Consider the following 108,173-nt stretch of genomic DNA (forward strand, 5'->3'; position numbering starts at 1 on the left):
GCCCGCGGCCGGGCGCGACCGGCAGGCGCAGGCGCACCGGGGCGCGCGCGTGCTGGTGGTCGACGACGATGCCGAGGTGCGCGACACGGTGGTCAGCCAGTTCGCGGCGCTCGGTGCGCGGGCCGAGGCGGTGCCCGACGGCGACGCTGCGCTGCGCTGGCTGGCCGGGCATGGTCCGGTCGAACTGGTGCTGTCGGACATTTCGCTTGGCGCGAGCGGCAGCGGCATCGCGTTCGCCGCGCGGCTCGCCGAACGCTGGCCGGGCCAACGCGTGGCGCTGACTTCGGGCCTACCGCCCGAGATGCATCAGTCGCATCCCGACTGGCGGGCGGACCTGCCGTTCGTGCAGAAGCCGTTCGACCTGGCGGCGCTCGTCGCGCTGCTGGGCTGACGCCCGGCGCCGATTGTTTCGATTGTTAATGGCAACGCGTGTTTCCGAAATGTTCGATTAACGCGACGGGTGTTTCATAGCGGTACGGCACCGGCGACGCGGTCGCGACGCCACGGCGCAAAAATCGAAAAACGGACGGAGACACCCTATGACGAAGATCAAGTCGGTCTTGCTGGCGATGGCGCTTGCGACGACGGCCGCGACGGCCGGCGCGGCGACGCTGAGGATTGCGTGCGGCGCGGCAGGCGTCGACCAGGACATCTGCCAGGTCTCGGCGAAGCAATGGGCCGCGAAGACCGGCAACGAGGTCGAGTTCATCAGCATGCCAAACAACTCGAGCGAGACGCTCGCGCTCTACCAGCAGCTCCTTGGCAGCGGATCGGACAAGATCGACGTGATGCAGATCGATACGGTCTGGCCGGGGATCCTCGCCAACCATCTGGTCGACCTGAAGCCCTACAGCAAGGGCCAGGAAAGCCAGTCGTTTCCGAGTGTCGTCGCGAACGATACCGTGAACGGCAAACTGGTCGCGATGCCGTGGTTCATCGACACGGGCCTGCTCTACTACCGCAAGGACCTGCTCGACAAGTACCGGGCGAAGGTGCCCGCGACGTGGGACGAACTCGATGCGACCGCGCGCAGGATCCAGGCGAGCGAGCGCGCAGCCGGCAACGAGAAGGTGTGGGGCTACGTGTGGCAGGGGCGTGCGTACGAAGGGCTCACCTGCGATGCGCTCGAGTGGGTCGCCAGCCACAACGGCGGCACGGTGATCGACGACAAGGGGCGCGTCACGATCGACAACCCGGGCGCGATCAAGGCCCTCGACCAGGCGGCGAAATGGGTCGGCACGATCAGCCCGAAGGCGGTGCTGAACTACGGCGAGGAAGAGTCGCGCGGCGTTTTCCAGGCCGGCAACGCGGTGTTCATGCGCAACTGGCCGTACGCATGGGCGATCGCGAATCGCGCAGGCAGTCCGATGAAAGGCAAGGTCGGCATCGCACCGCTGCCGAAGGGCGGCGCCGACGGCCGCCAGGCCGCCGCACTCGGCGGCTGGCAGCTCGCGGTGTCGCGCTACTCGCCGAACCCGAAGCTCGCCGCCGATCTCGTGATGTACCTGTCGAGCGCGGAAGTGCAGAAAATGCGCGCGGTGCAGGCGTCGTTCAATCCGACGATGCCCGCGCTCTACCATGATAAGGACGTCCTCCAGGCCAACCCGTTCATGGCCGACCTGCTGCTGACCTTCAACAGCGCGGTCGCGCGGCCGTCGACGGTCACCGGCGCCCGGTACAACCAGGTCAGCAACCAGTTCTGGAATGCCGCGCACGACGTGCTCGCGGGCAGCGACACCGCGGCGAGCGCGCTCGCGAGGCTCGCCTCGTCGCTCAACCGGCTCGCACCGGCCGGCAACTGGCGCTGAGCGCGGCGCCTCACGACCGATCGACCCGGCCGGCCGCCCGACGGCGCCGGCCCTGACGGGAGACTTTCCATGAGAACTGCAAGCATCCAGATAGACAGGACTCCTTTGTTAGCCGGGAGCCCGGCGCGAACGGGAACCGGGCTGGCGAGGGCGCGCCGCCGCCAGGCGTGGCTGCTGGTCGCGCCGGCGATGCTGATGCTGGTGGCGATCGCCGGCTGGCCGCTGTTGCGCACCGCGTGGTTCAGCCTGACCGACGCGCAGCTGTCCGACCTGACGCAGCGGCGGTTCGTCGGCCTCGACAACTACATCGGCGCGGCGGGCGTCCTGCGCGATCCGTCGTGGTGGCAAGCGGTGGGCAACACGGTGCTGTTCGCGGTCGTCTCGGTGCTGCTCGAGACGGCCGCGGGGCTGGGCGTGGCGCTGCTGCTCGACGTGCCGTCGCGGTTGCGTACGCTGCTGCGCGCGGCCGTGCTGGTGCCGTGGGCGATCCCGACCGTCGTTTCCGCGAAGATCTGGAGCTGGATGCTCAACGACCAGTTCGGGATCGTCAATGCAATGCTGATGGCGATCGGCGCGATTCACGAACCGCTCGCGTTCACCGCCGATGCGCGCCTCGCGTTTCCGACCATCGTGTTCGTCGACGTGTGGAAGACCACGCCGTTCATGGCGCTGCTGATGCTCGCCGCGCTGCAGACGGTGCCGCGCGACTGCTACGAGGCCGCGCGTGTCGACGGCGTGCCGCGCTGGCGGGTGTTCCGGTCGGTGACGCTGCCGCTGATCCTGCCCGGCGTGCTGGTCGCGATGATCTTCCGCTCGCTCGACGCACTACGCGTGTTCGACCTGATCTACGTGATGACGTCGAACAGCCGCATCACGAAAAGCATGTCGGTGTATGTGCGTGAACAACTGATCGATTTCCAGCAGGTGGGCTTCGGGTCGGCGTCGGCGATGCTGCTGTTCGCGACGATCGTGCTGTTCACCGTCGGCTACATGGCCGTCAGCCGGCGCCGGATCCAGGAGGCCTGACATGAAGAAGCATCCGCTCGAGACGGCGGTATACGCGGTGCTGTCGGCGCTCGTGCTGACGGTCGCGCTGTTCCCGCTCGTCTACATGATCGGCACGTCCGTCAAGCATGGCGACGCGCTGTTCGACACGTCGCTGTTCCCGGCGAGCCCGTCGCTCGACAACTACCGGCAGTTGTTTCGCGACCAGCCGTTCGGCGCGTACCTGCTGAACTCGGCTTGGGTCGCCGGCGGCGCGGTGGCGCTGTCGCTCGCGGTGTCGGTACTGGCTGCGTACGCGCTCGGCCGCGTGTCGTTTCGCGGGCGCGGCGTGTTGATGATGTGCATCCTCGGCGTGTCGATGTTTCCGCAGGTCGCGATCCTGTCCGGGCTGTTCGAGCTGATCCGCGCACTCGGCCTGTACGACCGCCTCGGCGCGCTCGTGCTGTCGGACCTGATCTTCACGCTGCCGTTCACGATCTGGATCCTCGTCACGTTCATGCGCGAGTTGCCGCGCGAGCTGGAGGAGGCCGCGCTGGTCGACGGCGTGGGCGTGTTCACGCTGATCTTCAGGATCTTCATGCCGCTGCTGCGGCCCGCGCTTGCCGCGACGTCGCTGCTCGCGTTCGTGTCGGCCTGGAACGAGTTCCTGTTCGCGCTGACCTTCACGATCTCGTCCGGGCAGCGGACGGTCCCGGTCGCGATCACGATGATCTCCGGGGCGAGCAGTTTCGAGCTGCCGTGGGGAACGATCATGGCCGCGTCGGTGATCGTCACGGTGCCGCTCGTGCTGCTGGTGATGGTCTGCCAGCGTCAGATCGTATCCGGGCTGACGGCCGGCGCGGTCAAGGGGTGAGCGGGTAACCCCCGCCGTCGTCAAACAGGAGCGAAAGCATGAGCCAGATCAAATTGAGCGGTCTTCACAAACAGTTCGGTGCAACCCCGATCCTCCATGACGTGAACCTGACGGTCGAGCCCGGCGAGTTCTGCGTGTTCATCGGCCCGTCCGGCTGCGGAAAATCGACGTTGCTGCGGATCATTGCCGGACTCGACGAACAGAGCGCCGGCGACGTATGGATCGACGGGCACTGTGTCAATGCGTTGGCGCCTGCGCGCCGCGATATTGCGATGGTGTTCCAGAGCTACGCGCTGTATCCGCACATGTCGGTCTATGAAAACATGGCGTTCGGCCTGCGGCACCTCGGCTTGCCGAAACACGAGGTCGACCGGCGGGTGCGGCATGCGTCCGCGTCGCTGCGCCTCGACGAATTGCTGGGGCGCAAGCCCGGCGCGCTGTCCGGCGGCCAGCGGCAGCGTGTCGCGATCGGCCGTGCGATCGTGCGCAAGCCGAAGGTCTTCCTGTTCGACGAGCCGTTGTCGAACCTCGATGCCGCGCTGCGCGTGAAGACGCGTGTCGAGATCGCGAAGCTGCATCGCAGCCTCGACAACACCAGCATGATCTACGTGACGCACGACCAGGTCGAGGCGATGACGCTCGCGGACAAGATCGTTCTGCTGCGCCCGCTCGAAGGGCGGGCCGGCGTCGCGAGCGTCGCGCAGGTCGGCACGCCGCTCGACCTCTATCACCGCCCGGCGAGCCAGTTCGTCGCCGGCTTCATCGGTTCGCCGGCGATGAACTTCCTGCCGGCGACGGTCGTGTCGGCGGGCGCCCGCGACGTGCGCGTGCTGACCGGCGGGCACGCGCTCGGCGCGAGCGTGTCGGGCGACGGCCTCGCGCGAGGCGGCGAAGTGACGCTGGGCATTCGCCCCGAGCATGTGCGGGTCGGGGCCGGCGACGTCACGGGAGAAGTCGCGCACGTCGAGCAGATGGGCGAGCACACCTATCTCTACCTCGATACACCGCTTGCCGCGCAGCCGATCGTCGCGAAGACCGACGCCCCCGGCGCGCGGATCGGCGAGCGCATCCGCGTCGACCTGCCGGCCGGCGCGCTGCACCTGTTTCACCCGGATGGTCGCGCGGCCGTGCGCATGCCGAGCGAGGCCGCCACCGCGGCGCGCGCGACGGCCTGAGCACGACGCACGCAATCCGTTCACGGCTTTCAGACGGCCATGGCGCGCGGCCGCTGTCGAATCGGCGCCCACTCATGAAAAAAGGATAGTTATGCAAAACAAGAAACTTTCGGTGATCGTCTGGAACGAATTCGAGCACGAACGCGAAAACGCCGGCGTGCGCGCGATCTATCCCGACGGACTGCACCAGGTGATCGCCAGTGCGCTTGCGGAAACGCCGGCGCTCGGGCACGGCGCGCTGCCGCTCGAGATCGGCGTCGCGACGCTCGATCAGCCGGAGCACGGGCTCGACGAGGCGCGGCTTGCCGCATGCGACGTGCTGATCTGGTGGGGGCACAAGGCGCACGCGAAGGTGTCCGACGAAGTCGTCGAGCGCGTGCAGCGTCGCGTGCTCGAGGGGATGGGCCTGATCGTGCTGCATTCCGGGCACTTCTCGAAGATCTTCCGCCGCCTGCTCGGCACGCACTGTTCGCTGAAGTGGCGCGAGGCCGCCGAGAAGGAACGGCTGTGGGTCGTCGAACCGTCGCATCCGATCGCGGCCGGGCTCGGCGAGTATTTCGAGCTGCAGCACGAGGAGATGTACGGCGAGCGCTTTGATATCCCGCAGCCGGACAGCACCGTGTTCATCTCGTGGTTCGAAGGCGGCGAAGTATTTCGTTCGGGCTGCTGCTGGGAGCGCGGTCACGGCCGGATCTTCTATTTCCGCCCCGGGCACGAAGCGTACCCGACCTATCACGACCGCAACGTGCAACGCGTGATCGCGAACGCGGTGCAGTGGGCCGCGCCGCGCGTGAATCTCGCCGACCGATGCCCGAACTCGCCGCCGCTCGAAACGCTCAGCGAGAAGAGCGGGCAGTTCGCGCATGTCGGTATCCAACAAACCGCGGGAGACCTCGCATGAACGACGACTACAAGGTGGAACTGCCGGAAGCGGCGGCGATTGCCCGCGGCCGCCGCCTGCGCGTGGGCGTGATCGGGCTGGGGATCGGCCGCAAGCATATCGAAGGCTGGCGCGAGCATCCGGACGTCGACGTGGTCGCGATTGCCGACCCCGACGCGAAGCGGCTCGCGAAAGTCGGCGACGCGCTGGGCATCGACGCACGCTACGCATCGGCCGATGCGATGCTCGCAGCGGAGAAGTTGGATGTCGTCAGCGTCTGCACGCCGAACAAGTTCCATCGCGAGTTGACGCTCGCCGCGTTCGATGCGGGATGCCACGTGCTGTGCGAGAAGCCGATGGCGCTGAACGCGGACGAGGGGCGCGAGATGCTGATCGCCGCGCAGCGCGCAGGCAAGCGGCTGATGATCAATTTCTCGTACCGCTTCAGCGCGCAGTCGCGCGCGCTGAAGGCGCAGGTCGATAGCGGCCTGTTCGGCGATTTCTATTTCGGGCGGACGGTCTGGCATCGCCGGCGCGGGATGCCCGGATTCGGCGGCTGGTTCGGCACGAAGGCGCTGGCGGGCGGCGGGCCGCTGATCGATCTCGGCGTGCATCGCCTCGATCTCGCGCTGTGGCTGATGGGCTATCCGAAACCCGTGTGGGTGATGGGCAGCACTTACGATCCGATCGCGCGCGAGCTCGCGGCGCGCGCGGGCAAGACGTTCGACGTCGAGGATCTCGCGGCTGCGCTGATCCGCTTCGACAACGGCGCGACGCTCGCGCTCGAGGCGTCGTGGGCAACCAACATCCAGGAAGCGGAGTTGATGGAGACGCGCCTGCTCGGCACGCGTGCCGGGCTGCTGCAGAAGAACCTGAACGAGGGCTACACGTTCGATGCGCACGTGTTCATCGAGCAGAACGGTGCGCAGTTCGACATGCGCCTGAATCCGCCCGCGGAAGGCGCGCATTCCGCGATGTACGACTACGCGGAAGCGATCCTGTGCGACGTCCCGCATCCGGCGCCTGGTGAGGAAGGGCTGATCGTGATGGAAATTCTCGACGCGATCTATGCGAGCGCGGCCGCGGGCGAGCCGATTCGCATTCACGCGCCCGGGCCGGCGGCCGTCGATGCGCCGCCGGTGCTGGACCTCGACGTCGCGGGTTGACGTCGCCGGCTGACTTCGTACGGGGCCGGCGCGCGGATCGTCCACCGCGCCGGCCCGACAGCAACATGACGGACGACGCAGCACACACAGCTATTCGATGACGCCGCGCATCGCACGCGGCGCACTGACAACGTTTGGAGACACGTTCATGATCGACGAAGCAGGCCACGCCGCGCGCGGCCCCGCACGCACCCCGCTCAGGCTCACGCGGCTCGCCGCCGCCTTCTCGCTGGCCGTCGCGTCGGCCGCGCTGCATGCGGCGCCGGATCCGGCAACGACGGTCGCCGCGGACGGCGCGGCGGGCGGCTTGTCGCAGGCAACCGGCGTCGTGCCGGCCGACACGAGCCCCGCCAACGTGGCCACGCCGACGCCGTCGTCGGCCTGGAACCAGTTGACGCCGTGGACGCAGTTTCACGGCTATCTGCGGGCCGGCGTCGGGACCAGCGACAGTCACTCGCAGGCCTGCTTCCAGTTGCCGGGCGCACAGAGCAAGTACCGGCTCGGCAACGAATGCCAGGTCTACAGCGAACTGGAGATCGACCAGACGCTGTACAAGTTCTCGAACGGCATGCAGCTGTCGGCGGTCGGCATGGCGAGCCTCGTCAACGATCTCGATCGCACGCCGACCTTCAACGGCGATCACGGGCGCATCCGCCTGCCGCAATCGTACGTGCAGCTCACGAACTTTCCGGGGCTCGACGACATGCGCATCTGGTTCGGGCGCATCTACTACCGGCGCAATGACGTCCACATGAACGACTTCTATTACTGGAATCCGAGCGGCCTCGGCGCAGGCATCGAGAACGTGCCGATCGGCGGCGGCCTGAAGCTCAGCTATGCGCTGTTCCGCGAGGACTATATCGACCAGCCCAACTACGCGACGCGGCACGACCTCCAGTTGTCGGGCGTGCATCCGAATCCGGGCGGCGAACTGCAGTTCGGGCTGTCGTACATTCCGGCCCGCGCGCCGGTGCTGAATTCGAGCGGCATGCTGCAGGACGCGCACGGCGGCTGGTCGTTCACGGTTCAGCACGTGCAGACCAACCTGCTCGGCGGCAAGAACAAGCTTGCGTTCCAGTACGGCGTCGGTCCGGGCACGGGCCTCGGCTACACGGGAACGCTGACCAACGACAACCGCTACAAGAGCCTGCGCGTGCTCGATGCGTTCGACTGGCAGGCGACGCGCGACTTCAGCGGCCAGGTGGTCGGCATCTACCAGCGCGACATCGCGCCGTCGGGCGGGTCGCAGACCTGGATATCGATGGGTGTGCGGCCGGTGTATGCGTTTACGCAGCACATCAAGCTGCAGGGCGACCTCGGGCACGATCGCGTGACGCCGTCCGGCGGCCCGACGCGCACGCTGCTGAAGGCGAGCGTCGCGCTGACGCTCGCGATGGACCGCTCGTTCTGGTCGCGGCCCGAATTCCGCGTGTTCTACACGTATGCGCGCTGGAACCAGGCCGCGCAGGATGCGGCGGCGCCCGGCGATCCGCTGTCGACGACGGGCATCTTCGGTACGTCGCGCACGGGTTCGACGGTCGGCGCGCAGGTCGAATGGTGGTGGTGAGCACGATGACGGAACGCTGTACGACGATATCGATGGGTGCCGATGCCGCGCCGTTCTCGCGCATCGTGTTCGGGATGTGGCGGATCGGCGACTGGGCGCTGTCGGCCCGCGAGCGCCGTGCGCTGATCGAGGCGGCGCTGGAACTCGGCGTGACGAGCTTCGACCATGCGGACATCTACGGCGACTACACGGCCGAGGGCCTGTTCGGCGACGTGCTGGCCGATGCGCCGCACCTGCGCGAGCGGATGCAGATCGTCACGAAGTGCGGGATCCGGCTCGTGTCCGCGCGCCGGCCTGCGCACGGGATCAAGCACTACGACACGCGGGCCGCGCATGTGGTCGCGTCGGTCGAGCAGTCGCTGCGCGCGCTGCGCACCGACCGGCTCGACCTGCTGCTGCTGCATCGTCCCGATCCGCTGATGGATGCCGACGAAGTCGCCGCGACGTTTGATGCGCTCCGGCGTGACGGAAAGGTGAGGGCATTCGGGATATCGAACTTTACGCCGGCACAGGCCGAGTTGCTGCAGGACCGGATGGCGGCGCACGGTTCGTCGCTCGCGACGAACCAGGTCGAATGCTCGCTGCTGCATCTCGCGCCGCTCGACGACGGCACGTTCGACCAGGCGCAGCGCTGGCGCTGTCCGCCGATGCTGTGGTCGCCGCTCGCGGGCGGACGCCTGTTGACGGAGGCATCGCCCGCCGCGACACGCGTGCGCGCGACCGCGGCGCGGATCGGCGACGCGCTCGGCGTGTCCGCGACGACGGTGCTGTTCGCGTGGCTGCTCGCATTGCCGTGCCGGCCGCTGCCGATCGTCGGGTCGAGCCGGATCGCGGCGCTGCGCGAAGCCGTGGCGGCGACGCGCGTGACGCTCGAACGCGAACAATGGTTCGAACTGCTGCACGCGGCGCGCGGCGCGGATGTGCCATGACCGTTGCGATCGGCACACGATGACAATCCGGGAGATACGATGAACGAAGCGACCCTGAGCGGTCATCCGGTCGCGCCGTGCGGCACGCGTGCCGGCGAACCCCGCTTGCTGGCGGACATCGGCGGCACGCACGCGCGCTTCGCGCTGGAGACCGCGCTCGGCGGGATCGGCGACGTGCGCGTCTATCGATGCAGCGCCCATGCCGGCGTGGGCGATGCGGTGCGCGCGTTCCTGCATGACGCGGGCGGCGTGCGGGTGCGGCACGCGGCGATCGCGATCGCCAATCCCGTGGACGGCGACATCGTCAGCATGACCAATCATGACTGGCGCTTCTCGATCGATGCGACGCGCCGCGCGCTCGGATTCGACACGCTGCACGTCTTCAACGACTTCTCGGCGCTGGCGATGGCCGTGCCGCATCTGTCCGCGGGGCAGCGGCGGCAGGTCGGCGGCGGGCACGCGTCGCCCGCGGGTACGGTCGGCGTGCTCGGCGCCGGCACGGGGCTGGGCGTTTCCGCGCTCGTGCGCGCGGGCGACGCATGGGTGCCGCTGTCCGGCGAGGGCGGGCATGTGTCGTTCGCGCCCGCCGACGCACGCGAGGCCGACGTGCTGCACTACGCGCGGGCACGCTGGCCGCACGTGTCGTTCGAGCGGCTGGTCGCGGGCCCCGGCATCGCGGTGATTCACGCGGCGCTCGCCGCGCGCGACGGCTGCGACCCACCCGAGGCCGACGCGGCCGATACGGCGGCCATCATCGAACGTGCGCTCGCCGGCGACGCACGCTGCATGGCGACCCTCGATTGCTTCTGCGGGATGCTCGGCACGTTCGCGGGCAATCTGGCGCTGACCCTCGGCGCGACCGGCGGCATCCATATCGGCGGGGGCGTTGTGCCGCGCCTCGGGGCATGGTTCGATGCGTCGCCGTTTCGTGCCCGCTTCGAGGCGAAGGGCCGCTTTGCCGGCTATCTCGCGAGGATTCCGACCTTCGTGATCACCGCGCCGCATCCGGCTTTCGTCGGCGTGTCGCACCTGCTCGCTCGCGCGTTGGGCGAGGCCGGCTGACGCGATGCACAGACCACAGGGGCGGGGCGCGATGCCGTGCGTTGCCGTCGAGCATGGACCGGATGAGCACTCGCAACGGCGCGCATGCGCGTGCTGTCGCATGTCGATCGGCCCCGCCGCCGCCGCGCGCAACACGAGCGTGTCGCAGCCGCACCGTCATGTCCGGCTTGCGTGGTTGTAGCGTGACTGTCTGCAAGATGTCGGCATTTTGAAAGAAATCCGGTGGTACGCGACGCCGCCCTATGGAATACGCCGACTGGAAGTCGTCCCGGAACTCATTTACTTTTAGAGCAATGTCGCCGATGCGTCGTGCGTTCCGGAGGAGTCGTGACCACATTCCAGAAAGTGTGGCAGTTGCTGGTCGGAAAGCCGCTCGACCCGCTCGATCCGCGCACGCGGCATGCGATCGCCGTGACGCCGCTGCTGGCCTGGGTCGGGCTCGGCGCCGACGGGCTGTCGTCGTCGTGCTACGGCCCGGAAGAAGCGTTCCTCGCGCTGGCGCACCATACGCCGCTCGCGCTGTTCCTCGCGCTCGCGACGTCGGCGACCGTGTTCATCATCGCGCTTGGCTACAACCAGGTGATCGAGCTGTTTCCGACGGGCGGCGGCGGGTATCGCGTCGCGACGTCGCTGCTCGGTTCGAAGCCGGGGCTCGTGTCGGGTGCGGCGCTGCTGGTCGACTACGTGCTGACCGTCGCGACGTCGCTCGCGAGCGGCGTCGACGCATTCTTCAGCCTGCTGCCGGTGAGCGCGCAGGCGTTCAAGCTCACGACCGAGATCGTGCTGATCCTGCTGATGACGGGGCTCAACTTCCGCGGGATGCGCGAATCGATCATGGTGCTGCTGCCGATCTTCATCGGCTTCGTGGTCCTGCACTTCGCGCTGATCGTCTATGGCGTCGCCGTGCACGGCAGCAACCTCGCGATGATCGTGCCCGATGCCGTGCACGAGGCGCACGGGATGTCGCAGTCGCTCGGCGTATTCGTGGTGCTTGCGCTGCTGATGCGCGCGTTCTCGCTCGGCGGCGGCACCTACACGGGCCTCGAGGCCGTGTCGAACAACGTGAACATGCTCGCCGATCCGCGCGTGCCGAACGGCAAGGTGACGATGTGGTACATGTCGACGTCGCTCGCGTTCACGGCCGGCGGCATCATCCTGCTGTACATGCTGTGGCACGCGCGGCCGGTCGAAGGCCAGACGCTCAACGCGGTCGTGTTCGGCAGCGTGATCGACCATCTCGGGCTCGGCTCCGCGTTCGCGCGGCATGCATTGCTCGCGGCCGTGCTTGCGTTCGAGGCCGGGCTGCTGATGGTCGGCGCGCAGACGGGCTTCCTCGACGGCCCGGCCGTGCTGTCGAACATGGCGTCGGATTCGTGGGTGCCGCGCCATTTCCGTGATCTGTCGGGGCGCCTCGTGCGGCAGAACGGGATCATCGTCGTCGGGCTGTCGAGCCTGCTGATCCTGTTGTGGACGCACGGCAGCGTCGACGTGCTCGTCGTGCTGTACAGCATCAACGTGTTCCTCACGTTCAGCCTGTCGCTGCTCGGGCTGTGCACTTACTGGTGGCGCCATCGCAGCGAGCAGGGCTGGTTCAAGCACTTCTTCCTGTCGGCGCTCGGGCTGAGCGTGACGGCGACCGTGCTCGTCATCACGCTGATCGAGAAGTTCACGGCGGGCGGCTGGCTCACGGTGCTCGTGACGAGCGCGGTGATCGCGCTGTGCTTCATGATCAACCGCCACTACGCATACACGCGCGCGCAGCTCGCGAAGGAAGATGCGCTGTTCTCCGGCAACCCGCCCGAAGTCGACGAGGCTACCGCGCCGGGCAAGCCCGATCCGTCGCAGCCGACGGCCGTGCTGCTGGTCGGCAAGCATCGCGGCGCGAGCATGCACGCGCTGCTGTGGGTCAACCGGCTGTTTCCCGGCCACTTCCGCAACGTGATCTTCCTCGCGGTCGGCGAGGTCGACGCGAAGGCATACGACGGTCACGAACATCTCGAACGGCTGCGCCATACGATTACCGAAGCGCTCGACTACTATGTCGCGCACTGCCGCCGCAACGGCATCGCGGCCGACTACCGGATCGCGTTCGGCACGAATCCCCTGGTCGAATTCATGAACCTCGCGTCGTCGACGCTCGACGAGTACCCGAACGCCGTGTGCTTCGCGAGCAAGCTGATCTTCCGGCGGGTGAATTTCCTCACCGCGTGGCTGCACAACCAGACGCCCGTCGAGTTGCAGGCGCGCCTGCACGTCGAAGGCAAGCAGATGGTGCTGTTGCCGATGAACGTCGGGTAGCGGTGCGGCGCGTACACGCTCGCATGGATGTGGCGCGGCGAGCGCGTGGGCGACTGCCGGGAGCAGCCGTCAGGGCTGATGATGCCGATGCGGGCGGTGAGGCCGCCGCAGCGGCGGGTGATGGAATTTGGCCCTCAGCCGGTCGCGCCCCGGGCGCTTGACGAAGAACAGCACGGCGAGCGCGACAAACGCCAGCAGCACGACGACTTCCACGATCCCGTTTTCCATGGTGCCTCCCGGTCGCGGGCGGACGATCCTTCTGCGGCGTTCGGCGATCGAGCGAATGCCGGCGGCCGCATGCGACGACGCTTTCATGTCTCATTGTAGGTCGGCGTGCACCGGCTTGACGCGTGCGTATGCGTCGCCCACACTGGCCGACACGCGGGTCGCGCGGTTGACTCTGTCCGTTGCACGACCGCGCTTTCCGTGAACCGCGACGAGGTGCGATGTGGTGCGCTTTTCTGTCGGCCTGGCCGGCTGGGTGCTGGCGTGCGCTGCCGCGTTCGGCGCGTCGAACGCCGTCGGCGCGCCGCCGGGCACGGGCCCGGCGGCGGGTGGGGCGAACGACGTTGCCGGCGAAGCGCCCGTCACGGTCGTCAGCGACGTCCACGAATTCGTGATCCAGCACGACGGCTCGCTCGACGAGCACGACGATTCGACGCTGCGCGCGAACGACGCGAACGGTATCGATGCAATCGCGCAGCGCTACGTGTGGTTCGACAAGAATCTCGAGAAGGTGGACCTGCTCGCGGCCGAGACGATCGACCGCAACGGTGTCGCGCATCCGGTCGGCGCGGACGGCATCCGTGACGTGCAGGAACCGCGCTCGGCCGGCGCGCCGACATTCCAGGACGGGCTGCTGCGCACCGTCGTGTTTCCCGGCGTCGAAGCCGGGTCGAGCACGCGCGTGGCGTTCCGCAAGACCCGCACGAAGCCGGTCAACCGCGGCTACTTCGGCTATACCGTGGCGCCGTCGCGCGAGCCGGTCGACAGCCAGCGGCTGATCTTCGACATGCCCGCCGACATGCCGCTGTACGCGGATGCGCGCGGCTACGTCGCGCTGCCGCCGGTCACCGCGAACGGCCGCACGCGCTACGAATTCGACTACCGGCACGGCCCGTACGACCGCATCGAGAACGGCGCGGTCGGCTACGCGACCTACGGCGACCGGCTCGTCGTGTCGACGCTGCCCGACTATGCGGCGTTCGCCGCGCGCTACCGCAACGCGGCCGTCGATCCGGGCGCGGACGATCCGGTCGTTGCGCAGTTGGCGCGCACGCTCACCGCGGGTGTCGCCGATCCGCGCGACAAGGCGCGCATCCTGTACGACTGGGTGCAGGCGAACATCCGTTACGTCGGGTTGTTTCTCGGCGAAACGGCTGCCGCGCCGCATCATGTGCCGGACATCCTGCGCAACCGCTACGGCGACTGCAAGGATCATGTCGCGCTGTTCGGCGCGCTGCTCGCGGCGGTCGGCATTCGCAGCGAACCGGTGCTGCTCAATCTCGGGTCCGTCTACACGCTGCCGTCGGTGCCCGGCTACGGCGGCGGTGCGATCAATCACGCGATCACGTGGCTGCCCGATCTCGCGCTCTATGCGGACACGACGACGGCCGGCATCGCATTCGGCTATCTGCCGCCGATCGTGATGGATCGTCCCGCGCTGCTGGTCGACACGGGCGTGCTGTCGCGCACCCCGGCCACGCAGCCGCGCGGCCGTATCGCGCTGGTCGGGATCGATGCGGCCGGGCCGGACGCCACGCATTTTCACGCGTACGTCGAGGACGACGGCTGGACGGCCGAACTCGAACGCAACCTGTTTCGCCGCGCGACACCCGACGTCATCGCGCAGCTCGCGAACGACCGCTTGCGGCAAAGCGGCTTGCGCGGCCGCGCGCAACTGTCGACCAGTGACCGGCGCGTCACCGGCGGGCCGTTCGACGTGACGATGTCGGGCACGCTCGATCATTTCGTGTGGCCTGACGGCACGACCGCGTTGCCCGCGCTGTCGAGCCTGACGGGCGGCATCGCGACGCAGGTCGAGAACTGGCTCGCCGAGCCCGTGCGCACGCAGCCGTGGGGCTGCATCGGCGGCACGTTCGACGAGACCGGCCAGATTGCGCTGCCGGCCGACGTCGCGGTGACCGACCTGCCGGCCGATACGGCCGTGCACGACCGCTTCGTCGACTTCACGTCGCATTACGTATTCGACGCGGCCGCGCGCGTCGTGCAGGTCACGCGGCGGATGACGGCGAATTTTGGCCGTCAGGTGTGTACGGCGGACGAATTCACGGCGCTGCGCGCGTCGCTCGAACGCATCGAACGCGACACGCAGGCGCAGATCGTCGTGCGGGCGAAGGGGCGTTGAACGGGCAGTGGGCGCGTCGCCGCCATCGGCCGACGCACAGGAGGACATCATGACGGAACGGGACTACGAGATCGCCGATCTCTCGAAGGATTTGCTGGGCCGGATCGTGCAGGGCACCGTCGCGAACGGCGCGCCTGTGGATGCAGAGCAGTGCGCTGCGCTCGCCGTGCAATGCGCGACGGCGCTGGTCGACAAGCTCGACGCGCGCAGCGGCTGAAAGCGGAAGGACGTCACGCGCGGCGGCGACTTGAGCACCGCCGGCGAATGTGCGACTTCGGAACGAAGCAACGCGTAGCGGCCCCGGTCAGCGTCGCACGTCAAGCGTCAGGCATCACGCATCACGCATTACGCATTACGCTTCGGCACGCACCTCGCCGTCCGCGCGCACGGCGCCCGGCGGCTTGCCCACCACGCGCTTGAACGCGCGGCTGAACGCGGCGAGCGAGCCGTAGCCGAGCCGGTACGCGACGGCCTCGATCGTTTCGTGGTCGCGCGTGATCCATTGCGCGGCGAGCCGCATCCGCAGTTCGGTCAGGTAGCGCACCGGCGTCATCCCGGTGGCCGCGAGAAAGCGTTCGGCGAACACCGAGCGTGACACGCCGGCTTCGGTCGCGAGTTCCGCCACGCTCCAGTTGCGGCCCGGGTCGCGGTGCAGCGCGACGATCGCGCGGCCGAGCTTCGGCTCGCGCAGCGCCTGCACCCAGCCGGTCGCATCGCCGCATCCGCACTCGACCCAGCCGCGCACGATGAAGGCCGCGACCACATCCGCGAGCCGCGCGAGGATGCCCGCGAAGCCCGCACGCGCCGAGCACGCCTCGCGCTCCATCGCATCGAGCATCGGGCGGATTTCCGGGTAGCGCGCGAGCAGCGTGCCGACGTGCATGAACTCGGGCATCGTGCCGACGAGCGGCTGCATGCCGCCGAGATCGAGCTCCATGCACGCGCTGAAGATCAGCGCATCGCCGGCGCCCGGCTCGGTCGTCGCGCAACGGGCGGGCGACACGCCGGCCGGCGCCACCGACGCCACCGTATCGCAGATCTTCGCGGCCTCGAAGCCGTTGATCTCGCGGCACGGCGCATCGGGATCGGACACCAGCGCGTGCATGCCGCCACGCGGCAGCAGGATCGCGTCGCCGGCCTCGAGCCGCATCGTGTCGCCCGACGCGTCGCGCAGCAGCACGGGCCCGCGCCCGACGAAATGGAACTGCGCGCGGCCCGTCACGTGGCCGAAGTTCAGCCCGAACGGCCGCGCGACCTGGATGCGACGGTACTGGACGCCGCTCAGGCGCATCCCCAGCAACAGCTCGCTGACGAGGTCGTGCACGTCGGGGATGGGCGGAAGCAGGGGCTCGGACATATCGAGATTCGGACGATCGATCAACAAGAACGGATTGTATGTCATAGACCGTCCTGACGTGGTTCCTTACGATACGCCCTCATCAGTACTTTCCCTAGCCAACACGGAACCACGCATGAATCCCGGAATCTCCACGGCCGCCTCGACGGCGGCCCCCCGCGAACCGGCCTGGGGTGCGGTATTCGCGATGACGCTCGGCGTCTTCGGGCTCGTCACGGCCGAATTCCTGCCCGCGAGCCTGCTGACGCCGATGGCCGACAGCCTCGGCGTGACCGAAGGCGTGGCCGGGCAGGCCGTCACCGCCACCGCGACGGTCGCGCTGGTCACCAGCCTGCTGATCTCCGCGCTGACGCGCACGATCGACCGGCGGCGCGTGCTGCTCGCGTTCTCGGTGCTGCTCGTCGCATCGAACCTGGCGGTTGCGTTCGCGCCCAACCTGACGACGCTGCTGATCGGCCGCGTCGTGCTCGGCATCGCGCTCGGCGGCTTCTGGACGATGGCGACGGCCACCGCGATGCGGCTCGTGCCGACGGCGATGGTGCCGCGTGCACTGTCGATCATCTTCAGCGGCGTGGCGGTCGCGACGATCGCGTCCGCGCCGATGGGCAGCTACTTCGGTCACCTGATCGGCTGGCGCAACGTGTTCCTGATCGCGGCCGTGCTCGGCGGCGTTGCGTTCGTGTCGCAGGTCATCACGCTGCCGTCGATGCCGCCGAGCGGCACGACACGGCTGCGCACGCTGATCGACGTGCTGCGTCGGCCGACCGTCGGCCTCGGGATGTTCGCGACGATCCTCGTGTTCACCGGGCATTTCGCGTTCTTCACGTACCTGCGGCCGTTCCTCGAACAGGTTGCGGGCGTCGGCGTGAACGGGCTGTCGGCGATCCTGCTCGGCTACGGCATCGCGAACTTCGTCGGTACGTCGCTCGCCGGCCGCGTGCTCGAACACCGGTTGCGGCCGATGCTGATCGGGATGCCCGCGCTGATGGTCGTGCTCGGCGTCGCGCTCGTCGCGCTCGGCCGCGCGCCGATGATCGACGCGGTGCTCGTCGCGTTGTGGGGGATGGCGTTCGGCGGCGTGCCCGTCGCCTGGTCGACGTGGGTCACGCGCACCGTGCCCGACGAGGCCGAGAGTGCGGGCGGGCTGATCGTCGCGGCGATCCAGCTGGCGATCGCGACGGGCGCGGCAGCCGGCGGTGTCGTATTCGACGCGAACGGTGCGGCCGGCGTGTTCGTTGCCGCGGCCGTCGTGCTGGCCGTCGCGGTTGCGACGATCGTGACCGGCGTGCCGAAGCGGGTCGGCGTGGCGGTGTCCTGACCGGCCGCCGGGCCCGTGCTTCGCGCGCGGGCCCGGCGGCGCTCGTCCGTCAGGCGGCGCCGGCGTCCGCGATGCGGTCGAGTTCCGCGAGCGCGTCTTCCGGCAGATCGAGGTCGGCCGCCGCGAGATTCTCGCGCAGATGCGCGACCGACGACGTGCCGGGAATCAGCAGCAGGTTCGGCGCGCGGCGCAGCAGCCACGCCAGCGCGACTTGCATCGACGTCGCGCCGACGCGCGCCGCCACGCCGGACAGCGTCGACGACTGCAGCGGCGAGAAGCCGCCGAGCGGAAAGTACGGCACGTAGGCGATGCCGTCCCGGGCGAGCGCGTCGATCAGCGCATCGTCGTCGCGATGCGCGATGTTGTAGTGGTTCTGCACGCAGACGATGTCGCAGATCCGGCGCCCCTCCGCGACCTGCGCGGCCGTGACGTTGCTCAGGCCGACGTGGCGGACGAGCCCGCGCCGCTGCAGTTCGGCGAGTGTGCTCAGCGGCGCTTCGATCGATCCTTCGGCCGGCCCGTGCGGGTCGAACATGATGCGCAGGTTGACGACGTCGAGCACATCGAGCCCGAGGTTGCGCAGGTTGTCGTGCACGGCCCGTTCGAGCGCGTCAGGCTCGAACGCGGGCAGCCACGATGCGTCGTCGCCGCGCCGCGCGCCGATCTTGGTGACGATCACGAGATCGTCGCGATACGGATGCAATGCATCGCGGATCAGCCGGTTGGTGACGTGCGGGCCGTAGAAATCGCTGGTGTCGATATGGTCGACGCCGCACGCGACGGCTTCGCGCAATACGCGCAATGCCGCGTCGCGGTCCTTCGGCGGGCCGAACACGCCGGGCCCCGCGAGCTGCATCGCGCCGTAGCCGATCCGTTTGACGTGGCGATTGCCGAGCCGGAAGGCGGCGGTGTGTCGAGTGTCGGACATGACGGTGCTCCTGTTGATGAATGCGACCAGCATAGGCATTGGCCGCCCGCGCGATAAGCCGGCATAATCCGCACGGGTTGTACGAAAAGGCGAACAATGCAAGCCGATCTGGGCGATCTGAATGCGTTCTTGGCCGTGGCGCGCGCCAGCGGATTCCGTGAGGCCGCGCGCGTGACGGGTCTCAGCGCGTCGGGGCTGAGCGAGGCCGTGCGCCGGCTGGAAGCGCAGCTTGGCGTGCGGCTGCTGCATCGCACGACGCGCAGCGTCGTGCCGACCGAAGCCGGTGAGCGCCTGCTCGCGCGTCTTGGCCCCGCGTTGACCGAAGTGGCGGCGGCGCTCGACGGCATCGGCGAATTCCGGGACAGACCGGCCGGCACGCTGAAGCTCAACGTGCCGGTCAGCGCGGCGCGGCTCGTGCTGCCGGCAATCGTGCCGCGCTTTCTCGAGGCGTACCCTGACATCCGGCTGGAAGTGATCGCCGACGAAAATTTCGTCGACGTGCTGGCGGCCGGATGCGACGCGGGCATCCGTTACGACGAACGGCTCGAGCAGGACATGATCGCGGTGCCGATCGGCCCGCGCATCCAGCGGTTCGCGACCGCGGCCGCCCCCGGCTATCTCGACCGTCATGGCCGGCTGCGGCATCCGCGCGAACTGCTCGAGCATCGTTGCCTGCGGGGGCGGTTCGCGAGCGGCGCGATGCCGCCGTGGGAGTTCGAGCGCGACGGCGAGGTCGTGCGGATCCAGCCGGCCGCCGGGCCGCTGCTGGTGCAGATCGGCGGCGCGACCGACCTGGTCGTCGACGCGGCGATCGCCGGCACGGGCATCGTGCATCTCTTCGAGGACTGGTTGCGACCGCATTTCGACAGCGGGGCGCTCGAACGCGTGCTCGAACCGTGGTGGCGGCCGTTTTCGGGCCCCTTCCTCTATTACCCCGGGCGCCGTCTCGTGCCGCCGGCACTGCGCGCATTCATCGATTTCATCAAGGCCTCCTGAGCGTTGCTTGCTTGCGGGCGGGCAGGCGACGCGGCGGCCCGCCGCTCAGCGCACCGGCGCGTGCGCGTCGAGCAGTTGCCGGTGGCGCGCCTCGGTCGCGTCGTCGGCGGGGAACATGCACTCCATGCGCAGCTCCTGCGCGGCGGCGCTTTGCGGCGTCCCCACCGTCGTGACCAGCGAGAAGTAACGCAGCACGACGCCTTCGTGCACGAAGTCGATCGGGATCACCGGCAGCCCGGGAGCGGCGGCCGGCGCCGGCGGCGTGTTCCAGTCGCGCGGGGCATCGGGGCTGGCGAGCAGGTCGTCGAGCAGTCGCCGCGTGTCGTCGTCGATCACGCGTCCCACCGATTCGCGATGCACGCGCTGCAGCAGGCTGCGCGACACCGTCTCCCAGTCGACCACGAACGGCCGCATGCCGTGCGGATCGAACATCAGGCGCAGCAGGTTGCGCGGGCCGTCGCGCGCGGCCATCTCGATGAAGCAGCCGAAAAAGCGCGGTGCCGCGTCGTTGGTCATCAGCACGTTCCAGTGGCGGTCCATCACGATCGCCGGAAACGGATCGTGCTGGCGCACGACCCGTTCGAGCGCGCGGATCACGCCGTTCATCTCCTGCGCGTCCCACGGCGCTTCCGAATACACCGGCGCATAGCCGGCCGCGAGCAGCAGCGCGTTGCGCTCGCGCAGCGGCACGTCCAGGGTCTGCGCGAGCGTCAGCAGCGTGTCGCGGCCCGGCACGCTGCGCCCGCTCTCGATGAAGCTGATCTGGCGCTGCGAGATGCCCGCGTCGAGCGATAGAGCGAGCTGGCTTACGCCGCGCACGTCGCGCCAGTAGCGCAGCAGCTGGCCCAGTTCGCGCGGCGGCGCGTGCGGCTCGCGGCGGCTGGCGTTCATCGTGCCTCCCAGGGCGTTCCGTAAGCGACGCGATCGACTATATCGGACTCACGCGGCGTTCGCATGCCACGCGAACGCGTCGAACGGCGCTTCGATCGTGGGCCGCGTCACGCTGCCGACGTAGTTCGTGATCGTCGATGCGGCGACCACCGCGATCACTTCCAGCAACTGTTCGTCGCTGAAGCTCGCGTCGAGGAACGCCTGCCGGTCGGCATCGGCCAGGCGGCCGCGGGTGTCGATCAGCTTGCGGGCCGTGGCCGACAGCGCGGCCAGTTTCGCGTCGCCCGGCAGGTCGCCGCGGCGGATCGCGTCGACGTCGGCGCGGGTTACCCCCTGTTTCAGCGCAAGCGCGGTATGGAAGGCGACCGGCCATTCGCTCGCGTTCGTGACCGCGTTGGTGAGCAGGAGCGTCTGGATCTGCGGCTCGGTGAGGCTGCTGGCGTGCACGTGCTCGAACAGGCCGATGAAGCCGTTGATCAGCACCGGCGACGCGGCCATGGCCGCCGCGATATTCGGGACGATGCCGAAGGTTTGCTGGAGCTGCCGGAGGACGGCCTTGGATGCGGCCGGTGCCGAGTCGATGGTGTGAAGCGGATAGGCGGACATGACGTCTCCGGGATGGTGAGCGCCGCCGGAATGGCGGCGCGACACCCGAAGCGTAGGAGCGGCCGTGTCGCGCGCCAATTACATGCGATGTCATCATTCGATGCGCGCGAGGCCGTCCGCTCCCCGAAGCGGCTAGCCGCCTTGCCTGACCATCTCCGCCAGCGTCTTCATCGCCTGCAGGTACGGATACGGCCCGTGGCTGATGCGGGCCACGCCGTATTCCGCGAATTCGGCGAGCGTCGGCGTCTCCGTGACGCGCATCACGTTCACCGGTAGCGGCGAGGCGGCCGTCAGCGCGCGGATGAGCGCCGGCGAGCGCAGCCCCGGTACGAACAGGCCATCGGCGCCGGCCGCGGCATACGCGCGTGCGCGGGCCAGCGTGGCGTCGAGCAGGCGCTCGTCGTGCGTGTCGGCCGGCGCCTTGAAGAACACGTCGGTACGCGCGTTGATGAAGTAGTCGGCGCCCGCGCGATCCGCGGCCTGCCGGGCTGCCGCGAGACGGGCCGCCGCTGCATCGACGTCACGCAATTCGCCCGTCGCCGGGAAGCTGTCCTCGAGATTGCAGCCGATCGCGCCGGCTTGGATGCTGAGCGCGATCGTCTCGGCCACATCCTCCGGCCGCTCGCCGTACCCGCTTTCGAGATCGACGGTGACGGGCAGGTCGGTCGCGCGCGCGATCCGCTCGAGCACTTCCATCATCAGCGCGCGCGGCATCTGCTCGCCGTCGACGAAACCGTTGGCCGCCGCAACCGACCAGCTGCCGGTTGCCAGCGCGACGGCACCCGCGTCGGCCGCCGTGCGCGCGCTGCCGGCGTCCCACACGTTGAACAGCGCCAGCGGCTGGCCTGCGCGGTGAAGCGAACGGAAATACGCGCCCTTCTCATTGCTGCTCATGCTTGTGTCTCCTTGTGGAAAACGGGGTCGGTCGTCGTGCCGAACGATACTGCCACCGTATCGAGCGCCGCGAGAAAATCGCGCGCGTCGAACAGCTCGCCGAGACTGCGCACGCCGCCCGACACCGCGGTATTGCCCGCGATCAGGCGCACGGCTGCCTCGACGATGATCGGTGCGCTGACCGCGTAGATGTCCTGCCCGGACGCCGTCGCGCGGTGCGTCGCGCCGCCTTGCACGACGATCGCGTCCATCGCGAACCGCTGCGCCGAGCGTCCCAGCGCGTCGGTCGGCTCGGGCGGCGGCGTGGCGGCATCGCGCACGTCGCGCAGCGCAAGGGTCGCGAGCCACGATTCGATCGTATCGATACGCAGGTGACGCGATAGTGTCATCACTTCGGAAAACGGCAGCAATGTCACGTCGACGCGGCCGATCGGTGGCGGGAACGGCCATGCGCGTTCGAGTGCGGTCGACGGCACCGGCGTCGGCTTGCCGTCCTTCTGCACGAGTCGCACCGCGCGATTGCGTTCGCCCGTCACGCGCGTGCCGCGCGTCGGGTGCCAGCGGTCGAGCCCGGTCGCGATATCGACGCGCTCGATCGGCTGGTGCTGGTCCACGACGGCCGTGACGAGCAGGTCGGCCAGGCCGCCGTAGAACGCCGCGGCCGGCACGATGGTCACGCCGGCGGCGCGCGCCCGCGCATCGCAGTGTTCGGCAAGCGCCAGCACCGACGGCTGCTCGGCCGTCAGGTCGAGATAGGGGAGGCCGGCCCGCAGCGCGGCATCGGCCAGCGGCAGCGCGGTATCGAGGTACGGGCCCGCGCAGTTGATCACCGCATCCGCGTCGCGTAATGCGGCGTCGAGCGCGGCCGGATCGTCGATCGCGGCGACGCGCGCGAGCGTCGCGTCGCCGCCGTCTTCCGCGAGCCGCGCGGCATCGCGCCCGATGCGAATCGCGCGCAGGCCGCGCCGCGCCAGCTCGGCGACGACAAACCGCCCGGTGTGACCCGTGGCGCCATAGACTGCAACCGTCATTCGATCATCCATGATCAACTCCGATACAGAACGGTCTGTTTTATAGTACAGACTTGTAGCGTCGTCAAGCCCGCGGTGCTATGATCGGATCACTGTTGCGGGAGTGGGCGGCCAGCCAGGCCGGTTCGGGATGAAAAGGGACACAGGCACACCAGGGAACGCGCCCGATACGCGCGAACGCATTCTGCGAACGGCCAGCGAGCTGTTCTACCGGGAGGGGACGCGCGCGGTCGGCGTGGACCTGATCGTCGCGCAGGCAGGCGTGGCGAAGACGAGCCTCTATCGTCACTTCGCGACGAAGGACGACCTGATCGAAGCGTTCCTGCTGCGTGAAGATGCCGACTTCTGGGCGCATTGGGATGCGGTGGCCGCGCGGTACCGGCGCACGCCGCGCGAGGAACTGGATGCGCAACTGCAATGGATCGGCGAACGCATTGCGCGCCCCGGCTATCGTGGCTGTCCGCAGATCAACATTGCCGCCGAATACGCGGACGGCAACCATCCGGCCCGCAAGGTGGCCGTCGCGCACAAGCAGGAGCTGCGGCGCCGGCTGACCGAGCTGGCGGGGGCGATCGGCGTCGACGAACCGGACACTTTCGCATTGCGGCTCGCAACCGTCATCGACGGTGCGCTGAGCAGCGGGCAGGCGCTGCATGCGCACGGGCCCGTGGCCTTCCTGCAGGCATTCGCGCAACTGCTGTTGCCGAAGAAGGGCCGCAAGTAAGCGCCGCCGCCGCCGCGAACCGCGCGCCGGTTCAGTCGCGCGCCGGGTCGGCCGCCAGCGCGCGCAACTGGCCGCGCAACTGATCGACTTCCCCCGGTGCGAACGGCCGTTCGATCTCGGCATGCGTCTGCTGCCACAGCGGAAACGCTTCGGCCAGCAGGTGCTGGCCGGCCGGCGTCAGTTCGAGCAGGCGGCTGCGCCCGTCGTCCGGATCCTGGAGGATCGTGACCAGGCCGCGCCGCTCGAGCGGCTTGAGCGCGGCCGTGAGCGTGGTGCGGTCCATCGCGAGCAGCGACGCGACCGATTTCATCGGCGCCGGCTGCGGCCGGTTCAGCGACATCAGCAGCGAAAACTGGCCGTTGGTGAGATCCAGCGGGCGCAGCGCATCGTCGAAGATCCGCGCAAGATTGCGCGCCGCGCGCTGCATGTGCAGGCACAGGCAGCAATCGCGCACCATCAGCGTCGTTTCGAAAGGGAGCTTTTCTTTTCGTGCCATGTTGCAATTGTGTTGATATCAACCTATCTTGTCAAGGTCGAGGCGCGGCAGCCCGTCGCGTCCGTCACCGGAGGAGGCAGCATGAGTGCTCAACAGCAGTTGTATCTCGCGGTGTTTCTTGGAGGCAAGGAGAGTCCGGCCATGAAGGCCTGGATGGCGCTGCCGGAAGAGGCGCGGCGCACGCGCGAGCGTGACGGCATCGCCGCATGGCACGCATGGGTCGACCGGCATCGCGACGCGATCGTCGAGATGGGCGGGCCGCTCGGCAAGACGAAGACCATCGATGCGGCCGGCGTCAAGGACACGGCGAACGCGATGAGCGGCTTTACCGTCGTGCGGGCCGCGTCGCACGACGCGGCGGCCGCGCTGTTCGAAGGCCATCCGCATTTCACGCTGTTCCCGGGCGTGGCGATCGACGTGATGCCGGTGCTGGCGATTCCCGGCGCGTGAACGACGCGCGAGGCCAGGCGTCGTGTATCGGCGATGCGCGGTGGCCGGCATGCGGACGTTTTCCCGACATTCTGGATGGAGACTGGCGATGAAGCTTTACGGATTTGCCGGCACCCGCTCGCAACGCGCGCTGTGGGGGCTGAAGGAACTGGATGCCGATTTCGAGTTCATCTCGGTGAACCTGCTTCAGGGCGAGCACAAGCGGCCCGAGTTCCTGCGCCTCAATCCGGCCGGCAAGGTGCCCGTGCTGGTGGACGGCGATCTCGTGATTCCCGAATCGGCCGCGATCGTGCTGTATCTCGCGGACAAGTACCCGGAGAAGGCGCTGCTGCCGGCCGATCCGGCGCGGCGGGCCGAGGCTTACCGGTGGGTCATGTTCGCGGTGACGGAGCTCGAGCAGCCGCTGTGGCGGATCACGCGGCACTCGTTCATCTATCCGCCGGAGAAGCGCTCGCCGGCCGACATCGAGCTGGCGCGCGAGGATTTCAAGACGATGGCCGCGATTCTCGACAAGCATCTCGAAGGGCGCGAGTTCATCGTCGGCGATACGTTGACGGTTGCCGATTGCGTGACGGCTTACCTGATCGACTGGGCCGGCGAGTGCAACCTGATCGAATCGTTTCCGAATTTGCGGGCGTATCTCGAACGGCTGTACGCGCGGCCGAAGGCGCCGCAGCGGATCGCGGACGCGCGCAAGGCGGCGTGACGCGCGGTGGTCGGTCGTGCGCTGCACCGGCATGGCCGATCTCTACGTTTGCGCAGTCGGTGAGCGGCGGTCTCGCCGCGTTCATGGGGTGCGCGTCGTCGCTAACGTGGCGCTCGCAGGCGCTCACGAAACGTCGTCAGGCCCACCAAGCGCGCAACACAGCATCGACAGGTCGCTGAACGTGAGGTGCGGCGTCGCGGCCTGCTGTTTAGCGCGCTCCGCTTCCGGATGCGTATCGCGAACTACCCACGCCGCCTGAAGCCCCGCATTCAATGCACCGACGATATCGAGGTGGTAGTCGTCCCCGACATGCAGCAATTCCGCCGGACGCACGTCGAGCGCCTCTGCCGCCGCATGAAATATCCCGGGCTCCGGCTTCGCGACGCCGAACGCCTGCGCGCTGAGCGTCGCGCGGAAGAATTCGCCGCCGCCGGTCAGCCGGAGATCCGCGTTGCCGTTGGTCACCGCGATCATCGGAAACCGCGCGCTCAACCACGCGAGCGCCGGCAACGCATCCTCATAGAATTCGACCCGGTTGCGCGCGGCATAGAAGGCTGCGTACGCACAGTCGGTGAGCGCGACATCTTCGTTCGCACGCTCCAGCGCAAGCCGGATCGAACCGATTCTCATCGCGCGGAAGTCGCCGGCGAGATCGGGGCACAATCGTTCGTATTCCTCACGCAAGTCGCTTAGCGCCTGCTGCGTGGGCAGCACGCTTTCGGTACCGGGCGCGTGCTCGATCAACCACGTGCGAAGCTCCCGTTCGGCCCGTATGACGGACGGCCCGAACGGCCACAGGGTATCGTCCAGGTCGAACGAGAGGGCGGATACTTTGGCGAGACGCATGACGGTTGAAAAAGGTCGTTTACCAGGGCCACGGAATAGAACGTCCGGTGCCGTTTTCGAGGGCCTGCCGATACAGGAAGCGTGCGACGGTCAGGTCCTGAAGCGCAAGCCCGGTCATGTCGAAGACGGTGATCTCGTGCGGCGCGCGGTTGACCGTCGCGGTTCCGGCGAGGATGTCACCGATTTCAGTGCCTGGCAAATCCGGCGCCCACTGGCATTCGCCAATGCTGCGTGCCTGGGCTTGATCGTCCACGATGACACGCGCGCGTTCCAGTACGCCTGCCGGAAGCTCACGCTTGCCTGCGGTATCGGCGCCCACGCAGGTCAGGTGGGTGCCCGGCTGAACCGCATCCGCATCGAACAGCGGGCCGCCGCCAGGCGTTGCCGTGATGACCACGTCGCTGTCGGCCACCGCGTCGTGCCGGTCGCGAGCCACGCCGATCGTGCATCGTTCCCGGAAGGTCGATTCGAATACGGGATCGGGCTCGCCGCTGACGTTCACGTACCGCACCGTGCACCGTTGCGGCAACAGCGCGAGTGCGTAGTCGAGCTGGACGCGCGCCTGCACGCCGGTGCCGAACACGCAGATTCGCGTGCTGTCGCGACGTGCGAGCAGTTGCAGCCCGAGGCCGCCGGCGGCACCGGTTCGCGCGGTGGTGATCGCATTGCCGTCCATGATGCACAGCGGGCGGCCGGTGGCCGGGTCGAACAGCGCGACGGTGGCCTGATGCGGTTCGCTGCCGAGCGCCCGGTTACCGGGCCAGAATCCGGCCGCCTTGAAACCGAGCAGATCCTGATTCGCGACATCGCCCGACTTGATGCCGAACACGCCGCCGGTGTGCAGTTTCTCGCGGACCACCGGGAACACGCGCCCGGCCCGTTGACTGTGCAGCACGAAGGCTTCGCGAACCGCCGCCGTCACTTGCGCGGCCTGGAGGGCGGGTTCGACCGTATCGCGGTCGAGGAGCAGGAGTCGGGCGTCTGTCGGCATGTTCAGGCAAGCGCTTTCGGCGCAAGGTGAATCGGGATCATATAAATTTTGTCCAGATTTGGATAAATAATCAATGAATCGACGTGGCGGCGTAGGCGCACGGTTTGGCTCACCACCCGTAGAAGCGCGGCCACGTCTGCGCGCCGCCGTCGTTGCCGATCGCCTGATACTCGGGATGTTGCGCACCGGTGGCACACGCGTGATTCGGCAGAATGCGCAGGCGGGTGCCGATCGGGAACCGTTGCGCGATGTCGGCGTCGGGTGAGCCCGCGCACGACACGATCCCGTGCTCCTGGTTCGCGGCGCTCATCACGTAGTCGCCGAGCACGTCGCCGTGTTCGGTGCAGACCTGCCCGTAGCCGAAATCGCGCGCCTGGCGCTGCGTGCCGCGGTCGCGGCTCATCGCCATCCAGCCCGCGTCGACGATTGCCCAGCCTTTCTCTTCCTGGTGCCCGATGACGGTGGTCAGCACCGACAGCGCGATGTCGGACAGACCGCACACGCCGATGTTGTGCATCACGAGATCGAACATCACGTACACGCCGGCGCGCACCTCGGTCACGCCTTCGAGGTGTTTCGCCGCGAGGGCAGTGGGTGTCGAACCGATGCTCACGACCGGGCAGGGCAGCCCGGCGGCCCGGAGGCGCTCCGCTGCCAGCACGGTGCGGCTGCGCTCCTGCTCGGCGATCGCCGCCAGCGCTTCGGGCGTGTCGTATTCGTAGCTGGAGCCCGCGTGCGCGAGCACCCCGCCGAGCACCATCCCGCCGTCGACCAGCGCGCGGCCCACGTCGATCAGCAGGTCGGCGTCGGGCGGAATCCCCGAGCGGTGGCCGTCGACGTCGATCTCGATCCATACGTCGAAGCGCTCGCCATGCGCGCGCCCGAACTCGGCGATCGCGTGCGCGGCCGGCAGGCTGTCGGCGACCAGCATCAGGTCGCAACCCTGCCGGCGCAGCGCGAGCGCCTGGCCCAGCTTCGCCGGCACCATGCCGACTGCGTAGACGATGTCGCGGATACCGTGCGCGAAAAACTGTTCGGCTTCCTTGAGCGTCGAAACGGTGATGCCCTGCGCGCCGGCCGCGAGCTGGGCATCGACGACGTGCGCGCATTTGGTGGTCTTGACGTGCGGCCGGAACCTGACGCCGAGCGCGTCCAGATGCGCCTGCATGCGGCCGATGTTGCGACGCATGCGGCCGACGTCGATCAGGGCGGCCGGGGTATTGAGGGTTTGAAGGTCCACGATGCGTTGCCTCTGAGGGTTGCCGATGCGAACACTGTAGAGGCGTCGACGGGCGTCGTGTTTAACGCACGGCTAATCCGGCATTAAATGCGGTTTAATCGACCGGATCGCGCGGGCCGGGGCGCGCCTCATGCGTCGCCGCGCCATGGCGGCGGGCTCAGGAACCGCGTCGCGGCTTCGAGAAACACCCGTTGCCGCGCGGAACGGCCGGTGCGCGATGGCAGCAGCGCCGTCACCGGCGCGGGCGGCAGCCGCCAGTCGGGCAGTAACCGCACGAGCTTGCCGTTCGCCAGCAGCGGCGCGACGTCCCACTCGGAGCGCTCGACGATCCCGAGCCCGGCGAGCGCCCATTCCGTGATGACGGTGCCGTCGTTGGACGACAGCGCGCCGCTGACGCGGATCACGGTAGACCGTCGCGGCTCGTCCTTGGCGTTGCCGCCTGGCGAGAAGCGCCATCGCGGGATGTCCTCGTCGTTCTCGCGCAGGCACAGGCAGTCGTAGCGGGCCAGGTCGGACGGATGGTTCAGTTGCTTGATGCGACGTGCATAGGCCGGGCTCGCGCACAGAAAGCGCTCGTTGGGTGCGAGCGGATACCCGATCCACGACGACGACTTGAGGCTGCCGACATGGACGACCACGTCGGCGCCCGACGCACTGGTCAACGGGCTCTCCGACAGGTGGAGCGATATTTCCAGCTTCGGATGCGCGCGTTGCACGTCGCGCACGATCCGCGCGACGTATTTTCTGCCGAAGCCGAGCGGGGCGACCACGCGCAGCGTGCCCTGGACGTCGCCGTGGTCGCCCGCAATGCTGACCGGCAGCGCCTCCACGCGTTCGAGAATGTCGACGGCCTCCTGGTACAGCCGCTGCCCTTCGTCGGTCAACGCGATCCCTTTCGGCTGCCGCACGGCGAGCCGTGCGTTCAATCGCGTTTCCATCCGCTGCAGGCGAATCGTGACCGCGGGCGGCGTGAGATCGAGCAGCCGTGCGGCCGAGGCCAGCGAGCGCGACGTGCCGATCGCGCGTACGAGTCGAAGGTCGTCGAGGTCGAGCATTTCATGTCTCTTAATGCTGGCGTTGCCGAGCATTAAACCGCACATCACGCCGCGAATCCATCGACGCGGCTGCGGATCGCGGCAAATGCGTGCGATGACACGACCGTATGCGAGCCCGTGTCGGGCCCGACAGGTCGGCCTTTGTCACACGACGAAAGCGCCGCGCATCGCGTCACACCCGGCTGCACGCATTCCCGTCAAGCGTTCAGCCCGAAAATCAACGACCGGTGCGCACCGACTCCCGCCGCCACGCCCGACGCCGACGCGAACGTCGCGTTGGTCATCAGGCTCGATGCGTCGCCGGCGGCAAACACGCCGGCGACGCTCGTCTGCTGCCACGCGTCGACGCGAATCGCGATGCCGAGCGGCCCTTCGTCGAATGCGCAACCGAGCTGCTGTGCGAGATCGCTTGCCATTACCGTGCGCGCGCCGACGAACAGCGCATCGATCGGCACGACCTGCCCGTCGGCGAGCCGCAATGCTTCGATACGCGGCACATCGCCGACGATTGCCACGACCGGTGAGCGCTCGATACGCACGCCGCGCGCGGCGAGCAGCGCGGCCTCTTCGTCGGTCGCTTCGGCCCGGCCCTGCGTGAACCACGTCGTCGGGCCCCAGTCCGGAAGCAGGATCGCCTGATGCATGGACAGCGGATGCGTGGCGAGCACGCCGAGCCGCTGGCCGCTCACCTCGTACCCATGGCAATACGGGCAATGCAGCACGCTGACGCCCCAGCGCTCGGCGAGCCCCGGCAGCGCAGGCAGTTCGTCGCGGATGCCGGTCGCGAGGATCAACCGGTCGGCGCTCGCACGGCGGCCGTCGGCCAGCGTCACGTGGAAGCGGCCGTGCGCATCGCGCTCGGCGCTGCGCGCGTCGCCTGCGATCCGCTGGACGGTCGGATACGCGGCGAGTTGCGCCGCGGCTTCGTCGACGATCCGCGCGGGCGGCTTGCCGTCCTGCCCGAGAAAGCCGTGCGCATGCGCGGCAAAGCGGTTGCGCGGCCGGCCGGCGTCGACCACGAGTACACGGCGGCGCGCCCGCGCAAGCTGCATCGCGGCCGACAGCCCCGCAAAGCTGCCGCCGATCACGATCACTTCATGAGGGTCATGCATGCACCCGCTCCTTTCCTGAACCTGCGTGAATGACGAACGTGCGCCGATGGCGGCCAACTCATGGAACGCGAGAAGTTGCATGATAGGGCGATGGTATCATTCACGCAACTTCAAAAGTTTCGAGAGAGGGGAGCACCGCCCGTGAGAACCGACAGTCGCTTGTCGCGCATGCTGCATGCGCTGATCCACCTGGACCAGGCCGACGGCCCGATGACGTCCGAAGCGATCGCGACGATGCTGTGCACGAACCCGGTCGTCGTGCGGCGCCTGCTCGGCGGCTTGCGCGAGCGTGGCTACGTGCAGTCGGAGAAGGGGCATGGCGGCGGGTGGGCGCTGAGTGTCGCGCTCGACGACATCACGCTGCTCGACGTCTATCGCGCGGTGGGCGAGCCGCCGCTGTTCTCCGACCTCGTGACCGACGACGAGGCCGGATGCCGGGTCGAGCAGGCCGTCAATGCGCACCTGTCGGCCACGCTGAAGGAGGCCGAGACGACGTTGCTCGCACGCTTCGGCGAAGTCACGCTCGGCATGCTGTCGCGCGAATTCGAAGCGAAGGCGGCCCGGCGGCGCAGGCCGCGCTGACGCGCCGCAGCATGGCGGCCGGGTGCGGCCGACCTGCGATCGGGCACGACCGAAACCACCGTGCCGCGATGTTCTGTCCCCCAACTTCTGCCCGGTTCGCCCGCCACAGGGCAAAATACGGGTTTTCCGCACCCGCGAGGGCGCGACCGAATCACGCGCCGGGCGGCGGCAGTGCGCAATCCGCACGCCGCCGCCGGGCGCCCAGGCAAGATCGCTCGCCATGTCGCGAGTCTAAAGGAGTCCAGACCCCATGCCCGAATCCAACCTGTCCTTCTTCGGCCGGCTGTCGCTTGCCGTCGGCACGTTCTTCTCCGTGCTTGGCAACCGCGAGTTCGCGGCCGGCGTGCTGCGCGTGCGCGATGGCGCCCCGGCGCCGGTCGCGCCGGCACCCGCTGCCGCGCCGGCACCGGCGCCTGCCGCCGCGCCCGTGAAGGCGCCGGCGCCCGAGCTGCGCGAAGCGAGCCCGCAGGCCGCGCTGCAACTGCTCGGCCTGCTGCAGCGCGATGCGCGCTTCATCGACTTCGTCGAGGAAGACATCGCCGGCTACGCGGACGCCGACATCGGCGCGGCCGCGCGCCTCGTGCACGATGGCTGCCGTGCCGCGCTGCGCGAACACTTCACGATCGTGCCGGTGCGCGACGAAGCCGAAGGCAGCCGCGTGACGCTGCCGGCCGGCTTTGACGCAACGGCCGTGCGCGTGACGGGCAACGTGGTCGGTTCCGCGCCGTTCACGGGCACGGTCAGCCATCGCGGCTGGCGCGTGGCCGACGTGCGCCTGCCGAAGCTGACGGGCAGCCACGACGCGTCCGTGATCGCACCGGCGGAGGTGGAACTGTGAGCGATCCGCGCTATTCGATCGGTATCGATCTCGGTACGACCCACTGCGCGCTGTCGTACGTCGACAGCGCCGCGAGCGACGGCGAAACCATCACGCAGCAGGTGCTGCCGATTGCGCAGCTCACCGCGCCCGGCGCGCTGGAATCGCGCGACCTGCTGCCGTCGTTCCTCTACCTGCCGCATGAAAGCGAACTCACGCAGGGCGACCTGACGCTGCCGTGGACGGCCTCGCGCGGCTTCGCGGTCGGCGAGATGGCGCGCACCCGCGGCGCCGGCACGCCGATCCGCCTCGTGTCGAGCGCGAAGAGCTGGCTGTGCCACCCGGGCGTCGACCGCCGCGCGGCGATCCTGCCGAGCGATGCGCCGCCGGAGGTGTCGCGCGTGTCGCCGCTGGAAAGCTCGATCCGCTACCTGACACACCTGCGCGAAGCGTGGGACCACGCGCATCCCGACGCGCCGTTCGCCGACCAGGACGTGACGGTCACGATCCCCGCGTCGTTCGACCCGGCCGCACGCGAACTGACGGCCGAGGCCGCACGCGCCGCCGGCTACTCGCGGATGACGCTGCTCGAGGAGCCGCAGGCCGCGCTCTACAGCTGGATCCAGAAGAGCCAGGGTGGCTGGCGCAAGCAGGTGCAGGTCGGCGACCTGATCCTGTGCGTCGACGTCGGCGGCGGCACGACCGACCTGTCGCTGATCGCGGTGGTCGAGCGCGAAGGCAATCTCGAGCTGCATCGCGTGGCGGTCGGCGAGCACATCCTGCTCGGCGGCGACAACATGGACCTCGCGCTTGCGCACGTGGTGGCGCGCAAGCTCGCGCAGCAGGGCACGCAGGCCGACCCGTGGCAACTGCGCGCGCTCACGTATGCGTGCCGTTCCGCGAAGGAAACGCTGCTGTCCGACCCGACGGCCGACGCAGTGCCGCTCGTCGTGCCGAGCCGCGGCTCGAAGCTGATCGGCGGGTCGATCCGCACGGAGCTCACGCGCGCGGAACTCACGCAGACGATCCTCGAAGGCTTCTTCCCGCAGGTGGACGCAGCCGCGCGCCCGGTGAGCCGCGCGCGCGTCGGCCTGACGCAGCTCGGCCTGCCGTATGCGCAGGACGCGGGCATCACGCGCCATCTCGCGGCGTTCCTCGGCCGCCAGGTTGCAGCACTCGACTCGCTCGAAGGCGTGCAGCGCACGCTGCCGCAGGGCGCGACGTTCCTGCATCCGACGGCCGTGCTGTTCAACGGCGGCGTGTTCAAGTCGACGCTGCTCACGCAGCGCGTGCTCGATACGCTCAACAGCTGGCTCGCCGCCGAGGGCGCGCCGCCCGCGCGCCTGCTCGAAGGCGCGGATCTCGACCTCGCGGTCGCGCGTGGCGCTGCGTACTACGGCTACGTGAAGCGCGGCCGTGGCGTGCGCATTCGCGGCGGCACGGCGCGCGCGTACTACGTCGCGATCGAATCGGCGATGCCCGCGGTGCCGGGGCTCGAACCGCCGGTGCAGGCGCTGTGCGTCGCGCCGTTCGGGATGGAGGAGGGCTCGGACGCGGCGCTGCCGCCGCAGGAGTTCGGCCTCGTCGTCGGCGAACCGGTGCAGTTCCGCTTCTTCGGCTCGTCGGTGCGCCGCCAGGACCAGGTCGGCACGCTGCTCGACTACTGGTCGGCCGAAGAGTTGCAGGAACTGGAAGAAATCCAGGCGACGCTGCCCGCCGAAGGGCGCACCGTCGGTGAGGTCGTGCCGGTGAAGCTGCATGCGCGCGTGACCGAAGCCGGCACGCTCGAACTCGAGGCGATCCCGAGCGGCACGAGCGAGCGCTGGAAGGTCGAGTTCGACGTGCGCGGCGCCGCCTGAGCGCGATGAAGCGTTATACGGTCGGGATCGACCTCGGCACGAGCAATACGGTCGTCGCATACGTCGAGGCCGGTTCCGACGCGATTCGCGTGTTCGACGTCGAGCAACTGGTCGGCCCCGGCGCGGTGGCCGCGCAGCCGCTGCTGCCGTCGGTGCGCTATCACCCGGCGGCCGGCGAGCTCGCGGCGGACGCGTTGAGGTTGCCGTGGCAGGCGGCCGGCACACGCGACGCGGCCACCCGTTCGGGCGGCGGCCGTGACGGCGGGGCAGCCGGTCGTGACAGCGGCGCGGGCGACGCGCTGCCGGCCGTGATCGGCCGCTACGCGCGCACGCTCGGCGCGCAGGTGCCGGGCCGGCTCGTCACGAGCGCGAAGAGCTGGCTGTCGCACGCGTCGGTCGACCGGCTCGCGGCGATCCTGCCGTGGGGCGCGGCCGACGGCGTCGACAAGGTGTCGCCGGTCGATGCGAGCGCCAGTTATCTCGCGCACGTGCGCGACGCGTGGGACGCCCGTTTCCCCGATGCGCCGCTTGCGAAGCAGGACGTGATCCTGACGGTGCCCGCGTCGTTCGATGACGGCGCGCGCGCACTGACGGTCGAGGCCGCACGGCGCGCGAAGCTGCCTGCGCTGCGGCTGCTGGAAGAGCCGCAGGCCGCGTTCTACGACTGGCTGTACGGCCAGCGCGACACGCTGCGCGACACGTTCGCCGCCGCGCGGCGCGTGCTGATCTGCGACGTCGGCGGCGGCACGACCGATCTCACGCTCGTCGATGTCGCGCCGGGCGACGACGGCGAGCCGACGTTCACGCGCGTCGGCGTCGGCAACCATCTGATGCTCGGCGGCGACAACATGGACCTCGCGCTCGCGCGCCTGGTCGAGTCGCGGCTGACCGAGCCCGGCACGCGGCTGTCCGCCGCGAGCCTGTCGCAGCTCGTCGAGCGTTGCCGCGCCGCGAAGGAGCGGCTGCTCGGCGACGATGCACCCGAATCCGTCAACGTCACGCTGCTCGGCGCGGGCAGCAAGCTCGTCGGCGGCGCGCGTTCGGCCGAGCTGACGCGGCAGGAAGTCGAGCAGGTCGTCGTCGAAGGGTTTTTCCCGCAGGTCGAGGCCGGCGAGTTGCCGCGCCGTGCGCGCGCCGCGATCGTCGAATTCGGGCTGCCGTATGCGAGCGATGCGGCCGTCACGCGGCACGTCGCCGCGTTCCTGAGCCGTCATGCCGAAGGCCCGCTGCCCGACACGCTGCTGCTCAACGGCGGCGTGTTCCGCGCGGGCGCGCTCGCCGGCCGTCTCGCGCAGACGCTCGGCGCGTGGCGCGGCACGCCGCTCGACGTGCTGCACAACGCGCATCCGGATGTGGCGGTCGCGCGCGGCGCGGTGGCCTACGGGCTCGCGCGCGCCGGGCATGCGCCGCGCATCGGCGGCGGTTCCGCGCGCAGCTATTTCCTCGTGCTCGACGACGGTGCCGAAGGCGTGGCCGCGCGTGGCGTTTGCCTGCTGCCGCGCGGCGCGGAGGAGGGTCACGAGATCCGGCTCGACGATCGCACGTTCGCGCTGCAACTCGGGCAGCCGGTGCGTTTCCACCTCGTGTCGACGGTGGCCGACACCGCGTACCGGCCCGGTGATCTCGTCGAGCTCGACGGCGGCGATTTCGTGCGGCTGCCGCCGATCGCGACGGTCGTCGAGCGGCGGGCGGGCAGCGATGCGCGCGAAACGCCGGTGAAGCTCACCGCGTCGCTGACCGAGGTCGGCACGCTCGAAATGCACTGCATCGCGACCGACGATGCGTCGCGCCGCTGGCGGCTCGAATTCCAGTTGCGCGGCGACGCGCCCACGCGGGGCGACGACGCTGCGCTCGCGCGGCATCCGCGTCTCGACCAGGCGATCGAATTGATCGAGCGCTCGTTTGGCAGCAAGGCCGCCGGTGTCACGCCGAAAGACACGCGCCGGCTGCGCGCGCAGCTCGAACAGGTGCTCGGCGCGCGCGAGGAGTGGGACGTTGCGCTCGCGCGCGAACTGTTCGATGCGTTGCTGGCGCGGGCGCGACGGCGCCGGCGCTCGGCCGATCATGAACGGGCATGGCTGAACCTCGCCGGCTATTGCCTGCGTCCGGGGTTCGGGCATCCGCTCGATGCGTGGCGCATCGAGCAGCTGTGGCCGCTGTTCGACGACGGGATTCAGTATGTGACCGACGCCCAGGTGTGGTCCGAGTGGTGGACGTTGTGGCGGCGCGTGGCCGGCGGTCTCGACGACGATGCGCAGACGCAGGTGCGCGACGCCATCGCGTTCCTCGAGCCGACCGACGACAAGCGGCGCAAGCTGCCGTTCGATCCGGGCAAGGTCGGGCCGGCCGACATGACGCGGCTGTCCGCGTCGCTCGAGCGGCTGCCCGTCGAGCGCAAGGTCGAGCTGGCCGAGCGGCTGATCGCGCAATTGCAGAAGCCGGCCGATCGCGCGCTGTGCGCGTGGGCGCTCGGGCGCATCGGCGCGCGGCGGCCGTTCTATGGCAGCGCGCACAGTGTCGTGCCGGCGGAAGTCGCCAAAGGCTGGCTCGATGCGCTGTTCGCGCTCGACTGGAAACAGGTCGAACCGGCCGCGTTCGCGGCCGCGCAGATCGCACGGATGACCGGCGACCGTTCGCGCGACCTGCCGGACGAGACGCGCGACGCGGTGATCAAGCGTCTGTCGGCCGCGAATGCGTCGGCGGCGTGGATCGACATGGTGCGCGAGGCGATTGCGTTCGACGAAGCCGACACGGTGCGCGTGTTCGGCGAAACGCTGCCGGCCGGGTTGAAGCTGCTGGTCGGGTGAGCGGCGCGGCGGGCTCCGGTATCGTTCGGATGCCGGAGCATTCCGCGGCGTTGCCGATGCGGGCCGACGCTCGCCGATTCAATGCCCTTCGAACCAAAAACGGCTGCCGTTGCATCGCATCGGCAGCCGTTTGCGCTTGGCGAGCCTGCCGGTCAGGTGTGCGGCGTCGTCTTGCGCGGCAATGCGGCCGATTCGACGGCGATCGCATCCGGCGCGCCCGCCCGCCGCGCGAGATGAATCCCCGCGAGCATGCAGCGCACCGATCCGCCGGCCAGTTCGATCGTCGGCACGTCGAGCGGCAGCAGCCGCGCGGAGCGCTCGATCACCGCACGCTGGTCAGGTGTGAGGCAATCGAACGCACGCCGCGACAGCGCAAGCACGCGCCCGTTGCTTCCCGACAATTCCAGCGTATTGCCCGCGAAGTTCGCGATCTGCAATGCATCGAGCGCGATCACCGTGCGGCCCGTTTCGGTCAGGCGTTGCGCGATCTCGGCGCGACGCCGGCTGTCGGCGATCAGGTCGAGACCGACCATCGCGAACTCGGTCGCGACGCTCATCATCACGTTCGTGTGATAAATCGGCCGCCCATTGGCATCGGCCGTATCGAAGCAGATCGGTTCGAAATTGAAATGCGTGCAGAAGCGTTCGAGCGCGACCGGATCGGCACGGCGCGAACGCGCGGTGTACGCGATCCGCGCGACGTGGTCGAGCACCATCGCGCCGGTGCCTTCGAGGAACACGTCGTCGTATTCGAGGCCCGAGTAGTCGATCACGTCCTGCACGCGGTACTCGGCTTTCAGCATCTCGATCACGTCCGCGCGCCGCTCGCGGCGGCGGTTCGGGCTGTGCATCGGATACAGCGCGACGTGGCCGCCCGGATGCGTCGAGAACCAGTTGTTCGGGAACACGGAGTCGGGCGTGTCGCGCTCGCCGTGGTCGTCGAACACGTGCACGCGCACGCCTGCATCGGCGAGCGTCTGCGCGGCGGCCGTGACTTCGTCGCGTGCGGCGGCGGACACCGACGACGTGTCGGTCGAGCCGCCTTCGGCCGTGCGCTGGAACGCGTTGTCGGCCGCCGTCTGCGGGTTCGGCAGGAAACGGTGCGGCCGGATCATCACGACGGCGGCCGGCGCCTGGATCGATACGAGATTCATGGAAGGCGGGGGCGAAAGGCAACGGGCCGGGCGGCTTGGTACGCGCTGCCCGGGTATCACGATCAGCGCGCGAATGCGGCGACGGCTTCGGTCACGTACGCCGCGTGACCCTGCGCGATCGCGGCCGGGTCGTCGATCAGCGCGAACAGGTTCTTCGGGTCGACGGCGGGCGGAATCAATGCGATCTCGACGCCCGCGTTGTGCCGCTGCGCGAGCGCATACAGGTAGCGCAGCGCCGAGTAATCCTCGAGCGCGAAGCCGACCGAGTCGAACACCGTGACTTCGTCCGCGCGTTCGCGGCCGGTCGTCTCGCGTTGCAGCACACGCCACAGCTCGGTGACGGGGAAGTCGGCCGGCATCTGCTGGATCTCGCCCTCGATGCGCGACTGCGGCTCGAATTCGACGAACACGCGGCCCGCATGCAGCACGCCCGCTTCGAGTTCGGTCTTGCCCGGGCAATCGCCGCCCACGGCGTTCAGGTGCATGCCGGGCTCGATCATGTCGGTGGTGACGATCGTCGCGTACGCCTTGTCGGCGGTGACGGTCGTCACGATGTCGGCGCCGCGCACGGCGTCGGCGGTCGACGCGGCGCGCACGACGCGCAGCGCCGGGTACGCGGCGAGGTTCTGCACGAGCTTGTCGGTCGCGCGTGGATCGACGTCGAACACGCGGATTTCGTCGATGCCGAGCAGCGTGTGGAATGCGATCGCCTGGAATTCGCTCTGCGCGCCGTTGCCGATCAGCGCCATCGTGCGCGCGTCGGGGCGGGCGAGGGCTTGCGCGGCGAGCACCGACGTGGCGGCCGTGCGCAGCGCGGTGGTCAGCGTGAGTTCGGCGAGCAGCAGCGGGTAGCCGGTATCGACTTCGGCGAGCGCGCCGAACGCCATCACGGTGTGCATCCCGCGCGCGGCGTTGACGGGGTGGCCGTTCACATACTTGAACGCGAACAGCGACGCGTTCGCGACGGGCATCAGTTCGATCACGCCGTCGCGCGAGTGGCACGCGACGCGCGGTGACTTGTCGAAGTCGGCCCACTGCAGGTAGTCGGCGCGCAGCGTGTCGACGAGCTCGCGGAGGAACGTCGTGACGCCGGTCCTGGCGATCAGTCGGGCGGTGGCGGGAACGTCGAGGAAGCGGGTCATCAGTGTGTCTCCTGTCGACCCGAGTCGGCGCTTGAGCGCTTACTCGGGTCCCATGCCTTGTGCGGTCGACCCGAGCTGGCGCTTGAGCGCTTGCTCGGGTCCCATGCCTTGTGCGGTCGATCCGAGTTGGCGCTTTAGCGCTTGCTCGAGTCGCATGCCTTTTGCGGTCGACTCGAGTTGGCGCTTTAGCGCCCACTCGAGTCCCCTGCTTTAAATACTCGGTGCCGGTCCGGGTGTCCCTGGCGTTCCGGTCGACCGGGCGGTGCATCGGTGCGCGTCCCGGCCTCCTGGAAAGCGGCGGCATGTCCCGCCGGTCCATAGCGTCATTATTTCCGCGAGTCGAGCCAACAAAAAGGCGGCAAAAGTGGCAGATTTATCGATAGACTAGTCAAAATGCTGGCCGAATTTGTCAATTTGATCAATTCCCACTGCTCGGAACGTGCCGCTCCCGGCACGCTGGCAGCTGGTTTGCGTTTATCAACAAGGAAGCGCCACACATGATCACGCTCGACGACGTTGACCGGCAGCTCATCGCGCTGCTGCGCGACAACGCGCGACTGCCCGTCGTCGCGCTGGCGAAGGAATTGCGCGTCGCGCGCGCGACCGTGCAGAACCGGCTGACGCGGCTGGAGAAGAACGGCGTGATCGTCGGCTATACGGTGCGGCTCAAGCCGGCGGCGGAACGGCACCGGATCCGCGCGCTGATGTCGATCGCCGTGCAGGGCAATCGCGGCGCGGAAGTGGTGAAGGTGCTGCGCGGGCATCCGAACGTCGCGTCGATCCACAGCACCAACGGGCGCTGGGATCTCGTCGCCGAGTTGCATGCCGATTCGCTCGAGCACTTCGATCGGGTGCTCGGCGCGATCCGGCTGATCGACGGGATCGCGAATACCGAGACAAGTATTTTGCTGTCAACGCACAAGGCGTGACGCGGGTATCCCGGCGAGGCCGCGGCGGTCGTACAAAAGGGCGTGCCCCTGCGAAGTTCGCGGCCGGGCGTCGTTTCCGTGGCGATCGCAGCCATCGCATACACGGCGTTTACCCGGGCCCCATTCCCTCGGAATACAAGCCAGTCAATTTCCGGAGAATGGGAATCGTTTCATCCGCCTGGAGCGTGGAATGCGCGGCGTACCGTCCGGCAACCGGGGTCTTCAACCCTTCCGGTTTTCCATTTGGCTAGTTTCTCGGGAATTACACTAATCCGCGTTACAAAGTCAAAACTTTGATCCGCTTCGACAGGTTTGGCATGCTAATCTGAATCGGCAATAAAAAAAACGCAATAAATGACGGGGTCAATAAGATGACACAGGCCACACAGGATGCCGGGAGGCGGGGAGAATGTGCGCAAGGTGCCCGGATGCCGCATGCCGCGGACGCGGAAGGGGCGTCGGAGCCAATCAATCTGGTCGAACTCGGCGCTCGCGTGTGTTCGGTGACCGCGCTGGGCATATTTGCGTATCTGGCTTATCTACCGTGGCGCCAGAATCCCGGCCGGATCACGTTGATCCTGCTGCTGGTCTCCGCGGCATTGACCGTTGGATTGTCAGCATTCGCGAAATTGCCGAAGCGGCGCGACTGGCATCCGGTCGCGGTATGCTTTTCCCTTGGCGGCTCGTTCTACTGCCTCGCCTATCAACTGGACGCCAGTACTCAACTGATTCCTGAATGGGCCGGCGGAGCCGTGCAATTGTGCGGGATTGCGTGCCAGCTGTTCGCGAAACTGTCACTGGGGCGTTCGTTCGGTCTGCTGCCCGCCAATCGCGGGGTCGTTTCGGTCGGCGCGTACCGGTTCGTGCGTCACCCGATCTATGCCGCCTACTTGTTGTCCGAAATCGGTTTCGTGCTCGCCAACTACAGCGCACGAAACGTGTTCATGATCACCAGCTGGATGCTGCTGCAGATCGGGCGGATCAGTCTGGAAGAAAGAGTGTTGTCGGAAGATGCGGATTATCGCGCGTACAAGGAGAAGGTGCGGTACCGGCTGATTCCGGGCGTGTTTTGACGCGAAGGCCGGGCGCCCGCCATGCGCGTCGCCGATGCGCACATGGGCGCGGCGTGCCACGCCGCGATCAGGTCGATCCCGTGTAAAGGCGCAGGTACCGCCACATGGTCAGGCGCTGGCCGCCGGCTCCGGAAACACCGGCTCGCCCAGCGTCAGCATCAACCGGTTCGCCCACGCGAAGATCGCGACCGCGTGCGACAGGTCGAGCATCTCCTCATGCGTCAACCCTTCGGTTTCCAGCGCTGCAATATCGCTCGCGTCGACCGTATCGGGCCGCTCCGTCAGCGCGATCGCATAGCGGACGATCGCGCGTTCGCGCGCCGTCGTGCCGGCCGTCGCCGGATCGTCGAACACCTGCTCGATCGCGTCGGTGCGTTTCGCGAGCTGCGTGAAGCGCTGAGCATGCACGGACGCGCAGTACACGCAGCCGTTCACGCGCGACACGGCCGTGCTCGCCAGCTCGCGCTCCGCGCGCGACAGCCCGCCGGGGCCGTACATGATCGCGTTGAATACGCCGGAACGCTGCCGCAGGATCTCGGGAAGATGGACGAGCAGCAGGTAATAGTCGGACGTCTTCGCTTGCGGGTGGCTCGCTTCGAGCACGGCGAGCTGATCGGGCGTCGCGGCATCGAGCGACACGGTGTCGAGCCAGGCACGCCAGCCGAGCGTGTCGGACGTGAAGCCGTGCGTGGCCGTCGTCATGCAGCCTCCCTGGTGACGTGTGCCTGAAGCGCTCGCGCGGCAACGGCAACCCGCAACTGATACGCGACGAACGCCACGAGCTGCGACAGCGCGACGATCGCGGGCGTCGTGAGTCCGGCCGACTTCAGCGCGTCGAGGTCGGACGGGCGCGCATCGACGGGGGCGCGCGTCAGCAGGCGCGCATGCGCAAGGATCGCGCCGAGGCGGCGGGGCAATGCGTCGAATGCATCGGCGTCCGCACGTGCGATATCGTCGGGCGTGCCGCCTGCGTCGATCAGTCGTGCGCGATAAGTGTCGGCCAATGCCCGCGCATTCGATGTGTGTGCGACATACCGTGCCGCGTGCAGTCTTTCGATCAATGCAAGATCGGGCAACGCGGGATCGAACAGCGCAGCTTCGCTCAGCCGCGTATGAAGCAGCACCTTGTCGCGCGCGTGGCGCAGCGCGGCGACGGCGTCGCCGGCGCGCAGGCCGGCGATCGCGTCGATCGTGTCCGGCGCGGCGGCCGGCGAGATGGATTCAGTCATCGTTTCGGGTTCCCTTCGTCGTCAATGTGATCGATGGACGCGCGCTCACGCGTCGGTGTCGCGCCATTCGTCGCCTTGCAGTTCTGCGTTCGCGTACGCGACGAGCGCGTCGTAGTGACGGTCGCGGTCCGCGTCGAACAGGCGGCTCGCAATCCCGCGTGCGAGCCGCCTGGCGCCCGCGCTGATGGCCGGGATATCGCCGGACAGCTTGCCGTGGCTCAGGCTCGCCGCATGGTTGAAGCAGTGGATTCGCGTGATGGCTGCGCATGCGCCGGGCTCGCGCTCCTGGAACGCGAACGCGGGGCCGAGATCGGGCGACTCGGCGAGCTCGTCGAGCCACATGCCCGGCTCCGGTCGATAGCGATCCTTCCAGCGCCGGACCTGCGCGCCGAACGACGCGAATTCCGCGCGCGTCGTCCAGTCCGAATGAAAGCCGGTCGCGAAGATCAGGAAGTCGACCGTGTAGTGGCCGCGCGGCGTCGTCACGTCGAGCCCGTCCGCGTGTTCCGCGAGCGTCTCGATCGGGCTGCCCGCATGAAAATGCGCATGCTCGTGACGCGACACGCGCAGCACGCTGTCGCGCGGCGGCGGCGTCTGCGACGTCAGCGCGTAATGCATGAAGCGCCACTTCGTCGCATCGTCGAGATCGGCGTAACCGTGCACGAGGCCCGGGCTGCCGATGCCCGTCAGCTTGTTGATGCGCGGAATGTCCGTGCGGCGAAAGAACAGGTCGACGCGCGCGGCGCCGGCCTCGAGCGCGGTGCCCGCATTGTCGAACGCGGATGCGCCCGCACCGACCACGCCGATGCGCTTGCCCGCGAGCGCCGCGAAATCGATCGGCTCCGACGAATGGGCCCAGCGCGCGCGCGGCGCGCGTTGCGCGACGGGCGGTACGTACGGTCCGCCGAGCCCGTCGCGGCCGGTGGCGAGTACCACGTGCCGCGCCAGCAGCGTTCGGGCTTCGCCGTTGCCGTGCAAGTCGAGCGCGAGCAGGCCGTCGTCGCGCGGGCGCAGCGCGACGAGCATGGTGTCGTTGCGCACCTGCAGGCCGAGCACGCGCCGGTACCAGCGCAGGTAGTCCATCCATTGCGTGCGGGGAATCTTGTAGAGCGCGTCCCACGCGTCGCGGCCGTATTGCGCTTCGAACCAGGCACGGAACGTCAGCGCGGGCAGCCCGAGCGCGGGGCCCGCGAGCTGCTTCGGCGAGCGCAGCGTGTCCATCCGCGCGAACGTGACCCACGGGCCTTCGTAGCCGGCCGGCGCGCGGTCGATCACGCACTGGTTGTCGATGCCGAGCAGGCGCAGTTCGGCGGAGGCCGCGAGCCCGGCCATGCCGCCGCCGACGATCGCGACGTCGAGCACGCGTGTGCCGTCGGCCTCGCGCGGCGGCACCCACGACGGCGCGGGCAGGTCGAGCCAGCGCAGGTCCTGCGCGAGCCGGGCTTCGAGCGCGTGGAGTGCATCGGGCTGTGTCGTCATGCGGCCTCCGGGCGGGTACGGCGTGCACGCGTCGCGCGGGCGGCACCGCGCGGCGCGCGCTCGGCACGCAGCCGGTCGCCGCGCAGCAACGCATCGTGCGCGGCGGCGTCGTGAAAGATCACGTCGTCGAGCAGCGCGCGCGTCGTGCGGTGCAGTGCGTCGAGCAGCGCATCGACGGCGGACGTGCGGGCCTTGCCGGCCGGCGTCGCGACACCGAACGCGAACGGGATGTCGACGTCGAGCGGGCGTGCGACGACGCCGTCCACCGGTAGCGCCACACCTGTCGCCGGATCGACGATGCCGATCCCGATGCCCGCACGCGCGGCCATCACCGCATTCAGCGACGCGTTGGTTTCGAGGAATACGCGTGCGTCGACCCGCGCGGCCGCGAATGCCGCATCGATCCGCTGGCGCAACCGGTGCCGGTTCGCGACCGTCACGATGCGGCGGCGTGCGAGATCGCGCAGCGCGATGCGAGGCTGCGCCGCGAGCGGGTCGCCGGCAGGCAGCACGGCAACGCACGGCGTCTGCGCGATCCAGTGCACGTCGAGCCCCGCGTGCGCCATCGGCAGCGTGACGACGCCGACATCGGCCGTGCCGGCCAGCACCTCGTGCACGACATGCTCGGCCGATTCGCTGCGCAACTGGTAGTGGGGCGCCTGCGCGCCGTCGGGCAGTGCGGCGAGCGCGGCCGGCACGAGCGTGGCCGCGAGCGAAGGCGTTGCCGCGATGCGTACGGGTTCGGCGGTTTCATCGCCGAGCGCCCGTGCACGCGCCTCGATCGCACGCAGGCCGACCAGCGAACGTTCGACTTCCTCGTAGAGCAGGAACGCGCGCCGCGTCGGCGTGACGCGCGGGCCGTGCCGGTCGAACAGCGGGTAGCCGAGATCGGCTTCGAGCTCCTGGATCTGCCGCGTGACGGCCGGCTGCGAACGGCCGAGCAGTTCGCCCGCGCCGGTCACGCTGCCGGCCGACATGACGGCGGAAAAGGCTTCGAGTTGATGCAGCTCCATGACACCTTCCGATGATGCGATTTGCGCATTGTAGGAGTGTGAGCATGCGTGATTCATATAATCATTCTTGCTATCGACAGCGCGAAAACTGCGAAAGGCCGGATCGTTGCGATCGCCGGTGGTGCGTGCGCGTGCTTCGGCTGCGACGGGTGACGAGAACGAAACGCCAATCGAATCAACGTGATGCGATGCGTGCCGACGCATCGGGCGATGCGGGGCATGCAGGCGGGCGTTCGCGAGCACCCACCCGTTCGCGCCGCGCACGATATCGATATGCGCAAAACTTCGTTGGATCGTCCTGAACCGGATGGTTACATGCCCTCACTCTTTTCGACTGACTGAAGCTGGGGGACGCATGAACGTTTCGGGGAACGACGCGCGCGGTGCATGGCGGCGCGTGCTGGGCACGGTGGCGGCGCTCGCTGCCGCATGGGGCTTGTCGACGGGCGGCGCGCTCGCGGCGGGCGTGTCGGGCGAGCCGGTGGTGATCGGCGTGAGCGGCCCGCTCACGGGCCAGGACGCGCAGTACGGCGAACAATGGAAGCGCGGCTTCGATCTCGCGCTCGACGAGATCAACGGCAGCGGCGGCATTCACGGCCGGCCGCTCGCAGTCGACTTCCAGGACAGCCGCAGCGACCCGCGCCAGGCCGTGGCGATCGCGCAGAAGTTCGTTGCCGATCCGCGCATCGCGATCGAGCTGGGCGACTTCTCCAGCGCGACGTCGATGGCCGCGTCGCCGATCTACCAGCGCGGGCAGCTGATCCAGTTCGGCTTCACGAACTCGCATCCGGATTTCACGAAGGGCGGCGACTATCTGTGGAGCACCGCGCTGAGCCAGGCCGAGGAGCAGCCGCTGCTCGCGCGCTACGCGGTGAAGGAACTCGGCTTCAAGCGGATCGCGGTGCTGTACCTGAACACCGACTGGGGCCGTACCAGCAAGGACATCTTCGCGAAGGCTGTGGCCGGGCTCGGCGCGCAGGTCGTCGCGGCCGAAGGCTATCAGCCGACGGAGAAGGATTTCCGCTCGACGCTCGTGCGGATCGGCGCATCGAAACCCGATTCGATCGTGCTGATCTCGTACTACGCGGACGGCGCGCAGATCGTGCGTCAGGCGCGCACGTCCGGCGTCACGCTGCCGATCGCGGCAGTCGGCTCCGTGTATTCGCCGAAGTTCCTTGAGCTGGGCGGCGCGGCCGTCGACGGCGTCTATACGGAATCGAACTTCTTCCCGGCCGAGCCGCGCCCCGAGGTGCAGGCGTTCGTGCAGCGCTATCGCGCGAAATTCCATGCCGATCCCGATTCGTTCGTGGCGCGCGCATACGACGCGCTGATCCTGTCGGCCGAGGTGCTGCGTCGCTACGGCACGACGCGCCAGGCCGCGCACGACGGCTTCGCGAAAATCAGCGACGTGCCGAGCGTGATCTTCGGCAAGGTGCGCTTCGATCCGCAGACGCGCCGCGTCGCGGGCGCACGCACCGTCTATCTCGTCGTGAAGCAGGGCCAGTGGGCGCTGTGGGACGGCGCGAAACCGCAGCTCGCGGCGCGCTGATTCGGAACCCGGACGCATCGTGATGGCTTCCTGGCTCGACTACACGCTCAACGGCCTCATCGTCGGCAACATCTACGCGCTGCTCGCGGTCGGGCTCGCGCTGATCTTCGGCGTGTCGCACCTGATCAACTTCGCGCACGGCTCGGTCTACATGGCCGGTGCGTTCATCGGCTGGCTGTGCCTGACGCGCTTCGGGCTGCCGCTGCCGGTCGCGCTCGCCGCGGTCGTGGTCGGCTGCGGCGCGCTCGGCGTCGCAATCGAGCGGATCGGGCTGCGGCCGCTGCGCCACGCGGCGCGCATCGCACCGCTGCTCGCGACGATCGGCATCAGCTTCATCCTCGACCAGCTTGCGCAGCTCGCATTCGGCGCGGACCCGCGCGCGGTGCCGACGCCGCTGCCGGACTGGCATCTGCGGATCGCCGGCGCGACGCTCGGCTCGCTCGACCTGCTGATCGCGGGCATCGGCATCGCGGCGGCCGCGCTGCTGTACGGCTTCCTGCGCTTCACGCGGCTCGGCTGGGCCGTGCGTGCGACCGCGCAGGATCGCGACGCGGCGCTGCAGATGGGGGTCGACGTCGACCGCGTGAACCAGGCCGTGTTCGCGATTGCGTGCGCGCTCGGCGGCGTGAGCGGGCTGCTGGTCGGCATGTACTACAACAGCATCGATCCGGCGATGGGCTTCCAGGCGACGCTGAAGGGCGTGGTCGCACTGCTGATCGGCGGGCTCGGCAACGTGCCGGGCGCGATCGCGGGCAGCCTGCTGCTCGGCCTCGTCGAAAGCTACGGCGTCGCGCTGTTCGGCACCAGCTATCGCGACCTGTTCGCGTTCGGGCTGCTGATCGTGTTCCTCGTATGGCGGCCGAACGGGCTGTTCAGTGCGAACCGCGCGCTGCCGCCCGAGCCGATGACGGGCACCTTCCTCGCGGCCGCGAAGGCCGTGCGCGTGCCGCGCCCGTTGCTCGTCGTGCTGATCGCACTGGCGGTCGTGCTGCCGTGGCTCGGCGCGTCGCCGTACGTGCTGCAGACGCTGACCAACGCGTGGCTGTACGGGCTGCTCGCGCTGAGCCTCACGCTCGTCGCGGGCACGGTCGGGCAGATCTCGCTCGGTCACGCGGCGCTGCTCGTGATCGGCGCGTATGCGTCGGCGCTGCTGTCGTCGGATCTCGGCTGGTCGCCGGCCGTGACGATCCCGTGCGCGGGCGTCATCACGGCCGTGCTCGGCACGCTGCTCGTCTATCCGGCATTCCGGCTGCGCGGGCACTACGTGTCGATCGCGACGCTCGGCATCGGCGAAGTGGTGAGCCTCGTGATCCTGAACTGGGACGGCCTCACGCGCGGCCCGCTCGGCATCGCCGGCATCGCACCGCTGCCGTGGGCGACGACCGCGCGTGCCGCGTACTGGTTCACGTTCGCGGTGCTCGTCGGGTTCGCGCTCGTGCAGGTGCGGCTGCTGCGCTCGCATCTCGGCCGCACGCTGCGCGCGGTGCGCGAGGACGACGTCGCCGCGCGTGCGCATGGTATCGCGCCGAACCGCTACAAGGCGATCGCGTTCGCGGTCGGCGGCGTCGCGGCCGGCGTGAGCGGCGGGATCGCCGCGCATCTGTACAGCTACATCAATCACCAGACCTTCGATTCGCAGGTGTCGATCCTCGCGCTGACGATGGTGATCCTCGGCGGGCTCGGCAACGTGCTCGGCGGCATCGCCGGCGCGATCGCGCTGATCGGGCTGCCCGAGCTGTTCCGCTGGGCGGCCGACTACCGGATGCTGATCTACGGCCTCGTGCTGCTGCTGCTCGTCCGGTTCCGGCCGCAGGGCCTGCTCGGCACGGTGTAAGGAGGAACACGATGACCACCCATCGACCCCTGCTCGACGTGCAGGGCCTGACGCGCCGCTTCGACGGCGTGACCGCGCTCGACGGCGCGAGCCTGTCACTCGCCGACGGCGAACTGCTGAGCGTGATCGGGCCGAACGGCGCGGGCAAGTCGACGCTGTTCAACCTGATCGCGGGTGCCGACCGGCCCGATGCCGGCCGCGTGACGTTCGACGGCCGCGACATCACGGGCACGGCGCCCGAACGCCTGGCGGCGCTCGGCATCGCGCGCACGTTCCAACACGGCCGCGTGTTCGGCAACCTGAGCGTGCTCGACAACGTGCTGATCGGCGCGCATGCGCGGCTGCGCGCGGCGCGGCCGGGCTGGCCCGCGCTCGGCGCGGCGGCCGAGGTGCTGCGCGCGCTCGTGCGGCCTGCGGCCGTGCGACGCGAGGAAGCCGCGCTGCGCGACGAGGCGCGCGCGATCGTCGCCGGGTTCGGCGAGCGGCTCACGCCGCGCATCGATCATCCGGCGCACAGCCTGTCGTATGCGAACCGGCGGCGCGTGGAGATCGGCCGCGCGCTCGCGCTGCATCCGCGCCTGCTGCTGCTCGACGAACCGACGGCCGGGATGAACGAGACGGAGACGGCCGAGATGCTGCAACTGATCCAGTCGCTGAAGGCGCGCGGCCTGACGATCCTGCTGATCGAACACAAGCTCGAACTCGTGATGCGCGTGTCCGATCGCGTGATGGTGCTCGACAACGGCGTGAAGATCGCCGAAGGCGCGCCGCGCGACGTGCGGCACGATCCGCGCGTGATCGAGGCGTACCTCGGCCGCCGCCATGCGGGCGGTGCGCCGGCTGACCGCGCGGCGCAGGCGGCCGCATGACCGCACTTTCTTCAGGGCTCCACACGACCATGACCGACGCGCTGCTGACACTCGAACACCTCGACACGTTCTACGGGCCGGTGCAGGTGCATTTCGACGTGAACTTCGAGGTTGGCCGCGGGCAGATCGTCAGCTTGCTCGGCGGCAACGCGAGCGGCAAGTCGACGACGATGAAACTGATTCTCGGGCTGATGCGGCCGCGCCGCGGCGTCGTGCGTTTCGACGGCGACGACGTCACGGCGGTCGCGACGCCGCAGCGCGTGCGCCGCGGAATCGCGGCCGTGCCCGAGGCGCGGCGGCTGTTCGGCGACATGAGCGTGCGCGAGAACCTGCTGATGGGCGCGTACACGCGCGGCGACCGCACGGCGGTGGCGGAAGACTACGAACGCGTGCTCGACCTGTTTCCACGGGTGCGCGAGCGGCTGACGCAGCGAGCGGGCACGCTGTCGGGCGGCGAGCAGCAGATGCTCGCGATGGCGCGGGCGCTGATGGCGCGACCGAAGCTGATCTGCATGGACGAGCCGACGATGGGGCTGTCGCCGCTGTACGTCGACAAGGTGCTCGAACTGATCGATGCGATCAACCGGCAGGGCGTGACCGTGTTCATGGTCGAGCAGAACGCGAGCCTCGCGCTGGAGATCGCGCATTACGGGTACGTGTTGCAGACGGGGCGCGTCGTGCTCGAAGGGCCCGCGAAGACGCTGCTCGACGACGAGCGCGTGCGCGATGCGTATCTCGGCGGGGAGGCCGCAGCGGCGTAGTGGGTGTGACGTTTCCTATATTCGGCGTAAATTGACGTTCTCCTGAACTCGAACGCCACGGGGGCTACCGCGCCATGTTGACTTATTCCATTCAGAAGGTCGGCTACGATTTCGAGCAACTCGATCCGCAGGGGGCGACGGATTACCCGTCGTTCATGCAGGCATTCGATGCATTCCCGTGGGCGGCGCAGCATGCCGAATGGGACGATACGCAGGAAGGCCCGTTGCCGGCCCTCGTGCTGCAGCATGCCGACGATCAGCGGGAATTGTGGGTGACCGCGTTGAGCGATGCGCATGCGGGCGGCTTCCAGCTGAATGCCGTTTCCATGCGGATGAAAAAGGGGCTGTTCGGGATCGGCAAGGGCAAGCTGGAGCGGCATGTCGACACGATCGACGTCGACGCGCGCGCGGACGTCGATACGTTGTGCCGGCTGTTTTGCGATCGTCAGTACGACGAGCTGGACCGGGTGGTCGCGCGGCACGTGGAGCGCAACCGCTTCGATGACGACAGCAACGATTGAACGCCTGCTGCGCAGGTCCGCAGGCTCATGCCATTTCCGCGCCGATTCCCGTCGCGCGCGGAAACGTCAACACCACCGCGAACCCGCCCGCATCGGGGAACGCAAACCCGACGCGCCCGCCGTGCGCCTTCATCACTTCCTGCACGATCGCCAGCCCGAGGCCCGACCCGGTGCGCCGTTCGCTGCCGTCCGGTGCGATCCGCACGAACGGCTGCAGCGCGGCATCCCAGTGCTCGCGCGGAATCCCGCGACCGTTGTCGGTGACGGTCAGCGTCACGGCATCGCCGGCGTTGCCCTGCGTCGCGACCGAGACGACGATGTCGTCCGCGTGACCGTGCAGCAACGCGTTGTGCAACACGTTCGACAGCGCTTCCTGCAGGCTGATCGCGTCGCCGTCGATCCAGGCGAGCGGCGCGTCGCTTGCGAACGCGACGGCCACGTCGCGCTCGCCCGCGAGCGGAATCGTGCGGCCGAGCACGACCTTCGCGAGCGCGACGAGTTCGACGGGTTGCAGCGGCACGGCCTCGGTGCGATGGATCACCATCGCGTGGTTGAGCAGCTGGCCGGTAAGCCGCCCGACATCCGAGCAGGTCGCGCGCAACGCGTCGAGCCGCGCCGCGTGACGCGCGGGATCGGCTTCGCCGTCGAGCAGCTCGATCTGCGCGTCGAGCCGCGCGAGCGGCGTGCGCATCTGGTGCGCGGCATCCGCGATGAAGCGCTGCATCGCATTGATGCGCTCGGCCAGGCGGCGCATCAGCCCGTTGATCGCCCCGATGATCGCGTCGATCTCGCTCGGCGTATCGACGGCCACCGGCCGCAGGTCGGCCGGGTCGCGCGCGGCGATGATCGCGCCGATCTGCGCGAGCGGGCGCAGGCCGCGCCGGATCGCGAGGCCGCTCGCACCGATCGCGAGCACGCTCATCAGCAGGATCAGCGTCCAGACCTTGATGCTCATGTCGTTCGTGAGCTGCTGGCGCGCGTTGGTGGTTTGCGCAACGGTCACGAGCGCCCAGCCCGGCGTGCTTTCCTCGGGCATGTAGCGTGCGATGGTCGCGGTGCGGATCCGGTGGCCCTGGTACATGCCGTTCGCGAACGCGGGGCCCTGTTTCGCGGCGGCGAGCGTCGCGGGGCTCGCGAGATCGTTGTAGCCGGCCACGACGATGCCGCGCGAATCGACCACCTTGTAGTAGACGAGGTCGTAGCGCGACAGCGTCGACAGCGCGGCCACCGGCGGATTCAGTGCGAGCACGCCGCCTTGTACGTAGAGGTTTTCCGCGACCTGGATCGATGCGCCCGCCAGCAACTGGTCGTACGCGCGTTCGGCCGCGACGCCCGCGTAGTAGCGCGCGATCGCCGCGAGCGCGAGCGCGCCGGTCGCGACGACGAGCGCGATGAACAGCAGCGTGCGCCCGAACAGCGTCTTCGGGAACCAGTCAATGCGCCGCAATCTGGTACCCCATCCCGCGCGCGGTACGGATCTCGACCGAGCTGCCCTGCAGCTTCTTGCGCACGCGTGTCACGTACTGCTCGACCGCGTTCGCGGTCGGCTCGTTGCCGAAGCTGAACAGCTGGTTCAGCAGTTCGTCCTTCGAGAAGATCCGCTGCGGGCGGCTCGCGAGAATTTCGAGCAGCGCGAATTCCTGGCGTGACAGCGACAGCGGCTGGCCGTCGAGTTCCGCGAGGCGGCTGCTGCGGTCGATCACGAGGCCGCCGAGTGTCAGCACGTCGTTCGCATGGCCGCTGTTGCGGCGCAGGAGCGCCTGCACGCGGGCATCGAGCTCGCGATAATCGAACGGTTTCACCAGGTAGTCGTCGGCGCCGAGGCCGAGGCCGCTCACGCGGTCGTCGATCGCCGAGCGCGCGGTGACGAGCAGCACCGGCGTCGTGCTGCCCGATGCGCGCAGGTGGCGCAGCACCGTGAAGCCGTCCATGCCGGGCAGGTTCGCGTCGAGCACGACGAGATCGAAGCGCTCGACGCGCAGCAGCCCGTGTGCGGTCGCGCCGTCGGTTTCGAGATCGACGGCATGGCCGAGCCGCGCCAGGCGGCTGCGGATCGCCGCGCCGATTTCGGCATCGTCCTCCACGACGAGAATGCGCATGGTGCCGTTTCGCAGGTGGGTGGGTTAGGGGTTTTCCCGGGGCCGGGATGTCAGCATTTTCTCAGACTCGGTCGATAACCTGTGTCGAGCCGGAAGAAGCTCGCAAGGACGGCATTAATACCAGAAATATTCAAGGAGACGGCAACATGCAGCATGTCATGGGCACGACGAACGCGCGGCGTGGCGCGACGCTGGCCTTCGCGTGGCCGTTTGCCGCCCGCCGCACGGCGGCGCGCGCATGACGACGTTACCGCGCCGCCGCGCGTTGATCGCCGCCGGGCTCGGCGTGCTGGCCGCGCCGGCGCTCGTGCGCGCGAAGCCGCGCACGGTGCGGATTTCCAAAGGCTATGGCGTGCTGTACCTGCCGCTGCTCGTGATGGAGAAGCAGCGGCTGTTCGAGCGGCACGCGGCGCGCCACGGCGTGCGCGACGTCGCGGTCGACTGGGTGCTGCTCGATGGCGGCAATTCCGTCAACGACGCGATGATGGCCGGCACGCTCGATTTCGCGGGCGCCGGCGCGCCGGGTTTCATCGAGCTGTGGGCGCGGGCGCGCGGCATTCCGAACGTCGAGGTGATCGGCATCAGCGGGCTTTCGGCCACGTCGCTGTCGCTGAACGCGAACCGGCCGGGCCTGACGTCGCTGCGCGACTTCACGCCGTCCGACCGGATCGCGGTGCCGGGCATCCGCACGTCGCTGTCGGCGGTCGTGCTGCAGATGGTCGCGAGCCGGCAACTCGGCCCGAAGCATTTCGCGCAGCTTGATTCGATCACCGTGAACCTGCCGCATCCGCAGGCGATGCAGGCGCTGATCCGCCGCGAGAACGGCGTCACCGCGCACTTCACGTCGCCGCCGTTCTCGACGCTCGAGCTGCGGCAGCCGGGCATTCACCGCGTTGTGAATTCGGTCGACGTGCTCGGGCCGATGACGCTCGACGTCGTGTTCGCGCCGAAGCGGCTCGTCGATACGGCGCCCGAGCTGGCCAGCGCGTTTCTCGGCGCGCTCGACGAAGCGAACCGCCTGATCGCGCAGGACCCGCGCGCGGCGGCCGCGCTCTATGCGGCATCGTCGGGCGTCGGCGTGTCGCACGACGACGTGATGCGGATGCTCGCCGCGCCGGACACGCGCTTCTCGGTGCTGCCGAACCAGCTGATGGACTACGTCGAATTCCTGTACCTGGCCGGCACGATCAAGGCCAAGCCGCGCGCGTGGCACGAGATGTTCGCGCCGATGCTCGACGACTACCGGTCGGGCTGATGCCGCCGCTTACTTTCATCGAAACCCGTCGCGCCCGTGCAAGCGTCGCGGGCGGCGCCGATTCAACCGATATACAACCGATTCACGCAAGGAGCCTGAAGTGAACGCTACCGACACCCTGGACCCCGCGTCCGCCGAAGAACAGCGCATCATGTCGAAGCTGGCGCGGCGCCTGATGCCCATCCTCGTCGTGATGTTCCTGATCGCGTTCATCGACCGGCAGAACGTCGGTTTCGCGAAGCTGCAGATGGTGCACAGCCTCGGGATGACGGAAGCCGCATTCGGGCTCGCGTCGTCGCTGTTCTTCATCGGCTACCTGCTGTTCGAGGTGCCGAGCACGCTCGCGCTGCATCGTTACGGCGCGCGCGTGTGGCTGGCGCGGATCATGCTGACGTGGGGGCTCATCACGGTGCTGATGGGCTTCACGACGTCGATGCCCGCGTTCTGCGCGCTGCGTTTCGTGCTCGGTATCGCCGAAGCCGGCTTCTATCCGGGCGTGATCTACTACCTGACGCTGTGGTTTCCGCAGAGCTATCGCGCGAAGGTGCTCGGCATCTTTACGCTCGGCAGCGCGCTCGCGAACATGCTCGGCTCGCTGGTCGGCGGCGTGCTGCTGAGCCTGAACGGCGTGTGGGGGCTCGCGGGCTGGCAGTGGGTGTTCGTGGCGACGGGCATCCCGGCGGTGATCGTCGCGATCGTCGTGTTCCGCGTGCTGCCCGCATCGGTGCGCGACGCGCGTTTCCTCGACGAGCGCGAGAAGCAGATCGTCGAGGCCGCGCTCGAACGCGAGAAGCCCGCGAAGGCCGAGCACGGCCAGCCGTGGAAGGCGCTGCTCGATCCGCGCGTGATGCTGTTCGCGGCGACCTACATGCTGATGTCGACGTCGCTGTACGGCGTGACGTACTGGCTGCCGACGCTCGTGAAGTCGTTCGGCGTGTCGAGTAGCACGAACGGCTTCCTGAGCATGCTGCCGTGGGCGCTCGCCGTGCTGCTGCTGCTGTGGCTGCCGGCGAAGCTGCGCCGCGCGAAGAGCATCCTGCGCACGATCGCGATCGTCGCGGCGCTTGGCGCGCTCGGCTTCCTGCTGAGCCTCGTGTTGCCGTCGACGCCGCTGCGCTTCATCGCACTGGTGCTCGGCGGCGCATGCATCCCGCTGCTGTATCCGTGCTTCTGGTCGATGCCGCCGCGCTACTTCACCGGCGCACGGGCGGCGGCGAGCGTCGCGGCGATCAACTCGATCGGCAACCTCGGCGGCTTCTTCAGCCAGAACCTGATGCCGTTTGCCGGCAAGGTGACGGGCACCGCGTTCGGGCCGATGATCGTGCCGATCGTGTGTCTCGCGCTGCTCGGGATCGGCGCGCTGGTCGCGTGGACGCGGTCGGAGCGGGGGATGGTGGCGGCGCGGGCGTGACGGCGTGCGGCGTCACCGCATCGTCACGTGGTTCCCTACGACCCTGAAGTTGGTCGATACGTGCGCGTTGTTCGACAGCAGGTACTTGAGCGCGTCGATGTCCGGCGCGGTCGTGGAGAAGCGGTTCCCGCCGTCGAACATGAAGTCCCACGTGACGATGCCGCGACCGTATTCGGGCATGTCCACGCGGATCTCCTTCAGCGACGCAAGCGGATACGCGCGCTCGTGCCAGTCGAACAGGTGCCGCACGTAGAGATGATCGGGCGTGACGATTTCGTAGCGCCGCAGGAACGGTATCGCGACGACGAAGAGCACGACAGTCGTGATCAGCCACGATCGGACCGCACGCCACACGACGGCCCGTGACGCACGGCCGCGCGGCTTGGTGCGGTAGCGCCGGTATGCGGACGGTACGATCAGCCAGACGGCGAACCACCAGGCGATCGCGATGAACCCGAGCGGCACGTTCATGAACGGCACCGAAAACGCGCCGACGAAGCTCGTCGGAAAATCCAGGAGCCGTGCGGTCGACACGAACCCGAGCCCGATGTAGCTGCCGGCCGGATGCGGGATGAACACGGCCGTCGTCAGGGCCTGCAGCGCGAGCAGGACGGGCCAGCACAGCAGCGATACGGCAAGCCAGCCGGCTGGCACCGCACAGGAGATGAGGACGTAGCTGCGGAGTGTTTTCATCGTGGCGAAGGGGAATGCGATCGGCTGGCGCATGGGCGCGCAAGGATGCGGGACGGTGATGGCGAAGGATTGTAGCGCCACGCCGTCGCCGTCACCGCGCGTAGCGCGCAGGGATGGGCGGGTGGGCAGGGGTATTTCACAAGCCGAGGGTGCGAACGACTGACGCTTCACGATCCTGGCCGCCCGCCATCGACGCGAAGACGATTACCACGGACGACCGGCCGGCGGCCGGGCATCGCGTCGTCCCGCCGACGCGCGCGGCCCCCCAACCCCGCCATGTGCGACCGTCGCCTGCGCAGGCGACAGCGGAATCTCCACCTCGACCGTCGTCCCCTCGCCGAGCGTCGTCGTGATCCGCAGCGTGCCGCCGACGAGGTACGCGCGCTCGCGTAACCCCACCAGCCCGAACGATCCCGACTTGCGTGGCACGCCGGGATCGAATCCCGCGCCGTCGTCGCGAATCGTCAGCGCGATCGCATCGTCCGCGTACACGAGGTCGATGTCCGCATGCGACGCGGCCGCGTGCCGCGCGATGTTCGCGAGCGCTTCCTGCGCGATGCGGAACACGGCCGTCGCATACGGTTCGTCGAGCTGCAGCTCGGGCGGATCGACGTGCAGCTCGCATGCAATCCCGTGACGCTGCCGGAAATCCTCCGCGAGCCATTGCATCGCGGCGGCGAAGCCGAGATCGTCGAGCATCAGCGGGCGCAGGTCCGATGCGATGCGCCGCGTCGCGGCCACCGCGCCGCGTGCCATCGTGTGCATCGCCGCGATCTTGCGCGCCAGCGGCGCGTCGTCCTGCGGCACTTGGTTGATCAGCCATTCGAGCTCATTCTTCAGCGTCGCGAGCGTCTGCGCGAGTTCGTCGTGCAGCTCGCGCGCAATGCGGCGCTGCTCGGCTTCGCGCGCGGTCGCGCTGATCGCGGCGATCTCGCGCAGTTCCTCGCGCGACGCCTGCAGCGCACGCTCCGCGCGCACGCGCTCCTCGACCTCGCGCCGCAGGTCGCGGTTCGATGCGCTCAGTTGCGCGGTACGCGCGGCCACGCGCTGTTCGAGCCGCTCGTTCGCGTCGTTCAGCTGCGCGCTCTTCTGCGCGACGAGCAGATGATGGTGGCGCGCGCCGGCCAGCGCGCGCACCGTCTGCGCATGCAGCCGGCCGTTCTCGAACAGCATCGCGAACAGTACGACACTGGACGCGACGAGGCCGTACGCGCGCCCCGCGTAGAAGCCGAGGTCGTAGCGCCCGTGATTGAGCATCGACGACAGCGCGATATCGAACAGCCACGCGACGAGCACCGTCATCACCCACAGGTCGAGCACGGAATGGCGCCGCCGCCGCTGCCACATCAGCATCAGCGCCACCAGGTTCAGCCCCCAGACGATCGTGATCGCGTTCGTCATCGGCGCGGCCATCCGGTTGCCGTTCATGATGCGCGGCAGCAGGTCGTGGCCGGCCGTCGCGAGCAGCGCGAGCGCGACCGTCGCGCCGGCCGCGGCCGCGATGCACAGCACGATGGGAATCGCCGCGCGGCGCTGCGGGGCCGGGATCGGGCCGGCCGCGCGCGACGTCGCGCGCAGCAGCGCGTACGCGGCGACCGCCAGCGGAAAGCCGCTGTGCCAGAACAGGTACAGCCAGGCGGTGGTCTGGTCGCGGGCGCCGAGCAGGCCGGTCGGCGCGAACAGCCCGGGAAAGGTCAGCATGTGGGTGCCCGCCATGAAGCCCGTGAACAGGTAGCCGCCCGCGAGCACGAGCAGCGGTTTCTCGCGCAGGATTGCGTACTGGCCGAGCAGGAGGCCGGCCGTCGTCATGTCGTTGACGACGATCGCCGACTGGTACACGGGGATGAACGCCCAGCCCGGCGCAAGCGGCCTGCCCGCGAACGGCGCGAGCGCGGCGAAGATCACGGCGGATACGAGCACGGTCGCGAGCGCGAGCCGCCGTTCGCGCCGGCCCGGCGGCAGCGACGACATGAACCGGCGCGACGCGTCCGGGTCGTCGTCGTCCGGGAGCAAGGGCGGGACGGGGACGGCGGCCGTCATGCGTCGCCGCCGGGGTCGAGGTCGTGGCGCACCGCGTAGCGGACCAGCGCGGCTTCGTGCGGCAGGTCCATCTTCTCGAGGATCCGTGTCTTGTACGTGCTGACCGTCTTCGCGCTCAGCGTCAGTTCGGTCGCGATCTGCGTGACGGTCTGGCCCGCGACGATGCGGCGCATCACGTCGAGCTCGCGCGCGGACAGCCGCTCGTGCGGCAGCGTCGCGGCCGGCGTGCGCAGCGTGAGCGCGAGGCTTTCGGCCGCCGACGGGCTCACGTAGACGCCGCCCGCCGCGACCTTGCCGACCGCCTCGACGAGCTCGGCGGCCGCGCTGTCCTTCGTCAGGTAGCCGGTTGCGCCGGCCTTGAACGCGCGCGCCGCGTACTGCGCCTCCGCATGCATCGTCAGCACGAGCGTGCGCAGCGACGGCGCTTGGCACTTCACCAGCCGGATCAACTCGATGCCGGTCGGCGCGGGCATCGATAGGTCGAGCAGCAGCACGTCGGCGTCGCCGCGCTCGACCAGCGCAAGCGTGGCCGAGCCGTCGCTTGCCTCGCCGACGATCTCGAAACCGCCGGCCCTTTCCAGGATGTAACGCAGTCCGTCCCGCATGACTGCGTGATCGTCAGCCAGAATTACCCTGATCATCTAGCGATCCTCTTCGGGATGACGCAGCGCACTGCTGTCAGGTGGTCGCCGCGGCTGTTCTTCTGATCAATATATTCCGCCGAATCCGAAAACGGTACACATCCGGGAAATTTTCGAGATAGACGATCGCGGATCGTGCACTGAAGCGAAATAATCGCGGGGAAAAGGTATGCGCCGGAGCGGGTATGAATCAGGGTATTCCCTGGTGGTTGCGGCGGCTGGAACAGGCGGGCACCGCGTGTCGCGAACCGTCCCGATTCGGGACTAAACTGGTGCCCGATGCCATCCCGCCACCTGAGGAGCCACGTGATGATCGATCTTGCCGATATCCTGCCGTCCGCGCTGCCCGCCGCCGTCGCATGGGCCGAAGCCGAAGCGGCGCGCGGGATCGCGCAGGGCGCGCCGCTGACGCCGGCGCAAGCCGACGATGCGCGCACGGTGGGCGTCGCGCAGCCGGAGCGTGTCCGCGTGGTGATCGTCGATCGGATGCCGTTCCCCGAGGTACCGTCGCTGGCCGCGATCGCCCGCGACTCGGGGCTGCTGTCGCCGGGGACGATCGGGCTCACGCTCGGTCATGCGGTGTACGTGCTGCGCGGGCAGGACACGCGCCGCCTGCTGACCCACGAATTCCGCCACGTGCATCAGTACGAGGCCGCCGGCTCGATCGGCGCGTTTCTCGCGCGCTATCTGCAGGAGATCGCGACGGTCGGCTACCACGACGCGCCGCTCGAGGCCGACGCGCGGCAGCACGAGTTCGATTGATCCGTCACGCCGGCGCGACCGCGCACACCTCCCGATGAACGTTCCCCCTGCCAGCGCCGGCCCGGTGTTCGCACGCCGGGTGGCCCCACCGAGGCGCGCGCGATGAGCGACACGATCCACGCGTGGATCGGCGCGATCGGCGCGCATCCGCTGCTCGTGCTCGCGATCGTGTTCGTGGCGGCCTGCGCCGAGTCGATCGCACTGATCGGCACGGTCGTGCCGGCCGGCGCCGTGATGTTCGCAGCCGGTGCGCTGATCGGTGCGGGCGCGCTCGACGGCTGGACGACCATCGGTGTCGCGGCGGTCGGCGCCGTGATCGGCGACGGGATCAGCTACGAACTCGGGCGGCGCTACCGCGGCGTGATCCGCCATGCGTGGACGCGCTTCGGCTATGCGGCCGCCTACGCGCGCGGCGAGGAGTTCGTGCTGCGTCACGGCATGAAGAGCATCGTGCTCGCGCGTTTTCTTGCGCCGGTGCGCGCGGTCGTGCCGGTCGTCGTCGGCTGCGCGACGCTGCCGCGCCGGTCGTTCTATCCGGTCAACGTCATCTCGGCGCTCATCTGGGCGCCCGTGCACGTTGCGCCGGGCATCCTGTTCGGGGCGTCGGCCGCGCTGGCCGCGGCGATCAGCGTGCGGGTCGCCGTGATCCTGCTGGTCGTCGCGGCGCTGGTCGCACTCGTGTGGATCGGCGTGCGCGTCGCATTGCAGCGCGGCTGGCCGCTGCTGCGCCGTGCGCTCGTCGAAGGCGTGCACGCCTGCGCGCGCCGCTGGCCGCGGTTCGGCGCGCGGCTGCACGACGCGATCGCATACGTGCGCGGCCTGCCGGGCGCGGTGCCGGTGCTCGCGCTGCTGTTCGTCGGCTGCGTGTGGCTGTTCGCGGGCCTCGTGCAGGATGTCGTCGCGAACGATCCGCTGATGCACGCGGACATCGCGCTGTATGCGTTCCTGCAGAACCTGCGCACGCCACCGGTGGACGCCACGATGCGCGCGCTGGCCGTCCTGCACGGGCACGATACGGGGCTGATCGTTGCGGCCGCGTTTCTCGTCTGGCTGATGATCCATCGCTGCTGGCTGACGGCCGCGTGGTGGCTCGTGACGGTCGGCGTTGCCGTCGTGCTCGTGCCGGTGTTCGGCGCGGGGATACCCGGCGCGACGCCCGCGAGCCTGCCGCCCGGCGCGCTGCACGTGCCGCTGCCCGATGCCGACGCGGCATTCGCGATTCTCGCGAGCAGCGGCCTCGGCTGGGTACTGACGCGCGACCGGCCCGCGCGATGGCGGATCCCGGTCGTGACGGCGGTGGTGCTGTGGATCGTGCTCGGCGGCTTCGCGCGGCTGTATGTCGGCGACACGTGGCTGTCGGGCCTGCTGGGCGGCTGGAGCCTCGGGCTCGCCTGGTTCGCGCTGCTGGCCGGTGCCTATGCGTACTGGCGCGTGCGCGAGCACGTGCAGCCGAGGGGCGCGCTCGTCGCGGTGACGGTGGTGCTCGCGACGGCCGGCGTATGGACGGTGCCTGCGCAATGGCAGCTCGACCGTGCGTCGCGCCCGCATGCCGGCGACGTGGTTGCGATGACCGTCGACCAGTGGCTGCGCGGCGGGTGGCTGCGCGTGCCGATGCGGCGCACCGAGATCGGCGGCGACCGCGAGGAATATCTGCCGCTGCAATGGAGCGCGACGTCGGACACGCTCGACCGGCATCTCGCGCAGGCCGGCTGGCAGCGCGCGACGCCGTGGTCGCCGGCTACCGCGCTGCGCTGGCTGTTGCCGCAGGCGCCGGCCGATGCGCTGCCGGTGCTGCCGCGCTACACGCATGGCGAAAGCACGCGCCGCGTGTTCGTCCGTGTCGATCCGGGGCAGCCGGAAAGCCGCCTCGTGTTGCGGCTGTGGCGTTATCCGTACGTGCTGCAGGACGCGCTCGGCACGCGGCCGCTGTGGTACGGCGCGCTGTATCGCGAGACGCTGCGCCGGCCGGCGCGGCTGATGACGATCGTGCGCTCGACGACGATCGACGATGCGGCGACGATTGCGCAGGCGCTGTCGATCGAGCCGACGATCGAGCGTCCGCCGGCGGGGATGACGAACGCGCCGGTGGCGATGCTGCTGGTGTGGATGGTTCGGCCGTGAGGGCGCAGGCGGGTGGTGTGCCGCTTACGTGTGTGCAGGCTGCGCGGGGACGACGGACAGGCGCAGGCCGACCGTCTTGAGTACCGCGAGCAGGGTTTTCAGCGTCGGGTTGCCGTTGGGCGACAGCGTGCGATACAGCGATTCGCGGCTGATGCCGGCTTCGGCCGCGACGGCGCCGAGCCCGCCGTACGCTTCCGCGACCGTGCGTAGCGCGAGCAGGCCGGCCGCGCGGTTGTCGGGATCGTCGAGCGATTCCATTGCGACGCGCAGATAGGCCACCGCGAGTTCGCGATCGGCGCCGAGTTCGGCGACTTCCGCATCATGGTGCGATACCGCGCCTTTGAGTGTGGTCACATTTGCCTCCGTTTCCAGTTCGACCAGTGTTCCTTTGCGCGCCTGATGTCGTCGGCTTGACTGCTCTTGTTGCCACCGGACAGCAGCAGTACCAGTGCGCCGCCGTGCCGGCCGAAGTACACGCGATAGCCGGCGCCGACATGGATGCGCAGTTCGATCACGCCTTCGCCGACAGGCTCGCAATCGCCGAAGTTGCCCGTCTGCACGCGGCGCAGGCGTTCGCGAATCCGCGCCTGGGCGAGTTTGTCGCGCACGGCGTTCAGCCATTCGGTGAAAGGCTCGCGACCGTCGTCGCGCTGATAGCGAAGCAGTTCGAACTTGGATAGCATTGTAACTTAAAAGCTACAGATGAGGTGGAGGGAACGAGGCGACCATGCGGCCGGCAACAGGTGGTGTGAACGGGGTGCGATGCACGCCTGCCGGTCGTCGGATCGAGACGGCGTGCAACGCAACGGCGCCGCGGCCGGAGCGCATGCAGCGCCTTCATGGTTCGGGGTTTCAGGCAGCGAAGCCGGCTTCCCGGACGACGATCATTCTTTCATCCGGTGCGTACGGTGGCGATTCGGCCGAATGGCCGGTGTCGATGGCGCGAAGACGAGGCACGCGCCGGGTGTGGGGTGTCGGGAGGGAGTGACGTGAACGGCAAACCTGCCGGCGCCGGCGCGTCGTGCGCGTTGCATGCCGGCAGGTCTTCCCGCATTACTGCTTCGCCGGCGCGGCCGTCGCGACCTTGTCGAGCGCGGCCGGGATGTACGTGTCGAGCTGCGCGGTCACCGATTCGTAGAAATCGATCGGCTTGCCCCATGCGTCGGGCACGTCGACGTGCTTCCCGGACGCATACTCGGCAAGCGTGAACACCTTGCCGGCCGCCGACGGATAGAGCGCGAGCACCTTCTCCTTGTGCTTGTCGGTCATCGTCAGGATCACGTCGGAATGCTTGACGTCGTTCGCGTTCAGTTGCACCGAACGGTGCGCGGACGTGTCGATACCGCGGCGCTTCATCAGGATCACGCCGTTTTCTTCAGGCTTTTCGTCGTACGGATCCTCGTCGACCGCGCGTGAAATCACCGCGACATGCGCGTGGCGCTGTGCGATCAACTGGCCGGCGATCGCTTCGGCCATCACGCTGCGCCCGGTGTTGCCGGTGTCGACGAACGCCACCTTCTTCGGCTCGTCGGCGAATGCCGAAGTCGCGCACTGGATGCCGACGCAACAGAGCAGCGCCAGCGTGTTGAGGGTGTGCCTTCTTTTCATGATGTCTCCGCGACGGTGGGGGAACCCCGGCGGCGCGCCGGGGCTTGCGGGAGATCATGACGGCCGCATGCGACGGAAAAAAATAAACGGCTGGTTTTTGCAAGATGGCGTCGCTTCGCGGCAAGCGGGCCTGGTGACGGGGCGTGCGCCGTGTGCCCGATCGGGGAAACCGCGAACCACGGCCCCGATCGCGGCGGGTGACCGCTTCATCGTCATGCCGCCACCGCCACCCGCTCCGCCGCAAATCCCGCCAGCGTCCGCAACGCATCCCGCGCCGACCGCAGGTAAAACGCCTGCAGATGAAACACATGCCAGCGCGCCGCATGAATCTCCAGCTTGCGCGGCGCGCCGCAAGCCTGCGCATGACGGGCCAGTTGCTGCGCATCCGACAGCAGCACCTCGTGGTGGGCACGTCGGAGAGGGTGCGCCAATACCTGACCGCGACGCCCGGCCCCGCGCCGTTCTCGCTCGAGGACATGGCGCGGCTGATGAACACGAGCCCGCGCACGCTCAAGCGCCGGCTGCAGGAAGAGGGCACGACGTTCCGGGCGCTGCTCGCGCAGGCGCGCGGCGCGATGGCCGAGACGCTGCTCGGCGACGCGCGCCTGTCGCTCGCGGACGTGGCGGAGCGGCTCGGCTTCAGCGATCTGTCGAGCTTCTCGCAGGCGTTCAAGCGCTGGTACGGCGTGCCGCCGGGCGCGTATCGCTGCGCGGCGCAACGGGACAGCGGCCGTTCCTGAATCGCGGTACGATCGCTGGCATTGCCGCCGGCATGCCAATCACGAGAGACTCCGCATGATCACGATTCGCCCGATGACCGTCGACGATTTCCCGCGCTTCTGGCCGACTTACCGCGCCATCGTCGCCGCTCAGGAAACCTATGCATTCGATTCGGCGCCGACACAGGAAGCGGCGCGCGCACTGTGGCTCGACGCGCCGCTCTGTACGTGGATCGCCGAAGAGGACGGCGTCGTGCTCGGTTCGTACTATCTGAAGGCGAACGCGGCCGGCCCCGGCAATCACGTGAGCAACTGCGGATACATGGTGAGCGAGAGTGCGCGCGGCCGCGGCGTCGCGCGCCTGATGTGCGAGCACTCGCAGCAGGTTGCACGCGAGCGCGGTTTCCTCGCGATGCAGTTCAACTCGGTCGTCTCGACGAACGAGGTGGCGGTCGCGCTGTGGCAGAAGCTGGGATTTGAAATCGTCGGCCGCCTGCCGCGTGCATATCGTCACGCGCGGCTCGGCTTCGTCGACAGCCTCGTGATGTACAAGTGGCTCGGCGACACGGCGGCCGCCGAAGCCTGAGCACGCAGCCGCTTCGTCAGACGGCGAACGCGCCGTCGAACACGATCCGGTCGTCGAGCGCGAGCGTGCCGCGCGCGAAGATCAGGTCGAGATGGTGGCTGCCGTTCTCGCCGCCGCCGAGCCCGAGGTGCAGGCCCGGATGGCGTTCCTCGAACCCTGCGTTGCGGCCGTACAGCCCGCGAATCCCGAGGTTCGTGCCGATGCCGAATTCCTCGATCCGCCGGTGATTCGCATGCCGGTCGAGATAGGTCGAGAAATCGCGCCGGAAGCCTTCGTTGTCGGTGTCGAACCCGACGATCGTGCTGTTCTCGACCTGCAATGTGGCCAGTCGGTCGGCCACCTTGTACTTGATCGCGAACGGCACGGTGCCGAGAAACGTGCCGCTGAAGACGACCGAACCGTTGAGATCGGTGACGTGCGTCGCGATCTCGCCGGGCACGACGTCGAGGTTGCCCATGCCGTCCACGCTTGTCCATTTCTGGTCCGGCGCGAGCGAGCCCGTCAGCGTGTTGCCGGCTTCGTCGATGAAGCGGATCTGCGAGGCGCGTGCGGCCGCGTCGATCAGCCGGCCGTTGCGCGCCGCGATGTCGTCGAGCGATTCGGCGAACGCCTCGTCGAGATGCGGGCCGTAATCCTTGAACATTACCGACTTGCTCCAGTGCTCGACGATCGCAGGCCGGATCGCGGCGAGGAACGGCGGCCCGCTCGGCGATGGCGTCGCCAGGCACGACGAGTCGTACAGCAGCACGAACAGATCGGCGCGATCGAGCGCGGCGGCGATCTCGGCGGGCGGGGTGCTTTCGAGGCAGAGCGTGGTCGCGTCGAGCGAATCGGGCAGGGCGGAAAACGCGCGCAACGCGATGTCGCGGTTGCGGGTGTCATGGCCGACCAGCAGTTTTCCCGACTCGCCGCGCGCCAGCTTGTCGCGCAGCGCGGGGTGGAAGCCCAGCGCGCGGTGCAGGTTCAGCATGCGTGTCTCCGGAAGCGGCGGAAGGGCCGAGGCCCTTCCGCGAGAACGGGTGGCCCGCTCAGACCGGCCAGAGCGCGGTGCCGAACGGCACCACGGCGTCCTCGACCATCATGTCGACGGCCTCGGGGTGCGTGTCTTCCTGCATCCAGTCAAGCAATTCGATCTGCTGGGTGTCCTGCATGTCAATTCTCCTGTGGTGAACATGAGCGTTTCAACATGAAATCGCGGCTAAAAAGTTGCCACTCCTCATCACGCATTTCGTGAATGCACGGCGAGTGGCGTTGATATTAGTCTGATGAATTTACGAATGCAATGCGTTGCAAGGTTTTTAGCTAAGACGTGCTAAACACCGGAGATTTGCGGCCCGCGTGCCGTAAAACACGGCTAAAGCGGATAAAGGATTCGATGTCATTTTCTCAATGACCGGAATCGGAATCGACGCATTGTATTCGGCGATTTTTCATCGGGAATTTGATCGCATCGAGCGCTGCGCTCGATGTCGTTCTAGGCGGGCATGCGTCAGCGGCCCGCTGACCGCGTCAACCGAGCAGCGCCTTGCCGAGCGGCTTGGCCGGCTCGGACCGCAGCACCAGCGACGTCGTGACCGCGCCGAAGCGGGCAATCGCATCGATGAGGGTTTCCAGTTGTCCCGGTGTCGGCACCAGGACCTTCAGCAGGAAGCAATCCTCGCCGGTCATGCGGTGGACCTCGATGACGTGCGGCATCTCGGCGAACGCGCGCAGCGCAGGCTGGATGTGTTCGTGCGTCGTCTTCAACCGGATGATGGCCATCATCCCCAACCCCAGCGCGGCCGGGTCGATTCGTGCGCCGTAGCCCGCGATGATGCCGCGCTCTTCCAGCCGCTTGACGCGCTCCGACGTGGCCGGTTGCGACAGCCCGATGCGCCGGCCCACTTCGGACAGCGGCATCCGCGCATTTTCCTGCAGCGCCTCGAGGATCGAAAGATCCAGGCGATCGAGCGCTTCGTTCGACATGTCCGCTTTCCCGCTCCGTTAATTCATCGGCATATTGTCTCAATATCCGATGATTTGCCATTCCCGGACGGTTTCCGGCAGGCCAGACTGCGAGCTCGCTCATTCATGGAGACGGAGATGGACCAGACGATCGTGATCGTGCCGGGGATCGGCAACTCGGGACCGGATCATTGGCAGAGCCGCTGGGAGGTTGTGCTTCCGGGCGCCATCCGCCTGGCGCCTGCGTCATGGGATGCGCCCGACCTGCGTGACTGGATGGCCGCGCTCGATGAAGCCGTTGCGCAAGCCGCGACGCCGCCGGTGTTGATCTGTCATTCGTTGGGTTGCCTGCTGTTCGCGCACTGGCGTGCGGCGTCGACGCGCGTCGTGCGCGCCGCGTGGCTCGTTGCGGTGCCCGATCCGGGCGGCCCGCGCTTTCCGGCCGCGGCCAGTGCGTTCGCGGATCTACCGGACGGCGATTTCGGCGGCTTGCCGGTGCTGGCGATCGCCAGTTCGGACGACGGGTACGACCCGTGCGGGCGCGGCATGGCGTGGGCAAGCGAGCGTGGTGCGACGCCGTTGCTGCTCGGCCCGCGCGGCCATCTGAATACGGAAGCGGGACTGGCGGAATGGGCCGAGGGACGCGCGTTGTTCACTGCCTTCATGGCGGGGTTGCGAGGGTAGCGCGGGCAAGGGGCCGACGCGCGCCCGCGAGGGCCCGCTGCGGGCGATGCATCGGCGATCCGGCTGCCGCGGCCGGGTTCCTGTCGCCAACGCATGCCGGCATGCGACGGCTCAAGTATGATCGTTCGACAGAATCGGAAGCCTCGACAGTCGGGATCGCCGCGTGCGGAACACCGGTTCCGCCGTGACGACTTGCCGTGGCTTCGAACGACAAAGGAGACATGCGATGCGCGCAGCGCCGCAACCGGAGCAGGTCGGGCCGCCGCAGCCGGACACCGGCGCGACCGGTACCTACCCTGACCGCGACCCCGATCGCATCGCCGCGTGGCGGCTCGCGATCGGCCTGTCGCTCGGCAGCGCGATCGCGCTCGGCCTCGCGCGCTTTTCGTATGCGCTGCTGCTGCCGCCGATGAAGGCCGATCTCGGCTGGACGTTCGCGCAGGCCGGCGCGCTGAATACGGCGAACGCGGCCGGCTACCTGGTCGGCGCACTCGCGTTTCCGTTGCTGTCGCGGCGCTGGCGCGCGGGCACGCTGCTGGCGGCCGGATGCATGCTGACCGCGTTGCTGATGGCCGCATGCGGGCTCACGTCCGGCATGCACGCGCTGCTCGTGCAGCGGCTCGCGACCGGCGTCGGCAGCGCGCTGATCTTCATCAGCGGCGGCGTGCTGGCCGCGCGGCTCGCGTCGGCGTCGCCGCGCGATGCGGGGTTGCTGCTCGGGCTCTACTATGGCGGCACGGGTTGGGGCATCGTCGCAGCGTCACTGCTCGTGCCGGCCGCGCTCACGCAGGGCGTACATGGCTGGCAGCCGGCGTGGTTCGCGCTCGCGTTCGCGTGCGTGCTGTTCTCGGCGGTGGCCGTATCGGCCGCACGCCGCATCGAGCGCGCGCACGCGGCACCGGCCGCGCCGCGTGACGGCACGGCGCCGGCCGCGACCGCGAGCCCCGTACGCTTCTCACTCGCACTGGCCGGCTACGGCCTGTTCGGCGTCGGTTATATCGGCTACATGACGTTCATCGTCGCGCTGCTGCGCGGCGCGGGGATGAGCGGCACGGTGGTCGCCGCGTTCTACGTGATGCTTGGCGTCGCGACCGTCGTGTCGGCACGGCTGTGGTCGGGGCTGCTCGACCGGATGCGCGGCGGCCAGGCGCTCGCCGTGCTCAACGCGCTGCTCGGCATCGCAACGCTGATGCCGGCGATGTTCGTGCATCCGGTGGCCGCGTTCGCGTCGGGCGTGCTGTTCGGCGCGACGTTCCTGTCGGCCGTCGCATCGACGACGGCCTTCGTGCGCCACAACCTGCCGCCCGACGGCTGGGCAAGAGGGATCAGCGCGTTCACGACGGTCTTCGCATTCGGGCAGATCGCCGGGCCGGTCGCGATCGGCTGGGTGTCGGACAGCGCGGGGCTCGCGCGCGGGCTCGTGTATTCGGCGCTGACGCTGTTCGCGGGCGCCGCGCTGGCGGCCGGGCAGCGCGCGTTGCGGGCCGCCGCGTAATCACGCGCGACACGCACCATTCACCGCATGCAGGCCGTGCGCGACACGCGATGAAACGCGCGGCTGAAGTAGATCAGGCTGTCGCCGTCGTCGCGCACGCGGATCGACGTCGCCTCGATGAACATCACCGAATGCGAGCCGACTTCCTTCATGTCCGCGATCGTGCCCTGCAGGCTCGCGAGCGCGTCGCGCAGCACCGGCACGTCCTGCTCGCCGCGATCCCACACGGGCAGTTCGAAGCGCCGGTCCATCGGCAGGTCGGTCAGCCCCGCGAAATGCCGCGCGAGTGGCTCGTGTTCGGCCGGCAGCACGTTGATGCAGACGTGGCGGTTGCGTTCGAACGTCGCACGCATCGCGCTCGACCGGTTGAGGCACACGAGCAGCGTCGGCGGCGTATCGGTGACGGAACACACGGCGCTCGCGGTGATTCCGCAGCGGCCGTGCGGCCCGGCGGTGGTGATCACGTTGACGGCCGCACCGAGGTGAGCCATCGCTTGGCGGAAGGCCTTCTGCGCGTCGGTCGGCTCGACGCGTGCCGGTCGCTGGATATCGGTCGTGGAAGACATGGACGCTCCTGAGTGGACGAAAGCGGCGATCGATCGGCGCTGCCGCTGCAGCGCCGGATCGCCGACGATGACCCAAGCGTACGTCGCGAAAATGCCGGCGGCCATTCGCACGATTGACGATCGAGATGGCGTTCTCGCCAACGCGTCTAAAGGTTCTACCTAGATGCGCGCCGTACCGCGCGAAAAAAAGCGCGATTGCGCGTTCAAGCGGCCCGCGAAGGGGTGTTCAGCGGGTTTTCGGCTCGTTATGATGTGCCGCACATCCCCAGCGAACGACGCGCGCGACGCGCCGGCAACCGGCCCCGTATGCGGCGCGTACGATACCCATACCGATATTCCGTGAGACATCCGCGATGACGTCACCCGCACCGATCGTATACATCGTCGACGACGACAACGGCATGCGGACATCGCTCGCGTGGCTGCTCGAATCGGTCGGCATCGCGTCCGAAGGGTTCGCGAACGCGACCGATTTTCTCGCGCGCTTCGACGTGAACCTGCCCGCGTGCCTGGTGCTCGACGTGCGGATGCCGGAGAAGAGCGGCTTCGACGTGCAGGCGGAACTGAACGCGCGTGGCGCGACGCTGCCGGTGATCTTCGTCAGCGGGCACGGCGATATCCCGATGTCCGTGCGCGCGCTGCAGAACGGCGCGATCGATTTCGTCGAGAAGCCGTACAACTCGCAGCAGATGCTCGAGCGCGTGCAACGCGCGCTGCGGCTCGCGCAGCAGCGGCATGCGGTGAGCCGGCGTCATCGCGAGCTGCGCCAGCGGCTCGATGCGCTGACCGCGCGCGAGAAGGAGGTGCTGCGCGGCGTGGTGGACGGCAAGGGCAGCAAGCAGATCGCGGCGGATCTGTCGATCAGCGTGAAGACCGTCGACGTGCATCGCGCGAGCATCAAGGAGAAGCTCGGCGCGACGTCGATCGCCGCGCTCGTGCGCGACGTGATGGTCGTGTGGGGCGACGACGGGGAGCCGTCGCGATAGGGCCTGCCGGCGGCGCGGCGAGGCGTTTCACGCAGCGCTCAGCGCATGTACAACCCGCCGTTGATGTCCCAGCACGCACCGTTCGCGAAATGCGCGTCGCCCGACGCGAGCAGCACGGCGGCATCCGCAACGAAGCCTGCCGAGCCGAGCTTGCCGCCCGGCAGGTTCGCGAGCACCTGGCGCAGCTTCTCCGGCGCGACGCTTTCATACACGATCGGCAGATCGAGCGGGCCCGGCGAGATCGCGTTGACGGTCACGCCCTGCGCGGCGAGATCGCGCGCGAACACCTTGGTCAGCGTCAGCGTTCCGCCCTTCGCGGCCGCGTAGTGTGCGCCCGTCGCCGAGCCGCCGTTCTGCCCGGCGAGTGACGCGATGTTGACGATGCGGCCCGCGCCGCGCGTCGCGAAGTACTGACCGAACACCTGGCAGCCGAACAGCACGCTGCGCAGGTTCACGTCGATCACCTGGTCGAACTGCTCGGCCGTGATCTCCATCGCGGGCACGACCTTCGATGCGCCCGCGTTGTTCACGAGCACGTCGATCGTGCCCCAGCGCGCGACGAGCGCATCGCGCGCGGCTTCGAAATCGCGTTTGGACGTGACGTCGAGTGGCAGCGCGATCGCGCGTTCGCCGCTCGGGTCGAGTGCGCGTGCATGCGCGTGAATGGCGTCGGCGGCGATATCGGCCAGCGCGACGCGGTAGCCGGCTGCATGAAAACGTTCGGCGATGACGGCGCCGAGCCCGCGCGCGGCGCCGGTGACGAGGACGACTCGGTCTGACATGGTGCGTGATTCCCTGGTTCGCGAGCGCGTGCCGGGTGCGGCCGCGCCCGCATCGTGGTTCATGCGGCGAGTGCCGCCTCGAAGTGTGCCGCGATCGCGCAGACCTGCTCGTCCGCGCCCTTGCGCCCGACGATCTGCAGGCCGGCCTTCAGCGGCGAACCGGCCAGCGGCAGCGGCAGGCTGAGCGCCGGATGGCCGCTCAGGTTGAATGGCCGGATCAGCGACGACATCGTGATCACCGATACGCCGTCGCGCGCCTGCCGCAGCGTGATCGGCAGCGCGGGCAACGTCGGCAGCACGAGCACGTCCGCGTGTTCGAGCGCGGCGTCGACCTGCGCGGTGAAGCGTGCGCGGACTTCTTCGGCTTCTTTCAATGCCGCGGGCGTGGTCGTTGCGGCCGCACGCAATCGCGCATCGAGGTCGGCGCCGAGCTTGCCGGTCGCGACCAGATGGCCGAACGCGCGGGACGTTTCCGCGTTGATCACGGTGAGCCCTGCCGCGAACGACGCCGGCATTTCGTCGAGCACGGCCGCGTGCGCGTGCAGGCCCGATGCGCGCACGGCCGCGTCGAGCGCGGCGGCGATGGCCGGATCGGCGTCGACCGTGATGTGCGCGACCGTGCAGCCTGCGGCGGAGGCCGCCGCTTGCGTAGGGTCGAAGCCCGGCGCGATCGCGGCCATCACCGCGGCCAGCGTGCGGATATCGCGCGCGAACGGCCCGACGCAATCGAGCGTCGTTGCGGCAGGCGCGACGCCGCGCCGCGATACGCGGCCGAACGTCGGCTTCAACCCGGCCACGCCGCAGCAGGCGGCCGGCCCGCGGATCGAGCCGCCCGTATCGGTGCCGAGCGCCGCATCGACCGTGCCGAGCCCGACGAGCGAAGCGGACCCGCTCGACGAGCCGCCCGGAATGCGCGTCGCGTCCTGCGGATTGACGGGCGTGCCCGTGTAGTCGTTGATGCCGGTCATGCCGAACGCGAGCTCGTGCATGTTCGCCTTGCCGGCAATCTGCCAGCCCGCGTCGAGCAGCAGGCGGACGACGTCCGCATGCCGAGGGGCCGGCGCTGCATCGGCGAGCGCACGGCTCGCCGCGCGGGTCGGATGGCCCGCGATGTCGATCGTGTCCTTGATCGCGATCGTGGGGCCGGGGCCGCCGAGCGTGAAGGGGGCGATGAAGCCTGTCATGGTCGGTATCGTGAGCAAGCGTTGGAAAGCGTCAGGACCGTAGTGCGGCGGCGAGCGGCCACGGGCCGTCGAGCACGCGTTCGGTGCGGAAATGGCGGATCAGCCACGCAGAGCCGTCGCCGGCCGGCGTGAAATCGACGGTCAGCCGCGCGGCGATCAGTTCGGCCGCGCCGTCCGCGTAGCGCGATGCCTGCAGCATGATCCAGCGGCCGCGTGCGCTTGCGTGACCGGCATCGATCTCGATCGACTCCGACGTCAGGAAGTGCAGGTTCGCCGAGAAGTGCGGATCGGGCGGCAGGTAGCGGCCCAGCATCGCGACGATCGCGGCCGTGCCTTCGAGGCGGCCGAACTTGCGCGCATACTGCGGGCCGACGCCTTCCCACACGGCATCGGGCGCGAACAGATCGGCGAGCGACGGGCCGTCGCCGGCATCCTCGGGCACGTCGCACAGCGCCATGTAGCGCGTGATCGTCGCGCGCACCGCACGCTCGGCGTCGAGCGCTGCCAGACGCTGCGCGAGCGCATCGACCAGGCCGGGAGACGGGTCGGTCATCGCGCGCCTCACGCCGCGGGTTGCGCGGCCGGCGGCACCGTCAGCGCACGGCCGACCCGCGCTTCGATCTTGCCGTAGCGCCACAGGTTGTATTCGCCGACCGGCGTCGTGCGATACAGGTTGCACACGGCGACCGTCGTGTCGAAGTCGGCGACGTCGGCCATGATGTAGAAGGTCCACGGTGCGCCGTCGGCCTGGCCGACCACGAGGCGGTCGTCGTCCATCACGCCGAGCACGCGCACGCCGGGCATCGCTTCGACGGCGGCGAGCATCGCGCCGTACGCCTGCCACACTTCGCCGATCTTCTCGCGCGGCAGGTCGAAGAAGTTTTGCGACACGCCACAGCAGAACAGGACGCGCAGCGGCAGCGGATTCGAATCGGACATGCGAGGTTCTCCAGAGGAATCGGTTGAGTGCACGGGCCGGCCGGCGACGGGGCTTCGACATCGGCATCGGCGTCATGCACGTTCAGACAAACAGCGGTGGCCGGAAGCCGGTTACAGATAGCCGGGAAACGGCGTGACGCCGGTAAACACCGCGCCGGCGCCGTCGAAGTTGCCTTCGGCGAGAAACGCGTGCTGCGTGACGACCATCGCGTCGCGCAGCAGCCGCTGCAACGGATGCGACCGGTAGATCGCCGCCGTGCCGCCGAGCCGGTACGCGCGTTCGACGACGCTCGCGCCTTCGCGAGCGATCTGCGTGGCCGCGAGCCGCAACAGGCTGACCTGGTCGGGCGTCACGGGGCGGTCCGCGAGAATCGATTGCCACACCGTATCGGTGGCGTCGTAGAAGAACCCGCGCGCGGAGCGCAGCTGCGCTTCGGCTTTCGCGAGCTCGATGCGGAAGTACGCGCGATCGGCGAGGCGCGGTGCGCCGGTCGTCGTCTGGCGGCCGCCCGACATGCGGTTCGCGACGTCGAGCGCCGCGCGTGCGAGGCCGAGGTTCACGACGGCCAGAACCTGCGCGGCATACGCGACGGTCGGATAGCGGTACAGCGGCTCGTCGACGGTCGGTTCGCCGCCGCGCACGAAGGTCCACGCTTCGGGCACGAAGCGGTCGTCGATGCGCAGGTCGTGGCTGCCGGTGCCCTGCATGCCGACCACGCTCCAGTTCTCGACGATCTCGACCTGATCGGCGCGGAACACGGCCGTGCGCGGCTTGTTCGGCGAGGCGTCGTGCGCACCCGGCACGGCGATGCCGACGCCGAGCCAGTCGGCCCCCTTGCAGCCGCTCGCGAATTTCCACGTGCCGTTCACGCGCCAGCCGCCGGGCGCGGGCTGGGCCGGCTGCACCGGGAACAGTCCGCCGGCGAACACCTGGTCGGGGCCGCTCGCATACAGCTCGGCCTGGGTGTCGAGCGGCAGCGCGGCGAGATACACGTTGGCGGAGCCGAAGCTCGCGACCCACGCGGCCGAGCCGTCGGCGGTCGCGATCCGTTCGATCATGTCGAGGAACGCGGCCGGCGCGAGCGCGTCGCCGCCGAAGCGGCGGGGCGTGCCCGCGCGATAGATGCCGGCCTGCTTGAACAGCGCGATCACGTCGCGCGGCACGTGCGACAGGCGGTCGAATTCTTCGCGGCGCGCGGCGACGGTCTCGATCACGGCGTCGAGCGGCGACAGCCGGGCGGCCGGTTCGCTGGCCGCGTGAGGGGCGCTCGGCGCGGTGTCGAGGGCGAGGGCGGCGTGGGTCATGGCTGTCTCCTGGGGCGGATCGGGGTTCGAATGCGGGGTGGTCACGTCGATGCAGCCAGTCTAGAAACGCCGAAAACGCGCGGCAATTGGTGCGTTGGGCCGTGCGACTGGTGACATTCCGCGCCGCACTAAAGAAATCTTCAGATGCGGGCGGCGCGCGCCGGTGCTATGTTGGGTTGCCGGCCGCGCGATGCCGCGCGGCCTCATCCGACGCCGATCATGAGTTTCCCCGACGAAGACGATTTCCACCGGCTGCTCGACGCGCTGACGACCTGCGTGCTGCTGCACGACGCACACACCAGGGCGATCGTGTGGGCGAACCGTGCCGCGTGCATCGCGCTCGGTTTTTCCGTCGAGGAACTGCTGCCGCTGAAGGCGCCGGACATGACGCGCCCCGAACCGAAATACCGGCGCGAGATCGCGGTGAGCGCGTGGGACCGCGCGCGCGTCGACGGTCCGCAGGTGTACGAGTGGTGCTACCGGTCGCGCACGGGCGTCGACATGCTGTCCGAGGCGACTGCCACCTACGTGCCGCTGCGCGGGCGCGACGTCGTGATGGTGCAGTTCCGCGACATCAGCGCGGAAGAGGCGGTGCGCCAGCAGTTGCGCCGCTACGAGGCGCGGCTGCGCGAATTCATGCAGGATCTCGACGAAGGCATCGCGGTCGTGACGCCGCACGGCGGCGTACAGTTCATCAGCGAGTCGGGCCGCCGCGTGCTCGGCCTCGCGCCCGACGAGGCGCCCGGCGAGGTGCTCGACTACTGTTCCGACGCCGATCGCGACCGGCTCGTCGCGCAACTGCGCGATGCGCCGTCCGCGTACCCGTCCGCGCCGCAGCGCTACCGGATCGTGCGGCGCGACGGCTCGCCATCCTGGCTGCGCATCCTGTGCCGGCAAGTCGAGATCGAGGGCGATCTCGACGGGCTGCTCGTGCAGTTCCGCGACGTGAGCGACGAAGTCGCGATCGAGGACGCGCGCCGCGTCGAGGCGCGCATGCTCGAACACGCGGGCCGTTACAACGCGATGGGCGAGATGGCGAGCGTGATCGCGCACGAGCTGAGCCAGCCGCTCGCGGCCGTGCGCAATTTCATCGAGGGGGCGGTGCGGCGGCTGAACGCGCGCGGCGCCATCGACGACGCGATCTGGGGGCTGCGCAGCGCGGACCGGCAGGCCGAGCATGCGGCGCTGATCATCAAGAGCGTGCGCGAGTTCATCGTGAAGCGCGAGCCGGCTGTCGCGCTCGTCGACCTGCGCGACATTCTCGCGGACGTCGCGTACTTCATCGAGCTGCGCGCGAAGGAGGCCGGCGTGACGGTCACGATCGTGCAGGCCGACGCGCCGCTGCCGATCCGCTGCGAGCGCGTGCTGATCGGGCAGGTGATCCTGAATCTCGCGTTCAATGCGATCGAGGCGTTCGCCGGGTGCGAACGCGTGCCGCGCATGCTGACGCTCGGCACCGCGCACGTCGGCGGGCACGCGGAGCTGCGCGCGATCGACAACGGCCCGGGGATCGCGGTGGGCGCGCACGACCGGCTGTTCGACGGCTTCTCGTCGTCGAAGGCCGGCGGCAACGGGATCGGGTTGTCGTTGTGCAAGAGCATCGTGACGCGCCACGGCGGCCGGATCGGTGCGAGCCCGGCCGATGGCGGCGGGCTCGACTGCCGCGTGACGCTGCCGCTCGCCGGGACGCACGCGTAACGGCTGCGTCGCGTCACGGCCGGGCAGCGACGCGCGGCGCATGATCAGCGTCCCAGCGCCCGCGCGGTCTGGCCGCCGATGCCGAAGTCGGTATTCGGGATGTCCTTGACGATCACGCGTGTGGCCTGCAGCGGCGCGTCAAGCACGTTCGCGCCGGCGTCGGACAACGCGGCGATCAGCGCGCGCTTTTGTTCATCGGTGCGGCCGGCGATCAGGATCGCGACGATCACGGGCAGCGACGGCGGCGCGCCGTCCGCGGCGCTACGGCCGCCGAGGCCGATGTGCGTCGCGGGCAATTCGGTGAGCAGCACGCGCACCGATTCGATCGGTGCGCCGATCGCGTCGACGGTCGCACCCGTCAGCCGCGCGATCAGCTCGGCCTTGCGGGCGTCGTCGTGGCCGGCCGGCAGGAAAACCTCGAGTGTGGGCATGGTTGTCCGGAAAGGTGAAGGTTGCCGGTTCACCATTGCACTTGCAGCGGCGAACCGGCCACGGCTTACAGCAGGAAGCCGATCGCGCTGAGCGCTTCGGTCGAATCGATCAGGCGCACGACCTTCTCGGCGATCCGCATCTCGCCTTCGGCATCGACGTGCAGCTTGTGCGTGACATCGGCCGCGAACAGCGTCGCGACGCCGCGCTTGTATGCGACGACGACCTGCGCCGACTTCAGCTCGACGGTATCGGCGCTGCCGCTTTCCAGCGTGAAGCGCGACACGGTGCGCACCGTGCGCGCGGCGTCGGTCGCCGATGCCGAATAGCCGGACACCATCCGCTGCACGCGCTTCTCGCGCATGTCCTGGTCGTCGAACACGTAGTTCAGCGTTGCGGCGAAGTCGGTCGTATCGGGCTCGATCGGCACCACGTAGTGGCCGGCCGGATCCCACAGGTCGAGCCACGCGCGATAGTCGCGGCGGTCGAGCATCTCGGCTTCGCACCACACGAATTCGACCGCGCGGGCGAAGGTCTGCTCGGAAAAGAGGGCGTTGCGGTCGTCCATCATTGTTGCTCCATCATCTTGCGCCATTGCCGGTAGGCCTCGCGCATGCCGGTTTCGTCGGTCGCATGGGCGGTCGTTTCGCCGTTCGCGGCGGTCGTCTCGCGGTTCAGCCCGCGATTCACGAGGATCGGCACGTCGGGGCCCGCATGCGCGCCGCGCTGCACGCGCTCCCATGCTTCCGCGTCGTCGGGGCTGCCGAAACCGAACGGGCCCTGGAAGTGCTCGTGGATGCGCAGCCGCTCGCGGTTCGCTTCGTCGGGGCCGCCGTCCATCGCGAGCGCGACGTGACGGATCTCGGTTTCGTTCGCCGAGATCGGCCGCAGCACGCGGAAGAACGCCATCGACAGCGCAAGGTTCGGGAACAGGTTCAGGTTGAAGCCGACGCCCATCAGCGAGCGCACGATGCGGCGCACTGCTTCCGGCGCGTGGCGCTCGGCGAGCTTCGCCGCGAGCGGCGCGAAGCGCTCGGCCAGCGGCGCGCCGTCGTCGTCGTCCAGGTCGATCAGCTCGGGCATCAGCACCGCGAGGCTGTGGCCGTTGCCGAGCCCGCGGCAGAACGCATCCTCGCTCGTCATGAAGCTTGTGATCGCGGCGGCTGTCTCGTCGTCGATCGACTTCATCCACGACTTGTGCACGACCGGGAAGTGATAGAGGTCGGTCGTGTTCTCGAGCTGGATCTTCCAGTTGCCCTTGAACTTGAACTTGTGCTCGCCGTTCGCCTTGATCGGGTAGCCGGCGCCCTGTTTCATGAACAGGTCGATCCACGGCTTCGCGCCGCCGAGGAAATCCTCGAGCGGTTCGATGTCGTCGTTGAAGCTCGCGAAGATCAGCCCCTGGTACACGCCGACGCGCAGCTTCACGAGCGGCAGGTCGCCTTTCTCGCACACGCCTTCGTAGCCGTCGCCGTACGGCAGCGCGCGCAGCGTGCCGTCGAGCGCGTAGGACCAGCTGTGGTACGGGCACGTGAAGCCCTTCGCGTTGCCCTTGTGCGATTCGCACACGGTCGCGCCGCGATGGCGGCAGCGGTTCTGCAGCACGTTGATTTCGCCGGTTTTGTCGCGCACGACGATCACCGGCTGGCGGCCGATCGTCGTCGTGATGAAGTCGCCCGGGTTCGGCAGCTCGCTTGCGTGCGCGACCCAGATCCAGGTGCGATAGAAGATGCGGTCGAGCTCGGCTTCGAACAGCGCGGGATCGTGATACATCGCGGGCGCGATGCGGTCGGGTTGCGCGAGACCATGCAGCGCGCGGGTGTCGATCGTCTGGCAGGAAATGTCGCTCATCGTTGTCGTGGGGAAAGCGTCGTGAAATCGGGCCGCGCAGCGCGCGGTTTCGAATGCCCAGTCTCGTCTTCCACTACATATCCGTCAAATTGATCTAAAATCGGAAGGTCAATAAATTCGGCAAATAATGGAGGCTGCGATGACTTCGGTCGATCATCTCGATCTGAACCTGTTGCGCGTATTCCAGGCCATCGTCGAGGAGCGCAACCTGACGAAGGCCGGCGAGCGGCTCGCGCTGTCGCAGCCGGCCGTCAGCTATTCGCTCGGCCGGTTGCGCACGCTGTTCGACGATCCGCTGTTCGTGCGCACGCGCTCGGGCATGCAGCCGACACCGGTCGCGCTCGAACTGGCCGGCATCGTCGGCAAGGCGCTCGACATGGTGCGCGTGGCGCTGCGCTACGCGGAGCGCTTCGACCCGGCCATCAGCACACGCACGTTCCGGCTGTCGTTGTCGGATGCGGGCGAGATGGCGTACCTGCCGGCGATCTGCCAGGCGCTGCGCGAGCGCGCGCCGCGCGTGACGCTGAGCGTGCAGCCGCTGCCGGTGGAGGAGATCGAGGAAGCGCTGCGCGCGAGCCGGCTGGATTTCGCGATCGGCAACCTGCCGGAGCTGATGCCGCGCACGCGCCACCAGGTGCTGTTCGAGGAAACCTACGTATGCATGACGGGCCGCCGGCGCGGGTTGCCGAGCGGCACGGCGCTGAGCCTCGACCAGTTCGTGCGCGCCGCGCACGTCAACGTGAAATCGGTCGAGCACAGCCACCACGCGCTCGACGATGCGCTGCGCGCGCAGGGCGTGGGCCGCAACATCGCGCTCGAAGTGCCGCATTTCGTCGCGCTGCCGAGCGTGCTGTCGGTCACGGACCTGTACGCGACGCTGCCGAAGCGGCTCGCGCAGATCCTGAACCGCGACAACGCGTTCCGGCTTTATGACCTGCCCGTCACGCTGCCGCCCGCGCCGGTGACGATGCACTGGCACGAGCATTTCCATGAAGACGAGGGCAACGCGTGGATGCGCAACCTGCTGGCCGAGCTCGTCGAGCGTTTCGACGACGCGTGATCCATGAGGGCGAAGGCCACGCGTGAGTGCGCGCGTTGCTGGCGGAGCTCGTCGAGCGATTGGGCGACGAGCGACCCACGAGGCGGAGGCAATGCGTGAGTGCGCGTATTGCTGGCGGAGTTTGTCGAGCGATTGGGCGACGCGTGACCCGCGAAGCGAAGGCAACGCATGAATGCGCGCGTTGCTGGCGGAGGGCATCGAGCGGTTCGACGACCCGAGACGTCCCGAGCGAGCGCGACGCGTGCCGCGTGCCGCGTGCCGCGTGCGTCAGAGATCGAGAACGAGCACCGCCGAGCGCGCACGCGACACGCAGCAGCAGATCACCGTGTTGCTCGCGCGTTCGGCCTTGCTGAGACAGTGGTCGCGATGATCGGGCTCGCCGTCGATGACGGGCACCATGCAGGTGCCGCACACGCCTTCGCCGCATGACGTGTCGACCGCGATGCCGATGCGCGCGAGTGCGTCGACGATCGACGTGTCGGGCAAGACGCGCACCGATTGTCCGCTGCGCTGCAGGCGCACTTCAAAGCCATCGGCCGGGCTGGCGCCTGCATCGGTATCGCCCGTATCTGCGGCGGCCGGTTCCGCCGCGAAGCGCTCGAGATGGATCGACGCGTCGGGCAGGCGGGTCGCGGCTGCCGCGACGACCGCATCCATGAACGGCCCCGGGCCGCACGTATAGACGTGTGCATGCGCGTCGACCGATTCGACGCAGCGGCCCAGCTCGGCCGCGAGCGCGGCGGGCTCGATCCCGTAGTGGAACGTCACGCGCGACGCGAACGGCTCGGCCGACAGTTCGGCGACGAAGGCCGCGTGCTCGCGGCTGCGTGCGAAGTAGTGCAGCCGATAGCGCGCGCCGCGCTTGTGCAGCGCATACGCCATCGACAGCAGCGGCGTGATGCCGATGCCGGCCGCGATCAGCACGTGCTCGCTCGCGTCATCCGCCAGGCGAAACAGGTTGCGCGGCGCGCCGATCGACAACTCGGCGCCGACTTGCACGTCGTCGTGCAGCGAACGCGAGCCGCCGCGCGACTGCGCCTCCTTCTTCACCGCGAACAGGTAGCTGTCGCGCTCGTCGGGGTTGCCGCACAGCGAGTACTGCCGCGTGATGCCGGACGGCGCGGTGACGTCGATATGGGCGCCCGGTTCGTATGCGTCGAACGGCTGGCCGTCGACGCGCGAAACCCGGAAACAGCGGATGTCCTGCGCCGCGTCGATCAGCGCGTCGATCCGGACTTGGTGGCGGTTCGCTTGCATGGGTCAATTCGTGGGGTAGGGAGAACGCGGCGCGACAGGTGCCGCGCCGTCATGCGATCGAGAATAGGGATGGGCATCGCATAAATCAAATCGATTAAAAATCGATGACGTAATCAATGGCATGGATGATGGTTGGGCGACCGATTGGGCCCGGTCGCGTCCGGTGTTCAACGCGCGGCGATCGCGTTGCCGGTCTCGGCCGCCTGCGGCGCTGCTGCCGACGCATGGCCGCATTCGCGATCGAGGCTGCGGCGATAGTGCCGGCACCCGGCGGCGAGCAGCAGCGCGGCGAGCGTGGCCGCCGCGACGTTGACGATCGACATCGAATGGCCGACCGCCGCCGGCGCGCCGAACACGCGGTCGGTGAAAAGCGCGACGACGGTCGTGCCGATGCCGAGCGCGATCAGGTTCGACACGAGCAGGAACAGCGCGGAGATCTGCGCGCGCATCTGGTTCGGCGCGAGCGTCTGCATCGCGGCGGTCGAGGTCGGCATCGGGAACGACGCGAAGAACATCGCGACGACCAGCGTCGCGAGCGAGGCGGGCAGCGAGTCGAGCTGCGTGAACAGCGTCGCGGGGATTGCCATGCACACGGCGCCGATCGCGCCGGCGCGCATCGGCGCGTCTTCGCGGCCGCGTCGCAGCAGCCAGTCGTTGAGCCAGCCGCCGCAGAACACGCCGGCCGTGTTCGCGACCAGCAGCACGATGCCGAGCGTGTAGCCGGCTTCGACGGCCGTCATCCCGAATCGGCGGATATAGAACGCGGGCGTCCAGCTCAGCAGGCAGTACAGCGCCATCGCGTAGAACGAGAAGCCGAGGTAGTGGCACGAAAAGGTTGCGCGATGCGTGCCGACGAAGCGCAGCGAATCGCGCATCGACACGCGCCGCACGGCGCCCGAGCGATCGTGCGCGAGCCCCTTGCGCTGCGGGTCGCGCACGGTCGCGGCGAACAGCAGCGCCACGAAGATCCCCGGCAGCCCGACGATCAGGAACGTGACCTGCCACGCATGCACCTGCCCGACCACCGGCAGCGTGAACGCGCTCGCATGCTTGAGCAGCGCGATCACGTAGCCGCCGATCAGGAATGCGACGCCGCCGCCGATGAACGAGCCGAGCGAATACACGGCGATCGCGCGCCCGAGTTTCTCCTTCGGGAAGGAGTCGGCGAGCATCGAATACGCGCCGGGCGACAGCGCGGCTTCGCCGACGCCGACGCCCATGCGCGCGATGAACATCTGCACGAAATGCTGGCTGAGCCCGCACGCGGCGGTCGCGACGCTCCACAGCGCGATGCCGAGCGAGATGATCCGCGGCCGCGCGTAACGGTCGGCGAGATAGGCGACGGGTAGCCCCATCACCGCATAGAACAGCGAGAACGCGAAGCCGTTCAGCAGGCTGAACTGCGTATCGGACAGGTGCAGGTCGCGCTTGATCGGCTCGATCATCAGCACGAGGACCTGACGGTCGACGAACGAAAAGATGTACGCGAGCATGCAGATGACGACGACATACCATTCGTACGTATAGCGCTTGCCGTCGGCAGCGCGGGCCGTGGATGCGGACATGCGGATTCTCCAGGAGCGGGCGGTGGAAAAGCGCGGCAGCGGCCTTGCGGGCCGGGCGCCGTCGCGGCGCGAAAGCGTGCGGGGGCACGTGTCGGAGACGCAGCGTAGTCGGCCAAATTCGGCCGCCATAGCCGGAGTGACGGCCGCACCACACGGGCATTTACCGACCCGGATAAAGAAAACACCAGGGTCGCGCGCGCCGACCGCCGCGCAGCGCGCTTGCGGCGGGGCGCGCGCGCATCATGCGGCGCATCTATAAGCGTTATAGAGCGCATTGCGTCGACGTCCGAAATTGTCGTTCCTAGACTCGGCCCGTTTTTGATCGGCAGCGTTGGCCCTTCGCGGCGAGCGCGCTTCATACCACGCGGCGCGACGCCGACCGGCGCCGGACTCTCTACGGGACGATGACGATGAACCAACCGAACGGGCGGGCCGACCGGCTTGCCGTACCGCTTGCCGCGCTGCTTGCCTGCGCGGCGCTGCCCGCATTCGCGCAATCGAGCGTGACGCTCTACGGCCGCGTCGACACCGCGATCGAATACGCGAACGCGGGGCCGAACCACGTGACGCGCATGGGCAGCGGCAACCTGTTCGCATCGCAGTGGGGGCTGAAGGGCGTCGAGGATCTCGGCGGCGGCTACGCGACGATCTTCAAGCTGGAGGACGGCTTCAATGCGGCAAGCGGCGCGCTGTCGAACAGCAGCGCACTGTTCGGCCGCGAGGCGTGGGTCGGCGTCACGGGGCCGTTCGGCGGCGTGCAGTTCGGCGAGCTTTACACGATCCTGCACACGACGCTCGTCACGTACAGCCTGCCGGGCCTCGGCGCAGGGCTTGCCTGGGGCAATGCGACGAACAACTTCGTCGGGCCCGCGTTCCTGCGCGTGCGCAACTCGATGCGCTACACGTCGCCGCGCTACGCGGGCTTCATGCTGCGCGCGATGGCCGCGCGCGGCACCAACGGCACGGCCGGGCAGCCGGCGACGCTCGGCGATACGTACGGTGCCGGGCTCAATTACGTGCGCGGCGGCCTGTCGGTCGACGTCGACTACATGCAGCAGAAGTTCAGCCCGGTGGCCGCGGCCGCGCTCGGCGACACGAGCCCGGCCGCGAACGGCAACTACACGCTGGGCGCGATTTCGTACGATTTCAGCGTCGTGAAGGTTGCCGCGCTGTACATGCGCCATCGCGGCGGCCCCGACGTCGCGACCGCGATCGACAGCCAGAGCGCGTATCCGCACAGCGACATCATGGAGCTGAGCGCGACGGTGCCGATCGGGCGGGCGTCGCTGCTGCTGAGCGTCGGTCATTACCGCAAGGTCGCGGACAGCGACGGCAACGCCGATTCGTACGGCATCCGCTTCGACTATCCGCTGTCGAAGCGCACGGTGTTGTACACGGGCGCCGCGATGGTGCGCAACGGTGCGCATGCACGCTTCGTCGTCAACGGTGCGGCGGGTGGCGGCGTGGCGGTCGCCCAGCCCGGCGCGACCGCCAGTTCGATCGTCGCGGGCATGCTCACGTCGTTCTGACCGGCCCGCGCCGGTGCCCGCTTGCGCCGCTCGGGCCGCCCGCCCCGTTACGCGCAGGCGGGCGGCTGCGGCGCGAGCCATGCGTCGAACGGCGCCAGCTCGCCGATGTTGAACAGCTCGAGCAGCAGCGCACGCAGCCAGCGATGGCCAGGGTCGGCGTCGAAGCGCCGGTGCCAGTATGCGTTGACCGCCCATTCGCCGGCGCCGGCGATCTCGTACAGCGCGCACGGCTGCCGCGCCGCGAACGTGATCGCGATCGTCTCCGGCAGGATCAGCGCATAGTCGCCGTCCTGCAGCAGCGCGGGCACCACCATGAAATCGGGCAGCGCCGCGCGCACGCGCGGCATCAGTCCGTGCCGTTCCAGCAACTGCATCGATTGCGGATGCGATGTGACCGCGACGAAGCGCAGCGTATCGGGCGCCTCGCCATCGAGCACGTAGTCGTCGGGCAGCGCGACGCGCCGCGCGGTGCGGCGCGGCATCAGCAGCACGCAGCGCTCGTGCAGCAGCGCGGTGCGCTGGAAGTGGCTCGACGCATCGGCGAAATGCCCGAGCGCGAAGTCGATGCGCCCCGATTCGAGTGCGACGTTGAGCTGGCATTCGTCGACGTGCAGCGTCTCGATCACGGCGCCCGGCGCACGCCGGTCGAACGCGGCGAGCAGCGTCGGCAGGAACGCGCTCGCCGCGAAATCGCTCATGTGCAGGCGGAACACGCGCTGCGTGCTGTCGGGCGTGAAGCGCGAGCCTTCGTCGAGCACGTCCTGCAGGATCGCGAGCGCCTTGTCGACCGACAAGGCGAGCCGCTGCGCGCGCGGCGTCGGCTCGACGCCGGTGCCGGTGCGCACGAACAGCGCGTCGCGGAACATCAGCCGCAGCCGGCCGAGCGCGTGGCTGACGGACGGCTGCGTGACGCCGAGCCGCAGCGCCGCGCGGCCGACGTGCCGCTCCTCGTAGACCGCGCGAAACGTCTTCAGCAAGTTGAGATCGAGATCCTGCACGCGCAGTTCGGACGGGTCGTTGTCGTGCGGTGCGGATTCGGCGCGGGCCGGGGCCGCCGGGCGGCCGGTTGCATCGTGCGTCATCGGGGTTGCCTCGCGGTGACGGAAGGCGCGTGGCCGTAACGCCGCGCATACGCCTTCGCGAAATGGCCGAAGCCATGGATGCCGTGTGCGATCAGCACGTCGCTTACGCTGCGCGCGTCGCCGCGTTGCAGCGCCGCGTGCACGGCGGCGAGCCGGCATTCGCGCACGTACGCGGCCGGCGTGGTGTGCAGGAACGCGCGGAACGCGTGCTGCAGCGTGCGCGGCGCCACGCCCGCGACCGCCGCGAGCGTTGCGAGTGCGAGCGGTTCGCCCAGGTGCGCGTCGACGTGAGCGCATGCGCGACGCACGTGCGCCGGTAGCGGCGGCGTGCCGCGCGCGAGCGCATCGCTGTACGAATGCGGCAGGTGGGTGAGCAGCAGCGACATCAGCCATGCGGTGAGGTCGGCGCCGAAGGTCGTCGCGGCCGTACCGATGTCCGGCTGCGCGCCGAGCCGGCACAGGTATTCGAAAGTCGGCAGCAGGCGCGTGGCGCCCGTGCCGGCGCCGCCGGCCGCGGGATCGAACTGCAGCGGCCGCGTGAGCGTGGCCTGCAGCATGTCCTGCAGCTTGCGTTCGAGCGCGCCGCGTTCGAGCCGCAGCACGAGGTTGCGGCAATCGGGGCTCGTGCTCAGCCGGCTGGCGAGCGCGGGCGACGACACGGTCAGCTCGCCGGGGCCGGCGCGCGCGACGACGCTGCCGGCCTGCAACTCGCATGCGCCGGCAAGCGTCAGCCTGAACAGGAAATGATCGGCATCGCCACCGAAATCGATGCGCGTCTCGCGGCCGTAGCAGAGTTCGAGCAGCGCGCCGTGATGCAGCGGCACTTCGTACAGCTCAGCATGAAACGGATCGCGGCTGCGTGCAGCCATCCGGTGCGGCCCGAGCCGGTGTGCGACCGCGCGTTCGACTTCGTCGGGTGCGCGCAGCGTGCCGAGCCGGTTCGGCGCATGGCGGGAAAGGGCGATATCCATTCACGGACCTCGTAGCGGATGCGGGGGGCGCGGCGGCATGCGCATCGCCGCGATTGCGTTGCGCGAACGGGCGCGCCGTTGCGCGTTTTGAAGCGACGCGGCGCGGGCGGCCGCGTAGTCTCGGAGACACTCAATCACCGGGAGAAAACGATGAAGGCATGTGTACTGGGCGGCGGCCACGGCTGCCATGCGGCGGCGATCGACCTGCACGAAAAGGGCCACGACGTGACGTGGTGGCGGCGCGACCGCGAGCCGCATGCGCGGCTGCGTGAGCTCGGCGCGCTGAACGTGACCGACTATCGCGGCAAGCGCGCGGTGCCGCTCGGCGATGCACCGGGTGCGATCCGCCTGACCGACGATCTCGCAGCGGCATTGCGCGGTGCGCAGCTTGTCGTGGTGCCGCTGCCTTCCACGTCGCACGACGCACTCGCCGCGCAAGTCGCGCCTTTTCTGGAGGACGGCCAGGTCGTGTTCCTGCCGCCCGGCACGTTCGGCAGCGTCGTGTTCGCACGGGCGGCGGCCGACGCCGGCAACCGTTCGCGCGTCGCGTTCGCCGAGACAGGCACGCTGCCGTACCTGGTGCGCAAGCATGGCGACAACGACGTCGTGATCAGCGCCTACGCGACGCGTTTGCCGACCGGTGTCTTTCCGGCGAATGCGGCAGGCTGGGCGTTCGGCGTGCTGCGTGCGGGTTATCCGTCGGTCGAGCCGGTCGAGGATGCGTTGTCCGGTGCGCTGATGAATGCGGGGCCCGTGATCCATCCGCCGCTGATCCTGATGAATGCCGGGCCGCTCGAACACTTCGACGCATGGGACATCCACAACGAAGGCACGCAGCCATCGATCCGTCGCGTGACGAACGCGCTGGACGCCGAACGCATCGCGGTGCGCGAAGCGCTCGGTTACCACGCGCCGCATTTTCCGCTCGTGGACCACTATGCGACCGAAGGCGACGAATGGATGTACGGGCGCGGCGCGCACGGCAAGCTGACCGATAGCGGCGACTGGCGCGAGAAGATCGATTTGCGCACCCATCGCTACATGCTCGAAGACACCCGGCTCGGGCTGTCGTTCATCGTGTCGTGCGGGCGCTGGGTCGGCGTGCCGACGCCGGTCGCGCAGGGGCTGCTGAGCATCGCGAGCGCGGTCGCGGTGCGTGACCTGTATGCGGAAGGGCGCACGCTGGAGCGGCTCGGGATCGCGGCGCTGTCGAGGGATGCGATGCGTGCGCTGCTCGACGCCGGCGTCGCGGGAGCGGCAGCATGAGCGCGGCCGCCGAGGTGACGCGCGTGCACGTGCTCGGCGCGGGGCGCATGGGGCAGGGGATCGCGCTCGTGTTCGCGTTCGCGGGCCTCGACGTGACGCTGATCGACTTCAAGCGGCGCGATGCGGCTGGCTGGCGAGCCTTCGACAATCGCACGCGCGACGAGATCGCAAGGCCGCTGCACGCGCAGGTCGCGCTCGGCCGCATCGATGCCGCGCAGGCCGATGCGGTCGTCGCGCGCATCGCGATCGTTGCTCGGGATGGCGCTGCGCAAGCCGTGCGCGATGCGGACGTCGTGTTCGAGGCACTTCCCGAAGTGCTCGATGCGAAGGCCGATGCGTTGCGCTGGCTCGGCGGGCATGTCGATGCGCGTGCAACGATTGCGTCGACCACGTCGACGTTCGTCGTCACCGAATTGCAGCGCCATGTCGCGCATCCGGAGCGGATGCTGAATGCGCACTGGCTGAATCCCGCGCTGCTGATGCCGCTCGTCGAGATCAGCCGCAGCGACGCAACCGCCCAGTCGGTGGTCGATGCGCTCGCCGCGCTGCTCGAACGCGTCGGCAAGAAGCCGGTGATCTGCGGGCCTGCACCGGGCTACATCGTGCCGCGCATCCAGGCGCTCGCGATGAACGAGGCCGCGCGAATGGTCGAGGAAGGGGTGGCCAGCGCCGAGGATATCGACACGGCCATCCGCACGGGCTTCGGCCCGCGCTTTGCGGTGCTCGGGCTGCTCGAATTCATCGACTGGGGCGGCTGCGACATCCTGTATTACGCGTCGAAATATCTGGCCGGCGAGATCGGCCCGCGCTTCGCGCCGGCCGCGAGCGTCGTGCGCAACATGGACGCCGGGCGCGATGGTGTGCGCACGGGGGCCGGCTTCCACGACTATGCCGACGTGGACGTGCCTGCGTACATGCGGCAGCGGCTCGGCGAATTCGCGCGGTTGCTCGATCACCTGGGACTGGCGCCGGTGTTCGACGGCGGGCGGCGCCACCGGGGCGCATAGCCCGGACGTCGCGGCCGCGTGCGGCGCCACGCAAGCGCGCACGCGGCATCGTGAACCGGTGAGCCGTTCACTAGCCGGCCAGGGCGCGGGCCCCTTGCTCATGCCGTCTCGCCGCGCGCGCCGGCGGCCGGAGCGGCACGTGTCTCGCGCATCACGCACAGCGTCGCGACGGTCACGAGGCCGAGCGCAACGAGGAACAGCGACACGGGCCACGACGCCTGATAGCGCGCGAGCAGCGCGGTCGCGATCAGCGGCGACATCCCGCCCGCGAAGATCGACGCGACTTCATGCCCGAGTGCGACGCCGGAGTAACGCACCTCGGTGCTGAACAGTTCGCCGACCAGCGCGGGCAGCGTGCCGATCATCGCGCCGTGGCTCACCGCCGTGCCGACCGTGAGCGCGAGCCATACGAGCGGCGTCGCGCGCGTGTCGAGCAGCCAGAAGAACGGGAACGCGCACGCGACGAGGCTCAGCGCGCCGATCAGGTACACGGGCTTGCGGCCGATCCGGTCGGACAGCCGGCCCCACGCGAGCATCGCGCCCATCTCGACGATCATCGCGATCATCACGCCGGTCAGCATCGTGCCGTTCGGGATGCCGACGTACTTGCCGTAGACGAGCGAGAACGCGAGGAAGATGTAGGCGCCGCCGTTCTCGGCCACGCGCAGCCCCATCGCGAGGAGGATTTCCTTCGGGTGGCGGCGGATGCATTCGACGATCGGCAGGTGCGCGTGCGCGCCGCGCTTGCCGGCCCGCTCGAAGTCGCGGCTTTCCGGCAGATGGCGGCGAATATAAATGCCGATCGCGAAGATGACGATGCTCGCGAGGAACGGCAGCCGCCAGCCCCACGTGCGGAACGCGTCGTCCGGCAGCGCCTGCGCGGCGAGAAACGCGGCCGACGACAGCACGAAGCCGCCGCCCACGCCGAGCTGGCTCCACGCGGCGTAGTAGCCGCGTTGTTCCGGCGGCGCGTTCTCGCTGATCATCAGCACGCCGCCGCCCCATTCGCCGCCGGACGCGATGCCTTGCAGCAGGCGCAGCACGACGAGCGCGGCCGGCGCCCACACGCCGACCTGCGCATAGGTCGGCAGCAGGCCGATCGCGAAGGTCGACACCCCCATGATCAGCAGCGTCCACACGAGCGACGCCTTGCGCCCGTAGCGATCGCCGACGTGGCCGAACACGATCCCGCCGAGCGGCCGCGCGACGAAGCCGAGCGCGAAGGCCGCAAACGCGGCGAGGCTGCCAGCCAGCGGCGATGCGCCGGGCGGAAAGAACACATGGCCGAACACGAGCGCGGCGGCCGTGCCGTACACGAAAAAGTCATACCATTCCATCGCGTTGCCGGCGACGGACGCGATGACGATCCGGCGCAGTTGCCGGTCGGCGAGCGGCCGGGCGGCGCTCGGGGATTGCACGATGTCGGTCGGGACCATGGCGGACTCTGAAGGGGCGGGCGCGTGCCGTCTTTTGCAGCACTGCGGGCTAGTGTTGTCGGCCCCGCCGGCCCCGGTCAAATCCGCAGAAAAAGGGGTGTGTCATCACTCCCGCAAATGATGGTCGCGGCGTGCGCGGCCGTGCCCGTGCTCGCCGGCGCGCCGATCGCACCGGCTCCCGATCCGTGGCATCAGCGACGGTAGATGAACTCCAGATCGGTCGCTTCACCGACCTTGAATTCGTACGTGCCGACACGCTCGAACCCGGCCTTCTCGTAGAAGGCGATGGCCTTCGCGTTGCCGGACCACACGCCAAGCCATACCGGTCCGGGGCGCTCCGTTGCCAGATAGTCCAGTGCGAAGTCGAACAGGGCGCGCCCGGCGCCGGTCCCTTGCGTCCCTCGCCGAAGGTAGATCTGATGGATCTCCCCCGACCCGTCCGTCACTTCCGGGTGAGGAAGCTTGCACGGCCCCGCGTGCGCATACCCCACCAGCTGGCCGTCGTCGCCTTCGGCGACCCACGTGCGGCACTGGGGATCGTTGAGCTGGCCCGTGATCGTTTCCACCGAGTAGGCTTGGGCCTCGTAAGCGGCCAGATCGTGTGGCGGGTAGTCGATGCCGAATCCGTCATGCAGGAAGGTTTCGCGAAACGTGTCGCGCTTCAATTCGGCAAGCGGGATGGCATCGGACGGCGTTGCAACGCGGATCAACATGGGGACGGCTCGGTTCGTGGGTCGGGCAGACAGTTTATCCCGGGTGACAAGAAGCTTGCGAGCGCCTGGATGACCGGCGTGCGCGGCGTGTGACGGGCTGTTGCGCGCGACCGTGATTCGCCGCACTGCAATCATGCCGATGCCGATGGTTGGCCGCCGACGGACATGCTAGGATTTCCGGCAAACAACTTCGGAGACTGCCATGCCGTTCATCTGCGAAAACGTTGAATGCCGCGCCGTGCTGGCTCGCGGGCAGGTCAGGCCCCGTCAAGAGGACGCGGGGTGGTGCTTCTACTGCCCGGACTGCAACACCAGAAACGAGTTGATGCATGTCGACATGGTCGGCGGCGCTGTCGAGCTGATTCAGCCGGAGCGAGCGAGCCCTCCACACAAGGTGGTTGCCACGGCCCGACCGCTGGAAGATGGCAGGTACGCGGCGCAGTTGAGCGTTCAGCGGGCGCTCACCGTGAAGGGAACGTATGCGGCTGAAGAACACTGGGATCAGCTCGGTGTATTCGGCGACGCGCAAGAGGCCGTCGAGCACGCGAGGTCGTTCGCAACCGACCTGTTGCAGCGAGCGGCGTAGTCGATATTATTCGGTCAACGAAGAAGAGGCGTCGCGCATTCATGCGTGACGCCTCTTGGCGTTGTCCGTTCGTGCCCGTCAGTTGCGGATATCGAACGAGAAAGACTTCGTCGGGATCCGCTGGTACGCCCCCATCCTGGATCAGGCTCGCAAGCGCCTGGTTGATCGGCGTGCGCAGCGTGTCGTCATCCTTGCGCACGCCGATCGCCGAACCCACGACGAGCGTATTCGGGTCATGCAGCGGCGGCCCCGCGAATTCGAAGTTCGCCCCCCTCCGCGGTTTTCAGGCGGCCGGTGCCCGCAGTTCACGCGCCTGCTCGCGGGCCGCGACGAGCGCCCGGATGCGCTCACGATCAGCCGGCGTCGCAGGCGTGAAGATCACGAGGCTCAGGTCGGGGCGGCCCGTGACCGAGAACGCCGAATATTCGAGCGCGATCCGGCCGGCCTGCGGATGGCGGATTTCCTTCGTGCCTTCGTCGTGCGTGCGGATAGCGTGGTCGCGCCACATCGTGTCGAATTCGGCGCTCGTCGCGCACATCTCGTCGATGAATGCCTGCACGGCCCGCGTTGCGCCGCCGCGTGCGATATCCGCGCGAAACGCACCCACCGCGAAGCGCGCGACGCGTTCCCAGTTCGGCTGCGCGTCGCGCACGCCGTCGTCGATGAAGATCAGCCGCAGGATGTTGCGCGCAGGCGGCGGCAGCGTCGCATAGTCGGTCAGCGTCGCGGCCGCCGCGGCGTTCCACGCAACGACGTCCCAGGTCGCCGTGCGCACGATCGCGGGGCTCGCGTCGAGCGAATCGAGCACGTGCTGCAGGCGCGGCGTCACGTTGGCCGGTGCGTGATAGCGCACCTCGGGCGGATGGCCGACGCCGATCAGGAACAGGTGTTCGCGTTCGGCGTCGTTCAGCAGCAGCGCGCGGGCGAGCCGGTCGAGCACGTCGGCGGACGGCGCACCGCCGCGCCCCTGTTCGAGCCACGTGTACCACGCGGTGCTCACGTGCGCGCGCTGCGCGACTTCCTCGCGCCGCAGGCCCGGCGTGCGGCGGCGCGTGGCCGGCAGCCCGAGCGCGGCCGGGTCGAGTTTCTCGCGGCGGTCCCGCAGGTACGCGCCGAGCAGGTTGTCGGGGGCGTCGGCCATCACATCCTGTTAGTTCGTTTACCGGTAAACCGTCACGGCTTCACCGCGAGCGGCCATCGGCAGATAGTAAGCCTCCATTTCATCCGGAGGTGCTGAACATGCGTGTCTTTGTTACTGGGGCGTCGGGATTCGTCGGCTCGGCCGTCGTCGCGGAACTCGTGGCCGCCGGGCACTCGGTGCTCGGGCTTGCGCGGTCCGATGCGGCCGCGGCGGCGGTGGCCGCCGCCGGCGCCGACGTCCATCGCGGGTCGCTGGAGGATCTCGACAGCCTGACCCGGGGCGCCGAGGCCGCCGATGCGGTGATCCACACGGGATTCAATCACGACTTCTCGCGTTTCGCGCAGAACTGCGAGCTCGACCGTCATGCGATCGAGACGATCGGTGCGGTGCTCGCGGGTTCGGCGCGACCGCTGGTCGTCACGTCGGGCCTCGCGCTCGTCGCGCCCGGCCGCGCGGCGACGGAGGACGATCCGCACGTGCCGGTATCGGCGAATTATCCGCGTGCGTCCGAGGCGACCGCGGTCGCGCTCGAAGCGCGCGGCGTGCACGCGTCGGTCGTCCGCCTGCCGCCGTCCGTGCACGGTGACGGCGATCACGGTTTCGTGCCGCGCCTGATTGCGTTCGCGCGGGAGAAGGGGGTATCGGCCTATCTCGGCGACGGCGGCAACCGCTGGCCGGGCGTGCACCGGCTCGATGCGGCGCGCGTCTATCGGCTCGCGATCGAACGCGGCGCGGCCGGCGCGCGCTATCACGCGGTCGACGATACCGGCGTGCGGTTCCGGGACATCGCGGAAGTGATCGGCCGGCGGCTGAACGTGCCGGTCGTCGCGAAAACGGCGGCGGAAGCCGGCGACCACTTCGGCTGGTTCGCGATGTTCGCGGGACTGGATGCGCCGGCAACGAGCGAGCGCACGCGTGCATTGCTCGACTGGGCGCCGACGCAGCCGGGGCTGCTGGCCGATATCGACCGGCCGCGGTATTTCGAAAGCTGAGCGGGCGGCGGGCGTGCCGTCGTTTTCAAACGGCGGCCGTCCGTCAGGCCGCGCGTCATTCGACCGGATGCAGATCCTGCAGCAGCGTCGGCACGAGCTCCGACACGGTCGGGTGGATGTGCATCGCGCGGCTGATCGTCGTGTACGGCGCGCCGGCGGCCATCACGTCGAGCATCCCGTGCACGACTTCATCGCCCGTCACGCCGAGGATCGACGCGCCGAGGATCGCATGGCTGTCCGCGTCGACGATCACCTTCATGAAACCCTGGCTCTCGCCTTTTTCCACTGCCCGGCCGACACGCGTCATCGGGCGTGTGCCGACGAGCAGCCGGCGGCCCGTCTGCTTCGCTTCCGCGAGCGTCATGCCGACGCGGCCGAGCGGCGGATCGATATACATCGCGTACGCCGTGATGCGGTCGGACACCTTGCGCGGATCGCCGTCGAGCAGGTTGGCCGCGACGATCTCGTAGTCGTTGTACGCGGTGTGCGTGAACGCGCCGCGGCCGTTGCAGTCGCCGAGCGCCCAGATGCCGGGCACGTTCGTGCGCAACTGCTCGTCGACCTCGATATAGCCGCGCGCGTCGGTCGCGACGCCCGCCCGGTCGAGCCCGAGATCGTCGGTGTTCGGCACCCGTCCGACCGCAAGCAGCAGGTGCGAGCCCGCCACCTCGCGGCCGCCGCCCGCGCAGTCGAGGCCGATCGCGATGCCGTTGCCGTCGCGCCGTGCGCTCAGGCAGGTCGCCTCGAGCTGCACGTCGATCCCTTCGTTGGCGAGAATCTCGCGCACGGCCTGCGACACGTCCTCGTCCTCGCGGCGGATCAGGCGCGGGCCCTTCTCGACGATCGTGACTTTCGACCCGAAGCGGCGGTACATCTGGCCGAATTCGAGCCCGACATAGCTGCCGCCGACGATCACGAGATGGTCGGGCAGGAAGTCGACGTCCATCATCGTCGAGTTGGTCAGGTACGGCACCGTGTCGAGGCCCGGCATGGCCGGGATCTGCGCGCGCCCGCCGACGTTGATGAAGATCCGCTGCGCTTCGAGCACGTCGTCGCCCACGCGCACCGCATCGGCGCGCTCGAATCGGGCGTGACCCTGAAACACGGTCGTGTTCGCGAGGCCGCGCACCCATTGCTCGACGCCGTGATTGGAGCGGCCGGAGATCTGGTCCTTGCGCGCTTTCACGGCTTTCATGTCGACGGTGACGGGGCCGCCGACCGACACGCCGTATTCGCCTGCGCGCCGCGCGAGATGCGCGGCATACGCGCTCGCGATCAGCGTCTTGGTCGGGATGCAGCCGGTGTTCACGCAGGTGCCGCCGAAGCGGCCGCGCTCGATGATCGCGACTTTCATGCCGGCGGCGGACAGTCGCGCGGCGAGTGGCGGCCCGGCCTGCCCGGTGCCGATGACGATCGCGTCGAAGTGTTGCGTCATGACGTCCTCCAGTGCAGGTGCAGCGAGGGAGCGCGTGCGGGCGAGCCGCGTGCGAGGCCGGCGCACGGCCGTGCGACGGCGAGCGCTTATGGTAGCCCTGTTGGCGTGCGCTCGCGAGTGCGGGCGGGGCGGGAGAAGTGAGGCTTGACCGGGTCTGGCCGTGTTCGCGCCGGCCGCGTCAGTCCTTGCGTTGCCACTGACTGAACGACACCGGCCGGTGCGCGTCGGCGCGCGTGACGGTGACGTGATCGGGCTGGTCGTCGAGCGGAAACGATTCGGTGACGATCTGGTTCGAAAATAGCCACCCGTGCGTATGCGGGTCGTAGCGGAACGTCACGTAGTCGCTCCAGTGCTGCCCGCACGCGACGAAGTTCTGCACGGTGAAATAGCGGCCTTTTACGGCAACGCCGCTGTCGGCGGCCTCTTCGGGATCGAACGGGTCGCACTGGCCGCCTTCGTCCGCGCGCAGCACGACCTGGTCGTTGCGCGCGACGAGCCGGAACGCGTGATCCGGTTGCTCCTCGAAGATCAGCAGGGGCCGCGGCGACGGCTGCTCGCGCGTATCGACCGCCCGATGCACGACGACGAGGAAGCTGTGCCGCCCGTTGTCGAGATCCGGCCCGGCATGCGCGAGCAGCGGCTGGTAGCCGGGCGGCAACTGTGCGGCGATCGACTGGGGCAGGTCGCCGGCGCGGGCGTCGAGCGACAGCGCGGCGAGCAGCGGGAGGAGCACGAAGGGCAGGCGGGAAATGCGCATGACGGGGTGTCCGGTCGAAAGGAGGAAAGCGATGCCGATGGCGTGGCGGCTACAGGTCCCGCCCGAGAAACTCCGTGCCCGGCACCGGATTGAACGCGACGGGCGGCGCGGGCGTGAAGCCGAGCGACGCATACAGTTTCCTGGCCGCGACGAACTCCGGCAGCACGTCGAGGCACATGCGCGCATAGCCGGCCGCCTTCGCATCGCGCAGCAGCCGTTCGACGAGCTGGCGGCCGACGTTCAGCCCGCGCGCTTCCGGGCGCACGTAGACGCGCTTCATCTCGCACGTCGTGTCGTCGATCTCGCGAAACGCCGCGCAGCCCACCGCGCGCTCGCCTTGCCATGCGAGCAGCAGCTGCCCGCGCGGCGCCGCGTACTTGCCGGGCAGCGCGGCGATCTCGGGCGCATGGTCCTGGAAGTCGAGGCTGACGCTCGGGCTGGCGATGTACTCGCGGAAGATCGCCTCGACGACGCGGGCATCGTCGGGATAGCGGGCGGGGCGGATCTCGATCATGAGGGGCGCGAATGACGGGAAACAGGGCCAGCATAGCAGCGCAGGGCCGCTTTCGGCCATCCGCGAAGCGTGCCAGAATCGACGCTTCGGCCGTCGGAAACGACCCGCAGGCGCCGGCGAATCGGCGTCGCTCACCAAGGAGACTTCGATGACTGCATCGGCTGCCGTACTCGCCATCCTGGCTGCGCTGTTTCTCGGCGCGATGATTCCGGGCCCGAGCTTCGTCCTGGTCGCGCGCAATTCGATCGGGTTGTCGCGCCGCGACGGGCTGGCCACCGCGCTCGGCATGGGCATCGGCGGCATTGTGTTCGGCGGGGTCGCGCTGGCCGGGCTCTATACGCTGCTGCAGGCCGTCGAATGGTTGTACGTCGGCCTCAAGCTGGCGGGCGGCGCGTACCTGATCTACATGGCGTCGAAGATCTGGCGCGGCGCCGATCGGCCGATCGCGATGGACGATCCGCAGGCGATCGCCGGCGGCAGCGCGCGCAAGTCGTTCTGGACGGGCCTCACGACCCAGCTCAGCAACCCTAAGACGGCGATCTGGTACGGCAGCATCTTCGCGGCGCTGCTCCCGCAGCATCCGCCGCTGTGGTGCTATCTGGCGCTGCCGCCGCTCGTGTTCGGCGTCGAGTTCGGCTGGTACACGATCGTCGCGCTGTGCTTTTCCACTCGCCGGCCGCGCGAACTCTACCTGCGCGCGAAGAAGTGGGTCGACCGCATTGCCGCCGGCGCGATCACGCTGCTCGGGCTGCGACTGATCCTCAATGCACCGAAAGCGGGCATCTGACCGCTTCCATTCCCGATCTGCATTGCACGGCGGCCGGTCATTCCCTTGGCTGGCCGCCGGCGCGCACCGCGCGAACGCGCATCGGCATCAGGCTTCGCTGAACCGCGCCAGCAGCGCCGCGAACCGCGTGTCGTCCGGAAACACCTTCACTTCATACCGCACCGGTTGATGCCCGGTGGCCGTCATCAGGTCGCCGCACGTGTGCAGCAGCTCGGCCATCGGCACGTAGGCAGACTGCCCCGTCGACGCGCGATGGAGCGCGACGATATCCGTCTCGGGCAGCAGCGTATGCACACCGTCGCTCCACACGCCGACGCTGAACAGGCTGCCGTCCTGGCGCTTGTACACCGAGTAGGTCGCCACGAAGATGTCGGTGCCGTCGCGTTCGTGCGCGTCGTTGAGCAGCATCCGCTGATCCTGGTAGTCGCCCGCACGCTCGCCGATGCGCAGCGCGTGCAGCTTCGCTTCGAGCCCTTCCGGCACGAAGCGCCGCCAGGCGGTGCCGTCCCAGCGCAGCATCAGCGGCGGCAGCGGGCGCGGCTGCGCCTGCGCCTGTTCGGCGAGGTCGACCATCGCCGCGAGCCCGGCCGGATTGCGATCGCCGGTGAGCAGCAGCACCGCGCGGTTCGGCGCCATCACGACCGGCGCGCCGGCGATCGGCTGACGGTGGAGCAGGTCGGTGAGCAGCAGCCGCGCCGCGTCGTAGGAATCGTCGAATTGCGACAGGAAGACCCCGTTCGGTAGCGCCGCCCACGGCTTCGACGATTCGGCCCGCAGGTTGTCGATCGCGATGTCGCAGGCTTCGTCGAACGAGATGCTCCATTGGTCGAGCGTCGCGGTCGGCAGGCGCGCGATGTTGAACTCGCCGTCATACGCGATGCCGATCTCGATGTTCTCGCACAGCGGCCGGAACGCCAGCGCCGTGATGCCGGGCTGCCCGGCCAATTGCAGCTCGGCTACGCAGCGCTCGGTCGCGCTGCGGATCACGGGGCGCAGCTTCGCGCGCGCCACGGCGAAATCCTTGGGGATTTCGTGCTGCATCATCGCGCTCGCCTGCCGCTTCAGCACGGTGTCCCGCTCGGACGGCTTCGCGGCCGCGTAGTCGCGGAACAGGTTGTGCAGGTTGATGATGTTCGACGGGGCATCCGACTGGACGAGACAGCCCTTCTCGTCCTCGTGGCGCCAGGTGCGTGTGTCGCCCGATGCCCGCAGCGTGGCGATCAGGCGTTCGGCGAAGGCCTGCGGGGTCGGCGGTTTGCCGAAACGGTCGCGCAGGCGCGTGACGAGATTGGCAAGCATTGTGTGCGGTCGGGCCGGGCCCGTCTGTTGTCGTCGTGGGTCGGTGGCGCCCGGTCTCGGCGGCGCAGCCCGCGGCCGGCACGCGTGGCTCGACGGGTGCTGCGATGGTAGCGCAACGCGACAGGTATCGTCGGACGATATTCGAAACCGGCAGGCGACACGGCTGTGGGCGAGGGTAGGGACGAGGGCAAGGGCAAGGGCGCGGCGGGACAGTTGCCGCAGCAGCCCCCGGCCGCCCGCCAAGCCTTGCGCGGCGGGCGTTCGCGTGTGCCGCATGCCGCGCCGAACGGCGCCGCTTCCCCGATTCTGGCGGCCGACGTCCCGCCGACGTGTAAACTGCTGCCTTTTTTGACGGTTTGCAGCATGGTGCAAGCACCTTCGCGCCCGGCGCTGAGCGGCCCGGCGCTCGTCCGGCTGCTCGCGCGCCTGGCTGATGCCGACGTCGCGGAATCCCGGCAGACGCTGTCCGACCGGCTGAGCCAGTGGCTCGGCTGGACCGACGCGATCACGCTGTCGTCCGCGCTGAACGCGAGCCCGCCCGGCGTCGCGGCCGGCGTGCGCGGCTACGACGCGGAGCGCGACTGCGCGCGCGTGCGCCACGAGCTCGCGCAGGCGATCACGGCCGCCAACCGGCCGCGAGCGCGGCGCCGGCCCGGCGATCCGCCGCCGCCGGCCGCCGACACGGCCGATTTCGCGGATTTCCGCCAGCGTTATCTGTCCCTGCAGCAGGACATGGAAACGGCGATCGGCCAGCTGCGCGGCCGCCTGCGGGTCGCGGTCGCCGCGCGCTCGGCCGGGATGGCGCGGCTCGCGACGCTCGACGCGATCATGGAGCGCGTGCTCGGCGCGCGCGAGCGCAGCCTGCTGTCGGCCATCCCCGCGCTGCTCGGCACGCGTTTCGGGCGGCTGCGCGACGCGGAGCGGCAGGCGCTGGCCGACGCCGAATCCGCGGCCGCAGCCACGGTCGCAGCCACGGCCGCCCCGGCCGACGGTGGCGCGGTGGTGGCCGAGGGCGCGGCCGTCGCGGCGATCGTGCCCGGCGCATGGCTCGATACGTTTCGCGACGAGATGCAAGGCATCCTGCTTGCCGAACTCGAAGTCCGGTTTCAAACGGTAGACGGGCTGCTCGCGGCCCTTCGCACCAGCTAATCAACACGCTATGTCCAGAATTCGCCTTGATCTCGTTGTCTTCGTCGCCGGTCTGCTCGCTGTGGGCTGGATCGGCGTCGGCTATGTCGCGTCGAACCCGCTGGCGTCGGCCGTCACGCTGCTGATCGCCGCGTGCTACGTCGCCGGCGCATGGGAACTGCTGCGCTACCGGCAGGCCACCGCCACGCTGTCGCGCGCGGTCGCCGGCCTGAGCGAGCCGCCCGCGAAGCTCGACGCGTGGCTCGACACGCTGCACCCGGGCCTGCGCGGCGCCGTGCGCGCGCGGGTCGAAGGCGCGCGCGTCGCGCTGCCGGGCCCGTCGCTCACGCCTTACCTCGTCGGGCTGCTCGTGCTGCTCGGCATGCTCGGCACGCTGCTCGGGATGGTCGTCACGCTGAAGGGCACCGGCGCCGCGCTCGAAAGCGCGACCGATCTCGACGCGATCCGCGCGTCGTTGATCGCGCCGGTCAAGGGCCTCGGGTTCGCGTTCGGCACGTCGATCGCCGGCGTCGCGACGTCGGCGATGCTCGGGCTGCTGTCCGCGCTCGTGCGCCGCGAGCGGATCGATGCGGCCCAGCAGCTCGACGCGAAGATCGCGACGACGTTGCGCGTGCATTCTTCCGCGCACCAGCGCGACGAGTCGTTCCGGCTGCTGCAGCGCCAGGCCGACGTGATGCCGGCGCTGGTCGACCGGTTGCAGACGATGATGACGACGCTCGAGGCGCGCAGCGTCGCGCTGCACGATCGCCAGATCGAAAGCCAGCAGGCGTTTTTCGACCGGACCGAGCGCGCGTATGCGGGCCTCGCGTCGAACGTCGGCGATGCGCTGAAGGAAAGCGCCGCCGAAAGCGCGCGCGTGGCCGGCGCCGCGCTGCAGCCGGTCGTCGCCGCGACGATGACGGGGCTCGCGCAGGAGATGGCCGCGCTGCGCGATACCGTGACGGGCGCCGTGCAGCGTCAGCTCGATGGGCTGACGGACGGCTTCGAGAAGACCACCGGCAACGTGACGGCCGTCTGGAACCGCGCGCTCGACGAACAGCGTCGCGCGGGCGACGCCGTCGCGCAGCAGCTGCAGACGACGCTCGGCCAGTTCACCGACACGTTCGCGCAGCGTTCGACGGACTTGCTCGACGGCGTGGCGACGCGCCTCGAATCGACGGAAAGCCGCCTGTCGGACGCATGGCGCGATGCGTTGTCGCGCCAGGAACAGGTCGGCGAGACGCTGGCCGCGCAGCATGCGCGCGCGCTGGGCGAGGCCGCCGCGACGTTCGAACGCCATTCGGGCGCGACGCTCGCCGCGATGCGCGAGTCGCACGCGGGGCTGCAGACCGACCTGGCGGCGCGCGACGAACAGCGTCTTGCCGCGTGGAACGATTCGCTGGCCGCGATGGCCGCGAAGCTCGGCGACGAATGGCAGCGCGCAGGCGTGCACAGCGCGGGCCGTCAGCAGGAAATCTGCGATGCACTCGCACAAACGACGCGCGACTTCGCCATGCAGGCGTCGACGTTCGAACAACGCTCGAACGAACTGCTGTCGACGATTCGCGATTCGCACACGGGGCTGCAGACGCAACTGGCTGCGCGTGACGAAGCACGCCTGTCGGCATGGAACGATTCGCTTGCCGCGATGGCCGCGAAGCTCGGCGACGAATGGCAGCGCGCAGGCGTGCACAGCGCGGGCCGCCAGCAGGAAATCTGCGACGCACTCGCACAAACGACGCGCGATCTGACCACGCAGGCGTCGACGTTCGAACAGCGCTCGACCGAACTGCTGTCGACGATCCGCGATTCGCACACGGGCCTGCAGACGCAACTGGCTGCGCGTGACGAAGAACGCCTGTCGGCCTGGAACGCCTCGCTGGCCGCGATGGCCGAGAAGCTCGGCGACGAATGGCAGCGCGCGGGCGTGCACAGCGCGGGCCGTCAGCAGGAAATCTGCGACGCGCTCGCACAAACGACGCGCGATCTGACTACGCAGGCGTCGACGTTCGAACAACGCTCGAACGAACTGCTGTCGACGATTCGCGATTCGCACACGGGGCTGCAGACGCAACTGGCGGCGCGTGACGAAGAACGCCTGTCGGCATGGAACGCCTCGCTGGCCGCGATGGCCGAGAAGCTCGGCCACGAATGGCAGCGCGCGGGCGTGCACAGCGCGGGCCGTCAGCAGGAAATCTGCGACGCGCTCGCACAAACGACGCGCGATCTGACCACGCAGGCGTCGACGTTCGAACAACGCTCGAACGAACTGCTGTCGACGATTCGCGATTCGCATGCCGGCCTGCAGACGCAACTCGCCGCGCGCGACGAAGCACGCCTCGCCGCATGGAACGACTCGCTCGCCGCGATGGCGGCCGCGCTGCGCGACGAATGGGCGCAAACGAGCGCACAGGCCGCGGCGCGCCAGCAGGACATCTGCGACACGCTGGCCCGCACCGCGAACGACATCACCGCACAGGCGCAGGTGCATGCGAGCGACACGATCAACGAGATCGCGCGCCTCGTGCAGGCTGCATCGGAGGCGCCGAAGGCCGCGGCCGACGTCGTCGCCGAGCTGCGCCAGCGCCTGTCCGACAGCCTGGTGCACGATACCGCGATGCTCGAGGAGCGCAGCCGCCTGCTCGCGACGCTCGAAACGCTGCTCGGCGCGGTCAACCACGCGTCGACCGAACAGCGCACCGCGATCGACGCGCTCGTCAGCACGTCGGCCGACCTGCTCGACCGCGTCGGCGCGCGCTTCAACGATACCGTCGATGCCGAGACGCGCAAGCTCGACTCGGTGGCCGCACAGGTCACGGCAGGCGCTGTTGAAGTCGCGAGCCTCGGCGACGCGTTCGGGATGGCCGTGCAGGTATTCGGCGAGTCGAACGACAAGCTGCTGACCCATCTGCAACGCATCGAGGCCGCGCTCGAGAAATCGCTCGCGCGCAGCGACGAGCAGCTCGAGTATTACGTCGCGCAGGCGCGCGAGGTGATCGACCTGAGCATGATGTCGCAGAAGCAGATCGTCGAAGACCTGCAGCAGCTCGCCGGCCGGCGGGCGAGCGTCGGAGCGTAACGCATGCATGACGAAATCGACGGCGGCGCGTCCTCCGCGCCGGTGTGGCCCGCGTTCGCCGACCTGATGTCGGTGCTGCTCGGTGCGTTCGTGCTGATCCTCGTCGGCGTGATCGGCATGCAGCTTCAGCTCACGTCGAAGCTCGAGGAAGCCGTGCGCGCGCGGCAGCTCGAAGCGCAGCAGCGCAAGTCGCTCGAGCAGGCGCTCGCCGGGCCGCTCGCGGCTGGCCGCGTGACGTTCGTGAACGGCCGCATCGGCATCAGCGGCAACGTGCTGTTTGCGCTGAACTCGGACCAGTTGCAGCCCGCGGGCCGCGACCTGCTGAAGACGCTGGCCGCGCCGCTGGGCGCTTACCTGAAGACGCGCGACGAGATCCTGATGGTCAGCGGCTTCGCCGACGACCAGCAGGTGCATGCGGGCAACCGCCTGTTCGCGGACAACTGGGAGCTGTCGGCCAAGCGCGCGTTGACGGTCACGCGTGCGCTGATCGACGCCGGCGTACCGGCGTCGTCGGTGTTCGCGGCCGCGTTCGGCTCCGAGCAGCCGGTCAGCTCGAATGCGGACGACGAAGGCCGCGCGAAGAACCGCCGCGTGGAGATCGCGCCGGTGCCGCGCAAGTCCGCGTCGAACGGAGGGAAGGCGCAGTGATCGGCGACGCGACGCACGTCCGAGCGATGCTCGACGCATGGCGCGAGCAGGGCGCCGACCGGCTCGATCCGGTGCGCTTTCACCGGATCGACGCGCTCGAACGGCGTGCGGCCGCGCTCGAAGGCGACGCACGCGTGTTGCTCGACGCGCGTCTGGCGACGTTGCTCGAAGGCTTCGCGGAGGTTGTCGCGCGCGCCGGTGAACCGGCAGCCGCGAGCGGCGCGGCGGATGCGCCCGCGCGCGGCGCGCTGGCGGAACTCGTCGAGCGGCTCGCGCGCGATGCGCAGGCCGACCGGCGTGGGCTCGATCCCGAGCTGGTCGACTACTTCCGCTCGATGTGGTCGAAAGTCCGCACGGAACAGCAGTACCGTCAGTCGCTCGACCAGGTGCCGCGCAACGCGGGGCCGCTCAATTCGAACAGTCTCGTGCACCGGTCGCTCGCGACGATGCGCGAGTTGTCGCCGGCTTATCTGCAGCAGTTCCTGTCGTATGTCGACGCGCTCGCGTGGCTCGAGGATCTCGCCGGCGGCGGCGCGCAGCCCGAGAAGGAAGCGCCGCGCGCGAAGGCGGTGAAGAAGGTCGCGCGGAGCAGGAGCCGCTAGCGCGCGACCTCGTGCGCCGGCGATCCGGACTCGCTACATCGACACCACGCCCGATGTCGTCGCGTTCCGATACCGGGCCGCGCTGATGAACTTCGAAAAGCGCTCGCACCAGATCACGACCGACGTGTACTGCGCGGGGTTCACGTCGGCGGGAAGCGGCACGACGAAGTTGCCGAACGTCTTCAGGTCGGCCACGCGCACGGCGCGCGCCTTGATCGCGAGGAACGACGCGCGGGTATCGACGAATTCCGGCACGAGATAGATCTTGTAATCGGGCCCGGCGCGATGTCGCCTTCGAAGGCGATCGACGAGTCGGTGATGGTCAGCTTGCCGTCGGCCCAGTGCAGCGCGTCACTGCCCGGCAGGCCGCGTTCGAAACGGCCGGTATGACGCGCGCTTTCGGCGGCCACCTGCAGTTCGACGGCGCTTGCGCCTTCCGGTGCCGTCAGGATCGGAAGGACGTAGATGCCTGCCGCGAATGCCACGAGCCCCGTCGCGAAATGCGACGCGATCAGTATCCAGATTCTGGTTTTCATGTGTCGGACCCCATGAGCGGAAACAGAGGGTGGCGCAGGGCCACGACCCTGTAGTCGCGCGAGCCGGCAAAATCTGACACCCGGGCGGCATTCATTTGCGCATGCCGTATCCACAGGGCAGGGCGCCCGGCAGCCGCATGGCGGCACGATGTCGAAAATTTTCCGCCGGCGCGTGTCATCTTTGCGCTCGCGGTGCGACTCACTCTCCGTCGACAACGTCGTCGACGCTCAGGAGAGATCAGATGAACAAGCTTGCCCTGTATGTTCTCGCGACGGTTGCCGCGACTGCTTCCATTTCCATTTCCGCATGGGCCGCGCCGGAGTCCACCGTGACGCGCGCGGACGTCACGGCCGAACTGGCCGCCGTGCGCGCGGCCGGCTACCGTCAGACCGGCGAAGACCCGCACTATCCGGCACGCCTCGCTGAAGCGCTGACGAAGATCGGTTCGACTGGCCCGTCGACGGCCGATACGAGCGGATACGGGACGATGTCGCCGGCCGCGAGCGAATCGGGCTCGGTTGCCCGCGAGCTGTCGATCTATCGTGGACGATGAGCCGGCCAGGACATGACGCCTGTCGACGGGCGTCATGTCCAATTATTACGGACTGCGATGTGTTTTAGGATTCACGACGTCAGCGTGACGGATCGCCTTGCGCAACTGCCGCGCGCAGCGCGTGCAACGCATCAACCAGCGCGGATGCGAACGACGGATGCGTGGCGATGCCTGCCGCGTCGAGTTGACTGCCGAGCACCGGCAGCGTGATCGACGCGCGTTCGACGATGTGCGCCGACATCACCGCCAGCGTTTCCCGCAGCGCCGCGTCCGCATGTGTCGCGCGCGGCGACGCATTCAGCACCGCGACCGGTTTGTACACGAACGCTTCGCATCCCACGACCCAGTCCAACGCATTCTTCATGACGCCCGTCACGCCGTGTGCGTATTCCGGGCTCGCGATCAGCACGCCGTCGGCCGCGTTCAGGCGCTCGATCAGGTCGCGCACGGCGGCAGGCGACGGGTATTCGGTATCAGGATTGAACAGCGGAAATTCGCCGAGACGATCGAAGCGCACGATGCGCATGCCGCTCGGCGCGACGAGCGCGGCCGCATCGAGCAGCGCGGCGTTGTACGACTGCGCGCGGAGGCTGCCGCACAGCGCGACGATGTTGATGTGACGGGTGGGATCGGTAGCCATCGGTGAGTATTCGGGACGCGATGCGTGGGGCGGACGCATTATCGCACCGGCGCGTGATTGCCGCGGGATCCGATCGCAAGCACCAGAATCGCGGCATCGATTCTGTCGGCCCTGGGCATCTTTTGAGGAATGGTTCGCTCATGAAGCGCTGGAGCTGTCTGGCAAGTGTTGGCGTCACGGTGTCGATGAGCGCTCGCGCCGGTCCTTCTTCCAAACATGACGAGGTCTTGCACCCGCCCGGCGATGCGGACCTGCAGGCCGTTCTCGCGGAGATTGCACGGGCGTCGGGTCGAGCGTATTCCGGACTGTCCGGCGCGCACCAGTCTCTTGTAAAACGTGACGAGTAGTCTTCGCGATCGATGGTTGGCAATGCCAACGGGATACGACAGTACCCGCTATCGTGCCGATCCCGCTGCCATGTCGGTCATCCCGGCCGCAAGCGCGAATGCTTCGAGGTTCCATCCCGTGCCGAGCATCAGCCGCCGCGTATGCAGCGCGCCGTGCACGTCGTCGGCGACGGTTTCGCCGAGATAACGCAGCGCCCGCCCGTCGATATCGACGAAGCCGTGCCGGTAGTCCTGCGCGAGCGCCGTCCACAAGCGCGCGGCGCCGACCGACTGGCGCGCGCCGCTGATCAGGCACAGGCCCGCGTCGAGCGCCCAGCGATACAACGTCGTCGCGAGGCCCTTGCGTTGCGCCGAGCCGCGCAGCCGCGTATGCGGCGCGCGCAGGTAGCGGTCGGCGCGGCGCGGGATTTCAGGCAGGCGGTTGAACACCGTATAGCCGGCGAGCTGGCGCGCGGCCGGATCTTCGACATACAGGAAGTACTCTCCGTCCGCCTCGCGGTGGCGGACGATCAGGCCGGAGCGGCCGAGCGCGACGGCCGGCAGGCCGTGCAGGCGATGGCCTGGCTGGTGGAGACGCGCGTAGAGCGTGTCGAGTTCATCGTCGATGTCGTGCTGGGAATGCTGTACGTCGATACGCATGGCAAAGGTCGCCCGTCCCGGGCGGTCCGAGAAAGTGGTTCATCGCAGAAGGGAAAAGGAATGGCTGCGGCCCCCGGCTCGGCGAAGCGAACCGGGGCCGCGAATCAGCTGGGGATGTGCTGGAAACCGGCGGCGATCGCGGCGAGGCCCGCGATGCAGAGTGCGAACAGGATCAGGACTTTGTGGATCACGTCTCTCTCCTCATGAATGCGCGGCGCCGAAGGGCGGCATCGCGGAGACGGTGAGCGGCGGGCACGGCCCGCGCGGCCGTCGTGCGGGACGACGGTCGAAGGTCCGGGCGGCAGCGCGCGGGTCGGGCGCCGTGTCGCACGCGGACGGCCAGCACCATACGCGACGCGATCGGGTCGGGCAATCGGACTAGGGGAGAAAAGCGACGAATCGCGGGGATTCGGGGTGTTTCGCGACGATTGGTCGCAAGGGGGACGCACATTCGCCCGCGCGAGCAGGAAGTGCGTTCCGGCATCACACGCGTGTTTTTGTTGCGTGCTCACGACAATGCAGTCGCTACATCGATTCGGCCGCGAAACGTCTCGCTCACACGCCCGCTGGTTGGCGAGATTGTCAATAAGGAGTGTGAACGATCAATTCGGGATAGGAGGAATGGAGAGGGCGGCCCTCCGGGATGAAGTGAGAAAACCCCGCGTTCGATTGACGCTGGCAAAGCGCTGATATGCCCGATTTCTGCTTGTTTGAGCGGCTTCGTCATCAAGCGGTTGATGGGGGGCCGATCACGGGACGGCTACGGATATCGAATTATCTCAAATATCAGGGGTGTTTTTTTAAAATCAATTCCAATTGTTAAATAGTGGCGTGGAATTGCGAGCCACTCTGGTCTGCACTCGACTCTGATGCGCGAGAAACCGAGGCGTACCTACCCGGAAAGTCGATTGCGGCCATTCCGGAGCGACGCGACTTTATCAATTCCTGACAATGTACTGACAAATGTTTCGATATATTTCGGCGGGAGAGACCAATCAAGTTAGCTACGACCTGAGTGACGAAAAGGCGGGGAAATTCGGGCGCGTCGATCCCGGCGTTGCCAACCTCTTCGTTACCTGTCGCGGCGTTCCGAACTTATTCGCCTGGTGCGTAAAAGCACGCCCGCCGTACCATGAACAAGAACCAATATCGTCTGGTATTCAGCCGCGTACGTGGCATGTTGATCGCGGTCGAAGAGACGACCAGCTCGTCGGGGAACCCAAGCCGTGGAGAAGCCGTCCACGTTGCACAGCCGCCGCGCGTAGCGGTGAGGTTCGCGCTGCGCCACGCGGCGTTTGCGGTGCTGCTTGCGGCGGGCGTGGCGCCACGCTGGGTGCAGGCACAGGTGGTGGGCGCAGGGGCGAATGCACCGTCGGTCGTGCAGACTCCGAACGGTTTGCCACAGGTCAATATCAACAAGCCTAGCGGGGCCGGTGTTTCGCTGAATACCTATTCCCAGTTCGATGTGCAGAAACCCGGCGTGATCGTAAACAACTCGCCGGTGATGACGAACACGCAGCAGGCCGGCTATATCAACGGCAACCCGAATTTTGGCGCACACGATGCAGCCAGAATCATCATCAATCAGGTCAACAGCAACAACCCGTCGCAATTGAGGGGGTATGTCGAGATCGCCGGCCAGCGGGCCGAGATGATTATTTCGAACCCGTCTGGTCTGGTGGTCGATGGTGGCGGCTTCATCAACACGTCGCGCGCCATTCTCACGACCGGAACCCCCAATCTGAATGCGGACGGATCGCTGGCCGGTTTCAACACGACGCGCGGCCTCATTACGGTGCAAGGCGCCGGCCTGAATGCGAAGAACGTCGATCAGGTGGATCTGATTGCCCGGGCCGTTCAAACCAATGCGGCCATTTACGCGAACAACCTGAACGTGGTGGCCGGCGCGAATCAGGTCAATCACGACACGCTTCAGGCGACCCGAATTCAGGGTGAAGGCGCCGCGCCGGCCGTCGCAATCGATGTCGGTCAATTGGGCGGCATGTACAGCAACCGGATTTTCCTGGTCGGCACCGAGGGCGGTGTCGGGGTTCGGAACGCCGGCACGATCGCAGCCGACGCGATGGGCCTGACGCTGACGACGGCCGGCCGGCTGGTACAGTCCGGCAAGGTGAGCTCGCTCGGCAACGTCGTGGTATCGGCCGCGGGCGGGGTCGAGAACAGCGGCACGACCTATGGCCAGCAGTCTGTTGTACTGAATACCGGTGCCGACGTAGTGAACACCGGTACGCTCGCCGCACAGCACAACGTGGGCGTGAATGCCGGTTCGCTGAATTCAACCGGTACACTCGGCGCGGGCGTGAACAATGACGGCTCCGTCGCACACAGTGGCGACCTGAACCTGACGGCGTCCGGCCAACTGACCGCGACCGGCCAGAATGTCGCGGGCGGCAATGCATCGCTGACGGGCGGCA

103 protein-coding genes and 4 pseudogenes are annotated in these 108,173 nt (G+C 68.7%); 53 read left to right on the forward strand and 54 right to left on the reverse strand.

What is annotated here, in order from left to right; translation table 11 throughout:
- From LGN17_RS33810 to LGN17_RS33860, 11 genes and pseudogenes are all read left to right on the forward strand, one after another.
- The coding region (locus LGN17_RS33810; protein ID WP_226201186.1) for a response regulator at positions 1–391 on the forward strand (391 nt) is incomplete at its 5' end.
- Positions 392–539: 148 nt separating this feature from the next.
- On the forward strand, positions 540–1,808 hold the full coding sequence (locus LGN17_RS33815) for an ABC transporter substrate-binding protein (protein ID WP_226201187.1): 1,269 nt from the start codon (positions 540–542) through the stop codon (positions 1,806–1,808).
- Between the two features lie 69 nt (positions 1,809–1,877).
- Entirely contained in the window at positions 1,878–2,834 is a 957-nt protein-coding gene (locus LGN17_RS33820) for a carbohydrate ABC transporter permease (protein WP_226201188.1), read from the forward strand.
- A 1-nt stretch (position 2,835) separates the two neighbouring features.
- The gene (locus LGN17_RS33825) at positions 2,836–3,666 is read left to right on the forward strand and encodes a carbohydrate ABC transporter permease (RefSeq protein WP_226201189.1); all 831 of its coding nucleotides are present in this window, start codon (positions 2,836–2,838) and stop codon (positions 3,664–3,666) included.
- A gap of 38 nt (positions 3,667–3,704) precedes the next feature.
- On the forward strand, positions 3,705–4,841 hold the full coding sequence (locus LGN17_RS33830) for an ABC transporter ATP-binding protein (RefSeq protein WP_226201190.1): 1,137 nt from the start codon (positions 3,705–3,707) through the stop codon (positions 4,839–4,841).
- Positions 4,842–4,932: 91 nt separating this feature from the next.
- Positions 4,933–5,742, forward strand: a complete 810-nt coding sequence (locus LGN17_RS33835) for a ThuA domain-containing protein (protein WP_175954332.1) — start codon at positions 4,933–4,935, stop codon at positions 5,740–5,742.
- The gene (locus LGN17_RS33840; protein ID WP_226201191.1) at positions 5,739–6,887 is read left to right on the forward strand and encodes a Gfo/Idh/MocA family protein; all 1,149 of its coding nucleotides are present in this window, start codon (positions 5,739–5,741) and stop codon (positions 6,885–6,887) included. Before LGN17_RS33835 ends, LGN17_RS33840 begins: the two co-directional genes overlap by 4 nt.
- A gap of 148 nt (positions 6,888–7,035) precedes the next feature.
- Positions 7,036–8,454 carry a maltoporin gene (locus LGN17_RS33845; RefSeq protein ID WP_226201192.1) on the forward strand — a complete coding sequence of 473 codons (1,419 nt, stop codon included), beginning with the start codon at positions 7,036–7,038 and terminating at the stop codon, positions 8,452–8,454.
- A 5-nt stretch (positions 8,455–8,459) separates the two neighbouring features.
- On the forward strand, positions 8,460–9,383 hold the full coding sequence (locus LGN17_RS33850; RefSeq protein ID WP_226201193.1) for an aldo/keto reductase: 924 nt from the start codon (positions 8,460–8,462) through the stop codon (positions 9,381–9,383).
- A 39-nt stretch (positions 9,384–9,422) separates the two neighbouring features.
- A pseudogene (locus LGN17_RS33855) lies at positions 9,423–10,430 on the forward strand (glucokinase); the annotation flags it as partial.
- 342 nt (positions 10,431–10,772) lie between these two features.
- A complete protein-coding gene (locus tag LGN17_RS33860; protein WP_226201194.1) occupies positions 10,773–12,743 on the forward strand; it encodes an APC family permease in 1,971 nt (656 codons plus the stop codon).
- A 69-nt stretch (positions 12,744–12,812) separates the two neighbouring features.
- Here the strand turns inward: LGN17_RS33860 and LGN17_RS33865 are convergent, their stop codons facing one another.
- Positions 12,813–13,058, reverse strand: a complete 246-nt coding sequence (locus LGN17_RS33865; RefSeq protein WP_226201195.1) for a hypothetical protein — start codon at positions 13,056–13,058, stop codon at positions 12,813–12,815.
- 133 nt (positions 13,059–13,191) lie between these two features.
- Between LGN17_RS33865 and LGN17_RS33870 the strand changes: the two genes are divergently transcribed.
- A complete protein-coding gene (locus tag LGN17_RS33870; protein WP_226201196.1) occupies positions 13,192–15,111 on the forward strand; it encodes a DUF3857 domain-containing protein in 1,920 nt (639 codons plus the stop codon).
- Between the two features lie 49 nt (positions 15,112–15,160).
- Positions 15,161–15,328: a hypothetical protein gene (locus tag LGN17_RS33875; protein ID WP_174378269.1), complete on the forward strand. Its 168-nt coding sequence runs from the start codon at positions 15,161–15,163 to the stop codon at positions 15,326–15,328.
- A 135-nt stretch (positions 15,329–15,463) separates the two neighbouring features.
- On the opposite strand, the gene LGN17_RS33880 is transcribed toward LGN17_RS33875, so the two are convergent.
- Complete coding sequence (locus LGN17_RS33880; protein ID WP_226201197.1) at positions 15,464–16,513, reverse strand: AraC family transcriptional regulator; 1,050 nt, start codon at positions 16,511–16,513, stop codon at positions 15,464–15,466.
- A 70-nt stretch (positions 16,514–16,583) separates the two neighbouring features.
- On the opposite strand from LGN17_RS33880, the gene LGN17_RS33885 reads away from it, so the two are divergent.
- Positions 16,584–17,786, forward strand: coding sequence for an MFS transporter (locus LGN17_RS33885; protein WP_175965677.1), 1,203 nt, complete (start codon positions 16,584–16,586; stop codon positions 17,784–17,786).
- Between the two features lie 49 nt (positions 17,787–17,835).
- Here the strand turns inward: LGN17_RS33885 and LGN17_RS33890 are convergent, their stop codons facing one another.
- Positions 17,836–18,714, reverse strand: coding sequence for an aldo/keto reductase family oxidoreductase (locus tag LGN17_RS33890; RefSeq protein WP_226201198.1), 879 nt, complete (start codon positions 18,712–18,714; stop codon positions 17,836–17,838).
- A 96-nt stretch (positions 18,715–18,810) separates the two neighbouring features.
- Here LGN17_RS33890 and LGN17_RS33895 point away from each other — a divergent pair, with 96 nt between their 5' ends.
- Positions 18,811–19,710 (forward strand): LysR family transcriptional regulator, encoded by a 900-nt coding sequence (locus tag LGN17_RS33895; RefSeq protein ID WP_226201199.1) that lies wholly within the window; start codon positions 18,811–18,813, stop codon positions 19,708–19,710.
- Positions 19,711–19,755: 45 nt separating this feature from the next.
- Here the strand turns inward: LGN17_RS33895 and LGN17_RS33900 are convergent, their stop codons facing one another.
- The 4 genes from LGN17_RS33900 to LGN17_RS33915 all read right to left on the reverse strand — a co-directional run bounded on the left by LGN17_RS33900 (position 19,756) and on the right by LGN17_RS33915 (position 23,144).
- Positions 19,756–20,601, reverse strand: a complete 846-nt coding sequence (locus LGN17_RS33900; RefSeq protein WP_226201200.1) for a helix-turn-helix domain-containing protein — start codon at positions 20,599–20,601, stop codon at positions 19,756–19,758.
- A 48-nt stretch (positions 20,602–20,649) separates the two neighbouring features.
- On the reverse strand, positions 20,650–21,207 hold the full coding sequence (locus LGN17_RS33905) for a carboxymuconolactone decarboxylase family protein (protein ID WP_226201201.1): 558 nt from the start codon (positions 21,205–21,207) through the stop codon (positions 20,650–20,652).
- Between the two features lie 132 nt (positions 21,208–21,339).
- Positions 21,340–22,101, reverse strand: a complete 762-nt coding sequence (locus LGN17_RS33910; RefSeq protein ID WP_226201202.1) for an isocitrate lyase/PEP mutase family protein — start codon at positions 22,099–22,101, stop codon at positions 21,340–21,342.
- The gene (locus tag LGN17_RS33915) at positions 22,098–23,144 is read right to left on the reverse strand and encodes a saccharopine dehydrogenase family protein (RefSeq protein WP_226201203.1); all 1,047 of its coding nucleotides are present in this window, start codon (positions 23,142–23,144) and stop codon (positions 22,098–22,100) included. Before LGN17_RS33915 ends, LGN17_RS33910 begins: the two co-directional genes overlap by 4 nt.
- A 118-nt stretch (positions 23,145–23,262) precedes the next feature.
- On the opposite strand from LGN17_RS33915, the gene LGN17_RS33920 reads away from it, so the two are divergent.
- Complete coding sequence (locus tag LGN17_RS33920) at positions 23,263–23,856, forward strand: TetR/AcrR family transcriptional regulator (protein ID WP_226201204.1); 594 nt, start codon at positions 23,263–23,265, stop codon at positions 23,854–23,856.
- Between the two features lie 31 nt (positions 23,857–23,887).
- On the opposite strand, the gene LGN17_RS33925 is transcribed toward LGN17_RS33920, so the two are convergent.
- Positions 23,888–24,352 (reverse strand): MarR family winged helix-turn-helix transcriptional regulator, encoded by a 465-nt coding sequence (locus LGN17_RS33925; protein WP_175954303.1) that lies wholly within the window; start codon positions 24,350–24,352, stop codon positions 23,888–23,890.
- Between the two features lie 81 nt (positions 24,353–24,433).
- On the opposite strand from LGN17_RS33925, the gene LGN17_RS33930 reads away from it, so the two are divergent.
- Both LGN17_RS33930 and LGN17_RS33935 read left to right on the forward strand, forming a co-directional pair.
- Positions 24,434–24,802, forward strand: coding sequence for a hypothetical protein (locus LGN17_RS33930; protein ID WP_175954301.1), 369 nt, complete (start codon positions 24,434–24,436; stop codon positions 24,800–24,802).
- Between the two features lie 88 nt (positions 24,803–24,890).
- Positions 24,891–25,508 (forward strand): glutathione S-transferase family protein, encoded by a 618-nt coding sequence (locus LGN17_RS33935; protein WP_226201205.1) that lies wholly within the window; start codon positions 24,891–24,893, stop codon positions 25,506–25,508.
- Between the two features lie 123 nt (positions 25,509–25,631).
- Here LGN17_RS33935 and LGN17_RS33940 read toward each other — a convergent pair whose 3' ends face one another.
- The 5 genes from LGN17_RS33940 to LGN17_RS33960 all read right to left on the reverse strand — a co-directional run bounded on the left by LGN17_RS33940 (position 25,632) and on the right by LGN17_RS33960 (position 30,752).
- Positions 25,632–26,354, reverse strand: coding sequence for an HAD family hydrolase (locus tag LGN17_RS33940; RefSeq protein WP_226201206.1), 723 nt, complete (start codon positions 26,352–26,354; stop codon positions 25,632–25,634).
- Positions 26,355–26,373: 19 nt separating this feature from the next.
- Positions 26,374–27,345: an ornithine cyclodeaminase family protein gene (locus tag LGN17_RS33945; RefSeq protein WP_226201207.1), complete on the reverse strand. Its 972-nt coding sequence runs from the start codon at positions 27,343–27,345 to the stop codon at positions 26,374–26,376.
- A 109-nt stretch (positions 27,346–27,454) separates the two neighbouring features.
- Positions 27,455–28,585, reverse strand: coding sequence for a DSD1 family PLP-dependent enzyme (locus tag LGN17_RS33950; protein ID WP_226201208.1), 1,131 nt, complete (start codon positions 28,583–28,585; stop codon positions 27,455–27,457).
- A 128-nt stretch (positions 28,586–28,713) separates the two neighbouring features.
- Entirely contained in the window at positions 28,714–29,640 is a 927-nt protein-coding gene (locus LGN17_RS33955) for a LysR family transcriptional regulator (protein ID WP_175954282.1), read from the reverse strand.
- 197 nt (positions 29,641–29,837) lie between these two features.
- Positions 29,838–30,752 carry an NAD(P)/FAD-dependent oxidoreductase gene (locus tag LGN17_RS33960; RefSeq protein WP_226201209.1) on the reverse strand — a complete coding sequence of 305 codons (915 nt, stop codon included), beginning with the start codon at positions 30,750–30,752 and terminating at the stop codon, positions 29,838–29,840.
- A gap of 141 nt (positions 30,753–30,893) precedes the next feature.
- On the opposite strand from LGN17_RS33960, the gene LGN17_RS33965 reads away from it, so the two are divergent.
- The 4 genes from LGN17_RS33965 to LGN17_RS33980 all read left to right on the forward strand — a co-directional run bounded on the left by LGN17_RS33965 (position 30,894) and on the right by LGN17_RS33980 (position 36,817).
- A complete protein-coding gene (locus tag LGN17_RS33965; protein ID WP_226201210.1) occupies positions 30,894–31,334 on the forward strand; it encodes an Rrf2 family transcriptional regulator in 441 nt (146 codons plus the stop codon).
- A gap of 250 nt (positions 31,335–31,584) precedes the next feature.
- Complete coding sequence (locus tag LGN17_RS33970; RefSeq protein WP_226201211.1) at positions 31,585–32,172, forward strand: DUF2760 domain-containing protein; 588 nt, start codon at positions 31,585–31,587, stop codon at positions 32,170–32,172.
- On the forward strand, positions 32,169–34,010 hold the full coding sequence (locus LGN17_RS33975) for an Hsp70 family protein (protein WP_226201212.1): 1,842 nt from the start codon (positions 32,169–32,171) through the stop codon (positions 34,008–34,010). The genes LGN17_RS33970 and LGN17_RS33975 overlap by 4 nt, the downstream gene beginning before the upstream one ends.
- A 5-nt stretch (positions 34,011–34,015) precedes the next feature.
- A complete protein-coding gene (locus LGN17_RS33980; RefSeq protein WP_226201213.1) occupies positions 34,016–36,817 on the forward strand; it encodes an Hsp70 family protein in 2,802 nt (933 codons plus the stop codon).
- Positions 36,818–36,969: 152 nt separating this feature from the next.
- On the opposite strand, the gene ctlX is transcribed toward LGN17_RS33980, so the two are convergent.
- Positions 36,970–37,971, reverse strand: coding sequence for a citrulline utilization hydrolase CtlX (ctlX, locus tag LGN17_RS33985; RefSeq protein WP_226201214.1), 1,002 nt, complete (start codon positions 37,969–37,971; stop codon positions 36,970–36,972).
- Between the two features lie 62 nt (positions 37,972–38,033).
- The gene (locus tag LGN17_RS33990; protein ID WP_226201215.1) at positions 38,034–39,113 is read right to left on the reverse strand and encodes an ornithine cyclodeaminase; all 1,080 of its coding nucleotides are present in this window, start codon (positions 39,111–39,113) and stop codon (positions 38,034–38,036) included.
- A gap of 497 nt (positions 39,114–39,610) precedes the next feature.
- Between LGN17_RS33990 and LGN17_RS33995 the strand changes: the two genes are divergently transcribed.
- Together LGN17_RS33995 and LGN17_RS34000 are read left to right on the forward strand one after the other, a co-directional pair.
- Positions 39,611–40,042, forward strand: a complete 432-nt coding sequence (locus LGN17_RS33995; protein ID WP_006479718.1) for an Lrp/AsnC family transcriptional regulator — start codon at positions 39,611–39,613, stop codon at positions 40,040–40,042.
- 371 nt (positions 40,043–40,413) lie between these two features.
- Positions 40,414–41,115 (forward strand): methyltransferase family protein, encoded by a 702-nt coding sequence (locus tag LGN17_RS34000; protein WP_413227065.1) that lies wholly within the window; start codon positions 40,414–40,416, stop codon positions 41,113–41,115.
- A gap of 108 nt (positions 41,116–41,223) precedes the next feature.
- Here LGN17_RS34000 and LGN17_RS34005 read toward each other — a convergent pair whose 3' ends face one another.
- Genes LGN17_RS34005 through LGN17_RS34020 form a run of 4 tightly spaced genes read right to left on the reverse strand, consistent with a single transcriptional unit; the run spans position 41,224 to position 44,836 of the window.
- Entirely contained in the window at positions 41,224–41,817 is a 594-nt protein-coding gene (locus LGN17_RS34005) for a peroxidase-related enzyme (RefSeq protein ID WP_226201217.1), read from the reverse strand.
- Entirely contained in the window at positions 41,814–42,344 is a 531-nt protein-coding gene (locus tag LGN17_RS34010) for a CMD domain-containing protein (RefSeq protein ID WP_226201218.1), read from the reverse strand. The genes LGN17_RS34005 and LGN17_RS34010 overlap by 4 nt, the downstream gene beginning before the upstream one ends.
- A gap of 45 nt (positions 42,345–42,389) precedes the next feature.
- Positions 42,390–43,823, reverse strand: a complete 1,434-nt coding sequence (locus LGN17_RS34015; protein WP_226201219.1) for an NAD(P)-binding domain-containing protein — start codon at positions 43,821–43,823, stop codon at positions 42,390–42,392.
- Positions 43,820–44,836: a LysR family transcriptional regulator gene (locus tag LGN17_RS34020; protein WP_226201220.1), complete on the reverse strand. Its 1,017-nt coding sequence runs from the start codon at positions 44,834–44,836 to the stop codon at positions 43,820–43,822. The genes LGN17_RS34015 and LGN17_RS34020 overlap by 4 nt, the downstream gene beginning before the upstream one ends.
- Before the next feature lie 355 nt (positions 44,837–45,191).
- Here LGN17_RS34020 and LGN17_RS34025 point away from each other — a divergent pair, with 355 nt between their 5' ends.
- From LGN17_RS34025 to LGN17_RS34045, 5 genes are all read left to right on the forward strand, one after another.
- Complete coding sequence (locus tag LGN17_RS34025; RefSeq protein ID WP_011356128.1) at positions 45,192–46,385, forward strand: ABC transporter substrate-binding protein; 1,194 nt, start codon at positions 45,192–45,194, stop codon at positions 46,383–46,385.
- Positions 46,386–46,407: 22 nt separating this feature from the next.
- Positions 46,408–48,219: an ABC transporter permease gene (locus LGN17_RS34030; RefSeq protein WP_226201221.1), complete on the forward strand. Its 1,812-nt coding sequence runs from the start codon at positions 46,408–46,410 to the stop codon at positions 48,217–48,219.
- 11 nt (positions 48,220–48,230) lie between these two features.
- Positions 48,231–49,088: an ABC transporter ATP-binding protein gene (locus LGN17_RS34035; protein WP_226201222.1), complete on the forward strand. Its 858-nt coding sequence runs from the start codon at positions 48,231–48,233 to the stop codon at positions 49,086–49,088.
- The gene (locus tag LGN17_RS34040) at positions 49,085–49,849 is read left to right on the forward strand and encodes an ABC transporter ATP-binding protein (RefSeq protein WP_226201223.1); all 765 of its coding nucleotides are present in this window, start codon (positions 49,085–49,087) and stop codon (positions 49,847–49,849) included. The genes LGN17_RS34035 and LGN17_RS34040 overlap by 4 nt, the downstream gene beginning before the upstream one ends.
- A gap of 74 nt (positions 49,850–49,923) precedes the next feature.
- Positions 49,924–50,370 (forward strand): hypothetical protein, encoded by a 447-nt coding sequence (locus LGN17_RS34045; protein ID WP_226201224.1) that lies wholly within the window; start codon positions 49,924–49,926, stop codon positions 50,368–50,370.
- A gap of 25 nt (positions 50,371–50,395) precedes the next feature.
- Here the strand turns inward: LGN17_RS34045 and LGN17_RS34050 are convergent, their stop codons facing one another.
- Both LGN17_RS34050 and LGN17_RS34055 read right to left on the reverse strand, forming a co-directional pair.
- Complete coding sequence (locus LGN17_RS34050) at positions 50,396–51,817, reverse strand: sensor histidine kinase (RefSeq protein ID WP_226201225.1); 1,422 nt, start codon at positions 51,815–51,817, stop codon at positions 50,396–50,398.
- Positions 51,804–52,469, reverse strand: a complete 666-nt coding sequence (locus LGN17_RS34055; RefSeq protein WP_174944973.1) for a response regulator transcription factor — start codon at positions 52,467–52,469, stop codon at positions 51,804–51,806. Before LGN17_RS34055 ends, LGN17_RS34050 begins: the two co-directional genes overlap by 14 nt.
- Before the next feature lie 47 nt (positions 52,470–52,516).
- Between LGN17_RS34055 and LGN17_RS34060 the strand changes: the two genes are divergently transcribed.
- From LGN17_RS34060 to LGN17_RS34070, 3 genes are all read left to right on the forward strand, one after another.
- The gene (locus LGN17_RS34060; RefSeq protein ID WP_226201226.1) at positions 52,517–52,711 is read left to right on the forward strand and encodes a hypothetical protein; all 195 of its coding nucleotides are present in this window, start codon (positions 52,517–52,519) and stop codon (positions 52,709–52,711) included.
- The gene (locus tag LGN17_RS34065; protein ID WP_226201227.1) at positions 52,708–53,724 is read left to right on the forward strand and encodes an ABC transporter substrate-binding protein; all 1,017 of its coding nucleotides are present in this window, start codon (positions 52,708–52,710) and stop codon (positions 53,722–53,724) included. The genes LGN17_RS34060 and LGN17_RS34065 overlap by 4 nt, the downstream gene beginning before the upstream one ends.
- A gap of 100 nt (positions 53,725–53,824) precedes the next feature.
- A complete protein-coding gene (locus LGN17_RS34070; RefSeq protein ID WP_175954233.1) occupies positions 53,825–55,135 on the forward strand; it encodes an MFS transporter in 1,311 nt (436 codons plus the stop codon).
- Positions 55,136–55,147: 12 nt separating this feature from the next.
- Here LGN17_RS34070 and LGN17_RS34075 read toward each other — a convergent pair whose 3' ends face one another.
- The 3 genes from LGN17_RS34075 to LGN17_RS34085 form a co-directional block, all read right to left on the reverse strand.
- Positions 55,148–55,828 carry a hypothetical protein gene (locus LGN17_RS34075; protein WP_226201228.1) on the reverse strand — a complete coding sequence of 227 codons (681 nt, stop codon included), beginning with the start codon at positions 55,826–55,828 and terminating at the stop codon, positions 55,148–55,150.
- A gap of 204 nt (positions 55,829–56,032) precedes the next feature.
- Complete coding sequence (locus LGN17_RS34080) at positions 56,033–57,868, reverse strand: sensor histidine kinase (protein WP_226201229.1); 1,836 nt, start codon at positions 57,866–57,868, stop codon at positions 56,033–56,035.
- Positions 57,865–58,509, reverse strand: a complete 645-nt coding sequence (locus LGN17_RS34085) for a response regulator transcription factor (protein ID WP_226201230.1) — start codon at positions 58,507–58,509, stop codon at positions 57,865–57,867. Before LGN17_RS34085 ends, LGN17_RS34080 begins: the two co-directional genes overlap by 4 nt.
- Positions 58,510–58,818: 309 nt before the next feature.
- On the opposite strand from LGN17_RS34085, the gene LGN17_RS34090 reads away from it, so the two are divergent.
- Together LGN17_RS34090 and LGN17_RS34095 are read left to right on the forward strand one after the other, a co-directional pair.
- Positions 58,819–59,271, forward strand: coding sequence for a hypothetical protein (locus LGN17_RS34090; RefSeq protein WP_226201231.1), 453 nt, complete (start codon positions 58,819–58,821; stop codon positions 59,269–59,271).
- Between the two features lie 102 nt (positions 59,272–59,373).
- Positions 59,374–61,392 carry a VTT domain-containing protein gene (locus tag LGN17_RS34095; protein ID WP_226201232.1) on the forward strand — a complete coding sequence of 673 codons (2,019 nt, stop codon included), beginning with the start codon at positions 59,374–59,376 and terminating at the stop codon, positions 61,390–61,392.
- 24 nt (positions 61,393–61,416) lie between these two features.
- On the opposite strand, the gene LGN17_RS34100 is transcribed toward LGN17_RS34095, so the two are convergent.
- The 4 genes and pseudogenes from LGN17_RS34100 to LGN17_RS34115 all read right to left on the reverse strand — a co-directional run.
- Entirely contained in the window at positions 61,417–61,746 is a 330-nt protein-coding gene (locus LGN17_RS34100) for a DNA-binding protein (RefSeq protein ID WP_175954220.1), read from the reverse strand.
- Positions 61,743–62,075: a type II toxin-antitoxin system RelE/ParE family toxin gene (locus LGN17_RS34105; RefSeq protein WP_226201233.1), complete on the reverse strand. Its 333-nt coding sequence runs from the start codon at positions 62,073–62,075 to the stop codon at positions 61,743–61,745. Before LGN17_RS34105 ends, LGN17_RS34100 begins: the two co-directional genes overlap by 4 nt.
- A 370-nt stretch (positions 62,076–62,445) precedes the next feature.
- Positions 62,446–63,000, reverse strand: a complete 555-nt coding sequence (locus LGN17_RS34110; protein ID WP_226201234.1) for a protein tyrosine phosphatase — start codon at positions 62,998–63,000, stop codon at positions 62,446–62,448.
- 212 nt (positions 63,001–63,212) lie between these two features.
- Positions 63,213–63,404, reverse strand: a pseudogene (locus LGN17_RS34115) (hypothetical protein); the annotation flags it as partial.
- On the opposite strand from LGN17_RS34115, the pseudogene LGN17_RS34120 reads away from it, so the two are divergent.
- Both LGN17_RS34120 and LGN17_RS34125 read left to right on the forward strand, forming a co-directional pair.
- Positions 63,360–63,740: pseudogene (locus LGN17_RS34120) on the forward strand (helix-turn-helix transcriptional regulator); the annotation flags it as partial. The pseudogenes LGN17_RS34115 and LGN17_RS34120 overlap by 45 nt on opposite strands.
- Positions 63,741–63,795: 55 nt before the next feature.
- A complete protein-coding gene (locus LGN17_RS34125; RefSeq protein ID WP_226201235.1) occupies positions 63,796–64,305 on the forward strand; it encodes a GNAT family N-acetyltransferase in 510 nt (169 codons plus the stop codon).
- A 16-nt stretch (positions 64,306–64,321) separates the two neighbouring features.
- Here LGN17_RS34125 and LGN17_RS34130 read toward each other — a convergent pair whose 3' ends face one another.
- From LGN17_RS34130 to LGN17_RS34135, 3 genes are all read right to left on the reverse strand, one after another.
- Positions 64,322–65,275, reverse strand: a complete 954-nt coding sequence (locus LGN17_RS34130) for a leucyl aminopeptidase (protein ID WP_226201236.1) — start codon at positions 65,273–65,275, stop codon at positions 64,322–64,324.
- 58 nt (positions 65,276–65,333) lie between these two features.
- Entirely contained in the window at positions 65,334–65,456 is a 123-nt protein-coding gene (locus tag LGN17_RS36620) for a hypothetical protein (RefSeq protein WP_006766865.1), read from the reverse strand.
- A gap of 358 nt (positions 65,457–65,814) precedes the next feature.
- Positions 65,815–66,270, reverse strand: coding sequence for an Lrp/AsnC family transcriptional regulator (locus LGN17_RS34135; protein WP_226201237.1), 456 nt, complete (start codon positions 66,268–66,270; stop codon positions 65,815–65,817).
- A gap of 117 nt (positions 66,271–66,387) precedes the next feature.
- Here LGN17_RS34135 and LGN17_RS34140 point away from each other — a divergent pair, with 117 nt between their 5' ends.
- Together LGN17_RS34140 and LGN17_RS34145 are read left to right on the forward strand one after the other, a co-directional pair.
- Entirely contained in the window at positions 66,388–66,933 is a 546-nt protein-coding gene (locus tag LGN17_RS34140; RefSeq protein ID WP_226201238.1) for an RBBP9/YdeN family alpha/beta hydrolase, read from the forward strand.
- 226 nt (positions 66,934–67,159) lie between these two features.
- On the forward strand, positions 67,160–68,428 hold the full coding sequence (locus LGN17_RS34145; RefSeq protein ID WP_226201239.1) for a YbfB/YjiJ family MFS transporter: 1,269 nt from the start codon (positions 67,160–67,162) through the stop codon (positions 68,426–68,428).
- Positions 68,429–68,448: 20 nt separating this feature from the next.
- Here LGN17_RS34145 and hpaC read toward each other — a convergent pair whose 3' ends face one another.
- The gene (hpaC, locus tag LGN17_RS34150; protein WP_175954207.1) at positions 68,449–68,994 is read right to left on the reverse strand and encodes a 4-hydroxyphenylacetate 3-monooxygenase, reductase component; all 546 of its coding nucleotides are present in this window, start codon (positions 68,992–68,994) and stop codon (positions 68,449–68,451) included.
- 353 nt (positions 68,995–69,347) lie between these two features.
- On the opposite strand from hpaC, the gene LGN17_RS34155 reads away from it, so the two are divergent.
- Positions 69,348–69,980, forward strand: coding sequence for a response regulator transcription factor (locus LGN17_RS34155; protein WP_175954205.1), 633 nt, complete (start codon positions 69,348–69,350; stop codon positions 69,978–69,980).
- 38 nt (positions 69,981–70,018) lie between these two features.
- Here the strand turns inward: LGN17_RS34155 and LGN17_RS34160 are convergent, their stop codons facing one another.
- The 5 genes from LGN17_RS34160 to LGN17_RS34180 form a co-directional block, all read right to left on the reverse strand.
- Complete coding sequence (locus tag LGN17_RS34160; protein WP_226201240.1) at positions 70,019–70,762, reverse strand: SDR family NAD(P)-dependent oxidoreductase; 744 nt, start codon at positions 70,760–70,762, stop codon at positions 70,019–70,021.
- A gap of 59 nt (positions 70,763–70,821) precedes the next feature.
- Positions 70,822–71,946 carry an amidase gene (locus LGN17_RS34165; RefSeq protein WP_226201241.1) on the reverse strand — a complete coding sequence of 375 codons (1,125 nt, stop codon included), beginning with the start codon at positions 71,944–71,946 and terminating at the stop codon, positions 70,822–70,824.
- A 31-nt stretch (positions 71,947–71,977) separates the two neighbouring features.
- Positions 71,978–72,499, reverse strand: a complete 522-nt coding sequence (locus tag LGN17_RS34170; protein ID WP_226201242.1) for a nuclear transport factor 2 family protein — start codon at positions 72,497–72,499, stop codon at positions 71,978–71,980.
- Between the two features lie 8 nt (positions 72,500–72,507).
- Complete coding sequence (locus LGN17_RS34175; protein WP_226201243.1) at positions 72,508–72,885, reverse strand: hypothetical protein; 378 nt, start codon at positions 72,883–72,885, stop codon at positions 72,508–72,510.
- A gap of 111 nt (positions 72,886–72,996) precedes the next feature.
- Positions 72,997–74,190, reverse strand: coding sequence for an acyl-CoA dehydrogenase family protein (locus LGN17_RS34180; protein WP_226201244.1), 1,194 nt, complete (start codon positions 74,188–74,190; stop codon positions 72,997–72,999).
- A gap of 144 nt (positions 74,191–74,334) precedes the next feature.
- Between LGN17_RS34180 and LGN17_RS34185 the strand changes: the two genes are divergently transcribed.
- Positions 74,335–75,888 carry an ATP-binding protein gene (locus LGN17_RS34185; protein WP_226201245.1) on the forward strand — a complete coding sequence of 518 codons (1,554 nt, stop codon included), beginning with the start codon at positions 74,335–74,337 and terminating at the stop codon, positions 75,886–75,888.
- A gap of 44 nt (positions 75,889–75,932) precedes the next feature.
- Here the strand turns inward: LGN17_RS34185 and LGN17_RS34190 are convergent, their stop codons facing one another.
- From LGN17_RS34190 to LGN17_RS34200, 3 genes are all read right to left on the reverse strand, one after another.
- A complete protein-coding gene (locus tag LGN17_RS34190) occupies positions 75,933–76,319 on the reverse strand; it encodes a tautomerase family protein (RefSeq protein ID WP_226201246.1) in 387 nt (128 codons plus the stop codon).
- Between the two features lie 65 nt (positions 76,320–76,384).
- On the reverse strand, positions 76,385–76,888 hold the full coding sequence (locus tag LGN17_RS34195; RefSeq protein ID WP_226201247.1) for an aromatic-ring-hydroxylating dioxygenase subunit beta: 504 nt from the start codon (positions 76,886–76,888) through the stop codon (positions 76,385–76,387).
- Positions 76,885–78,168 carry an aromatic ring-hydroxylating oxygenase subunit alpha gene (locus LGN17_RS34200; RefSeq protein ID WP_226201248.1) on the reverse strand — a complete coding sequence of 428 codons (1,284 nt, stop codon included), beginning with the start codon at positions 78,166–78,168 and terminating at the stop codon, positions 76,885–76,887. Before LGN17_RS34200 ends, LGN17_RS34195 begins: the two co-directional genes overlap by 4 nt.
- A gap of 139 nt (positions 78,169–78,307) precedes the next feature.
- Between LGN17_RS34200 and LGN17_RS34205 the strand changes: the two genes are divergently transcribed.
- The gene (locus tag LGN17_RS34205; RefSeq protein WP_226201249.1) at positions 78,308–79,228 is read left to right on the forward strand and encodes a LysR family transcriptional regulator; all 921 of its coding nucleotides are present in this window, start codon (positions 78,308–78,310) and stop codon (positions 79,226–79,228) included.
- 267 nt (positions 79,229–79,495) lie between these two features.
- Here LGN17_RS34205 and LGN17_RS34210 read toward each other — a convergent pair whose 3' ends face one another.
- Positions 79,496–80,485 carry a PDR/VanB family oxidoreductase gene (locus LGN17_RS34210; protein ID WP_226201250.1) on the reverse strand — a complete coding sequence of 330 codons (990 nt, stop codon included), beginning with the start codon at positions 80,483–80,485 and terminating at the stop codon, positions 79,496–79,498.
- A gap of 167 nt (positions 80,486–80,652) precedes the next feature.
- Positions 80,653–82,050, reverse strand: a complete 1,398-nt coding sequence (locus LGN17_RS34215) for a spinster family MFS transporter (RefSeq protein ID WP_226201251.1) — start codon at positions 82,048–82,050, stop codon at positions 80,653–80,655.
- Between the two features lie 410 nt (positions 82,051–82,460).
- Here LGN17_RS34215 and LGN17_RS34220 point away from each other — a divergent pair, with 410 nt between their 5' ends.
- A complete protein-coding gene (locus LGN17_RS34220) occupies positions 82,461–83,579 on the forward strand; it encodes a porin (RefSeq protein WP_226201252.1) in 1,119 nt (372 codons plus the stop codon).
- Between the two features lie 47 nt (positions 83,580–83,626).
- Here the strand turns inward: LGN17_RS34220 and LGN17_RS34225 are convergent, their stop codons facing one another.
- Both LGN17_RS34225 and LGN17_RS34230 read right to left on the reverse strand, forming a co-directional pair.
- Positions 83,627–84,661, reverse strand: coding sequence for a LysR family transcriptional regulator (locus LGN17_RS34225; protein WP_226201253.1), 1,035 nt, complete (start codon positions 84,659–84,661; stop codon positions 83,627–83,629).
- On the reverse strand, positions 84,658–85,632 hold the full coding sequence (locus LGN17_RS34230) for an AraC family transcriptional regulator (RefSeq protein ID WP_226201254.1): 975 nt from the start codon (positions 85,630–85,632) through the stop codon (positions 84,658–84,660). Before LGN17_RS34230 ends, LGN17_RS34225 begins: the two co-directional genes overlap by 4 nt.
- Before the next feature lie 150 nt (positions 85,633–85,782).
- Here LGN17_RS34230 and LGN17_RS34235 point away from each other — a divergent pair, with 150 nt between their 5' ends.
- Positions 85,783–86,898 carry an NAD/NADP-dependent octopine/nopaline dehydrogenase family protein gene (locus tag LGN17_RS34235; RefSeq protein ID WP_226201255.1) on the forward strand — a complete coding sequence of 372 codons (1,116 nt, stop codon included), beginning with the start codon at positions 85,783–85,785 and terminating at the stop codon, positions 86,896–86,898.
- Positions 86,895–87,905 carry a 3-hydroxybutyryl-CoA dehydrogenase gene (locus LGN17_RS34240; RefSeq protein ID WP_226201256.1) on the forward strand — a complete coding sequence of 337 codons (1,011 nt, stop codon included), beginning with the start codon at positions 86,895–86,897 and terminating at the stop codon, positions 87,903–87,905. The genes LGN17_RS34235 and LGN17_RS34240 overlap by 4 nt, the downstream gene beginning before the upstream one ends.
- Positions 87,906–88,003: 98 nt before the next feature.
- Here LGN17_RS34240 and LGN17_RS34245 read toward each other — a convergent pair whose 3' ends face one another.
- Both LGN17_RS34245 and LGN17_RS34250 read right to left on the reverse strand, forming a co-directional pair.
- Positions 88,004–89,341, reverse strand: coding sequence for an MFS transporter (locus LGN17_RS34245; RefSeq protein ID WP_226201257.1), 1,338 nt, complete (start codon positions 89,339–89,341; stop codon positions 88,004–88,006).
- 191 nt (positions 89,342–89,532) lie between these two features.
- Entirely contained in the window at positions 89,533–90,054 is a 522-nt protein-coding gene (locus LGN17_RS34250) for a GNAT family N-acetyltransferase (RefSeq protein WP_226201258.1), read from the reverse strand.
- A gap of 202 nt (positions 90,055–90,256) precedes the next feature.
- On the opposite strand from LGN17_RS34250, the gene LGN17_RS34255 reads away from it, so the two are divergent.
- Positions 90,257–90,640 carry a hypothetical protein gene (locus LGN17_RS34255; protein ID WP_175965721.1) on the forward strand — a complete coding sequence of 128 codons (384 nt, stop codon included), beginning with the start codon at positions 90,257–90,259 and terminating at the stop codon, positions 90,638–90,640.
- Between the two features lie 283 nt (positions 90,641–90,923).
- On the opposite strand, the gene LGN17_RS34260 is transcribed toward LGN17_RS34255, so the two are convergent.
- Positions 90,924–91,781: a helix-turn-helix transcriptional regulator gene (locus LGN17_RS34260; protein ID WP_226201259.1), complete on the reverse strand. Its 858-nt coding sequence runs from the start codon at positions 91,779–91,781 to the stop codon at positions 90,924–90,926.
- A 98-nt stretch (positions 91,782–91,879) separates the two neighbouring features.
- Between LGN17_RS34260 and LGN17_RS34265 the strand changes: the two genes are divergently transcribed.
- Positions 91,880–92,773 carry an SDR family oxidoreductase gene (locus LGN17_RS34265; protein WP_175954164.1) on the forward strand — a complete coding sequence of 298 codons (894 nt, stop codon included), beginning with the start codon at positions 91,880–91,882 and terminating at the stop codon, positions 92,771–92,773.
- 55 nt (positions 92,774–92,828) lie between these two features.
- Here the strand turns inward: LGN17_RS34265 and LGN17_RS34270 are convergent, their stop codons facing one another.
- The 3 genes from LGN17_RS34270 to LGN17_RS34280 form a co-directional block, all read right to left on the reverse strand.
- Complete coding sequence (locus LGN17_RS34270) at positions 92,829–94,208, reverse strand: FAD-containing oxidoreductase (RefSeq protein WP_175954161.1); 1,380 nt, start codon at positions 94,206–94,208, stop codon at positions 92,829–92,831.
- 178 nt (positions 94,209–94,386) lie between these two features.
- Complete coding sequence (locus LGN17_RS34275) at positions 94,387–94,965, reverse strand: hypothetical protein (RefSeq protein WP_226201260.1); 579 nt, start codon at positions 94,963–94,965, stop codon at positions 94,387–94,389.
- A gap of 49 nt (positions 94,966–95,014) precedes the next feature.
- Positions 95,015–95,479: a GNAT family N-acetyltransferase gene (locus LGN17_RS34280; RefSeq protein ID WP_226201261.1), complete on the reverse strand. Its 465-nt coding sequence runs from the start codon at positions 95,477–95,479 to the stop codon at positions 95,015–95,017.
- Positions 95,480–95,627: 148 nt separating this feature from the next.
- On the opposite strand from LGN17_RS34280, the gene LGN17_RS34285 reads away from it, so the two are divergent.
- Complete coding sequence (locus tag LGN17_RS34285) at positions 95,628–96,266, forward strand: LysE family translocator (RefSeq protein WP_226201262.1); 639 nt, start codon at positions 95,628–95,630, stop codon at positions 96,264–96,266.
- Positions 96,267–96,353: 87 nt separating this feature from the next.
- Here the strand turns inward: LGN17_RS34285 and LGN17_RS34290 are convergent, their stop codons facing one another.
- Entirely contained in the window at positions 96,354–97,565 is a 1,212-nt protein-coding gene (locus LGN17_RS34290) for a hypothetical protein (protein WP_226201263.1), read from the reverse strand.
- Positions 97,566–97,928: 363 nt separating this feature from the next.
- Here LGN17_RS34290 and LGN17_RS34295 point away from each other — a divergent pair, with 363 nt between their 5' ends.
- From LGN17_RS34295 to LGN17_RS34310, 4 genes are read left to right on the forward strand one after another with little or no spacing between them, the layout of a single operon-like run.
- Positions 97,929–98,714 (forward strand): DUF3348 domain-containing protein, encoded by a 786-nt coding sequence (locus LGN17_RS34295; protein ID WP_226201264.1) that lies wholly within the window; start codon positions 97,929–97,931, stop codon positions 98,712–98,714.
- 10 nt (positions 98,715–98,724) lie between these two features.
- The gene (locus LGN17_RS34300; RefSeq protein ID WP_226201265.1) at positions 98,725–101,772 is read left to right on the forward strand and encodes a DUF802 domain-containing protein; all 3,048 of its coding nucleotides are present in this window, start codon (positions 98,725–98,727) and stop codon (positions 101,770–101,772) included.
- A gap of 3 nt (positions 101,773–101,775) precedes the next feature.
- Positions 101,776–102,420 carry an OmpA family protein gene (locus tag LGN17_RS34305; protein ID WP_175954149.1) on the forward strand — a complete coding sequence of 215 codons (645 nt, stop codon included), beginning with the start codon at positions 101,776–101,778 and terminating at the stop codon, positions 102,418–102,420.
- The gene (locus tag LGN17_RS34310; protein ID WP_226201266.1) at positions 102,417–103,022 is read left to right on the forward strand and encodes a DUF2894 domain-containing protein; all 606 of its coding nucleotides are present in this window, start codon (positions 102,417–102,419) and stop codon (positions 103,020–103,022) included. Before LGN17_RS34305 ends, LGN17_RS34310 begins: the two co-directional genes overlap by 4 nt.
- A gap of 33 nt (positions 103,023–103,055) precedes the next feature.
- On the opposite strand, the pseudogene LGN17_RS34315 reads toward LGN17_RS34310, so the two are convergent.
- A pseudogene (locus tag LGN17_RS34315) lies at positions 103,056–103,558 on the reverse strand (DM13 domain-containing protein).
- Positions 103,559–103,800: 242 nt separating this feature from the next.
- On the opposite strand from LGN17_RS34315, the gene LGN17_RS34320 reads away from it, so the two are divergent.
- Positions 103,801–104,112 carry a DUF4148 domain-containing protein gene (locus LGN17_RS34320; RefSeq protein ID WP_226201267.1) on the forward strand — a complete coding sequence of 104 codons (312 nt, stop codon included), beginning with the start codon at positions 103,801–103,803 and terminating at the stop codon, positions 104,110–104,112.
- A gap of 79 nt (positions 104,113–104,191) precedes the next feature.
- Here LGN17_RS34320 and LGN17_RS34325 read toward each other — a convergent pair whose 3' ends face one another.
- Together LGN17_RS34325 and LGN17_RS34330 are read right to left on the reverse strand one after the other, a co-directional pair.
- Positions 104,192–104,752, reverse strand: a complete 561-nt coding sequence (locus LGN17_RS34325) for an NADPH-dependent FMN reductase (RefSeq protein ID WP_226201268.1) — start codon at positions 104,750–104,752, stop codon at positions 104,192–104,194.
- Between the two features lie 395 nt (positions 104,753–105,147).
- The gene (locus LGN17_RS34330; protein ID WP_226201269.1) at positions 105,148–105,738 is read right to left on the reverse strand and encodes a histone acetyltransferase; all 591 of its coding nucleotides are present in this window, start codon (positions 105,736–105,738) and stop codon (positions 105,148–105,150) included.
- 1,132 nt (positions 105,739–106,870) lie between these two features.
- Here LGN17_RS34330 and LGN17_RS34335 point away from each other — a divergent pair.
- Positions 106,871–108,173: filamentous hemagglutinin N-terminal domain-containing protein (locus LGN17_RS34335; RefSeq protein WP_226201270.1), on the forward strand; the 1,303-nt coding region annotated here is incomplete at its 3' end.

It is taken from the genome of Burkholderia sp. AU30280 (assembly GCF_020420125.1).
GTDB lineage: Bacteria > Pseudomonadota > Gammaproteobacteria > Burkholderiales > Burkholderiaceae > Burkholderia.

Coding starts and splice junctions, on each gene's coding strand:
- LGN17_RS34105 (WP_226201233.1), bottom strand. CDS start 62,075: ATGCTATCCAAGTTCGAACTGCTTCGCTATCAGCGCGACGACGGTCGC.
- LGN17_RS33845 (WP_226201192.1), top strand. CDS start 7,036: ATGATCGACGAAGCAGGCCACGCCGCGCGCGGCCCCGCACGCACCCCG.
- LGN17_RS33900 (WP_226201200.1), bottom strand. CDS start 20,601: ATGAACGCCAGCCGCCGCGAGCCGCACGCGCCGCCGCGCGAACTGGGC.
- LGN17_RS34060 (WP_226201226.1), top strand. CDS start 52,517: ATGTCAGCATTTTCTCAGACTCGGTCGATAACCTGTGTCGAGCCGGAA.
- LGN17_RS34195 (WP_226201247.1), bottom strand. CDS start 76,888: ATGATGGACGACCGCAACGCCCTCTTTTCCGAGCAGACCTTCGCCCGC.
- ctlX (WP_226201214.1), bottom strand. CDS start 37,971: ATGAATCTCGTATCGATCCAGGCGCCGGCCGCCGTCGTGATGATCCGG.
- LGN17_RS34110 (WP_226201234.1), bottom strand. CDS start 63,000: ATGAAAAGAAGGCACACCCTCAACACGCTGGCGCTGCTCTGTTGCGTC.
- LGN17_RS34015 (WP_226201219.1), bottom strand. CDS start 43,823: ATGACGACACAGCCCGATGCACTCCACGCGCTCGAAGCCCGGCTCGCG.
- LGN17_RS34185 (WP_226201245.1), top strand. CDS start 74,335: ATGCGGGCGGCGCGCGCCGGTGCTATGTTGGGTTGCCGGCCGCGCGAT.
- LGN17_RS34210 (WP_226201250.1), bottom strand. CDS start 80,485: ATGCAAGCGAACCGCCACCAAGTCCGGATCGACGCGCTGATCGACGCG.
- LGN17_RS34095 (WP_226201232.1), top strand. CDS start 59,374: ATGAGCGACACGATCCACGCGTGGATCGGCGCGATCGGCGCGCATCCG.
- LGN17_RS34245 (WP_226201257.1), bottom strand. CDS start 89,341: ATGGTCCCGACCGACATCGTGCAATCCCCGAGCGCCGCCCGGCCGCTC.
- LGN17_RS33840 (WP_226201191.1), top strand. CDS start 5,739: ATGAACGACGACTACAAGGTGGAACTGCCGGAAGCGGCGGCGATTGCC.
- LGN17_RS34085 (WP_226201230.1), bottom strand. CDS start 58,509: ATGATCAGGGTAATTCTGGCTGACGATCACGCAGTCATGCGGGACGGA.
- LGN17_RS34320 (WP_226201267.1), top strand. CDS start 103,801: ATGAACAAGCTTGCCCTGTATGTTCTCGCGACGGTTGCCGCGACTGCT.
- LGN17_RS34130 (WP_226201236.1), bottom strand. CDS start 65,275: ATGCTGAACCTGCACCGCGCGCTGGGCTTCCACCCCGCGCTGCGCGAC.
- LGN17_RS33955 (WP_175954282.1), bottom strand. CDS start 29,640: ATGCTCGACCTCGACGACCTTCGACTCGTACGCGCGATCGGCACGTCG.
- LGN17_RS33980 (WP_226201213.1), top strand. CDS start 34,016: ATGAAGCGTTATACGGTCGGGATCGACCTCGGCACGAGCAATACGGTC.
- LGN17_RS33880 (WP_226201197.1), bottom strand. CDS start 16,513: ATGACATACAATCCGTTCTTGTTGATCGATCGTCCGAATCTCGATATG.
- LGN17_RS34155 (WP_175954205.1), top strand. CDS start 69,348: ATGACGTCACCCGCACCGATCGTATACATCGTCGACGACGACAACGGC.
- LGN17_RS34160 (WP_226201240.1), bottom strand. CDS start 70,762: ATGTCAGACCGAGTCGTCCTCGTCACCGGCGCCGCGCGCGGGCTCGGC.
- LGN17_RS34080 (WP_226201229.1), bottom strand. CDS start 57,868: ATGACGGCCGCCGTCCCCGTCCCGCCCTTGCTCCCGGACGACGACGAC.
- LGN17_RS34330 (WP_226201269.1), bottom strand. CDS start 105,738: ATGCGTATCGACGTACAGCATTCCCAGCACGACATCGACGATGAACTC.
- LGN17_RS34025 (WP_011356128.1), top strand. CDS start 45,192: ATGAACGTTTCGGGGAACGACGCGCGCGGTGCATGGCGGCGCGTGCTG.
- LGN17_RS33885 (WP_175965677.1), top strand. CDS start 16,584: ATGAATCCCGGAATCTCCACGGCCGCCTCGACGGCGGCCCCCCGCGAA.
- LGN17_RS33960 (WP_226201209.1), bottom strand. CDS start 30,752: ATGCATGACCCTCATGAAGTGATCGTGATCGGCGGCAGCTTTGCGGGG.
- LGN17_RS34265 (WP_175954164.1), top strand. CDS start 91,880: ATGCGTGTCTTTGTTACTGGGGCGTCGGGATTCGTCGGCTCGGCCGTC.
- LGN17_RS34280 (WP_226201261.1), bottom strand. CDS start 95,479: ATGATCGAGATCCGCCCCGCCCGCTATCCCGACGATGCCCGCGTCGTC.
- LGN17_RS33820 (WP_226201188.1), top strand. CDS start 1,878: ATGAGAACTGCAAGCATCCAGATAGACAGGACTCCTTTGTTAGCCGGG.
- LGN17_RS33945 (WP_226201207.1), bottom strand. CDS start 27,345: ATGCCGACAGACGCCCGACTCCTGCTCCTCGACCGCGATACGGTCGAA.
- LGN17_RS34275 (WP_226201260.1), bottom strand. CDS start 94,965: ATGCGCATTTCCCGCCTGCCCTTCGTGCTCCTCCCGCTGCTCGCCGCG.
- LGN17_RS33920 (WP_226201204.1), top strand. CDS start 23,263: ATGAAAAGGGACACAGGCACACCAGGGAACGCGCCCGATACGCGCGAA.
- LGN17_RS34270 (WP_175954161.1), bottom strand. CDS start 94,208: ATGACGCAACACTTCGACGCGATCGTCATCGGCACCGGGCAGGCCGGG.
- LGN17_RS34220 (WP_226201252.1), top strand. CDS start 82,461: ATGAACCAACCGAACGGGCGGGCCGACCGGCTTGCCGTACCGCTTGCC.
- LGN17_RS34170 (WP_226201242.1), bottom strand. CDS start 72,499: ATGACCGACCCGTCTCCCGGCCTGGTCGATGCGCTCGCGCAGCGTCTG.
- LGN17_RS33925 (WP_175954303.1), bottom strand. CDS start 24,352: ATGGCACGAAAAGAAAAGCTCCCTTTCGAAACGACGCTGATGGTGCGC.
- LGN17_RS34010 (WP_226201218.1), bottom strand. CDS start 42,344: ATGACTGAATCCATCTCGCCGGCCGCCGCGCCGGACACGATCGACGCG.
- LGN17_RS33915 (WP_226201203.1), bottom strand. CDS start 23,144: ATGGATGATCGAATGACGGTTGCAGTCTATGGCGCCACGGGTCACACC.
- LGN17_RS34305 (WP_175954149.1), top strand. CDS start 101,776: ATGCATGACGAAATCGACGGCGGCGCGTCCTCCGCGCCGGTGTGGCCC.
- LGN17_RS34090 (WP_226201231.1), top strand. CDS start 58,819: ATGATCGATCTTGCCGATATCCTGCCGTCCGCGCTGCCCGCCGCCGTC.
- LGN17_RS34215 (WP_226201251.1), bottom strand. CDS start 82,050: ATGTCCGCATCCACGGCCCGCGCTGCCGACGGCAAGCGCTATACGTAC.
- LGN17_RS33850 (WP_226201193.1), top strand. CDS start 8,460: ATGACGGAACGCTGTACGACGATATCGATGGGTGCCGATGCCGCGCCG.
- LGN17_RS34235 (WP_226201255.1), top strand. CDS start 85,783: ATGAAGGCATGTGTACTGGGCGGCGGCCACGGCTGCCATGCGGCGGCG.
- LGN17_RS34020 (WP_226201220.1), bottom strand. CDS start 44,836: ATGGAGCTGCATCAACTCGAAGCCTTTTCCGCCGTCATGTCGGCCGGC.
- LGN17_RS34065 (WP_226201227.1), top strand. CDS start 52,708: ATGACGACGTTACCGCGCCGCCGCGCGTTGATCGCCGCCGGGCTCGGC.
- LGN17_RS34260 (WP_226201259.1), bottom strand. CDS start 91,781: ATGGCCGACGCCCCCGACAACCTGCTCGGCGCGTACCTGCGGGACCGC.
- LGN17_RS34200 (WP_226201248.1), bottom strand. CDS start 78,168: ATGAGCGACATTTCCTGCCAGACGATCGACACCCGCGCGCTGCATGGT.
- LGN17_RS33815 (WP_226201187.1), top strand. CDS start 540: ATGACGAAGATCAAGTCGGTCTTGCTGGCGATGGCGCTTGCGACGACG.
- LGN17_RS34055 (WP_174944973.1), bottom strand. CDS start 52,469: ATGCGCATTCTCGTCGTGGAGGACGATGCCGAAATCGGCGCGGCGATC.
- LGN17_RS34285 (WP_226201262.1), top strand. CDS start 95,628: ATGACTGCATCGGCTGCCGTACTCGCCATCCTGGCTGCGCTGTTTCTC.
- LGN17_RS34230 (WP_226201254.1), bottom strand. CDS start 85,632: ATGGATATCGCCCTTTCCCGCCATGCGCCGAACCGGCTCGGCACGCTG.
- LGN17_RS33835 (WP_175954332.1), top strand. CDS start 4,933: ATGCAAAACAAGAAACTTTCGGTGATCGTCTGGAACGAATTCGAGCAC.
- LGN17_RS33935 (WP_226201205.1), top strand. CDS start 24,891: ATGAAGCTTTACGGATTTGCCGGCACCCGCTCGCAACGCGCGCTGTGG.
- LGN17_RS34125 (WP_226201235.1), top strand. CDS start 63,796: ATGATCACGATTCGCCCGATGACCGTCGACGATTTCCCGCGCTTCTGG.
- LGN17_RS34040 (WP_226201223.1), top strand. CDS start 49,085: ATGACCGCACTTTCTTCAGGGCTCCACACGACCATGACCGACGCGCTG.
- LGN17_RS33875 (WP_174378269.1), top strand. CDS start 15,161: ATGACGGAACGGGACTACGAGATCGCCGATCTCTCGAAGGATTTGCTG.
- LGN17_RS33990 (WP_226201215.1), bottom strand. CDS start 39,113: ATGACCCGCTTCCTCGACGTTCCCGCCACCGCCCGACTGATCGCCAGG.
- LGN17_RS33970 (WP_226201211.1), top strand. CDS start 31,585: ATGCCCGAATCCAACCTGTCCTTCTTCGGCCGGCTGTCGCTTGCCGTC.
- LGN17_RS34250 (WP_226201258.1), bottom strand. CDS start 90,054: ATGTTGATCCGCGTTGCAACGCCGTCCGATGCCATCCCGCTTGCCGAA.
- LGN17_RS34140 (WP_226201238.1), top strand. CDS start 66,388: ATGGACCAGACGATCGTGATCGTGCCGGGGATCGGCAACTCGGGACCG.
- LGN17_RS33830 (WP_226201190.1), top strand. CDS start 3,705: ATGAGCCAGATCAAATTGAGCGGTCTTCACAAACAGTTCGGTGCAACC.
- LGN17_RS34165 (WP_226201241.1), bottom strand. CDS start 71,946: ATGACAGGCTTCATCGCCCCCTTCACGCTCGGCGGCCCCGGCCCCACG.
- LGN17_RS34000 (WP_413227065.1), top strand. CDS start 40,414: ATGACACAGGCCACACAGGATGCCGGGAGGCGGGGAGAATGTGCGCAA.
- LGN17_RS33910 (WP_226201202.1), bottom strand. CDS start 22,101: ATGAGCAGCAATGAGAAGGGCGCGTATTTCCGTTCGCTTCACCGCGCA.
- LGN17_RS34035 (WP_226201222.1), top strand. CDS start 48,231: ATGACCACCCATCGACCCCTGCTCGACGTGCAGGGCCTGACGCGCCGC.
- LGN17_RS34240 (WP_226201256.1), top strand. CDS start 86,895: ATGAGCGCGGCCGCCGAGGTGACGCGCGTGCACGTGCTCGGCGCGGGG.
- LGN17_RS34180 (WP_226201244.1), bottom strand. CDS start 74,190: ATGACCCACGCCGCCCTCGCCCTCGACACCGCGCCGAGCGCCCCTCAC.
- LGN17_RS34205 (WP_226201249.1), top strand. CDS start 78,308: ATGACTTCGGTCGATCATCTCGATCTGAACCTGTTGCGCGTATTCCAG.
- LGN17_RS34325 (WP_226201268.1), bottom strand. CDS start 104,752: ATGGCTACCGATCCCACCCGTCACATCAACATCGTCGCGCTGTGCGGC.
- LGN17_RS36620 (WP_006766865.1), bottom strand. CDS start 65,456: ATGCAGGACACCCAGCAGATCGAATTGCTTGACTGGATGCAGGAAGAC.
- LGN17_RS34295 (WP_226201264.1), top strand. CDS start 97,929: ATGGTGCAAGCACCTTCGCGCCCGGCGCTGAGCGGCCCGGCGCTCGTC.
- LGN17_RS34075 (WP_226201228.1), bottom strand. CDS start 55,828: ATGAAAACACTCCGCAGCTACGTCCTCATCTCCTGTGCGGTGCCAGCC.
- LGN17_RS33895 (WP_226201199.1), top strand. CDS start 18,811: ATGCAAGCCGATCTGGGCGATCTGAATGCGTTCTTGGCCGTGGCGCGC.
- LGN17_RS34135 (WP_226201237.1), bottom strand. CDS start 66,270: ATGTCGAACGAAGCGCTCGATCGCCTGGATCTTTCGATCCTCGAGGCG.
- hpaC (WP_175954207.1), bottom strand. CDS start 68,994: ATGTCTTCCACGACCGATATCCAGCGACCGGCACGCGTCGAGCCGACC.
- LGN17_RS34225 (WP_226201253.1), bottom strand. CDS start 84,661: ATGACGCACGATGCAACCGGCCGCCCGGCGGCCCCGGCCCGCGCCGAA.
- LGN17_RS33995 (WP_006479718.1), top strand. CDS start 39,611: ATGATCACGCTCGACGACGTTGACCGGCAGCTCATCGCGCTGCTGCGC.
- LGN17_RS33930 (WP_175954301.1), top strand. CDS start 24,434: ATGAGTGCTCAACAGCAGTTGTATCTCGCGGTGTTTCTTGGAGGCAAG.
- LGN17_RS34190 (WP_226201246.1), bottom strand. CDS start 76,319: ATGCCCACACTCGAGGTTTTCCTGCCGGCCGGCCACGACGACGCCCGC.
- LGN17_RS33940 (WP_226201206.1), bottom strand. CDS start 26,354: ATGCGTCTCGCCAAAGTATCCGCCCTCTCGTTCGACCTGGACGATACC.
- LGN17_RS33825 (WP_226201189.1), top strand. CDS start 2,836: ATGAAGAAGCATCCGCTCGAGACGGCGGTATACGCGGTGCTGTCGGCG.
- LGN17_RS34145 (WP_226201239.1), top strand. CDS start 67,160: ATGCGCGCAGCGCCGCAACCGGAGCAGGTCGGGCCGCCGCAGCCGGAC.
- LGN17_RS33865 (WP_226201195.1), bottom strand. CDS start 13,058: ATGAAAGCGTCGTCGCATGCGGCCGCCGGCATTCGCTCGATCGCCGAA.
- LGN17_RS34175 (WP_226201243.1), bottom strand. CDS start 72,885: ATGTCCGATTCGAATCCGCTGCCGCTGCGCGTCCTGTTCTGCTGTGGC.
- LGN17_RS33905 (WP_226201201.1), bottom strand. CDS start 21,207: ATGTCCGCCTATCCGCTTCACACCATCGACTCGGCACCGGCCGCATCC.
- LGN17_RS33890 (WP_226201198.1), bottom strand. CDS start 18,714: ATGTCCGACACTCGACACACCGCCGCCTTCCGGCTCGGCAATCGCCAC.
- LGN17_RS34300 (WP_226201265.1), top strand. CDS start 98,725: ATGTCCAGAATTCGCCTTGATCTCGTTGTCTTCGTCGCCGGTCTGCTC.
- LGN17_RS34005 (WP_226201217.1), bottom strand. CDS start 41,817: ATGACGACGGCCACGCACGGCTTCACGTCCGACACGCTCGGCTGGCGT.
- LGN17_RS34290 (WP_226201263.1), bottom strand. CDS start 97,565: ATGCTTGCCAATCTCGTCACGCGCCTGCGCGACCGTTTCGGCAAACCG.
- LGN17_RS34045 (WP_226201224.1), top strand. CDS start 49,924: ATGTTGACTTATTCCATTCAGAAGGTCGGCTACGATTTCGAGCAACTC.
- LGN17_RS34030 (WP_226201221.1), top strand. CDS start 46,408: ATGGCTTCCTGGCTCGACTACACGCTCAACGGCCTCATCGTCGGCAAC.
- LGN17_RS34255 (WP_175965721.1), top strand. CDS start 90,257: ATGCCGTTCATCTGCGAAAACGTTGAATGCCGCGCCGTGCTGGCTCGC.